The sequence below is a fragment of the Lentzea sp. NPDC037011 genome (genome assembly GCF_055607425.1).
Genome location: NZ_JBVJRT010000007.1, coordinates 110,987 through 223,706, shown reverse-complemented (window position 1 = coordinate 223,706; position 112,720 = coordinate 110,987). Strand labels below are relative to the sequence as shown.

At 71.6% G+C, this 112,720-nt stretch carries 103 protein-coding genes (1 of these 103 only partly in view); 49 read left to right on the top strand and 54 right to left on the bottom strand.

Annotation, left to right across the window (positions count from 1 at the left end; all coding sequences use genetic code 11):
* Positions 1–115: 115 nt before the first annotated feature.
* Positions 116–1,132 carry an MFS transporter gene (locus tag ACZ7CH_RS23290; RefSeq protein WP_470374824.1) on the bottom strand — a complete coding sequence of 339 codons (1,017 nt, stop codon included), beginning with the start codon at positions 1,130–1,132 and terminating at the stop codon, positions 116–118.
* Positions 1,133–1,306: 174 nt separating this feature from the next.
* Positions 1,307–2,656 (bottom strand): cellulose binding domain-containing protein, encoded by a 1,350-nt coding sequence (locus ACZ7CH_RS23285; protein WP_470374823.1) that lies wholly within the window; start codon positions 2,654–2,656, stop codon positions 1,307–1,309.
* Positions 2,657–2,749: 93 nt separating this feature from the next.
* Here ACZ7CH_RS23285 and ACZ7CH_RS23280 point away from each other — a divergent pair, with 93 nt between their 5' ends.
* A complete protein-coding gene (locus tag ACZ7CH_RS23280) occupies positions 2,750–3,520 on the top strand; it encodes a class I SAM-dependent methyltransferase (protein ID WP_470374822.1) in 771 nt (256 codons plus the stop codon).
* A gap of 36 nt (positions 3,521–3,556) precedes the next feature.
* On the opposite strand, the gene ACZ7CH_RS23275 is transcribed toward ACZ7CH_RS23280, so the two are convergent.
* On the bottom strand, positions 3,557–4,315 hold the full coding sequence (locus ACZ7CH_RS23275; protein WP_360396442.1) for an SGNH/GDSL hydrolase family protein: 759 nt from the start codon (positions 4,313–4,315) through the stop codon (positions 3,557–3,559).
* A gap of 139 nt (positions 4,316–4,454) precedes the next feature.
* Here ACZ7CH_RS23275 and ACZ7CH_RS23270 point away from each other — a divergent pair, with 139 nt between their 5' ends.
* Positions 4,455–5,348 (top strand): DUF4142 domain-containing protein, encoded by an 894-nt coding sequence (locus ACZ7CH_RS23270; protein ID WP_470374821.1) that lies wholly within the window; start codon positions 4,455–4,457, stop codon positions 5,346–5,348.
* Positions 5,349–5,432: 84 nt separating this feature from the next.
* Positions 5,433–6,896, top strand: coding sequence for a DUF1996 domain-containing protein (locus ACZ7CH_RS23265; protein WP_470374820.1), 1,464 nt, complete (start codon positions 5,433–5,435; stop codon positions 6,894–6,896).
* A gap of 240 nt (positions 6,897–7,136) precedes the next feature.
* On the opposite strand, the gene ACZ7CH_RS23260 is transcribed toward ACZ7CH_RS23265, so the two are convergent.
* From ACZ7CH_RS23260 to ACZ7CH_RS23250, 3 genes are read right to left on the bottom strand one after another with little or no spacing between them, the layout of a single operon-like run.
* Positions 7,137–8,183: an alpha/beta hydrolase family protein gene (locus ACZ7CH_RS23260; RefSeq protein ID WP_470374819.1), complete on the bottom strand. Its 1,047-nt coding sequence runs from the start codon at positions 8,181–8,183 to the stop codon at positions 7,137–7,139.
* Positions 8,180–8,533, bottom strand: a complete 354-nt coding sequence (locus tag ACZ7CH_RS23255; protein WP_360396436.1) for a hypothetical protein — start codon at positions 8,531–8,533, stop codon at positions 8,180–8,182. Before ACZ7CH_RS23255 ends, ACZ7CH_RS23260 begins: the two co-directional genes overlap by 4 nt.
* Before the next feature lies 1 nt (position 8,534).
* On the bottom strand, positions 8,535–8,972 hold the full coding sequence (locus ACZ7CH_RS23250; protein WP_470374818.1) for a TetR/AcrR family transcriptional regulator: 438 nt from the start codon (positions 8,970–8,972) through the stop codon (positions 8,535–8,537).
* A 129-nt stretch (positions 8,973–9,101) separates the two neighbouring features.
* Here ACZ7CH_RS23250 and ACZ7CH_RS23245 point away from each other — a divergent pair, with 129 nt between their 5' ends.
* Both ACZ7CH_RS23245 and ilvD read left to right on the top strand, forming a co-directional pair.
* Complete coding sequence (locus ACZ7CH_RS23245; protein WP_470374817.1) at positions 9,102–10,271, top strand: alginate lyase family protein; 1,170 nt, start codon at positions 9,102–9,104, stop codon at positions 10,269–10,271.
* A gap of 20 nt (positions 10,272–10,291) precedes the next feature.
* Entirely contained in the window at positions 10,292–11,971 is a 1,680-nt protein-coding gene (gene ilvD / locus ACZ7CH_RS23240) for a dihydroxy-acid dehydratase (protein WP_360396428.1), read from the top strand.
* 60 nt (positions 11,972–12,031) lie between these two features.
* Here ilvD and ACZ7CH_RS23235 read toward each other — a convergent pair whose 3' ends face one another.
* Positions 12,032–13,627 (bottom strand): AMP-dependent synthetase/ligase, encoded by a 1,596-nt coding sequence (locus ACZ7CH_RS23235; RefSeq protein ID WP_470374816.1) that lies wholly within the window; start codon positions 13,625–13,627, stop codon positions 12,032–12,034.
* Positions 13,628–13,676: 49 nt separating this feature from the next.
* Between ACZ7CH_RS23235 and ACZ7CH_RS23230 the strand changes: the two genes are divergently transcribed.
* Entirely contained in the window at positions 13,677–14,216 is a 540-nt protein-coding gene (locus tag ACZ7CH_RS23230) for a TetR/AcrR family transcriptional regulator (RefSeq protein ID WP_470374815.1), read from the top strand.
* A gap of 37 nt (positions 14,217–14,253) precedes the next feature.
* Positions 14,254–14,862 (top strand): alpha-ketoglutarate-dependent dioxygenase AlkB, encoded by a 609-nt coding sequence (locus ACZ7CH_RS23225; protein ID WP_360396422.1) that lies wholly within the window; start codon positions 14,254–14,256, stop codon positions 14,860–14,862.
* Here the strand turns inward: ACZ7CH_RS23225 and ACZ7CH_RS23220 are convergent.
* The gene (locus ACZ7CH_RS23220) at positions 14,828–15,772 is read right to left on the bottom strand and encodes an SDR family oxidoreductase (protein WP_458431354.1); all 945 of its coding nucleotides are present in this window, start codon (positions 15,770–15,772) and stop codon (positions 14,828–14,830) included. The two genes, ACZ7CH_RS23225 and ACZ7CH_RS23220, sit on opposite strands and share 35 nt — an antisense overlap.
* 133 nt (positions 15,773–15,905) lie before the next feature.
* Here ACZ7CH_RS23220 and ACZ7CH_RS23215 point away from each other — a divergent pair, with 133 nt between their 5' ends.
* Positions 15,906–16,763, top strand: coding sequence for a helix-turn-helix transcriptional regulator (locus ACZ7CH_RS23215; RefSeq protein WP_470374814.1), 858 nt, complete (start codon positions 15,906–15,908; stop codon positions 16,761–16,763).
* Between the two features lie 57 nt (positions 16,764–16,820).
* Here ACZ7CH_RS23215 and ACZ7CH_RS23210 read toward each other — a convergent pair whose 3' ends face one another.
* Positions 16,821–18,206 (bottom strand): PP2C family protein-serine/threonine phosphatase, encoded by a 1,386-nt coding sequence (locus ACZ7CH_RS23210; RefSeq protein ID WP_360396417.1) that lies wholly within the window; start codon positions 18,204–18,206, stop codon positions 16,821–16,823.
* A gap of 137 nt (positions 18,207–18,343) precedes the next feature.
* Here ACZ7CH_RS23210 and ACZ7CH_RS23205 point away from each other — a divergent pair, with 137 nt between their 5' ends.
* Positions 18,344–22,492, top strand: coding sequence for a hybrid sensor histidine kinase/response regulator (locus ACZ7CH_RS23205; RefSeq protein WP_360396415.1), 4,149 nt, complete (start codon positions 18,344–18,346; stop codon positions 22,490–22,492).
* Positions 22,493–22,578: 86 nt separating this feature from the next.
* Here ACZ7CH_RS23205 and ACZ7CH_RS23200 read toward each other — a convergent pair whose 3' ends face one another.
* A complete protein-coding gene (locus ACZ7CH_RS23200; protein ID WP_470374813.1) occupies positions 22,579–22,947 on the bottom strand; it encodes an STAS domain-containing protein in 369 nt (122 codons plus the stop codon).
* A gap of 95 nt (positions 22,948–23,042) precedes the next feature.
* On the opposite strand from ACZ7CH_RS23200, the gene ACZ7CH_RS23195 reads away from it, so the two are divergent.
* The 3 genes from ACZ7CH_RS23195 (at position 23,043) to ACZ7CH_RS23185 (ending at position 24,104) form a co-directional block, all read left to right on the top strand.
* A complete protein-coding gene (locus ACZ7CH_RS23195) occupies positions 23,043–23,438 on the top strand; it encodes an ATP-binding protein (protein ID WP_360396411.1) in 396 nt (131 codons plus the stop codon).
* Positions 23,439–23,506: 68 nt separating this feature from the next.
* Complete coding sequence (locus ACZ7CH_RS23190) at positions 23,507–23,671, top strand: DUF6480 family protein (protein WP_470374812.1); 165 nt, start codon at positions 23,507–23,509, stop codon at positions 23,669–23,671.
* A gap of 79 nt (positions 23,672–23,750) precedes the next feature.
* The gene (locus ACZ7CH_RS23185) at positions 23,751–24,104 is read left to right on the top strand and encodes an STAS domain-containing protein (protein ID WP_470374811.1); all 354 of its coding nucleotides are present in this window, start codon (positions 23,751–23,753) and stop codon (positions 24,102–24,104) included.
* Between the two features lie 7 nt (positions 24,105–24,111).
* On the opposite strand, the gene ACZ7CH_RS23180 is transcribed toward ACZ7CH_RS23185, so the two are convergent.
* Entirely contained in the window at positions 24,112–24,996 is an 885-nt protein-coding gene (locus tag ACZ7CH_RS23180) for a Ppx/GppA phosphatase family protein (protein WP_360396406.1), read from the bottom strand.
* Between the two features lie 115 nt (positions 24,997–25,111).
* Between ACZ7CH_RS23180 and ACZ7CH_RS23175 the strand changes: the two genes are divergently transcribed.
* Complete coding sequence (locus tag ACZ7CH_RS23175) at positions 25,112–26,089, top strand: hypothetical protein (protein WP_458431353.1); 978 nt, start codon at positions 25,112–25,114, stop codon at positions 26,087–26,089.
* Here the strand turns inward: ACZ7CH_RS23175 and ACZ7CH_RS23170 are convergent.
* The 4 genes from ACZ7CH_RS23170 to ACZ7CH_RS23155 are packed head-to-tail and all read right to left on the bottom strand — an operon-like array spanning position 26,068 to position 31,790.
* Positions 26,068–27,252, bottom strand: coding sequence for an MFS transporter (locus ACZ7CH_RS23170; RefSeq protein WP_470371203.1), 1,185 nt, complete (start codon positions 27,250–27,252; stop codon positions 26,068–26,070). The genes ACZ7CH_RS23175 and ACZ7CH_RS23170 overlap by 22 nt on opposite strands.
* Entirely contained in the window at positions 27,252–28,904 is a 1,653-nt protein-coding gene (locus ACZ7CH_RS23165; protein WP_458431351.1) for a DUF4910 domain-containing protein, read from the bottom strand. Before ACZ7CH_RS23165 ends, ACZ7CH_RS23170 begins: the two co-directional genes overlap by 1 nt.
* Positions 28,901–30,598 carry an aminotransferase class I/II-fold pyridoxal phosphate-dependent enzyme gene (locus ACZ7CH_RS23160; protein WP_470374810.1) on the bottom strand — a complete coding sequence of 566 codons (1,698 nt, stop codon included), beginning with the start codon at positions 30,596–30,598 and terminating at the stop codon, positions 28,901–28,903. Before ACZ7CH_RS23160 ends, ACZ7CH_RS23165 begins: the two co-directional genes overlap by 4 nt.
* Complete coding sequence (locus ACZ7CH_RS23155; protein ID WP_360396398.1) at positions 30,591–31,790, bottom strand: tRNA lysidine(34) synthetase; 1,200 nt, start codon at positions 31,788–31,790, stop codon at positions 30,591–30,593. The genes ACZ7CH_RS23160 and ACZ7CH_RS23155 overlap by 8 nt, the downstream gene beginning before the upstream one ends.
* A 131-nt stretch (positions 31,791–31,921) precedes the next feature.
* Between ACZ7CH_RS23155 and ACZ7CH_RS23150 the strand changes: the two genes are divergently transcribed.
* Together ACZ7CH_RS23150 and ACZ7CH_RS23145 are read left to right on the top strand one after the other, a co-directional pair.
* A complete protein-coding gene (locus ACZ7CH_RS23150; RefSeq protein ID WP_458431348.1) occupies positions 31,922–32,863 on the top strand; it encodes a GNAT family N-acetyltransferase in 942 nt (313 codons plus the stop codon).
* Positions 32,860–33,834: a hypothetical protein gene (locus tag ACZ7CH_RS23145; RefSeq protein ID WP_470374809.1), complete on the top strand. Its 975-nt coding sequence runs from the start codon at positions 32,860–32,862 to the stop codon at positions 33,832–33,834. Before ACZ7CH_RS23150 ends, ACZ7CH_RS23145 begins: the two co-directional genes overlap by 4 nt.
* Here ACZ7CH_RS23145 and ACZ7CH_RS23140 read toward each other — a convergent pair.
* From ACZ7CH_RS23140 to ACZ7CH_RS23130, 3 genes are all read right to left on the bottom strand, one after another.
* Positions 33,781–34,503 (bottom strand): nucleoside-diphosphate kinase, encoded by a 723-nt coding sequence (locus ACZ7CH_RS23140; protein WP_360396393.1) that lies wholly within the window; start codon positions 34,501–34,503, stop codon positions 33,781–33,783. The two genes, ACZ7CH_RS23145 and ACZ7CH_RS23140, sit on opposite strands and share 54 nt — an antisense overlap.
* 145 nt (positions 34,504–34,648) lie before the next feature.
* Complete coding sequence (locus ACZ7CH_RS23135) at positions 34,649–35,725, bottom strand: nucleotidyltransferase family protein (RefSeq protein WP_470374808.1); 1,077 nt, start codon at positions 35,723–35,725, stop codon at positions 34,649–34,651.
* Between the two features lie 20 nt (positions 35,726–35,745).
* Positions 35,746–35,886: a hypothetical protein gene (locus ACZ7CH_RS23130; protein ID WP_154697563.1), complete on the bottom strand. Its 141-nt coding sequence runs from the start codon at positions 35,884–35,886 to the stop codon at positions 35,746–35,748.
* Between the two features lie 176 nt (positions 35,887–36,062).
* Here ACZ7CH_RS23130 and ACZ7CH_RS23125 point away from each other — a divergent pair, with 176 nt between their 5' ends.
* A complete protein-coding gene (locus tag ACZ7CH_RS23125) occupies positions 36,063–37,256 on the top strand; it encodes an AGE family epimerase/isomerase (protein WP_470374807.1) in 1,194 nt (397 codons plus the stop codon).
* Between the two features lie 66 nt (positions 37,257–37,322).
* Here the strand turns inward: ACZ7CH_RS23125 and ACZ7CH_RS23120 are convergent, their stop codons facing one another.
* Positions 37,323–37,877: a hypothetical protein gene (locus tag ACZ7CH_RS23120; protein ID WP_360396387.1), complete on the bottom strand. Its 555-nt coding sequence runs from the start codon at positions 37,875–37,877 to the stop codon at positions 37,323–37,325.
* Positions 37,878–37,900: 23 nt separating this feature from the next.
* On the opposite strand from ACZ7CH_RS23120, the gene ACZ7CH_RS23115 reads away from it, so the two are divergent.
* The 3 genes from ACZ7CH_RS23115 to ACZ7CH_RS23105 all read left to right on the top strand — a co-directional run bounded on the left by ACZ7CH_RS23115 (position 37,901) and on the right by ACZ7CH_RS23105 (position 41,011).
* On the top strand, positions 37,901–38,566 hold the full coding sequence (locus ACZ7CH_RS23115) for a response regulator transcription factor (RefSeq protein WP_360396385.1): 666 nt from the start codon (positions 37,901–37,903) through the stop codon (positions 38,564–38,566).
* Entirely contained in the window at positions 38,563–39,846 is a 1,284-nt protein-coding gene (locus tag ACZ7CH_RS23110) for a HAMP domain-containing sensor histidine kinase (protein ID WP_470374806.1), read from the top strand. The genes ACZ7CH_RS23115 and ACZ7CH_RS23110 overlap by 4 nt, the downstream gene beginning before the upstream one ends.
* Positions 39,847–40,501: 655 nt before the next feature.
* Positions 40,502–41,011, top strand: coding sequence for an ATP-binding protein (locus ACZ7CH_RS23105; RefSeq protein WP_360396381.1), 510 nt, complete (start codon positions 40,502–40,504; stop codon positions 41,009–41,011).
* A 183-nt stretch (positions 41,012–41,194) separates the two neighbouring features.
* On the opposite strand, the gene ACZ7CH_RS23100 is transcribed toward ACZ7CH_RS23105, so the two are convergent.
* From ACZ7CH_RS23100 to ACZ7CH_RS23090, 3 genes are all read right to left on the bottom strand, one after another.
* Positions 41,195–42,022 (bottom strand): extensin family protein, encoded by an 828-nt coding sequence (locus ACZ7CH_RS23100; RefSeq protein ID WP_458431344.1) that lies wholly within the window; start codon positions 42,020–42,022, stop codon positions 41,195–41,197.
* A 150-nt stretch (positions 42,023–42,172) separates the two neighbouring features.
* Complete coding sequence (locus tag ACZ7CH_RS23095) at positions 42,173–43,099, bottom strand: SRPBCC family protein (RefSeq protein WP_458431343.1); 927 nt, start codon at positions 43,097–43,099, stop codon at positions 42,173–42,175.
* Positions 43,100–43,130: 31 nt separating this feature from the next.
* Positions 43,131–44,399, bottom strand: a complete 1,269-nt coding sequence (locus tag ACZ7CH_RS23090) for an NAD(P)/FAD-dependent oxidoreductase (RefSeq protein WP_360396375.1) — start codon at positions 44,397–44,399, stop codon at positions 43,131–43,133.
* Positions 44,400–44,462: 63 nt separating this feature from the next.
* On the opposite strand from ACZ7CH_RS23090, the gene ACZ7CH_RS23085 reads away from it, so the two are divergent.
* The gene (locus ACZ7CH_RS23085) at positions 44,463–45,944 is read left to right on the top strand and encodes an FAD-dependent oxidoreductase (protein ID WP_470374805.1); all 1,482 of its coding nucleotides are present in this window, start codon (positions 44,463–44,465) and stop codon (positions 45,942–45,944) included.
* A 65-nt stretch (positions 45,945–46,009) separates the two neighbouring features.
* Here the strand turns inward: ACZ7CH_RS23085 and paaZ are convergent, their stop codons facing one another.
* Together paaZ and ACZ7CH_RS23075 are read right to left on the bottom strand one after the other, a co-directional pair.
* Positions 46,010–48,031, bottom strand: coding sequence for a phenylacetic acid degradation bifunctional protein PaaZ (gene paaZ, locus ACZ7CH_RS23080; RefSeq protein ID WP_470374804.1), 2,022 nt, complete (start codon positions 48,029–48,031; stop codon positions 46,010–46,012).
* Between the two features lie 249 nt (positions 48,032–48,280).
* Positions 48,281–49,186 carry a LysR family transcriptional regulator gene (locus ACZ7CH_RS23075; RefSeq protein WP_470371212.1) on the bottom strand — a complete coding sequence of 302 codons (906 nt, stop codon included), beginning with the start codon at positions 49,184–49,186 and terminating at the stop codon, positions 48,281–48,283.
* Between the two features lie 71 nt (positions 49,187–49,257).
* On the opposite strand from ACZ7CH_RS23075, the gene ACZ7CH_RS23070 reads away from it, so the two are divergent.
* Positions 49,258–49,926 carry a nitroreductase family protein gene (locus ACZ7CH_RS23070; protein WP_360396368.1) on the top strand — a complete coding sequence of 223 codons (669 nt, stop codon included), beginning with the start codon at positions 49,258–49,260 and terminating at the stop codon, positions 49,924–49,926.
* Between the two features lie 28 nt (positions 49,927–49,954).
* Positions 49,955–50,815: an AraC family transcriptional regulator gene (locus ACZ7CH_RS23065; RefSeq protein WP_458431338.1), complete on the top strand. Its 861-nt coding sequence runs from the start codon at positions 49,955–49,957 to the stop codon at positions 50,813–50,815.
* On the opposite strand, the gene ACZ7CH_RS23060 is transcribed toward ACZ7CH_RS23065, so the two are convergent.
* From ACZ7CH_RS23060 to ACZ7CH_RS23050, 3 genes are all read right to left on the bottom strand, one after another.
* Positions 50,793–52,004 carry a hypothetical protein gene (locus tag ACZ7CH_RS23060; protein WP_470374803.1) on the bottom strand — a complete coding sequence of 404 codons (1,212 nt, stop codon included), beginning with the start codon at positions 52,002–52,004 and terminating at the stop codon, positions 50,793–50,795. The two genes, ACZ7CH_RS23065 and ACZ7CH_RS23060, sit on opposite strands and share 23 nt — an antisense overlap.
* Positions 51,980–52,801, bottom strand: coding sequence for an SDR family NAD(P)-dependent oxidoreductase (locus ACZ7CH_RS23055; RefSeq protein WP_470374802.1), 822 nt, complete (start codon positions 52,799–52,801; stop codon positions 51,980–51,982). The genes ACZ7CH_RS23060 and ACZ7CH_RS23055 overlap by 25 nt, the downstream gene beginning before the upstream one ends.
* A 76-nt stretch (positions 52,802–52,877) precedes the next feature.
* A complete protein-coding gene (locus ACZ7CH_RS23050) occupies positions 52,878–54,554 on the bottom strand; it encodes an AMP-binding protein (RefSeq protein ID WP_470374801.1) in 1,677 nt (558 codons plus the stop codon).
* 115 nt (positions 54,555–54,669) lie between these two features.
* Between ACZ7CH_RS23050 and ACZ7CH_RS23045 the strand changes: the two genes are divergently transcribed.
* Both ACZ7CH_RS23045 and ACZ7CH_RS23040 read left to right on the top strand, forming a co-directional pair.
* Positions 54,670–55,434 (top strand): LuxR C-terminal-related transcriptional regulator, encoded by a 765-nt coding sequence (locus ACZ7CH_RS23045; RefSeq protein ID WP_360396358.1) that lies wholly within the window; start codon positions 54,670–54,672, stop codon positions 55,432–55,434.
* Positions 55,434–55,895 (top strand): nitroreductase family deazaflavin-dependent oxidoreductase, encoded by a 462-nt coding sequence (locus ACZ7CH_RS23040; protein ID WP_470374800.1) that lies wholly within the window; start codon positions 55,434–55,436, stop codon positions 55,893–55,895. The genes ACZ7CH_RS23045 and ACZ7CH_RS23040 overlap by 1 nt, the downstream gene beginning before the upstream one ends.
* A gap of 54 nt (positions 55,896–55,949) precedes the next feature.
* Here ACZ7CH_RS23040 and ACZ7CH_RS23035 read toward each other — a convergent pair whose 3' ends face one another.
* Complete coding sequence (locus ACZ7CH_RS23035) at positions 55,950–56,513, bottom strand: TetR/AcrR family transcriptional regulator (RefSeq protein ID WP_360396356.1); 564 nt, start codon at positions 56,511–56,513, stop codon at positions 55,950–55,952.
* Positions 56,514–56,722: 209 nt separating this feature from the next.
* Between ACZ7CH_RS23035 and ACZ7CH_RS23030 the strand changes: the two genes are divergently transcribed.
* Entirely contained in the window at positions 56,723–57,946 is a 1,224-nt protein-coding gene (locus ACZ7CH_RS23030) for a family 16 glycosylhydrolase (RefSeq protein WP_458431334.1), read from the top strand.
* 125 nt (positions 57,947–58,071) lie between these two features.
* On the opposite strand, the gene ACZ7CH_RS23025 is transcribed toward ACZ7CH_RS23030, so the two are convergent.
* Both ACZ7CH_RS23025 and ACZ7CH_RS23020 read right to left on the bottom strand, forming a co-directional pair.
* Complete coding sequence (locus ACZ7CH_RS23025) at positions 58,072–58,929, bottom strand: ornithine cyclodeaminase family protein (protein WP_470374799.1); 858 nt, start codon at positions 58,927–58,929, stop codon at positions 58,072–58,074.
* A gap of 45 nt (positions 58,930–58,974) precedes the next feature.
* Positions 58,975–59,880 carry an AAA family ATPase gene (locus ACZ7CH_RS23020; protein ID WP_360396352.1) on the bottom strand — a complete coding sequence of 302 codons (906 nt, stop codon included), beginning with the start codon at positions 59,878–59,880 and terminating at the stop codon, positions 58,975–58,977.
* A 199-nt stretch (positions 59,881–60,079) separates the two neighbouring features.
* On the opposite strand from ACZ7CH_RS23020, the gene ACZ7CH_RS23015 reads away from it, so the two are divergent.
* From ACZ7CH_RS23015 to ACZ7CH_RS23005, 3 genes are all read left to right on the top strand, one after another.
* Entirely contained in the window at positions 60,080–60,355 is a 276-nt protein-coding gene (locus ACZ7CH_RS23015) for a hypothetical protein (RefSeq protein ID WP_470374798.1), read from the top strand.
* A 54-nt stretch (positions 60,356–60,409) separates the two neighbouring features.
* Complete coding sequence (locus ACZ7CH_RS23010; protein ID WP_470374797.1) at positions 60,410–63,535, top strand: phosphodiester glycosidase family protein; 3,126 nt, start codon at positions 60,410–60,412, stop codon at positions 63,533–63,535.
* Positions 63,536–63,662: 127 nt separating this feature from the next.
* A complete protein-coding gene (locus ACZ7CH_RS23005) occupies positions 63,663–65,324 on the top strand; it encodes a DEAD/DEAH box helicase (protein ID WP_360396346.1) in 1,662 nt (553 codons plus the stop codon).
* On the opposite strand, the gene ACZ7CH_RS23000 is transcribed toward ACZ7CH_RS23005, so the two are convergent.
* The 7 genes from ACZ7CH_RS23000 to ACZ7CH_RS22970 form a co-directional block, all read right to left on the bottom strand.
* Positions 65,321–66,061: a class I SAM-dependent methyltransferase gene (locus ACZ7CH_RS23000; RefSeq protein ID WP_470374796.1), complete on the bottom strand. Its 741-nt coding sequence runs from the start codon at positions 66,059–66,061 to the stop codon at positions 65,321–65,323. The genes ACZ7CH_RS23005 and ACZ7CH_RS23000 overlap by 4 nt on opposite strands.
* Positions 66,062–66,342: 281 nt before the next feature.
* Complete coding sequence (locus tag ACZ7CH_RS22995) at positions 66,343–66,741, bottom strand: VOC family protein (protein WP_470374795.1); 399 nt, start codon at positions 66,739–66,741, stop codon at positions 66,343–66,345.
* 4 nt (positions 66,742–66,745) lie between these two features.
* The gene (locus ACZ7CH_RS22990) at positions 66,746–67,537 is read right to left on the bottom strand and encodes a helix-turn-helix domain-containing protein (protein WP_470371218.1); all 792 of its coding nucleotides are present in this window, start codon (positions 67,535–67,537) and stop codon (positions 66,746–66,748) included.
* Positions 67,538–67,610: 73 nt separating this feature from the next.
* Positions 67,611–68,576 (bottom strand): ABC transporter permease subunit, encoded by a 966-nt coding sequence (locus ACZ7CH_RS22985; RefSeq protein WP_360396336.1) that lies wholly within the window; start codon positions 68,574–68,576, stop codon positions 67,611–67,613.
* Positions 68,573–69,472, bottom strand: coding sequence for an ABC transporter ATP-binding protein (locus ACZ7CH_RS22980; protein WP_458431325.1), 900 nt, complete (start codon positions 69,470–69,472; stop codon positions 68,573–68,575). Before ACZ7CH_RS22980 ends, ACZ7CH_RS22985 begins: the two co-directional genes overlap by 4 nt.
* On the bottom strand, positions 69,469–69,864 hold the full coding sequence (locus ACZ7CH_RS22975) for a GntR family transcriptional regulator (protein WP_360396332.1): 396 nt from the start codon (positions 69,862–69,864) through the stop codon (positions 69,469–69,471). Before ACZ7CH_RS22975 ends, ACZ7CH_RS22980 begins: the two co-directional genes overlap by 4 nt.
* Before the next feature lie 51 nt (positions 69,865–69,915).
* Positions 69,916–70,893, bottom strand: a complete 978-nt coding sequence (locus ACZ7CH_RS22970; protein WP_470371220.1) for an ROK family transcriptional regulator — start codon at positions 70,891–70,893, stop codon at positions 69,916–69,918.
* Between the two features lie 37 nt (positions 70,894–70,930).
* Here ACZ7CH_RS22970 and ACZ7CH_RS22965 point away from each other — a divergent pair, with 37 nt between their 5' ends.
* The 9 genes from ACZ7CH_RS22965 (at position 70,931) to ACZ7CH_RS22925 (ending at position 81,461) form a co-directional block, all read left to right on the top strand.
* Positions 70,931–71,938, top strand: coding sequence for a Gfo/Idh/MocA family protein (locus ACZ7CH_RS22965; RefSeq protein ID WP_470374794.1), 1,008 nt, complete (start codon positions 70,931–70,933; stop codon positions 71,936–71,938).
* Positions 71,935–72,402: a heme-degrading domain-containing protein gene (locus ACZ7CH_RS22960; protein WP_360396326.1), complete on the top strand. Its 468-nt coding sequence runs from the start codon at positions 71,935–71,937 to the stop codon at positions 72,400–72,402. The genes ACZ7CH_RS22965 and ACZ7CH_RS22960 overlap by 4 nt, the downstream gene beginning before the upstream one ends.
* A 402-nt stretch (positions 72,403–72,804) precedes the next feature.
* Positions 72,805–74,211 (top strand): family 2B encapsulin nanocompartment shell protein, encoded by a 1,407-nt coding sequence (locus ACZ7CH_RS22955; protein ID WP_360396324.1) that lies wholly within the window; start codon positions 72,805–72,807, stop codon positions 74,209–74,211.
* A gap of 3 nt (positions 74,212–74,214) precedes the next feature.
* Entirely contained in the window at positions 74,215–75,294 is a 1,080-nt protein-coding gene (locus ACZ7CH_RS22950; RefSeq protein ID WP_470371222.1) for a terpene synthase family protein, read from the top strand.
* Positions 75,287–76,297 (top strand): terpene synthase family protein, encoded by a 1,011-nt coding sequence (locus ACZ7CH_RS22945; RefSeq protein ID WP_360396320.1) that lies wholly within the window; start codon positions 75,287–75,289, stop codon positions 76,295–76,297. The genes ACZ7CH_RS22950 and ACZ7CH_RS22945 overlap by 8 nt, the downstream gene beginning before the upstream one ends.
* Positions 76,298–76,334: 37 nt before the next feature.
* Entirely contained in the window at positions 76,335–77,735 is a 1,401-nt protein-coding gene (locus tag ACZ7CH_RS22940) for a family 2B encapsulin nanocompartment shell protein (RefSeq protein ID WP_360396318.1), read from the top strand.
* 2 nt (positions 77,736–77,737) lie between these two features.
* The gene (locus ACZ7CH_RS22935; protein ID WP_360396316.1) at positions 77,738–78,796 is read left to right on the top strand and encodes a family 2 encapsulin nanocompartment cargo protein polyprenyl transferase; all 1,059 of its coding nucleotides are present in this window, start codon (positions 77,738–77,740) and stop codon (positions 78,794–78,796) included.
* A gap of 27 nt (positions 78,797–78,823) precedes the next feature.
* Positions 78,824–79,765 carry a 4-hydroxy-3-methylbut-2-enyl diphosphate reductase gene (locus tag ACZ7CH_RS22930; protein ID WP_470374793.1) on the top strand — a complete coding sequence of 314 codons (942 nt, stop codon included), beginning with the start codon at positions 78,824–78,826 and terminating at the stop codon, positions 79,763–79,765.
* Positions 79,755–81,461 (top strand): 1-deoxy-D-xylulose-5-phosphate synthase, encoded by a 1,707-nt coding sequence (locus tag ACZ7CH_RS22925; protein ID WP_360396312.1) that lies wholly within the window; start codon positions 79,755–79,757, stop codon positions 81,459–81,461. Before ACZ7CH_RS22930 ends, ACZ7CH_RS22925 begins: the two co-directional genes overlap by 11 nt.
* Positions 81,462–82,090: 629 nt before the next feature.
* Here ACZ7CH_RS22925 and ACZ7CH_RS22920 read toward each other — a convergent pair.
* The gene (locus ACZ7CH_RS22920; RefSeq protein ID WP_470374792.1) at positions 82,091–83,218 is read right to left on the bottom strand and encodes a citrate synthase; all 1,128 of its coding nucleotides are present in this window, start codon (positions 83,216–83,218) and stop codon (positions 82,091–82,093) included.
* Between the two features lie 41 nt (positions 83,219–83,259).
* Here ACZ7CH_RS22920 and ACZ7CH_RS22915 point away from each other — a divergent pair, with 41 nt between their 5' ends.
* Positions 83,260–84,369 (top strand): citrate/2-methylcitrate synthase, encoded by a 1,110-nt coding sequence (locus ACZ7CH_RS22915; RefSeq protein ID WP_470374791.1) that lies wholly within the window; start codon positions 83,260–83,262, stop codon positions 84,367–84,369.
* On the opposite strand, the gene ACZ7CH_RS22910 is transcribed toward ACZ7CH_RS22915, so the two are convergent.
* Complete coding sequence (locus ACZ7CH_RS22910; protein WP_360396306.1) at positions 84,362–84,511, bottom strand: hypothetical protein; 150 nt, start codon at positions 84,509–84,511, stop codon at positions 84,362–84,364. The two genes, ACZ7CH_RS22915 and ACZ7CH_RS22910, sit on opposite strands and share 8 nt — an antisense overlap.
* Before the next feature lie 70 nt (positions 84,512–84,581).
* Between ACZ7CH_RS22910 and ACZ7CH_RS22905 the strand changes: the two genes are divergently transcribed.
* Positions 84,582–85,526 (top strand): GlxA family transcriptional regulator, encoded by a 945-nt coding sequence (locus tag ACZ7CH_RS22905; RefSeq protein ID WP_470371227.1) that lies wholly within the window; start codon positions 84,582–84,584, stop codon positions 85,524–85,526.
* On the opposite strand, the gene ACZ7CH_RS22900 is transcribed toward ACZ7CH_RS22905, so the two are convergent.
* Positions 85,431–85,964 carry a MarR family winged helix-turn-helix transcriptional regulator gene (locus ACZ7CH_RS22900; protein WP_360396302.1) on the bottom strand — a complete coding sequence of 178 codons (534 nt, stop codon included), beginning with the start codon at positions 85,962–85,964 and terminating at the stop codon, positions 85,431–85,433. The genes ACZ7CH_RS22905 and ACZ7CH_RS22900 overlap by 96 nt on opposite strands.
* A 95-nt stretch (positions 85,965–86,059) precedes the next feature.
* Here ACZ7CH_RS22900 and ACZ7CH_RS22895 point away from each other — a divergent pair, with 95 nt between their 5' ends.
* Positions 86,060–86,617, top strand: a complete 558-nt coding sequence (locus ACZ7CH_RS22895; RefSeq protein WP_360396300.1) for a YceI family protein — start codon at positions 86,060–86,062, stop codon at positions 86,615–86,617.
* A 173-nt stretch (positions 86,618–86,790) separates the two neighbouring features.
* The gene (locus ACZ7CH_RS22890; RefSeq protein ID WP_458431317.1) at positions 86,791–87,441 is read left to right on the top strand and encodes a response regulator; all 651 of its coding nucleotides are present in this window, start codon (positions 86,791–86,793) and stop codon (positions 87,439–87,441) included.
* Positions 87,442–87,447: 6 nt separating this feature from the next.
* Here ACZ7CH_RS22890 and ACZ7CH_RS22885 read toward each other — a convergent pair whose 3' ends face one another.
* The gene (locus ACZ7CH_RS22885; RefSeq protein WP_470371288.1) at positions 87,448–89,022 is read right to left on the bottom strand and encodes a sensor histidine kinase; all 1,575 of its coding nucleotides are present in this window, start codon (positions 89,020–89,022) and stop codon (positions 87,448–87,450) included.
* Positions 89,023–89,178: 156 nt separating this feature from the next.
* Between ACZ7CH_RS22885 and ACZ7CH_RS22880 the strand changes: the two genes are divergently transcribed.
* Positions 89,179–89,832, top strand: a complete 654-nt coding sequence (locus ACZ7CH_RS22880; protein WP_470374790.1) for a hypothetical protein — start codon at positions 89,179–89,181, stop codon at positions 89,830–89,832.
* Between the two features lie 61 nt (positions 89,833–89,893).
* On the opposite strand, the gene ACZ7CH_RS22875 is transcribed toward ACZ7CH_RS22880, so the two are convergent.
* Positions 89,894–91,051 carry a hypothetical protein gene (locus ACZ7CH_RS22875; RefSeq protein ID WP_470374789.1) on the bottom strand — a complete coding sequence of 386 codons (1,158 nt, stop codon included), beginning with the start codon at positions 91,049–91,051 and terminating at the stop codon, positions 89,894–89,896.
* Positions 91,052–91,162: 111 nt separating this feature from the next.
* The gene (locus ACZ7CH_RS22870) at positions 91,163–91,717 is read right to left on the bottom strand and encodes a CGNR zinc finger domain-containing protein (RefSeq protein WP_360396292.1); all 555 of its coding nucleotides are present in this window, start codon (positions 91,715–91,717) and stop codon (positions 91,163–91,165) included.
* A gap of 85 nt (positions 91,718–91,802) precedes the next feature.
* Here ACZ7CH_RS22870 and ACZ7CH_RS22865 point away from each other — a divergent pair, with 85 nt between their 5' ends.
* Both ACZ7CH_RS22865 and ACZ7CH_RS22860 read left to right on the top strand, forming a co-directional pair.
* A complete protein-coding gene (locus ACZ7CH_RS22865) occupies positions 91,803–92,237 on the top strand; it encodes a nuclear transport factor 2 family protein (protein ID WP_470374788.1) in 435 nt (144 codons plus the stop codon).
* A 4-nt stretch (positions 92,238–92,241) separates the two neighbouring features.
* The gene (locus ACZ7CH_RS22860; protein WP_360396289.1) at positions 92,242–92,922 is read left to right on the top strand and encodes an MOSC domain-containing protein; all 681 of its coding nucleotides are present in this window, start codon (positions 92,242–92,244) and stop codon (positions 92,920–92,922) included.
* A 185-nt stretch (positions 92,923–93,107) separates the two neighbouring features.
* On the opposite strand, the gene icmF is transcribed toward ACZ7CH_RS22860, so the two are convergent.
* A complete protein-coding gene (gene icmF, locus ACZ7CH_RS22855; RefSeq protein ID WP_470374787.1) occupies positions 93,108–96,326 on the bottom strand; it encodes a fused isobutyryl-CoA mutase/GTPase IcmF in 3,219 nt (1,072 codons plus the stop codon).
* 185 nt (positions 96,327–96,511) lie between these two features.
* On the opposite strand from icmF, the gene ACZ7CH_RS22850 reads away from it, so the two are divergent.
* Complete coding sequence (locus ACZ7CH_RS22850; protein ID WP_360396285.1) at positions 96,512–96,814, top strand: SH3 domain-containing protein; 303 nt, start codon at positions 96,512–96,514, stop codon at positions 96,812–96,814.
* A gap of 79 nt (positions 96,815–96,893) precedes the next feature.
* On the opposite strand, the gene ACZ7CH_RS22845 is transcribed toward ACZ7CH_RS22850, so the two are convergent.
* Positions 96,894–97,895, bottom strand: coding sequence for a polyprenyl synthetase family protein (locus tag ACZ7CH_RS22845; RefSeq protein WP_470374786.1), 1,002 nt, complete (start codon positions 97,893–97,895; stop codon positions 96,894–96,896).
* Positions 97,896–98,052: 157 nt separating this feature from the next.
* Here ACZ7CH_RS22845 and ACZ7CH_RS22840 point away from each other — a divergent pair, with 157 nt between their 5' ends.
* Positions 98,053–99,018, top strand: coding sequence for an aldo/keto reductase (locus ACZ7CH_RS22840; protein ID WP_360396282.1), 966 nt, complete (start codon positions 98,053–98,055; stop codon positions 99,016–99,018).
* A 47-nt stretch (positions 99,019–99,065) separates the two neighbouring features.
* On the opposite strand, the gene ACZ7CH_RS22835 is transcribed toward ACZ7CH_RS22840, so the two are convergent.
* The 7 genes from ACZ7CH_RS22835 to ACZ7CH_RS22805 form a co-directional block, all read right to left on the bottom strand.
* Positions 99,066–100,256 (bottom strand): acyl-CoA dehydrogenase family protein, encoded by a 1,191-nt coding sequence (locus tag ACZ7CH_RS22835; protein WP_470374785.1) that lies wholly within the window; start codon positions 100,254–100,256, stop codon positions 99,066–99,068.
* Between the two features lies 1 nt (position 100,257).
* The gene (locus ACZ7CH_RS22830; RefSeq protein ID WP_470374784.1) at positions 100,258–101,106 is read right to left on the bottom strand and encodes a 3-hydroxyacyl-CoA dehydrogenase NAD-binding domain-containing protein; all 849 of its coding nucleotides are present in this window, start codon (positions 101,104–101,106) and stop codon (positions 100,258–100,260) included.
* Positions 101,103–101,828 (bottom strand): acetoacetate decarboxylase, encoded by a 726-nt coding sequence (locus ACZ7CH_RS22825; protein ID WP_360396276.1) that lies wholly within the window; start codon positions 101,826–101,828, stop codon positions 101,103–101,105. Before ACZ7CH_RS22825 ends, ACZ7CH_RS22830 begins: the two co-directional genes overlap by 4 nt.
* Positions 101,825–102,571, bottom strand: a complete 747-nt coding sequence (locus ACZ7CH_RS22820) for a crotonase/enoyl-CoA hydratase family protein (RefSeq protein ID WP_458431308.1) — start codon at positions 102,569–102,571, stop codon at positions 101,825–101,827. Before ACZ7CH_RS22820 ends, ACZ7CH_RS22825 begins: the two co-directional genes overlap by 4 nt.
* The gene (locus ACZ7CH_RS22815) at positions 102,568–103,716 is read right to left on the bottom strand and encodes a CaiB/BaiF CoA transferase family protein (protein ID WP_470374783.1); all 1,149 of its coding nucleotides are present in this window, start codon (positions 103,714–103,716) and stop codon (positions 102,568–102,570) included. Before ACZ7CH_RS22815 ends, ACZ7CH_RS22820 begins: the two co-directional genes overlap by 4 nt.
* 103 nt (positions 103,717–103,819) lie before the next feature.
* Entirely contained in the window at positions 103,820–104,725 is a 906-nt protein-coding gene (locus tag ACZ7CH_RS22810; RefSeq protein ID WP_470374782.1) for a LysR family transcriptional regulator, read from the bottom strand.
* A 36-nt stretch (positions 104,726–104,761) separates the two neighbouring features.
* Positions 104,762–107,308, bottom strand: coding sequence for an AfsR/SARP family transcriptional regulator (locus ACZ7CH_RS22805; protein WP_470374781.1), 2,547 nt, complete (start codon positions 107,306–107,308; stop codon positions 104,762–104,764).
* Positions 107,309–107,424: 116 nt separating this feature from the next.
* Between ACZ7CH_RS22805 and ACZ7CH_RS22800 the strand changes: the two genes are divergently transcribed.
* Positions 107,425–107,886, top strand: a complete 462-nt coding sequence (locus tag ACZ7CH_RS22800) for a hypothetical protein (protein ID WP_360396267.1) — start codon at positions 107,425–107,427, stop codon at positions 107,884–107,886.
* A gap of 21 nt (positions 107,887–107,907) precedes the next feature.
* On the opposite strand, the gene ACZ7CH_RS22795 is transcribed toward ACZ7CH_RS22800, so the two are convergent.
* Positions 107,908–108,504 carry a TetR/AcrR family transcriptional regulator gene (locus tag ACZ7CH_RS22795; protein ID WP_360396265.1) on the bottom strand — a complete coding sequence of 199 codons (597 nt, stop codon included), beginning with the start codon at positions 108,502–108,504 and terminating at the stop codon, positions 107,908–107,910.
* Between the two features lie 99 nt (positions 108,505–108,603).
* On the opposite strand from ACZ7CH_RS22795, the gene ACZ7CH_RS22790 reads away from it, so the two are divergent.
* Both ACZ7CH_RS22790 and ACZ7CH_RS22785 read left to right on the top strand, forming a co-directional pair.
* Positions 108,604–109,545: a beta-ketoacyl-ACP synthase III gene (locus tag ACZ7CH_RS22790; RefSeq protein ID WP_360396263.1), complete on the top strand. Its 942-nt coding sequence runs from the start codon at positions 108,604–108,606 to the stop codon at positions 109,543–109,545.
* A 110-nt stretch (positions 109,546–109,655) separates the two neighbouring features.
* A complete protein-coding gene (locus ACZ7CH_RS22785; protein ID WP_360396261.1) occupies positions 109,656–110,975 on the top strand; it encodes a cytochrome P450 in 1,320 nt (439 codons plus the stop codon).
* A 112-nt stretch (positions 110,976–111,087) separates the two neighbouring features.
* Here ACZ7CH_RS22785 and ACZ7CH_RS22780 read toward each other — a convergent pair whose 3' ends face one another.
* A protein-coding gene (locus ACZ7CH_RS22780) for a type VII secretion system-associated protein (protein WP_470374780.1) crosses the window boundary here: on the bottom strand, positions 111,088–112,720 show its 3' portion. The gene runs 605 nt beyond the window's last position; only the last 1,633 of its 2,238 coding nucleotides appear in the window; its start codon lies beyond the right edge, outside the window; the stop codon is at positions 111,088–111,090.

The following is a 112,720-nucleotide window of genomic DNA, read 5'->3' as shown; positions in this document are numbered from 1 at the left end:
GACGATCCTGGCGTTACGTCCGCCCCGACCGGCTCCTCGTCCACATCAGCTCCCCGCGGACGTCGAACGGCCGGCCTCGGCAGCGTGCTCGGCCCGCCCGTCCCTCTCCGCCCGGTCACCTCCGCAGCGAGACCACCACCGCGACCACCAGCACCAGCACCCCGACCGCCACGGCCGACCCGAGCACCCACGCCGCGTACACCGCGTACGCCACGAACTCCGACCCGATCCCGGCCACCGACGTCACGGTGGCCCGCGCGTCGGTGTCGATGCGGTGCTGCAACTCGGTCTCCACGTGCACGAGCACGAACCGGTAGAGCCCGTAGAACAGTCCCAGCAGGACGATCGCCGCCGGTACCGCCAGCACGGCCGCGAGCACCAGCACGCCACCCGCGGCGAACAGCACCCAGCCGCGCCACGGCAGCCTGCCCGCGAGCGACGCACCGGCCGCACCCATCAGCGGCACCCCGATCGTGGCCAGCGGCACCCACACCGTGGGCACGTGCCAGTCGTGGGCCAGGAGCGTGAAGTACTCCTCGAAGGCGTCGATCGCGTACACCAGCGCGACCGCGATGACGGCCCGCCTGACCGGCACCGCCTCGCGCAGCCCGGTGCGCAGGGTCGCGAGGTACCCGTCCTCGCCGGGCGCCGGCTCCCTGTCCGGTTCGGGGAACCGCAGCGCGATCACGGCCGACAGCAGGCACATCGCCACGCTCACCCACCCGGCCAGCGAGTAGCCGCCGAGCGAGAACAGCACCGTGGCCACCACGGCGACCGGCACCTGGGCGATCAGCTCGACGGTGTCGACACGGGCGTTGAGCCGCCCGTACGACTCCTCGTCCCCGTTCGCCGCCAGACCGTCGTACAGCAGCGCCTCGAACGCACCGGAGGTGAGCGTGCCGCCGAGCCCCCACAGCACGAACCCGGCCGCGAAGCCCCAGAACGACGGGACCACCACCCACGCCGCGTGCGCGAGTGCCTGCAGCACCCCGGCGGCGACCAGCGAGCCGCGCCGGGAGAACCGGTCGGCGATCGCGCCCGAGGGCACCTCGAAGACCACCGCGGTGGTCGACCAGATGGCGAGCAGCACCGAGATGTGGGCGTCCGACAGCCCGCTGTCGGCGAAGAGCAACGCGTACAGCGCGTAGATCGGGAGGAGGTGCGAACACCACGCCCACGCCGTCGCGGTCCTGGTCAGATCAGTTGAAGATCAATGTCGTCGACGCATGGCACAAGCGTAAGCCGTCAGCGCCACCGAATAAACGGCGCTGACGGCTCGTGCTCGACCGGGAACCGGCCGTGTCGCCTAGAAACCGGCGGTGATCTTCGTGAACGCCAGGTCGGCCTGCGCGATGCCGGAGCACTGGTCCGCCACCTGGCCGTCGCAGCCGCCGCGGTCGCGGTTGACCGCCCAGAACGCCAGGCGCCCGAGGCCGTTCGCCTTCGACCAGTCGCGGATCGCGGTCCAGTCCTCGACGCTGGTCACCTCGCGCTGGTCGGACAGGCCGTTCATGCCGGAGATGCCGACGTGCTTGAACGCCTCGGCGTCGCTCCAGCCGAAGGTCGACTTGAGCTTGTTCTTCAGCGCGGTGGCCGCGCCGATCGTGTCGGTGCGGACGTTCGAGCTGCCGAAGTCGAACGGCATGATCGTGAACACGTCGACGTTCGCGTTGAGCGCCTTGGCCTGGTCGATCAGCCGGGCGCCGTAGAAGTTCGGCCCGGTGGTCGTGGTGCCGAACGTGACGATCGTCTGGATGCCGGGGTTCTTCTGCTTGACGATCTTCAACGCGGTCAGGATGCGGTCCTGCACGGTGGTGTTCTCGAACTCGTCGGAGTTCTCGATGTCGATGTCGATGGCCTTGAGGCCGTAGGTGTCGATCACCTTCTGGTAGGCGCCGGCCAGCGCTTCCGGCGTCGAGCAGTTCGGGCCGAGCTTGTTGCCGCTCCAGCCGCCGAACGACGGCACGACGTCACCACCGGCCGCGCGGACCGCGTTGATCGTCTGCTGGTCGACACCGCCGGTCAGCGGGCGCTGACCGTCCCACGACGGGGTGCAGCCTCCGCCGGAGAGCACGAACGCGAGCGTGAACCACTTGACGCCGGTCTGGCTCATGACCTGCGTGGCGCTCTGCGGGTTGCCCCAGCCCAGGTACAGGTAGGGCGCGCCGCGGCCGGTGCCGGGCAGCGGCGGGTTCGACGTGGTCGTGGTCGTAGTCGTAGTGGTGGTCGTCTTGGTGGTGGTCGTCGTCGTGCCACCGGTGCCGTCGCACGACGCGCCGTTGATCTTGCAGCCGGTGGGGCTGCCGCCGGAGCCGCGGACGGTGAAGCCGAAGCTGGTCGAGCCGCCGACGCCGACGTTGCCGTTCCAGCTGTTCTTCACCGTGACGGTCTGGCCGTTCGCGGTGTAGGTGCCGTCCCACAGCGACGCGATCGACTGCCCGCTCGGCAGCGTGAACTCCAGGGTCCACGAGGTGAGCGCGGTCGAGCCGCCGTTGCCGATCGTGTACTTGGCCTCGTAGCCGCCGCCCCAGTCGGACGTCTTGGTGAACGCGGCCGTCACGCCTGTCGCACCGCTCGCGGGAGCGGCGAGCACGCCTCCGACCACGGCGGCAACCGCCACCCCGATGGTCAGGAACTGCCAGCGAAACCTCTTCATGGTGCTCCTTCACGTGCAGGGATACGTGATGGCGAGCACGTTAACTGGTCTGGACCATTGGTTCAAGGGTGCGCACGTCTAGTCTCGGTCGCGATGAGGGCAGCAGAGATCGCGCGACACATGGCCGCTTGGGCCGCCAGTCCGGACATCCAGGTCGTGCAAACCCGATACCGCCTGCAACTGGCCGAAAACTGGCAAATCCCCGTCGGTGGCAGGACTTTGGAGATCGGCTGCGGCCAAGGCGACATGACCGCCGTGCTCGCCGACCTCTCCGGTCCGAACGGGACGGTCGTGGGCGTCGACGTCGCGTCGCGGGACTACGGCGCGCCGGTCACCGTCGGCCAGTCCGCCCGGCACCTGCTCGACGGACCGCTCGGTGCGCGGATCGACATGCGGTTCGAGACCGACGTCCTGACCGACGACGTCGGAACCGGGTACGACCTCGTCGTGCTGGCGCACTGCTCCTGGTACTTCGCGTCCGCGGGCCTGCTCGAACGGACCCTGGCGAAGGCGCGTGAGCTGAGCGCCCGGCTCGCGTTCGCCGAGTGGGACCCGCGGCCCACCGCGGTGGACCAGCTGCCGCACCTGCTGGCCGTGCTCGCCCAGGACCGGATCACCGGGGACACCGACGTCAACGTGCGCGCACCGCTGACCCGCGCGACGGTGCTCGATGCACTGGGCCGCACGGGGTGGGAGGTCGAGCGGGTGTCCGACGTGGACACCGGCGAGCTGCAGGACGCCGACTGGGAGGTCGCGATCGCCCTGCACGAGGCACCGGACGGGCTGGCCAAGGAGCTGCTGCGGCAGTCGGCGGCCAAGCACGGCAACGTGCCGTTGCCCGCCTACGCGCTCACAGCACGCTAATTGCCACAACACGTTCTCGCGGCAGGAAAGATCGGCTCACGACGGTGGCGACAGCTCCGGCCACCGCGGCCGGACGACGTCCCCCGACGACTGCCCGCGCAGCCGCCGCACCACCCACGGCACGACGTGCTCGCGCGCCCACCGCAGGTCCTCCGCACGCCGCACCCGCCGGTCCACCAGCGGCGCGATGTCCAGCACGGTCCGCTCCAGCGAGTGCCGCACGCCGAGGCCGTCCAGCACCGAGATCGCGACCTCGCGGTGCCCCAGCGCGTTGAGGTGCAGGCGGTCCACCGACCACATCCGGCGGTCCCGCAGCTGCCGCATCGACCACATGTCGACCAGGACGCACGAGTGCTCGGCCGCGATGGCGCGCACGTGCTCGTTGTAGATGGCCACCCGGCCGCGCATCCGGCGGAACACCGGGTCGTCCGCGCCGTCGACGCCGGTGAACAGGACCACGCGCGCGCCCGCGACGGTCAGCCGCGCCACGGCGGCCCGGTACCGGCGCATCAGGCCGTCGATGTCCACCTTGGGGCGCATCAGGTCGTTGCCGCCCGCGTACAGGGACACGAGGTCCGGCTTCATCGCGAGGGCCCGCTCCAGCTGCTCCCCCAGCACCTGGGGCAGCAGGCGGCCGCGCACGGCCAGGTTGGCGTAGCCGAACTCCGGGTCCGCCGCACCCAGCACCTCGGCCACGCGGTCGGCCCAGCCGCGGACACCGTTCGGTCGACCGGCGTCGTCGTCGCCCACTCCCTCGGTGAACGAGTCCCCCAACGCCACGAAACGCTTGCTCATGGCGTTCACGGTAGGTCGGAGCCGCGCGGCCGGGTTGCGCGGGTCCGGATAACGGTTCGATAACGCCGGGGTCTCGAACTGAGGCGCGCTCCTGCCCCCGGCCGTACTCCCGTTCGTGCGACTCCCCATGGACCTGGCAATGCCGGCGCGACTGCTCGTCGCGCTGGCCGGCTGTGCGCTGGCCGTGCTGCTCAGCACCGGGAGCGCGATCGGCCAACCCGCGAACCCGTCGACGCCGATCTCCACCCCGCCGCCCGGCAGCGCCGGCACGGGTGACGAGGTCGTGCAGACGCAGTGGGGGCCGCTCGGTCCCGCTGACCGGGACTTCATGAACCGCGTCAAGCAGGCCGGTCTGTGGGAGAAACCCGCCGGTGACAAGGGCACGGCCAAACGGCCGGACCAGCCCAAGATCCTGGAGGCGAGCAAGCACCTCGTCGAGGGCCACACGCTGCTGGACAACGTGGTGAACAGGGCGGGCGTGCTGCTCGGCCACACGCTGCCCACCGAGGCCTCCGACGAGCAGAAGGGCTGGCTCGCCGAGATGGACGCGGCGACCGGTGACGAGTTCGACGCCGTCTTCGCCAACCGGCTCCGCGCGGCGCACGGCAAGGTCTACGCCTATGCGGCGCAGATCCGCGCGGGCACGAAGAACGAGCTCATCCGCATCCTCTCCACGCAGGCGATGATCACCGTCTTCGACCACATGAAGGTGCTGGAGGACACCGGTCGCGTCGACTTCGCCGGACTGGAGTCGCCGAAACCGCTCGCTCCCCCGACCGCGGCGTCCGGGACCCCGGACCCGGCGGGCACGACGGACGCCGCCGACGCGGACGCCTCGGTCAACCCGACCGACGGGGTGATCCCGACCGTGCCGGAGGGCACCAGGTTCACCCGCACCGCGGAACAGGGCGTCTTCGGCGACAACAACGGCGTCTTCTTCGGCGCCATCGCCGTTCTGGCACTGGCCCTGGTCGGAATGCGGATGATCTCCCGGTCGAAGAAGAAGTCACGACGCAGTTCCCGTTCTCACTGACCGCACACCGAGCTCGACCCGAACACGCGGCTCATCGCCGCCTTCTTCAGCATGCCGTTTTTCCGGACTACCACGAGGTGGCACATGGCTATTCACCGGAGGAAATCCACGATCTGGCTCACCGCTGCCGCCGCGGCGATGGCCGTGGTCGCTGGCGGCGCCGCGGTGGTGGCCATCAGTTCTTCTGATGGCGCCGCGCTCGCCGACGGTGCGGACAAGAGCTTGTTCGTCGACATCACCAAGGTGAAGCCGAACGTCAAGAAATCCAGGCAGCAGCAGAACGCCACCACCGGCACGTTCACCGTCAACTGCGGCCGCAACGAGAACGGGCACTTCAACCCGGACAACTTCATCGCGCAGCCCGGCGTCCGCAACGGCGCCCAGCACCTGCACGACTACGTCGGCAACCTGTCCACGAACGCGGACTCGAACAACAAGTCGCTCCAGGCCGCCGGCACGACCTGCAAGAACGGTGACAGGTCCGCCTACTTCTGGCCCGTCGTGCGCATCATCGACGAGGACGAGGCCGCGGAGGGCGGCGAGCAGGTTCCGCCGAAGAAGGACGACAAGGCCCAGCAGGACGAGGACAAGGCCGCCAAGGCCGAGGCCCGCCTCGAATGCCCCGACGTCGCGTCGCTGCTGCCCGAGGACGTGCCGGACGCGGCCCAGGCGGAGATCGACCGCGAGCTCGAGAACATCGAGAAGGTGACCGAGGAGGCCGAGAAGAAGGTGGCCGCCACCAAGGCCGCCGACCGCGACAACGTCATCGTCGGCCCGACGCGCGAGAAGCGCGCCGCCATCCTCGACCGGATGATGCTGGCGTTCAGCCGCCAGGGCCGGCAGGCCCCCGACCTGAACCCGGCCGCCGCCTGCGCCGTCAAGGACCAGGCCCAGGGCGAGCAGGGCCTCGACAACGGCGGCCAGAACAGCGACAACGCCCAGGCCGAGGGCACCGAGGGCAAGAAGGACCAGGACAACGCCGAGGAGAACGCCGAGAACGAGCTCGAGGGCAACGAGGGCGAGATCCAGCGCCCGGCCGTCGTCGACCTGACCTTCCGCGGCTCGCCCGTCGGCAAGGTCACCGCGATGCCGAAGTTCCTCCGCGTGCTCTACGGCGACGCCAAGGCGGGCCAGAACGGCCCGAAGAACGCCAGGGCCTCCTGGACCTGCACCGGGTTCGAGGACAAGGTCCTGATGGACAAGTACCCGATCTGCCCGCAGGGCGCGAAGGTCAAGCGGGTCCACGACTTCCCGAGCTGCTGGGACGGCAAGAACATCGACTCCGCGAACCACCGCGACCACATCGTGTTCCCCGACCAGAACGGCCGCTGCAAGCAGGGCTTCAAGGCCGTGCCGCAGCTGCGCATCTCGCTGACCTACGACATCCCGCTCGACGTCCAGAAGGAAGGCCGCTACCTGGTCGACTCCTTCCCGGAGGAGGAGCACAACCCGCTCACCGACCACGACGACTTCGCGAACGTGATGTCGCAGAAGATCATGAACCGTCTGGTCAACTGCGTGAACAAGGGCAAGAAGTGCCGCGAGTGACCCGCTGAGCACCTGGCCCGCCCCCTCGTTGCTGCCCAGGCGTCTGCAAGTACCACCAACACATGATCGAATCGCCGCTGACTACCACCAACATGGTCACCACCCGTCGAACCAGGTTCCAGGTCTACGGACGGCCGACGGCGCAGTTGGTAGTAGAAAAGTGCTTGTTGATGTTGAGTTGGTGGTACTTGCAGGCGCCGGCAGAGCCAGGGTCCGCTCTGTCCACTCAGGATTTACCCGTCACCACCGCAGTGCCTTGAGGCTGTGCACGAGAACGGGTGAGAACGTCCCGTCGGCCGTGGTCATCGCGTGCCCCGCACCGGGCAGGACCACCCGGCCGCCCACGACGGACACGAGCTGGTCCGTGGTGTGGCACGGCACCTGCGGGTCGAGCTCGCCGCAGGTGACGAGCACGGGCGTGCGCGGCGGCAGCGTGCGGGCGACGTCGGGCGGGTTGACCGCGTCGTCGCTCACCACGAACTTCCGGTTCGGGCCGGCCAGCGAGCCGAACAGCGCGGCGAGCGCCGGTGGCATGGCCGTCGTGTCGACCGCCCGGCCGGTGCGCAGGTCGGTCACGGCCGTGTCGACCGCGCGGTCGATCACCGCCGCGTCCTGTTCGGACAGCTGCCCGGCCGCGACCAGCTGGGCGATCTGGCCGTGCAGCTGCATCGCGAGCACGTCCAGGAACCGCAACGCCTGCGGTTGCAACATGACCAGCGCGGCGGCCCGGCGGTACCGAGGCGCCTGCGCGGCGACCACGAGCGCCGTCATGCCGCCCTCGCTGTGGCCGGCGAGCGCCACCCGGCGCTGGTCGACCTCAGGACGGCGGTGCAGCAGGTCGCGTGCGGCCGCGGCCTGCCGGACGAACGCCGGGTAGTCGATGTCCTGCGGATGTCCCGCGTACGCGCCCAGTCCCGTGCGGCCGGTGCCGTACTTGTCGAACCGCAGCGTCGCGACCCGGTCGGCGGCCAGCACTCCGGCGAGGTCGCGCAGCGTGTTCGCCATGAGCGCGGGTGGCTGGTTGCCGTCGCGGTCGGTCGGGCCGCTGCCGGGCAGCAGCACCGCGGCGCGCAGGCGCTCACCGCGGCGGCGCGCCGGCACGTGCAGCGTTCCCCAGGTGGTCGTGCCGTCGACGACGAACGACACCTCCTCGTCGTGCGCGGGCACCCAGGAGCCGTGCCGCGCGGTGTGGGCGACGGCGGAGGCGGTGCCCGCGACGAAGGGCGGTGCCACGCCCGCCGCGGCGGAGACCACGGCCACCAGCGCCACCGCGACCTTGCCGATCACCGGCGGATCGCCTTCTCGACCAGGGCCACGGCCTCGCGCGGGTCGTCGACCTCGACCACGAGCCGGGTGAACTGCTCGTCGGCCAGCTCCACGACCACGGCGTTCTTGCCGTCGCGGACCGCCCAGAACACCTTCTCGCCATCCCGGTGGAACGTGCCCGCCGTGATCACCCCCGGCAGGTGCGTCCCCGGCGCCCGCAGCCCCTTCGGCTCACCCGCGATCCCGGGGTCCGCCGTCGCGCCCCGCACGTTCGCCAGCGGGATGGTCAGCCTGCTCTTCAGCGCCCACAGCTTGTCCAGGCCCTCCATCTCCACGACCAGGTCCTCGCCCTGCACACTGATGACCGCCACGTCAGCTCTCCTCACCCTGCACCGTTCCCGGTGCCTCGTCGTTGTCGGGAACGCCGTCGCCGGTCGCCCGGTGGCGCAGCCACCGCCCCAGCAGCTCCTCGGTGGCGCTCGGGTCCCCCGTCGCCGCGTCGACCTCGCCGAGGACCGCGGACACGAGCCCGGCGACCTCGGGGTCCTCGCGCGCCCGGTCGACCGCCGCGAGCAGCAGCAGGTCCCACCCCGGCACGTGCCCCGCTCCGGCCGCCTCGGCCAGCCGCGGGCGGACGTCCTGCTCGACGTGGTGGCGCAGCGCGGCGAGGTACAGCCCGCGCTTGCTGCCGAACACGCCGTAGAGGCTGTTGCGGTGCACGCCGGTGTGGGTGACCAGGTCGTCGATCGAGACCCCGTCGTAGGCCCGGCGGGCGAACAGGTCCGCAGCCGCCGCTACGGCCTCGTCCACGTCGAAAGACCTCCGTCGTCCCATGTCACGACCCTAACGTTTTCGGGAACGATCAGTCAAGAACGACCGTTCCTAAAAATCTGCGCCGGTCTTTGACGGCGAAGGTCCACACCTCTGACACTGGTCCGCATGGTCACCCGTTCCTGCGCGGTGCTGATCGCACTGCTCGCGTCCCTCATCGCCCCGGCCACCACGACGGCGACCGCCGCTCCTGCCACCTTCACCCACCCCGGTGTCGTCGTCTCCCGCCCGCAGCTCGACTTCGTCCGCGCCAAGGTCCAGGCCGGCGCCCAGCCGTGGAAGACGGCCTATGACCGCATGATGGCGAGCAAGTACGCCGACCTGAACCGCGTCCCGAAGCCGCGGGCCGTCGTCGAGTGCGGCTCCTACTCCAACCCGAACCTCGGCTGCACCGACGAGCGCGAGGACGCCATCGCCGCGTACACGATGTCGCTCGCCTGGTACATCACCCGCGACGACCGCTACGCGCAGAAGGCGATCCAGCTCATGGACGTCTGGTCGGCCACCATCCGCGACCACACCGGCTCCAACGCCCCGCTGCAGACGGCGTGGTCGGCGAGCAGCTGGCCCAAGGCCGCCGAGATCATCGAGCACGTCCGCGGGAACTGGCCGAACAGCGGCCGGTTCGCCACCATGCTGCGCGACGTGTACCTGCCGGAGATCGGGAACGGCCGGGTCGACACCGCCGGCAACTGGGAGCTCAGCATGATGGAGGCGACGCTGGGCATCGCCGTGTTCCTGGAGGACCGGGCCGTCTACGACAGGGCGGTCGGGATCTTCCGCGGGCGCCTTCCCGCGTTCATCTACCTGACCGGTGACGGAGCGCTGCCGAAGACGCGGCCGGGCAGTGCCGTCGACACCAGGGACGAGATCATCTCCTACTGGTACGGCCAGGACACGTTCGTCGACGGGCTCACCCAGGAGACGTGCCGGGACTTCACCCACACCGCCTACGGGCTCGCGGCCGCCGCGCACTTCGCGGAGACCGCCAGGCACCAGGGCCAGGACCTCTGGGGCGAGATCCGGGAGCGGATGCGCCACGCGTGGGGACTGCACACGAGGTACCAGAACGGTGAGCCGATGCCGAGCTGGTTGTGCGGTGGCACGCTCAACCGCCACCTCGGGCCGACGAGCGAGGTCAGCTTCACCGCGCTGAGCACCCGGCTCGGGATCGGGATGGCGAACACCCAGCGCTACACCGAGAGCCAGCGTCCACAGGGGACGGACAACCTGTTCGTCGCGTGGGAAACGCTCACCCATGCGGCGAATCCCGCCTGATTGGCACTACCGTTCGTGGCATGACAGACGTGAAGCCACGCAGCCGGGACGTCACCGACGGCCTGGAGCGCACCGCCGCGCGCGGCATGCTCCGGGCCGTCGGCATGGGCGACGAGGACTGGGAGAAGCCGCAGATCGGTGTGGCGTCGTCGTGGAACGAGATCACGCCGTGCAACCTGTCGCTGGACCGGCTCGCGAAGGCCGGCAAGGACGGGGTGCACGCGGCCGGCGGGTACCCGCTGGAGTTCGGCACGATCTCGGTGTCGGACGGCATCTCGATGGGCCACGAGGGCATGCACTTCTCGCTGGTGTCGCGGGAGGTGATCGCGGACAGCGTCGAGACGGTGATGCAGGCGGAGCGCCTCGACGGGTCGCTGCTGCTGGCCGGGTGCGACAAGTCGTTGCCGGGCATGCTGATGGCGGCCGCGCGGCTGGACCTGGCCAGCGTGTTCCTCTACGCCGGGTCGATCCTGCCGGGCCGGGTCACGTTGACCGACGGCACCGAACGCGAGGTGACCATCATCGACGCGTTCGAGGCCGTGGGCGCGTGCGCGCGGGGGTTGATGAGCCGCGCGGACGTGGACCTGATCGAACGCGCGATCTGCCCCGGCGAGGGCGCGTGCGGCGGCATGTACACGGCGAACACCATGGCCAGCGCGGCGGAGGCGCTCGGCATGTCCCTGCCCGGCAGTGCCGCGCCACCGGCCACCGACCGCCGGCGCGACGGTTATGCGCGCAGGTCCGGCCAAGCGGTCGTGGAGATGTTGCGCAAGGGCATCACCGCACGGCAGATCATGACGCGCGAGGCGTTCGAGAACGCCATCGCGGTCGTCATGGCGTTCGGCGGCTCCACCAACGCCGTCCTGCACCTGCTCGCCATCGCGCACGAGGCCGAGGTCGAGCTCAGCCTCGACGACTTCACCCGCATCAGCGCGCGCGTGCCGCACCTGGCGGACGTCAAGCCGTTCGGCCGGCACGTGATGACCGACGTCGACCGCATCGGTGGCGTGCCCGTGGTCATGAAGGCGCTGCTGGACGCGGGCCTGCTGCACGGCGACTGCCTCACCGTCACCGGCCGGACCGTCGCCGAGAACCTCGCCGACATCGCCCCGCCCGACCCCGACGGCAACGTCCTGCGGGCCCTGGACAGGCCCATCCACCGCACCGGCGGCATCACCATCCTGAAGGGCTCCCTCGCCCCGGACGGCGCCGTGGTCAAGTCCGCGGGCTTCGACTCGGACGTCTTCACCGGCACCGCCAGGGTCTTCGACCGCGAACGCGCCGCCATGGACGCCCTGGAGGACGGCACGATCACCGCGGGCGACGTCGTGGTGATCCGCTACGAGGGTCCCAAGGGCGGTCCCGGCATGCGCGAGATGCTGGCGATCACCGCGGCCATCAAGGGCGCGGGCCTGGGCAAGGACGTCCTGCTGCTCACCGACGGCCGCTTCTCCGGTGGCACCACCGGCCTGTGCGTCGGCCACGTCGCCCCGGAGGCCGTCGACGGCGGGCCCATCGCGTTCGTCCAGGACGGCGACCGCATCACGCTCAACGTCGCCGAGGGCACCCTCGACGTGGACGCGGACCTCGACAGCCGCCGTGACGGGTGGGCCCCGCTGCCCCCGCGCTACCAGCGCGGCGTGCTCGCCAAGTACGCGAAGCTGGTCGGCTCGGCGTCCCGCGGCGCCGTCTGCGACTGAGCACCCACCGCCCGTGCGGGCTCCGTTCGAGGCGCGCCCCGAACGAGCCCGCACAGGCGTCTAGTACAGGCTGTCCAATGTGGACGCGTAGCGCTTCTCGATCTCCCGGCTGCGGGGTTTGAGCGACGCGGTCAGCAACCCGTCCTCGACGCTGAAGTCCTCCTCCAGCACCGCGAACCGCTTGATCGTCGCGTGCCGCGGCAGCTGCGCGTTGACGACCTCCACCGCGCGCCCGATCTCGGCCTCCGGGTCCGGCAGCCCCGCCCGCGTGTCCGGGTCCAGCGTCACGAGCGCCACGCAGTACCTGCGGCGGTCGCCGTGCACGATGACGTTGCTGATGTAGGGGGACGCGGCCTTCAGCAGGCTCTCGACCGGGGCCGGGGCGACGTACTTGCCGCCGGAGGTCTTGATGAGCTCCTTCTTGCGGTCGGTGATCCGCAGCCGGCCCGCGTCGTCGACCTCGCCGATGTCACCGGTGTGCAGCCAGCCGTCGACGAGCGCCTCGGCGGTGGCGTCCGGGCGGTTGTGGTAGCCGCGCATGACACCGGGGCCGCGCAGCAGCACCTCGCCGTCGTCGGCGATCCGCACCTCGGTGCCGGGGATCGGCGGGCCGACCGTGCCGATCTTGATCATGCCGGGGCGGTTGAAGAACGTGGCCGCCGACGACTCGGTGAGGCCGTAGCCCTCCAGGATCGTGATGCCCGCGCGGGAGAAGAACTCGGCGATCTCACCGGCGAGCGGTGCGGAGCCGGAGACGAAGTAGCGGATCCGGCCGCCGACGCGGTCGCGCAGCCTGCGGTACACCAGCCGGTCGGCGAGCCAGCGGGTCGCGGCGCCGTGGTCGCGGTCGGCCCAGCGGAAGACCTTCTCGGTGAGCCCGCCCTTCTCCCGCGCGCCGGCCACGATGCGGCCGTGGATCTTCTCGAAGATGCGCGGGGCGGCGGCGACGATCGTCGGCCGCAGCTCGCCGAGGTTGTCCACGATCCGCTCGACCGAGCCGTCGACGGCGGTGGCGGCGCCCACGGCGATCATCGCCATGGTCAGCACCTTGCCGAACGCGTGCGACAGCGGCAGCCACAGGAAGTGCAGGTCGTCCTCGCGCAGGATGCCCAGCGAGGCGATGGCCTCCGCGGTGGTCACCCAGTTCGCGTGGGTGAGCTCGACGCCCTTCGGGGTGCCGGTCGTGCCGGAGGTGTAGATCAGCGTCGCGAGGTCGTCCGGCCCCAGCTCGGCGATCAGCGCGGCGTAGTCGCCGTCGGCCCGCGGGACCGCGCCGAACCGCAGCACGTCGAGGTCCGGCACCAGCGCCGCGTGCTCGTCGGTCTCGACGACCACGAGCTTGCTGCCGGAGTCGCTGACGATGTGCGCGACCTCGGCGGCGGTGCTGTTGGGGTAGATCGTGGTGGTGGCGCCACCGGCGGCCAGCACGGCGAGGTCGGTGACGATCCACTCGATGCTCGTGCGGCCCATGAGCGCGACCCGGTCGCCGCGCCGCAGCCCCCGCTCGCGCAGCCCGAACGCCTCGCGCGCCACGCGGTCCTGCAGCTCCGCCCAGGTCAGCGAGACCCAGCCGGTACCGGAGCGGTACCGCACCGCCTCGGCACCGGGCGTGCGGGCGACCCGGTCGCGCAGGAGGCCGGGAATCGACAGCGCCATTGCTCTCCCCTTCTCTGGAGCGTTGCTCCAGAGCGGTACTCTAACCCCCATGGCCGACCGACGACAGTCCCTTCTCGACGCGGCGCTGCGGCTCGTCGAGGAGGGCGGGCTCGACGCCGTCACCATCGCGGCGCTGACCGAGCGCTCCGGCATGTCGAACGGCAGCATCTACCACCGCTTCGGCAGCCGCGCGGGCGTGTTCGCACAGCTCTACGCCGACTCCTACGGCCGCTGCGTCGCCGCGATGACCCCCGCGCTCGACGACCGGCCCGCCCTCGCGGCCGTCCGCGACCTGGCGCTGCGCTACCTCGACTGGGTCACCGCGAACCCCAGCCGCGCGCGGTTCCTCTACGCCGCACCGGACCACGCCGACCCCGCGGCCAAGCAGGCGGAGTTCGCCCCGGTGCTGACGTGGTTCCTGGCGCGAATGGAGACGGGCGAGCTGCGGACCGTGCCGCCGTGGGCGCTGGAACCCGTGGCGATGGGTCCGGCGCACGAGTCGGTGCGCCGGTTCCTGCTCGGCGTGTTCGACCTGGCAGCGGCCCGCGACCTGGTCGCGGACGCGGTCTGCGCCGTGCTGCGGCCCTGAGTGGTCGTAGAACACCTGTTCGACTAGGCTGCGCGCCATGCGCCAGGGATCTCTCTTCGACCTGGAAGCGGAGCCGGTCCTGGCCCCGCTCGCCCCGCGCCGCACCGAGCTCGGCCACGGCGCCTGGGTCGACGTGCAGCCCGGCTGGCTCTCCGGCGCGGACGCCGTGTTCGACGAGCTGGTCGAGACCGTGCCGTGGCGGGCAGAACGCCGCCAGATGTACGACACCGTGGTCGACGTGCCACGCCTGCTCTGCTTCTACTACGGCACGCTGCCCTCGGACGTGCTCACGAACGCCCGTGCCGCCCTCTCGGAGCACTACCGGCCCGAGCTGGGTGAACCGTTCACCACCGCCGGCCTCTGCTACTACCGCGACGGCCGCGACAGCGTCGCGTGGCACGGCGACACCATCGGCCGCGGCGCCACCGACGACACGATGGTCGCGATCCTGTCCGTCGGCACGCCGCGCGCGCTCCTGCTCCGGCCCCGCGGCGGCGGCGAGACGCACAGGTACGCGCTGGGCCACGGCGACCTGCTGGTGATGGGCGGGTCGTGCCAGCGCACGTGGGAGCACGCCATCCCGAAGACCGCGAAGGTCGTCGGGCCGCGCATCAGCGTCCAGTTCCGCCCGCACGGAGTCCGCTAGCGACGAGCTCCTCGGACACCTCCCAGACGCGCCGGGCCTCGTCGGCGGACCTCAGGCGGCTGTAGAGCGCCTGCTCTGCGGGCGGGCCGCTGAGGTGCCCGAAGCGGGTCGGGCCGTAGAACGGCGCGGGGTGCGGCGCGGTGGCGGCCAGCAGGGCCGGCAGCTGCGCGGACTCCACGGTGCCGAGCACGCCGACCGCGGACGCGACGCGGATCAGGCGCACGGCCGGGGTGTCGCTCGCGCGGCCGACCTCGGGGCGGGCGGCGAGCAGGTTCGTCGGTGCCACGCCGGGGTGGGCCAGGTTGCTCGTGATCCCCCAGCCGCCCGCCTCGCTGCGGCGCGCGAGCTCCAGCCCGAACAGGCCCAGTGCGATCTTCGACTGGCTGTAGGCCTTGCCGCCGCTGTAGGAGCGCTCCCAGTTCAGGTCGTCCCAGTTGATGGCGTTCTGGTTGGCGGCGATGCTGATCTGCGAGGTGACGCGGGCGCGGCCGGCCTTCAGCAGCGGCAGCAGCGCCGTCACGAGCGCGACGTGGCCGAGGTGGTTGGTGCCCCACTGGAGCTCGAACCCGTCGGCGGTCGTCTGCCGTTCGGGCGGGGTCATGACGCCCGCGTTGTTCACGAGGACGTGCACGGGCGCGCCCTCCTCCAGCAGCTCGGCGCTCACCGCGGCGACCGAGCGCAGCGAGGACAGGTCGAGCGAGCGCAGCGAGACGGTCGCGCCGGGTGTCCGCCGCCGGATCTCGGCGAGCGCGGCCTCGCCCTTGCGCGGGTTGCGGACGGGCAGCACGACCTCGGCCCCCGCCGCCGCGAGCCGTCCGGCGATGCCGAGCCCGACCCCGTCGCTGCCGCCGGTGACGACCGCACGCTTCCCGGTCAGGTCCGGCACCTCGACGTCGAACTTCCTGCTCATCGCACACTCCCCTGGTTCGTCCGCGGTCTCTCCGTTCCACCGTGGACGGACGGCGCGCGCACATCCAGGACCTGGGAGTCCGTGGCTACGGCGGGGCGTGAGCGTTAGAAAGGGGACAGCGAGAGGAGACGCCGTGATCGACCGAGCCGGGCTGGCCGCGTTCCTGCGGCACCGCAGGGAGGCGCTGCAGCCGGAGGACATCGGCCTGCCGCGCGGGCGGCGCCGCCGGACCAGCGGCCTGCGCCGCGAGGAGGTCGCCGCCCGTTGCAGCATGTCCGCCGACTACTACGCGCGGCTGGAGCAGGAACGCGGGCCGCACCCGTCCGAGCAGATGATCGCCGCCATCGCCCAGGGCCTGCACCTGTCCCTCGACGAGCGCGACCACCTGTTCCGCCTCGCGGGCCACCCACCGCCGGGCAGGGGCGGGACCAGCGACCACGTGAGCCCCGGCCTCGCCCGGATCTTCGACCGCCTGCACGACACCCCGGCCGAGGTCGTCACCGAGCTGGGCGAGACGCTGCGCCAGACCCTGCTCGGCGTCGCGCTCACCGGTGACGCGGCCGCCCGCACCGGACCGGAGCGCAGCCTCGGTTTCCGCTGGTTCAGCGACCCGTCGTCGCGGGCGCTGTACGAGCCAGCCGACCACGCGTTCCTGGGCCGCATGTTCGCCTCGGGGCTGCGGGAGGCCCTGACCCGGCGCGGACCGGGCTCGCGGGCCGCGCACTACGCCGACCTCCTGCTGGCGACCAGCGAGGAGTTCCGGACCGTCTGGGACCGGCAGGAGATCGGCCTGCGCCCGCGCGAGGTCAAGCGGTACGTCCACCCGGCCGTCGGCGCGCTCGAGCTGCACTGCCAGACGTTGCTCGACCCCGACCAGCACCACTTCCTGCTCGTCTACACCGCCACGCCGGGCAGCGAGAGCCACGAGAAGCTGCGGCTGCTGTCCGTCGTCGGCACTCAGATGACGTCGGCGAACACCGGGTCGGCGTAGCACCGGCGGCCGCCGTGCCCGGTGCGCGGATCGGGGACGCTCGTCACCAGGGCGAGCTCACACGGCCTGGACCGCGAGCAGGGCGAGGTCGTCGTGGTCGCCGCTGCCGAGCCACCGCAGCACCGCCTCCTGGCAGTGCCGCGCGATCTCCTCCGCCGGCAGCCCCTTGCACTCCTCGAGCACCGCGCGGAGCCGCTGCTCGCCGAACAGCTCGTTGCGGTCGGTGTGCGCGCGGGCCTCGGTGAACCCGTCGCTGTAGAGCAGCAGCGTGTCGCCGGGTGCCAGGGTCACCTGCTCGCCGGTGAAACGGACGTCGGCCAGGATGCCGACGATCGCACCGGGGGCGCTGATCTCCTGCACCGTGCCGTCCGCGCGCAGCACCAGCGGCGACGGGTGGCCCCCGGACGCGAGCGACAGCCGCACTCCCCCGGACGCGAGCGGCACCAGCTCGCCGACGACGATCGTGGTGAAGAGCTTGGAGCCGGTGGCGCGCAGCGAGGTGTTCAGCAGGTGCAGCAGCCGCACCGGGTTCGTCTCGACCAGCGACAGCGCCTGCAGCGACTGCCGCACCCGTCCGCTGTGGACCGCGGCCTCCAGCCCGTGGCCGCAGACGTCGCCCAGCGCGAACGTCGCCGAGCCGTCGGTGCGCGGGTGCACGTCGTAGAAGTCGCCGCCGACCTCCGCCCGCTGGTGGGCGGGCAGGTACACCGACGCGAGCGAGGCACCGCGCAGCTCGGGCAGCGGCAGCGGCAGCAGCGCCGAGCGCAGCACCTCGATCATCCGCCGCTGCTCGGTCAGCTTCGACGACGACTCCAGCGCCGCCGCCGCGTGCTTGCCGAACAACCGCACTCGCTCGACGTCGTTCGGCGGGAATTCACCCCGTCGGACGACGACCAGCGCTCCCCCGACGCCCAGCGGCACGGCCAGTGCGGTGCCGAAGTCCTCCGGCACGCCCCAGCTGCCGTCACCCAGGGAGGTGATCCTCGTCAGCGTCGAGGTGCCGGTCAGGACCTCCGCCAGCACCGTCGCCCGGCGCGGCGTGCGGGTGACCGTGGGTTCGCCGCCGCCGCACCGCCACCACTCCAGCCGGTCGCGCGTCGCGGGCACGACGGCCACGCAGTGCTCGCCCAGCAGCTCGGCCGCGAGCTGCACGATGGTCTTGAGCGTCGTCTCGCGCGACGTGCCGCCCGCGAGCCGCAGGTGGGCGTGGTCGAGCGCGGAGTCCGTGAAGTACCAGGCACTCCAGCCGTCACCGAGGTCCAGCTGCCGGCCGGCGACGTGCACGTCGAGGTGCTCGCCGGGGGACAGCCGGGGGAACCGCTCGGCGGCCGCGGCGTTGCGCACCCGCACGGCACCGGCGGGGTCGACGACGAGGACCGCCTCGCGCAGCCCGTCCACCAGGCGCTGCCAGCCGTCCAGGTCGATGCCCACGGTGCTGCTCATCCGCTCTGGTCCTGCGCGGACGGCCGGGTCATCACGGCCTCCTGCGGGTCGTTGGCGTGCATCGCGGCATCAAGTTACCTCGCTCCCAACCTAACGTGGCAGGCTTGGCTGCGACCACCGAGGCACGGAGGCTTGGAGTGACCACGGCCAACGAAGAGACGGACGCGACCCTCGACCGGGTGCTCTCCGCCATGAGAGACCTGCGGGACGGCAACTTCCGCCGCAGGCTCGTGGTGCCGGGGAACGGGCCCGTGTCGGCTCTCGCGGACGTGTTCAACGAGATCGCGGAGCGCAACCAGTGGCTGGCCGGCGAGCTGGGCCGGGTCCGGCAGGCGGTCGGCCAGGAGGGCAGGCTCACCGAACGGGTGGCGCCCGCGGGCACCGCCGGTGGCTGGTCGCTGATCGCCGACTCGGTGAACGGCCTGGTCGAGGACCTGATGCGGCCGACGACGGAGCTGAGCCGCGTGCTCGCCGCCGTGGCCGAGGGCGACCTGACCAAGCGCATGTCCGACCAGACGCTGCGCGGTGAGTTCGCCACGCTCGGCTCGACGGTCAACGGCCTGGTCGACCAGCTGTCGTCGTTCGCCGACGAGGTCACCCGCGTCGCCCGCGAGGTCGGCACCGACGGCCGCCTGGGCGGTCAGGCGCGGGTTCCCGGCGTCGCCGGGACGTGGCGCGACCTGACCGACAACGTGAACTCGATGGCGAACAACCTGACCAAGCAGGTCCGCAACATCGCCCAGGTGGCGACGGCGGTGGCCAACGGCGACCTGACCCAGAAGATCACGGTCGACGTCTCCGGCGAGATGCTGGAGCTGAAGAACACGCTGAACACGATGGTCGACCAGCTGTCCTCGTTCGCCGACGAGGTCACCCGCGTCGCCCGCGAGGTCGGCACGGACGGCAAGCTCGGCGGTCAGGCGAAGGTGCCGGGCGTGGCGGGCACCTGGCGCGACCTGACCGACAACGTGAACCTCATGGCGGAGAACCTGACGACCCAGGTCCGCAACATCGCCCAGGTCACCACCGCCGTGGCGCAGGGCGACCTGACCCAGAAGATCACCGTCGACGCGCGCGGCGAGATCCTGGAGCTCAAGTCGACGATCAACACGATGGTCGACCAGCTGTCCTCGTTCGCCGACGAGGTCACCCGCGTGGCCCGCGAGGTCGGTTCGGACGGCCGGCTGGGCGGTCAGGCCCAGGTCCCCGGCGTCGCAGGCACCTGGCGCGACCTGACCGAGTCGGTGAACGTCATGGCGAACAACCTGACCACGCAGGTCCGCAACATCGCCTCGGTGACCACCGCCATCGCGCGCGGCGACCTGACGCAGAAGATCACGATCGACGCGCGCGGCGAGATCCTCGAACTGAAGACCACGATCAACACGATGGTCGGCCAGCTCTCCTCGTTCGCCGAGGAGGTCACCCGCGTCGCCCGCGAGGTCGGCACCGACGGCCGCCTGGGCGGCCAGGCGCAGGTGCCCGGCGTGGCGGGCACGTGGCGCGACCTGACCGACAACGTCAACTTCATGGCGAACAACCTGACCAACCAGGTCCGCAACATCGCGCACGTCGCGACGGCCGTGGCGAACGGCGACCTGTCGCAGAAGATCACGGTCGACGCGCGCGGCGAGATCCTGGAGCTGAAGTCGACGTTGAACACGATGGTCGACCAGCTGTCCTCGTTCGCCGAGGAGGTCACCCGCGTCGCCCGCGAGGTCGGCACCGACGGCCGCCTGGGCGGCCAGGCGCGCGTGCAGGGCGTCGCCGGCACGTGGAAGGACCTGACCGAGAACGTCAACCTGATGGCGGACAACCTCACCGACCAGGTCCGCAACATCGCCGCCGTCGCCACCGCGGTCGCGAACGGCGACCTGTCGAAGAAGATCACCGTCGAGGCGAAGGGCGAGGTCGCGACCCTCGCCGACACGCTGAACGGCATGGTCGACACGCTGCGCGCGTTCGGCGACGAGGTCACTCGCGTGGCCCGCGAGGTCGGCACCGAGGGCATCCTCGGCGGTCAGGCGCGCGTGTCGGGCGTGGCGGGCACGTGGAAGGACCTCACCGACTCGGTGAACTTCATGGCGGACAACCTGACCAACCAGGTCCGCAACATCGCCCAGGTCACCACCGCCGTGGCGCAGGGCGACCTGACGAAGAAGATCGACGTCTCGGCGCGCGGCGAGATCCTGGAGCTGAAGACCACGATCAACACGATGGTCGACCAGCTGTCGTCGTTCGCCGACGAGGTCACCCGCGTCGCCCGCGAGGTCGGCACCGAGGGCAAGCTGGGCGGTCAGGCCGAGGTCGACGGCGTGGCCGGCACGTGGTCGAAGCTGACCGACAACGTGAACCAGCTGGCCTCGAACCTCACGACCCAGGTCCGCGCGATCGCCGCCGTCGCCACCGCCGTGACCGCGGGCGACCTGACCAGGCAGATCACCGTGGACGCGTCCGGCGAGCTGGCCGAGCTCAAGGACAACGTCAACCAGATGATCGCGAACCTGAAGGAGACCACCCGCGCGAACCGCGAGCAGTACTGGCTGAAGACGAACCTGGCCAGGCTGTCCGGCCTGATGCAGGGCCACCGCGACCTGCGCGCGCTGGCGTCGTTGATCATGAGCGAGCTGACGCCGCTGGTCAGCGCCCACCAGGGCGCGTTCTACCAGCTCCAGGAGGACGACGACAGCAAGCAGACGCTGGAGCTGACCGCCTCCTACGGCTTCCGCCTCGACGCCGCCCGCGCGACCCGCGTGGAGATGGGCGAGTCGCTCGTCGGCCAGTCCGCGTTCGAGAAGAAGACGATCCTGGTCACCAAGGTCCCCGCCGGCTACCTGACGGTGTCCTCCGCGCTGGGCTCGTCGGCACCGGTGAACCTGGTCATCCTGCCGGTGCTGTTCCAGGGCGAGACCCTGGGCGTGATCGAGCTGGCCTCGCTGAACGAGTTCTCCGACGTCCACCTGGACCTGCTGGACCAGCTGAAGGAGAACATCGGCGTCAACGTGAACACGATGCTCGCCAACTCCCGCACCGACGCCCTGCTCGTCGAGTCGCAGCGCCTGACCACCGAGCTGCGCGCCGGTTCCGAGGAGCTGGAGGACCGCGCCCGCCAGCTCCAGACGGCCTCGAAGTACAAGTCCGAGTTCATGGCGAACATGTCGCACGAGCTGCGCACGCCGCTGAACTCGCTGCTGATCCTGGCCAAGCTGCTGGCCGACAACCTCGACGGCAACCTGAACCCGAAGCAGGTCGAGTTCGCCCGCACGATCCACTCGTCGGGCTCGGACCTGCTGCAGCTCATCAACGACATCCTCGACCTGACCAAGGTCGAGGCCGGCCACATGACGCTGCACGAGGACCGGGTGCGCCTCGACGAGCTGGTCCGCTACGTCGAGACGCTCTGCCTGCCGCTGACCGCCGAGAAGCACCTGGAGTTCTCGGTCCGCGTCGACCCGGACGTGCCGGAGACCCTGCGCACCGACGAGCACCGCCTCCAGCAGATCCTGCGGAACCTCCTGTCGAACGCGGTGAAGTTCACCCACGACGGTGGCATCCGCCTGCACGTGCGCATGGACGACCCCTCGACCGTGGCGTTCGACGTGCACGACACGGGCATCGGCATCCCCGCGGAGAAGCTGGCCGTCATCTTCGAGGCGTTCCAGCAGGCCGACGGCACCACGTCCCGCAAGTACGGCGGCACCGGCCTGGGCCTGTCCATCAGCCGCGAGCTGTCCCAGCTCCTCAACGGTGCCCTGCGCGTGCGCTCGGAGCCGGGCATCGGCTCGACGTTCACCCTCTGCCTGCCGCTGGGCAAGGTCGTGTCGGACGCGGTCGTCCTGCCCGAACCCGCGCCGATCGTGGCGCCGGCCGCGCCGCTGGCCCCGTCCGACTCGATGCGCTTCCACGGCGAGAAGGTCCTGGTCGTGGACGACGACCTGCGCAACGTCTTCGCCCTGACGTCCGTGCTGGAGCTGCACGGCCTGGAAGCGATCTTCGCCGACAACGGCATCACCGGCGTGCGCGCGCTGGAGCAGTACGACGACGTGGCGATCGTCCTGATGGACATCATGATGCCCGAGCTGGACGGCAACGCCACGATTTCCGCCATCCGGGCGATGGAGCGCTACGCGGACCTGCCTGTGATCGCTGTCACGGCGAAGGCGATGAAGGGCGACCGGGAGAAGTCGCTGGCCTCCGGTGCCACCGACTACGTGACGAAGCCGGTGGACACCGAGCACCTGATCCGGTTGATCGCGTACTACCTGGGGGTGTCCGGGGAGGTGTGAGCGCGGAGCCCGGCCGGGGTGGTCTCACCCGTGACAGCACCCCGGGTGGGCTCGCGTTCAGCCCACCCGCGCTGGAGCGGACGCCGCTAGAGGGCGCTCTCCACGGACTCCTGCACCGCCGCGTCCACGCTCTCGTGCAGGCTCAGCACCCCGGCGACGTCGGCCAGCGTGAACAACCGCAGCACGGGCGCCTGAACAGCGGCGATCCGCAGCTGACCGCCGGACTCGGCGAGCCGCCGGTGCCATTCGAGCACGAGCGCGAGCCCGGTCGAGTCCATGAACTGCAGCAGCTCCAGGTCGAGCACCGCGTGCTTCCCGGTCACGTCCGCGTCCATCCGCGCGGACAGCACGGGGACGGTGTCGATGTCCAGCTCACCGGCGACGGCGAGCACCCGCCACCCCCGCTGGACCTCGCTGCCGACGTTGAGCTCCATCGTCGCCGTTCCTTCCGCCACGCCCGACTCGTGCGACCCAAATCGTGCAGCACGACGTCCACCCGTGCGACCACCGGGGGGCTGAAAGATCCGGACGACCCACCGGATGTGCGACGATGCGCCCTGTGTTGAACGACCCACTGGCAGAGGTGCGGGTGACCCTGACCGCCGAGGGCGGGTCGTGTGCGCGCGCACGTCAGGTCGTACGGGAGGCCGCGACCTCCTGGGGACTGTCGGAGGACCTGTCCGACGACGCGCAGCTGATCGTCACGGAACTGGTGTCGAACGGCATCGACCACGGCAAGGGACCGATCACGCTGACGGTGACGCGGCGTGCGGCGGGGATGCTGGTCGAGGTGCACGACCTGTCGGAGCGGCTGCCGCAGATGCGTCCGGTGGACCCGACCAGTGCGCGCGGGCGCGGCATGCAGCTCGTGCAGGCGTTGAGCGTGCGCTGGGGGACGACACCCGATGGTGGCGGCAAAGTCGTCTGGGCGGAGTTGGAAGACTGAAAACGGGTACCTGTGCCCCTATGACCGCTGACCCAGAACGCACACCTGGACTCGAACCCGGCGGAGGGGTGCAACCGGGTGACACACCCCCGGAGGCCGGGCAGACCTCGGGGCTGTCCCACCAGGAGGCGACGCCGCCGCGCAACCTCGGGCGGATCGCCGTGATCGTCATCATCGCCTTCGCGGTGCTGGTGGCCGCGATGCTGCTGGTCAGGGCCTTCCTGCTCACCTGAGCGGCGCGGTGGGGGGACCCCGTCCGGGTTGTGGGTGTCGTGGGAGGGCGCGTACGGTCGGTGCGGACGGGAGTCCCCTATGAACCAACTTCAACAGCGAACGACCTATGTCCAGTCCATCCCGGTCGTCTCTCTCATCGGCGAGATAGACATGATGTCGTCAGCGCCGGTGACCAGCAGGATCGCCGCTCTGCTCGACCGCAGGCCGCCCGCGCTGGTCATCGATCTGCGCGAGGTCCGCTTCTTCGGCTCCGAAGGCATCCGCACGCTCGTGGAGACCCAGAACACGGCCGACGAGTTCGGCATCCGGTTCGGAGTCGTGAGCAACAGCAGGGCTGTGCTGCAGCCCCTCGAAGTGACCGCGGTCGACCAGTTGCTGCTCATCTTCGGCAGCGTCGACAACGCCGTGACCGCTCTGGTCAACACCCGCTGAGGGCGGGTCAGGCGGCCGGTGTGACGCGGCGCGACCGTTCGACCAGGTCCAGCAGCAGACCCTCCTTGGTGGACCACGGCGAGATGTCCACGACGTCATGTCCGGTGGCGCGCATCAACGCCTCGGCCACCACCGCCCCCGCGAGCGACTGCCGCGCGCGGTGCCGGGAGATCCCCGGCAGCGCGGCACGTTCCCGCACGGAGAGCTTGGCCAGCCGGGGGATCCACTTCTCCAGGTCCTTGGCCCGCAGCTGCCGCGTCGCGGAGGACGCCGACCGCCGGTCGCCCGCGAGCCGGGCGAGCTGCTGGAACACCTTGGAACACCCGATCGCGCGAGCGCCGTCGTAGCGCGGGAACACCGCCTCGATGCGCTCGCGCACCTCTTCCCGCATGTCCTCCACCGCGAGGCCGGAGCGGGTCAAAGTCCTTGCCCCCAAAGGCAAGGAGATCGCGAACTCGGGTTCGGCGCCGTCACCGGCGGCGAGCTCGACCGTGCCGCCGCCGACGTCGAGCACGACGAGCGGGCCGGCGCCCCAGCCGAACCAGTGCCGCGAGGCCGCGTACGACAGCCGGGCTTCTTCCTTGCCCGACAACACCTTCAGCTCCACGCCGGTGCGGCGCGACACCTTGCGCATCACCTCGCCGGCGTTCGCGGAGTCGCGCACGCACGAGGTGGCGAACGGCAGGAACGGCGTGTCCCCCGCGGCCTTGCGGGCGGCCTGCACGGCCTCGCACAGCGAGTCGATCCCGGCCGGGCTGATGGCGCCCTCCGCGCTCAGCTCGCGGTCGAGCCGCAGCCGGACCTTGTGGGACACCAGCGGACGCGTCAGGTCACGTTCCACGACCACCAGGTGTGCGCTGAAGCACCCGACGTCCAGAACCCCGACCGCCATCCGCCCACCTTCCCTCACCCGTAAAGGACCTCTTTACCGCATCCGGCTCGAATACCCGAACTTTTAGCGCCCAACCGCGCAAAAGTCACCCGATGACGTGCGTTACAGTGCTGCGATGTCATTGGCAGAGGTGCCTTCCCGGCTCGACGACGCGGTGCGCAGCGCGAACAGGGGCGTCATCGTCCTCGCCGTGGACGGGCTCTCATCGGACGTGGCCGAACAGACGTGGCTCGAAGCCGAGATCACCACGCTCACCTCCACGCTGCCGTCGACGTCGGCGACGGCCTGGCTGACGGCGCTGACCGGTGCCCCCGCCGACGTCCACCGCGTTCCGGGAACGGTGTACCGCAACGGTTCCGGCCTGGTGCACGCCATCACCGGCGCACCGTCGATCCCGTCGCTGCCGACCGTGCTGGAACGCCACGGCGCCGCGGTCCTGGCGCGGGAGATCGACCTGCTGACCGGCACCTGGGCGCGGGCGCTGCTGCGGGGGTGCACCCGGATACCCGCGCCCGCACAGCACAAGCTCACCGCGCAGGCGGAGGACCCGCCGCTGCTCGTCGCGAACGTCGTGGCGGACCTGGACAAGGTCTCGGCCGACCACGGCTTCCTGTGGACCTACGTCAACATCGACGACCACGTGCACCGCAACGGGTACGACGAGTCGGTGCACGAGGCGATGCTGCGTCTGGACGCACACGCTTCCCGTTGGGCCGCAGCGGGTTGGACCGTCGTCGCGCATTCGGACCACGGCCAGGTCCCGGTCGCGGCCGACCCCGATCTCGTCGAGGCGTGGGACGCGATCGTCCGCGAGGAGTGCGCGATCCCGTCCGGCGGGGCGGGCCGGATGCGCTGGCTGTACCCGAGGCCGGACCGGCTGGAGGCCGTTTTCGACCGCGTGGCAACGACCCTGGGGGACGCGGCGACCGTGCACCACGCGTCCGACCTCGGCCTGCCGCAGCCGGAGGCGGGCCCGGTGGTGGCCGTGGCGGCGTCGCCGGCGTTCCCGGTGCCCGACCCGTCCGCGCGCTTCGAGCACGGCGGTGTGAGCCGCGACGAGGTCGAGGTGCCCTACGCCGTCTGGCGCACCTGATCGCGGATGCGCAGCACCACGAGCCCGACGACGACGAACACCGCCGCCTGCACGACGTAGATCGCGAAGTACCCGACCGCGCTGATGACCACGGTGGCGACGCCGATCGCCACCGTGTACGGCAGGTCCACCATCGCCTCGGACGCCGCGATGGCCCGTCCCTGCACCTCGTTCGGGGTCCTGCGCTGCACCAGGGTCATCGCGGCGACGAGGATCATCGGCAGTCCCAGCCCGATCAGCACCGCGCCCGCGCACACGCCGGTCAGGGTCGTGGTGGCCGCGAGCCCCAGCCCCAGGCCGTTCAGCAGGAACCCGGTCGCCGCGGTCACGAACTCCCCGCGCCGCCGCATCAACCGGCCGACCGCCACCGCGCCGAGCACCGCCCCCGCGCCCTGCACGGACCCGAGCACCCCGAGGAACTCCGGTGGCCGGCCGAGGCCCGCGGTCACGAGGTCGAACACCGCGACGTTGAGCATCCCGGCGCCGGTGAACGCCACCGCGCCCGCGATCACCATCTGCCGCAACGCCGGGGTGCCCCAGATGTGCCGCACCCCGGCGAGCAGGGCGGGCACGATCGGTTCCCGCTCCGGTGTCCTGGTCAGGTCGGGAACACCGCGCAACAGCAGCAGCGACACGATCGACGCCAGGTACGTCACGGCGTCCAGGGCGGCCACCGCCGACCCGCCGAACGCCGCGAACACCGCCGCACCGGCCAGCGGTCCCACGATCCGCAGCCCCTGGTTCAGCGCGCCGAACACCGAGTTGACGTCGCCGAGCTCGTCCTCGGTGACCATCGAGTGCACGAGCCCGCCGCGGGCCGCCCGGTAGACCTGGGCCGACACCCCGTACCCGAGGGTGACCACGTAGATGAGCCACACCGACGGCCAGAACACCAGCAGACCCACCAGCACGCAGGCGCCGAGGTCCGCCCAGATCAGCACCGTCCTGCGCGGGAACCGGTCCACCAGCAGCCCGATGAACGGCGCGCACAGCGTCGGCACGGCGATCAGGAAGAAGATCACCCCGGCCGCGCCGCTGGACCCGGTCAGCTCCAGCACCCAGATGCCCAGCGCGATCACGAGGGCGGTGTTGCCGAACATGTTCAGCACCTGCCCGACGAACAGCACCCGCAGCCGCCGGTCCCTCAGCACCTTGCGCCACATCACGACTCCCCCGCCCATCCCGCGGCACACAGCACGTCGAGGAACCGCTGCGCGAACGCGACCGGAACCGTCAGCTCCGAGGCCAGCGCCGCCCACCACCCCACCGAGTACCGCGACCGCCGCCCGTCGATCCCCCGCGCCAGCGCCGACATCCGCGCGTAGGCACCGCCGCGGTCCTCGGCGATGCGCGCGTCCAGCCAGGCACGGTCCTGCTGAGAACAGTCCTCCGCCAGCGCGCGGAGGTTGAACGGCCCGTCCCAGAACGCCACCACGCCACCGCTGCGCGGCTCGCCGGAGGTCGGCGGCTGCCGCAGCGACGCCACGGTCGCCTGGGCCACGGCCCTGCGGTGCGCGAGCCGGCGTGCGGCCGCCGTCGTCGCCCACGGGTCGTAGACGGGTTCGTCCCACTCCAGCTGCCGCCGCGGTGCCGCACCGGCCAGCCCGCCCGCCACGTAGGCCGCCGCCCACGCGGAGGTCGCGTCCGCGACGTCGGCCTTGAGCGAGCCATCATCAACCCGAATGGCACCGATCACCGCGGCCGCGAGCGCGGTGGTCCGGCGCAGCTCGTCGGCCGACACCTTGTCGAACGTGTCGGACGCGGTGTGGTTGAACCGGTCCGGCCAGTGGTTGAGGCCGACGTTCGGGCACGGCACCAGCGCGTGGTCCGAGGCACCGACGTGCGGCACCGACCGCCACGACCACACGTCGCACGGCACGGCCCCGCTGTAGGACCGCGTTCCCGGCATCAGCGCGGCCACCCGTTCGGCCAGCGCCGTGACGTACGAGGGTTTCTCGTCCGGTGACCGTTCGATCACCAGCGGCCCGCCGCACAGCGCCTGGTCCTCCCCGGCCATGTCGACGTTGACCGCGACCGCCGGCACCGGCGCGTCCTGCAGGTAGGCGGCCGTGCCCACGAACTCCGGTCCCCACACGAACCGCACCGGCGCACCGGCCGTCTCGCGCAGCAGCGACGCGACCGCCATCAACGCCGCCACACCGGAGGCGTTGTCGTTGGCGCTGGGCCGCGGGTGGCACAGGTGGGCGGTGAGCAGCAGCTCCGGTCCCGTTCCCGGGAGGAGCCCGGACACCACCGGCATCTGCACCGGCTCGCCCAGCTCGACCGAGACCCGCGCGTGCCCTGCCTGCCGCAGCACGGCGAGCTGCTCCTCGTCGACGCAGAACGCGACCAGCGGGCTGTGCGGGGGCAGCTCGACCCGCCCGGCGCGCGTGACGAAGCCGAAGACCCCGCGGCGGGCCAGCTCGTGCGGTGAGAGCTCCGGTGCCAGCACCAGCGCCCCCGGCCGGGTCTCCGCGCTCACCGGCACCGTGCGGCCCGCGCAGGCGGCCGAGAACGCCCCGAGCGCGTACGGCTGGTCCGGGTACGACACGAGCGCGGTGCCGCCGACCTCCAGGGTCGCCGACACCGGGGTCCACGCCGGCGGCCCGCGGAAGGTCCACCACCGGCTCTCCGGCCGGTGCTGGCGCACCTCGACGTCGCGCAGCGGCACCCGGTCCGCCACGTACTCCGCCGCCGCCTGCAGCCCGGCCGACACCTGGTACCGGTCGAACTCGCACAGCGCCTTCACGTCGGCCATCGCCGCCTCGGCGTCGAAGCCGCGGTGCAGCGCGTCCACCAGCTCCTGCAACCTCACCCGAACACCGCCTCGCGCCGCTGCTGCGACAACGGCACCGACAGCCTGATGCCGTCCGGCAGCACCTTGCCCTGCAGACCGCGTTCCTTGAGCCAGACCTCGGCCGACAACGGCACGCGCACCCACGGCACCCGCGGGTCGCCGGGTGCCACGTCGGGCAGGAGGTCCACGAACGACGGCTTCACCGCCCTGATCCGGTCCCGCAGCGGCCGCAGCACGTCCCCCTGTTCCAGCAGGGCGAGCGCCAGGTCCAGCGACAGCGCCGACACGGCCAGCGGTGCGGCGACCTCCCGCACCCTGGACGCGATGTCCCTGGACGCCAGCGCGAACCCGACCCGCAGCCCGCCGCAGCAGTAGCCCTTCGACATGCTCCTGATGACGACGAGCCCGCGGCGGTGCGGCAGCAACCGCACCGCGCTGTCGTGCGGTTCCAGGTACGCGGCACACGTCTCGTCGACGATGAGGACGTCGGCCTCGATCTCACCGATCTCGTCGAGCCCCATGACCTCACCGGAGACGCCGGGCCGGTCCACCACGACCACGGCGGAGCCCTCCGGCGCCCCGATCGCAGCAGCGGCGAGCGCGAACTCGGGGTGCCCGGCGCAGGTGAAGCCGTCGACCGCCAGCGCGGCCAGCGACCGCAGCAACCCCGTCGCACCCGCACCGCAGGTGACCTGCTCCGGTTCCAGGAACATCCCGAAGTACCGCTGCAGCACCGGTGCCGCCTTCGCACCGTACGGGTCGGCCACGTCGTAGCGGCGCGCCCGTTCCGCCACACCGCCCAGCGCCGCCCACGCCCGGTCGATGGCGGGTTGGACGAACTCCACCTCGTCCGGTGCCCACCGCAGGTCGACCCCCTCCGCCGCCCCGCGGTGCCCCTCCAGCGCCGACACCCGAGCGGTGGCGACGAACTGGACGTACCGCGTGTCCGCGGTGACCGGGGCACCCCTGGTGAAGTCCGCGTCCACGTGCTCGACGACGAACCCGGCCCGGTCGAGCAGCGAGGCGACCTCCGGCGGGTGGTACAGCCGCACGTCGTCGTGCAGCACGCACGACGACCCGTCGGGCCGTTCGACGCGCACCTCTCCCCCGCTGCGCCCGGTGAGCGGGTCGAAGCGGCGGTGGAACGTGAACGTGTGGCCGTCGACCTCCGCCACCGCGTGGTCCCGGTAGCCGCGCAGGATCGCCGTGGCGTTGGAGTGGTCGAGCACCAGCACCCCGCCGGGCCTCAGCACCGACCGCACCCGCCGCAGCAACCGCACCTGGTCCGCGTCACCGCCCCACCCGAACGCCTGCACGCACACGACGGCGTCGAACCCTGGATCGATCCCGCGTGGCGGGCCCCCAGGGGGTGCACTTGGTCCGTCGGAACCCGGCCCAGCGGAGTTCGGCCCAGCGGAACCCAGGCCCGCGAAGTCCGGCCAGGCCCCCGTCAGGTCGGCCGCCACGAAGACCCCCGGCCCGCGCCGGGCCTGGTCGACCGCCCACTCCGACACGTCGACCCCGACCACGTCGAACCCGGCGCGCGCCAGCCCGTGGGCGTGCCGACCCACCCCGCAGCCGAGGTCGAGGACCCGCCCACCGGCCGGCAGCACCGACGTGAGGTAGGCGACCTCGGCGGCGGTGCGGGCCGGCGAGTACTCGGCGGCGGCGAAGACCCAGTAGTCCCGCGTGAAGAACGGGTGCTCACGCAAAGTTGAGTTCCCGGCGCGCGAAGAAGTCGCAGACGTCGCACACGTCGGAGGCGTTCTGCATGCCCTCCTGCAGCAGGTAGACGCCGCCGCAGTAGCGGCACTTGGCCTCCACCATCGGGAACATGTACCGCTGCATGTTCTCGAACGCCGAGAACAGGTAGTAGTCCACGCCCGGCCACAGGTCGAACAGGTGGTCCGTCACCGCGTACGACATCGACCGCTCGTCCGGTCCCGTGGTGAAGCGGCCCGGTGTGCCCTGCCGGTTCAGCTCGGGCGCGACCAGCTCCAGGTACAGCGTCAGCTCCTTCTTCGTGATGCGGTACAACGGGAACACGTACCGCAGGCCGCCGATCTCGCGCGCCGGGATGCCGCCCATCCGGAAACCGGTCGTGTACCAGGTGACCATGGAGGCCACGAGGTCGTCGGCGTTGAAGCCGAACGCCACCGTCGAGGCGCCGCGGGCACGGGCGTCCTCCTCCAGCATCCGCCGCAGCACCTGGTGGCCGATCACCATCGTCAGGTGCGCGCCGTCGCCGGCGACGACCTCGTTCATGGCCTCCACGAACGGTTTGCGCAGCCGGAACACCCGCTCGACGTCCTCGGCGGTCACGATCACCTGGTCGATGCCGAGCCGTGCGCCGGACTCGCGGGCCGCGGCGAACGTCGCCGGTTCCTCCCAGTCCGGCAGGCCGGTGATCGTCACCGCGGTCATGTCGACCGCGGGCAGCCGGTCGCGGGTCCGCTCCAGCAGCGTCAGGTACGCCACGCTGTCCCGTCCGCCGGACAGGCCGATGACGACGCGTTCACCGGCGTTCAGCACGTAGCTCTGGACGAACGCCTCCTCGACGTACTGCACGAACGAGTCGGCGTCCAGCTGCTCGCACCGGTGTTCCAGCGAACCGTTGGTGTCGAACATGACCTTCTTGGTGTAGACCGGGTTCGGCGTGCCGTAGACGACGGTCTTGGGGCGGCGCGCCACGTCCAGGTCGTAGAAGCGGACCTGCCGCACCTGCACCACGTCGTCCGCGCCGATCACGACGGTGTCCTCGGCGACGATCTCGCCGTTGACCGACGTGAGCACCGCGTTGACCGGAATCCCGTGCCGGCGCAACACGTCCGGCAGCGGCTGGCCGGGGGAGGCAGCGAGCTCCTCGGTCGTGCCCAGCTTCGTCAGGAAGTACACCGATGCCATCTCGATCTCCTCGTTCGCCCTGGCACAGGTCGTAGAGTATGGGCGTGCCGAAACCACCTGCGTCAACGTCGATGCGCGTCGAGTTTTCCCGCTCCATAAGGGAATTCGATGCTGCCGATTGGGATGCGGTGGTGCACGCGGCCGGAGCGCCGGTGTTCTACGAGCACGCGTACCTCGACGCCTACGAGCAGGCACCGCTGACGGCCATCGACGCCTTCGCCTACCTGGTGGTGCGGCGCGGCGAGCAGGCGGTCGCGGTGAACCCGATGTACCTCCAGACGGCGGCGGACCCGCTGGGCTGCCTGTACACCGCCTACCCGGAGGCCCGCGACCAGCCCGCGCTGCTCAGCCACACCTGGCACTGCTACGACGCGCACGTGCCGTCCACGATCGGCATCGACGTGGTGCCGACGGTCATCAACGCCATGCTGCGCACCGCGTCGCTGTTCCGCGCGCAGTGGTGCGGGTTCGTGAACGTGCGGCGCGGCAGCGAGTTCGGCCAGGAGCTGCGGGCGAACGGCCTGCCCGCGCGGCACCTGGTCGACCGGTGGGCGGCCGACCTGACCGGTGTCACCGACTACGAGCACTACCTGTCCCGGCTGGGTGAACGGGCACGGGCGAACCTGCGGCGCAACGAGCGCAGGGCGCGCGAGGCCGGTGTCACGACGGAGGTGCTGCCGGTGGCGTCGGCGTCGCTCGACGAGATCACGCCGTTGTGCGGCCGGACAGCGGCCCGGTTCGAGAACGGCGGTTTCTACCCCGAGGGCACGTTCGCGAAGTTCGTGCTGGCGCTGGGCGAGCGCGCGCACGTGATCGAGGTGCGCCAGCGCGGCCGGCTCGTCGCGGCCGGTGTCTGCCTCACCGACGCGACGCGGTTCCACACCTGGACGTGCGGTGTCGACTACTCGGTAGACGGCAACCACAGCCCGTACGGGGTGCTGTTCGCCGAGTCGGTGCGGCTCGCGCTCGCCCTGGGCAAACCGGTGCTGGAAGGCGGGCGCAGCAACGCCGTCTTCAAGCAGCGGCACGGGTTGGGCCCGCGCCACCTCGACGGCGTGCTGCTGCGCGCATGAGCATCCTCACCACTCCCACGTGGCTCGCCGTGATGGGCGGCCGGCTGCCCCCGCCGGTTCCGCTGCGCGCCGACGGGGTCGAGGCGCACGCGTTCGTCCAGCACGAGCCGCTGCCCACCGAGTTCTTCGACCTCGGGTACGCGCTGGCCGGACCGGCGCCCGCGCTGCCGATCACCCGCGAGCCCATCGACTCGCCGCCGTGGGTGCCGGTGCTGACCGTGATGGTGCCCGGTTACGAGTGCCTGCCCGTCGGTCCGCGCGCCACCGACCCGGAGGCGTTGCACGGCTTGGTCGACGCGGCGCTCGCGCACGACGTCCCGACGACGGCGTTCCTCTACACCCGGCCCGGTCCGCTGGAACCGGTGCTGCGCGAGCGCGGTTTCACGTGCGTGCCGCTGTCGATGACGTGGGACCTGCACCTGCCGGGCACGGGCGTCGCCGACTACCTCGCCGCGTTCCCCCGCAAGCGCCGCAAGGAGATCCGCCGCGAGATGCGGTCCGCCGCGGACGTCCGCCGCGAGGAGCCCGACCTCGACGAGCTCGCCGCGCTGAAGTGCCAGCTCGCGCGGAAGTACCGCGGCAGCGCGGACTTCGCCGCCGAACGCCGCAAGCTCGCCGACCTCGCGGCGATGGACACGACCACGCTCGTGGCCCGGCCGGACAGCGGCAACGCCGTCGGCTACGCGATGTTCGCCCGCCACGAGGGCGACTGGACCTGCACCTCGGTCGGGTTCGACTACACCGACGACCGCTCGCGGCTGGCCTACTTCGGCACCGCTTTCTACGCGGCCGCGGAGCACGCGTACGCGGAGGGCGTGCGGACCATCGGCTACGGCCAGGGTGCGTGGGCGGCCAAGCGCGGCAGGGGGTGCACGGGAACGCCGCTCAACGGCTGGGTCCGCACCCGCGACCCGGAGCTAGCGCAGGTGCTCCGCCGCAGTGCCGCCACGACGCGGCGCGAAGTGCTGTGAGGTGGCGAGCACCAGCCGTTCCCACGGGTCGATCCGCACGCCGACGGTCGCCGCCAGCGCCGCCGCGTGCTCCACGTCGAGCTCCGGTGTCAGGAAGTCGTGCTCCAGCACCGCTTCCACCGGGTGGCCCGGCGGCTCGTGCCACAGCGCGGCCTCGATCCGCGAGTGCAGCCCGACGAGCACCTCGTCGAACCCGCGCGTCTCCGCGACCCCGCCGCGGGCCAGCGTCTTGAGCACCGGCCGCGGGTCGCCCGTGCCGGCGAAACCGCCGGGCAGGAACGCCGCGCTCTCGCGTGCGGAGTCCGCGGGCGTGTCCGAGCTGTGCATGAGCGCGAGCACCACGTTGATCGTCCCGAGGTCGCCGCGGATCGTGCCGGGGGCGGCCTGGGCGGGGTCGCTGGAGCCCTTGAGGGCCCGCAGCTCCTCGTGCGACCCGCTGACCTCCAGCGCCAGGAACGGGCCGTGGGCGAACAGCCGGTCGACGAGCCGGTAGAGGTAGCCCTTCCAGTGCTTGTCGATGTTCTCGGCGTGGAAGGCGTCCAAACCGGACGGTCGCCGGCCGATCAGGTGCCAGCGCAGCGGGGTGAAACCGGCCCCTTCGAGCCGGTCCAGGATCGGGACGCCGAGCTGCCGCGCCACCGCGTCGGGTCCCAGCAGCACGAACACCACAGCGTCCCGACCTCCTAGCGCCGCTTCTTGATCTTCGGCTTGACCGCCTGCTTGTGACCGTGCTTCTTCGCCATCTGGAGTCCTCCTACTTCTTCGTCGGGAGCTTGGGCTTGCGGGAGTTCACGGCCATGACCAACACACCTCCTCAGACGAACTCCTCGGCGGACGACGGCAGTTCGTCGCCGGGAGTCAGCAGGAACCGGGCAACCGGGGTGTCGACCCACGTCAGGTCCCCCCGCTCGCCGACGCGCACGCGGTCGGACCGCCCGTCCACCGGCAGCCCGAAGCACAGCAGCCCCGAGTCGAGCGCCCAGCGGGCACCGACCCGTTCGAACGCCCTGCGCCCGGCCGCGGGCAGCCCGCGGTCCACCATCCGGTGCTGCGCCCTGCGGGCCAGCCCGGCGGTGGACAGCACGCTGCGCATGGCCCGTCCCGCGCGACGCCGACGTGCTCTCACCACGGCGTCACGCGGGACTTGCGGCGACGGTCCCAGTTCTGCGCGCGCGAGCAGCGACGCCAGCTCCGCGTACTCGGGCCACAGGTCGAGCCGGTCCAGCATCCGCTCCACGTCACGGGGTTGCGCCGCCTCGACGAGCAACGCCCCGTCGAGGAGGTCGCGTGCCCGGAACGGCTGCTCGAACCGTTCGAACAGCAGCATCATCAGGTTCTTCACCGGCGCCAGGTCCGGTGTGAGCGTGAGCACCGGCGGCACCGCACCGAGGTCGCCGAGGCTCACGTAGCTCGTCAGCTCCACACCGTAGGGGAGCTGGTAGCGGTCGGGGTGCGGCATCCGGAAGCTCAGCAGCACCTGCAGCGAGTTGTCCACCCTCGTGAACGTGCCGGAGTCGAGCGTCCAGCCGCGTTCGACCAAAGCGGCTGCGACCTCCCACAGCAGTTCGGGTTTTCCAACGTGGTAATCGAGGTCGTTCATGTACCTGACCCAGCCGGCCGGGTAGAGCCGCCCGACCTCCAGGCCCTTGAGCGGAATGATCTCCGGGGAGTCCAGCGAGGCCGCCAGCACCCGGTAGAACGCGACCCGGTCGCGTTGCGCGGCCAGCTCGAAGGCCAGCCCGTCGTTCAGCTCACCCCACGCGGAGCACAGGGTGGCGAGGAACGACGGCTGCTTCTTGCGGGCGAGCCACACCGCCTCCGCCGGGTCGGCGGGTTCTTCGCCGCAGCACACCGCCAAGGCGCGAATCAGCGCATCAGCGTCGAGCTCCACGGCGAAGTCCCCTCAGCCGCTCAGTAGTTGGGCAGGCAGTCGGTGCAGGTGGTGCGGAACTTGGCCACCTGGACGGCCTGCCGGCGGGCGATCATCGCCTGCACCAGCGACGGCGTGAGCACGACCGGCGCGACCGGCTTGCGAACCCGTACCTGTGCCATCTCAAGACCTCCAACTCGATTCGACGCAATCGAGCGTAAGAATCAATTTTTCACACCGTCAATCCCAAGGTTTTCCGTACTGCCCATGCACAACCCGAATACCTCTTGCCGGACCTTGATCGTCTCTGGCAGGGTGGCGCCGGGCGCACGGAATCCGAAAGGGACTGGACGGTCTCGTGAACCTGTCTCGACGCACCCTCCTCGCGTCCGCCGCGACCACCCCGCTGGTCGCCTCCGCAGGCACCGGAACGGCCTCCGCCGACCCGGCCCGCCTGCGCGCGGCACTGGACTACGGCCTGGCGAAGCTCCGCGCGGTCGCACCGGGCACCACCTCGTTCCCGGAGATCACCCGCTTCGAGAAGTGGACCCACGTCGCCGACGGCGGCTGGGTCGGCGGCTTCTGGCCGGGCACCCTCTGGCTCGCGCACCTCGACTCCGGCGACCCGCTGTTCCGCACCCTCGCCGAGGCCGCGAACGACCGCCTGGCCCCGCGCCGCCTGGACCCCCGCGACCACGACCTGGGCTTCCTCTTCTCCCCCTCCTGGGTCACGGCGTACCGCCTGACGGGCAACCGGGTCTGGCGCGACGGCGCCGTCGACGCGGCGAACACCCTGACCCGGCGCTACAACGCCACCGGCCGGTTCATCCGCGCCTGGGGCCGCCTCGGCACCCCCGGCAACGCGGGCCGCGTCATCATCGACACGATGATGAACCTCGACCTCCTCGCGTTCGCCACCGAGCAGACCGGCGACCGCGGGTTCATCGACATCGCCACCGCCCACGCCCGCACCACCCAGACCCACTTCGTGCGCGCCGACGGCTCCACCCCGCACGTCTTCGACTTCGACCCGGACACCGGCGCACCCCTGGGCCCCGGCACCGTCCAGGGCTACAGCCCGGCCTCGTGCTGGTCGCGCGGCCAGTCCTGGGGCGTCTACGGCTTCACGACCATGTACCGCCGCACGGGCCTGCGCGAGTTCCGCGACACCGCCCGCAGGATGGCCGACTACGCCCTGTCCGTCCTCACCCCCGACAACGTCCCGGTGTGGGACTACCGCTCCCCCTTGGGCGCCAACGACGTCAAGGACTCCTCCGCGGGCGCGATCCTGGCCTGCGGCCTGCTGGACCTCGCGAAGGCCACCGGCCAGGAGCGCTACCGCCGGCGCGCGCTGCTGATCCTCGACGGTCTCGTCCGCACCTGCCTGACGTCGCAGTCGAGCCGGGCGGAGGCGGTCCTGGCGCGCGGCACCCGCAACCGGCCCGCGGAGGACGGCGTCGAGGTCTCGCTGCCGTACGGCGACTACTACCTGTTCGAGGCGATCCTGCGGGTGCTCCGGCCGGCGCAGATCGCGAAGGCCATCGGCCTGTAGCCCGTGGCCCCGTTGCGGAGCCGCCACTCGGGCGGTTCCGCGGCGGGGCAACGTCCGCGCCGCCGTCTACCTCTCGACCACCCGCGCGGTGGGCCCACCCTCCCAAGTGGCCTCCAACCGCGACAACCTCCCCGCCGGGTCCTGGAAGTTCACCACCAACGGCCCACCGGGCTGCTCCACGCCCACCGCCCACCCCTCCGCGGGCGTGGCCGACAGCGCCTGCACCCCGGACGCCCGGAACCGCACCACGACGTCCCCGCCGCGCAGGTGGAACGCGTGCACGTACGACCCGTCCGCCTGCCATTCGCCGGCCGGGAGTTGAGCCGCCGACGCCCGCCCATCCGTAGTACTCGTCGGAACAGCTGACACCGGAGCGGACGAGCGCAGGGGAGGCCTGGTGGTCGTGGTGGCAACAGCGGCGGGAGCGGTAGTGGTGGTGGTCGGCACGGCCACGCTCATCGACTCGAAGGTCGGCATCGGCAGAATCCCGGGTCCACCGGTGGCATCGGCGACGGCGACGGGAGCGGGTTCCATGGCCGACCGGATTCCAAGCCAGGACAGCCCGACGGCCGCCGCGGTCACGACCGCCCACGCGGTCAGGTACCCGATCGACCGTCTCACCGCGACGTCCCTCCGTTAGCGACATGGCATCGGTACTCCTGGTGGAGGACGACTCCGCCGTGCGCGCCGCCATCACACGCGCGCTCACCGACCAGGGCCACGTCGTGCACGGTGTGGCGCTCGCGATCGAGGCGTTGCGCGAAGTCTCCGCGCACGCCTACGACGTCGTGGTCCTCGACCTCGGCCTGCCCGACCTCGACGGCGGTGACGCGCTGCGGATGATCCGGGGCGTCACCGACACGCCCGTCGTCATCGCCACGGCGCGCGACGACGAGCAGGAGATCGTCCGGCTGCTCAACGCCGGTGCCGACGACTACCTGGTCAAACCGTTCTCCAGCGAGCACCTCGGCGCGCGGGTGCAGGCGGTGCTGCGGCGGGCCAAGGACCACCGGCAGCTCAGGGTCGGCGGGCTGGAGGTCGACGTGGACCGCCGCAGGGCCGCTGTGGACGGTCAGGAGCTGTCGCTGACGCACAAGGAGTTCGAGCTGCTCGCGTTCCTCGCGAGCAGGCAGGGCGAGGTCGTGCCGCGTGCGGAGATCCTGCGGCACCTGTGGCCCTCGCACCGCGACGACCAGACGCTCGACGTGCACCTGAGCTGGTTGCGGCGCAAGCTCGGCGAACGGGCCGCCCGGCCGCGGTACCTGCACACGGTGCGCGGTGTCGGCGTGCGCCTGGTCGCACCGAGGTGAGGCGGTCACTGGTGCTCGTCGCTCTCGCGGCGACGAGCATGGTGGCGCTGGCGTTCCTCATCCCGCTCGCGATCGTCGTCAAGGGTGCCGCCCACGACCGCGCGCTCAGCGAGGCGCAGAAGCAGGCCGGTGCCCTCACGCCCGCGCTGGTGATCTCGCGCAGTCCGCAGGACGTGCGGCAGGCCATCGCGAGCACCCGCTACGGCGGGCAGCAGCGGCTCGCCGTGCACTTCAGCGGACCGGTCACGGTCGGCACCTCGCACATCACCGCGAAGGACCTCGCCGACGCGGTGAGGCAGGCGAGGGCCGGCGTCGCCGAACGCCCGGACGGCGTCGCCTACCTGCAGCCGATCGCCCTGGGCGGCAACGAGATCGCGATCGTCGAGGCGTTCGTGCCCGCGGAGCAGCTCACGCACGGCGTCATGGGCACCTGGCTCGCGCTGGCCGGTGTGGCGGTCGGCCTGGTGGCCGGGTCGGTGCTCGTCGCCGACCGGCTGGGCGCGCGGGCGGTGAAGGCCACGAGGGCGCTCGCGGACGGCGCGCGGCGCATGGGGCACGGCGACCTGTCGGCCCGCGTCCCGGTGCAGGGCCCGCCCGAGCTCAAGGAGGTCGGGCGGGCGTTCAACGCGATGGCCGAACGCGTCCGGCACCTGCTCGCCGCCGAACGCGAGGTGGTCGCCGACCTCTCCCACCGCCTCAGAACACCCCTCACGGCCCTGCTGCTGGACGCGGACACCCTCGGACAGGGGATGGGGGCGGACCGCATCCGCGCGGCCGTGAAGGGGCTTGAGAGAGAGGTCGACGAGATCATCAAGGCGGCCCGGTCGGGTCTCCAGCCGGAGAGCACGGCCGTGGACGCCTCGGGCGTGGTGCGCGACCGGCTGGTGTTCTGGTCCGCGCTCGCCGACGACCAGGACCGGCCGTGGACGGTCAGGGGCGCCGACCGCCCGGCGCTGGTGCCGCTGGCCCGCACCGACCTCACCGCGGCGCTGGACGCGGTGCTGGGCAACGTCTTCCGCCACACGCGGGAGGGCACGCGGTTCGGTGTCGCGCTGGTGCACCAGGCCGACCTGGTGGCGCTGGTGGTCGAGGACGCGGGCCCCGGCATCCGGGACACCGGGCACGCGGTGCTGCGCGGCACCAGCGGTGGCGGGTCCACCGGGCTGGGGCTCGACATCGCCCGCAGGGTCGCGGAGAGCACGGGTGGTTCCCTCCACGTCGACCGCGGGCCTCTGGGTGGTGCACGCGTCCAACTGAGGCTCCGGAGGGTCGTGTCGTGAACACCGCCGGCGGCGCGGACCTGGGACGGGGTCCGCGCCGCCGGCGGGCACCGGCCGGCCGCGCTGCACCGCTGCCGCACCACCGGGTTCCGAGCAGGAGGGAGGAACCGGTGAGCAGTGCGCACGTGCCCTTCCACACCGGTGTGGTGAGGTGGATCTGCCGGGGCTCTCGGCGCCAGGTGTGGGGACCGGCGTGTTCAGGTGGTCGAGGTGACCGCTGTGGCGATCACGACTGAAGTTAGCCGACGGCCCGGCACCGCTGATCCACCGTTCAGACGATTAATCCGTTTTAAATATTTTTAAGTGCCGTGATGTCGCCACCACCTTGAAATGGAAATACGCCCCACGACCAGCGCGACGGCCTGGCACCGTCCCCCTCGTCGCCCCGCCGCAGCAGGCGCCCCTCCCGGCACCCGGTACCGGTTCGCCCGGAAGCGATGCCGACTCCCGTTATCACGGAAAGTGATCATGGAGCCCTGCCATTCCCACACTGAGTGAACGACAGGCCTTCTGATCGTGACTTGAGCGTGACTTTTGACGGACGGGTCAACCGGGCCGTTGCTTCCTCCGTATACCCATGTAGATTCCGGCACACCGCGACGGCCATGTGGGTGTCTGTCGTGGCCTCGCGCGCCGCACGCGAAACGGAGGCAGCATGCAGGCGAACGCCCCGACCGCCCAGGTCGACGACCTGACACTCATCGCGCTGCCCACCGCGGTGAACTGCGCGGACCTGTTCGTCCGGTTCACACTGGGCGAGTGGCGGCTGCGCAACATGGTCGGCGAGTGCTCCGCCGTCGCATGCGCCCTGGTGGAGGCGGCGATCGAGGCCGCGGACCCGAAGACCTCACGGCTGATCACGCTGCGGCTGCGGCTGACCGGCGACTACCTGGTGGTGGAGCTGGAGGCGGCCCGGTTCGTCATGCCGCCCACCTCCCCCGACCTGCGCACCGGTGAGCTGCAGCTCAGCGGTGGCGTGAAGCTGATCTGGTGCGAGATCCCGCTCCCGACCGGCGTGAACGCGACCGCGGTCCCGCTCCCCCGCCGCGAACGCCGCCGCTCGCCGGCCGCGGAGGCGCTGGGCGACGAGCCGGAGGTCGATCCCGAGCTCATCCAGCGGATCCTGTTCGGCCTCGGCGGCCCGGGCGGCAGCGCGCCCAGGTAGGCACTTCCCCATCTCACGGCGAGGGGCGCATCCACGGTGCTGGATGCGCCCCTCGCCGTTTTCCGCGCGGCAATTCTCCAAAAGCTTCCTCGCGCATTCGCAAGGTGCGGTGGACACCGCTCGTGAATCGAGACCGGCCGACCGCGAAATGTCACGGCAAAGCCGGTCGATGCGGAGCGCGGGTCAGATGTTCTGGTTCGCGAAGCCCTTGGTCGCGATCTTCGACAGCATCGACTGCCACACCGACGAGCTGGTGTGCGGGTCGCCGGTGATGGCGAGCGCCGACTTGAGGCCGGTGAACGCGCTCGTGGTGGCCGGGCCCCAGATGCCGTCGATGGCGAGGCCGGCACCGCGGAAGTTGTTGCACACGGCCTGGACGAACTTGGTGTCGGACTCGGAGTCCTTGACCGCGCGGACCGGCATGCCGCCGAAGTCGGCGTGGATGTGGTCGGCGTGGTCGGCGTTGTACCAGCCGTCGAGCACGTAGCGGAACCGGCGGCGGCACACGGCCTCGGTGGCCAGGTAGCGCTTGCGGACCGACGCGGTGCCCGACGCGTGGGCCTGGTCGAGCGGGGAGGTGGTGTTGCCGCCGGACCAGCGGACGTGGTCGAGGTCCATGGCGGTGCCGGCGCCGTGCTGGCCCGCCTTGTCGACGTAGAAGCCGGCCGAGACGATGTAGCTGATCGAGCCGTAGCTCGACGACAGGGAGCGCAGGTCGCGGATCCACGCGACGAGCGCGGTGTAGAACGCGTCGGTGCACTGCCAGTTGCGCGCGGTGGTGTTGCCGCGGTTGGAGCGCCAGTAGTAGACGGGCGTGCCGTCGATCTTCTGGAACGTCATCAGCGCGGCGGCGCTGACGTCGGAGGCGGTGAACTCCTCCTCGCGGTGCTGGTCGCCGATCTTCGGGTCGGCGGCCGCGAGGCCCGGTGCGACGGTGGACAGGCCGGCGAGACCGGCGACCGCTGCCGCGCCCGTGACGAAACCGCGCCTGGTGACGTTGTTCTCGAACACCCCAGTTCTCCCTCTGTGCTCAGGCCGGTGCCGCCAGGAGGAAGAGCCTGTCCGTGCAACCGGCCTGAGGGAGTCTAGGGATCGCCCCCGAGCCGGGGAACGCGTCCTGACCTGCGGTTTTCCTTTGCCTTTACCGCTGTGCGCGACGGCTCAGCCGACGTCGCCGAGCACCCGGATCAGCGACCGCTCGGTGTCGCTGCCGAGCTTCTCCAGTGCGAGCTTCGCCACCGGCGCGCCGAGCTTCGCGAGGCCGGTGAGCTCCACGTGCACGTGGTAGCCGACCTTCGTCGTGCCCGGTGTGCCGCCCGCGGTGACCGAGATGTCGTCGACGGTGGTGGCGGTGCCGTTGCGGCCCTCGAACCGCAGCCGGTCCGGGTCGTCCCTGGTCAGCTCGTACACCAGCTCGGTGCGGCGGCCGAGGAACGTGGAGACGTTGCGCCAGCGCGAGCCGACCGCGACGGGGCCGTCGTCCAGCCGCGCGCACGTGACGGTGCCGGGGTCCCACTGCTCGGTGCGGGCGAAGTCGCGCAGGTAGCCGACGACGTTCTCCGGGGAGGCGGCGACGGTGAACGTGCGCTCGACGTCCACTCCCCCGAGGCCGCCGGCGTCGGCGCCGGCGGGCTGCTCCGCGGTGAACACCTTCGGGGCGATCCGGATCCGCTCCCGCTCGACCACGCCCGCCTGGCCCTCCACCCGGCTCAGCAGCCGGTCGAACCGGTCGGTGTCGGCCCCGGGCAACGCGCGCAGCGTCCGCCACAGCGCCGCCTTGCCCTCGACGGCCAGCCGCAGGCCCTCCAGCTCCAGCACGTCGCTCAGCGGTGAGCGGCTCAGCAGCCGGCCGTTGAGCTTGAGCCGCCCCGCCTTCTCCGCCAGCCGGCCGATCGCGGCCCTGGCCGCGCGGGGTTCCACGCCGTAGCCGCGCATCACGTCGAGCAGCTCCTCGCGGTCGGACTCGACGTCGTCGGCGAGCGCCCGCAGCTCGGGCCGGGTGCGGCTGATCCGGCGGGCCAGCTCGGTGCTCGCCGCCTCGGCCGTCAGGTGGTCGTTGAGGTAGAGGCCCAGCAGCTCGGTGTTCACGCCAGGGCGGGTACCCGCACCCGCGCCGGCGCTAACTGCCGGTGGACCCGTCCCGCGCCTGCACCGGTTGCAGGATGATCGACTGGGTCCGCCGGCCGGTCACGATGTTCCAGCCCCAGTTCGCGAGCACGGCGATCCGGTTGCGGAAGCCGACGAGGAACGCGATGTGCACCACCGCCCACGCCACCTTGCCGATGACGCCCCTGAGCCGCAGCTTCTTGATGTCCGCGACGGCGTCGGCGGGCGAGATCGTGGCCATGGTGCCGAGGTCGAGGTACTTGAACGGCCGGTGGGTGCGCCCCGTGAGCCGGGCCTTGATCACGCGGGCGACGTGGTGGCCCTCCTGGATCGCGGGCTCGGCGATGCCCGGCAGGTCGTTCAGGTTCGCCATGTCGCCGATCGCGAAGATCTCCGGCGTCACCGAGCAGTCGGCGGGGTCCACCTTGATCCGGCCCTTGCGGTCGAGCTCGGCTCCGGTGGCCTCGGCGATCTTGCGCGACAGCGGTGAGGCCTGCACGCCCGCGGCCCAGATGATCGTGCGCGCCTCGACCCGGTCACCGTCCTTCGTGGTCAGGCCGCGGTCGTCGATCGACTCGACCATGGCACCGGTCATGACCGTGACGCCGAGCTGTTCGAGCTTGGCCCGCGCGTGCTTGCGCAGCGGGTCGGAGAACGGCGGCAGCACGTGCGGCACGGCGTCGAGGAGCGTGATGCTCAGGTCGCGCGGGTCGATCTCGCGGAACTGGCCCTTCAGGGCGCGGCGGGCGAGGTCGGCGAGCTGGCCCGCCAGCTCCACGCCGGTCGGGCCGGCGCCGATGACGGCGAACGACAACCACTCCTTCGGGTCACCGGTGACCGCGTGCTCGAACGACCGCAGCAGCCGTGAGCGGAGGTCGACGGCCTGTTCCAGGGTCTTCATCGGCGGCGCGTGCTCGGCCCACTGGTCGTTGCCGAAGTAGCTGTCGCGGGCACCGGCGGCCACGACCAGCGTGTCGTACGGGACCCGGTGGGCGGTGCCGTCCGCGAGGTCGACGTCGACCAGCCGCTGCTGCGTGTCGAACCCGGTCACCTCGCCCAGCAGCACGTGCGCGTTGCGTTGTTTGCGCAGGATGGCGCGGAACGCGGGCGCGATGTCCCCTGCCGGCAGCAACGCCGTCGCGACCTGGTAGAGCAGCGGCTGGAACAGGTGGTGGTTGGTGCGGTCGATCAGCGTGACCTCGACGTCGGCGTCCTTGAGCCCGCGCACGACGTTCAGGCCGCCGAACCCTCCGCCGACGACGACTACCCGGTGCTTACCCATGCACCCCGCATACCCCGCCACGGCCGCAGGCATGCAGAGACCACTCGCGGGTACCCGGCCGCCATGACCACCACCGGCGACCAGTCGCTCTGGCTCTCCGCACTGCCCGCCCAGCCCCGTCCGCAGCTCACCGGCACCCACTCGTTCGACGTCGCGGTCGTCGGCGCCGGCATCACCGGTCTGACCACCGCGTTGCTGCTCAAACGCCGCGGCCTGCGGGTCGTGGTGCTGGAGGCCGACCGCGTGGCGTCCGGCGCGTCGGGCAACAACACCGCCAAGGTGACCGCGCTGCAGTCCACTGTGTACTCGACCCTCGTGCGCACGCACGACGTCGCGACCGCCGCCGACTACGCCGCCGCGTCACTGGCGGCCGTCGGCCAGGTCGCCGACCTCGTGCAGCGCGAGGAGATCGCCTGCGACCTGCGACGCGGGTCCGCCGCCACCTACGCCTACGCCGAGGACGAGGTGGCGACCGTCGAGGCCGAGTTCCGCCACGCGCGGCAGGCCGGGCTGCCGGTCCGCCTGGACGCGGACCTCGACCTGCCGTTCGAGGTGCACGCCGCGGTGCGGCTGGACGACCAGCTGACCCTGCACCCGGTGAAGTACCTGCACGGCCTGGCCGCCGCGGTCGACGGTGACGGCAGCAAGGTCTACGAGCACAGCCGCGTCCTCGACGTGACCGGGCAGAAGCTGTCCACCAAGGACGGTGAGGTGCGCTTCAACCGGCTCGTGCTCGCGACGCACTACCCGCTGCTCGACCGCGGCCTGTTCTTCGCCCGCCTGAAGACGCCGCGCTCCTACGCCATCGCCGCCCGGCTGGACGGTCCGCCGCCCAGCGCGCTCGCCATCAGCGCCGGCAGCCCGTCGTGGTCGATCAGCGCGTACGGCGACCAGCTGATCGTGTGCGGGCAGGGTCACGAGACCGGCAAGCCGGTGCAGGAGCCGTACCGGCGGCTGGAGGAGTTCGCCCGGCGGCACTGGCCGGTCACCGAGGTGACCCACCGCTGGTCGGCCCAGGACCCCACGGCCTACGACAGCCTGCCGATGATCGGCAGCTACACGCCCGGCGCGGACACCATCTTCACCGCCACCGGGTACATGAAGTGGGGCCTGACCTCCGGCACGTTCGCCGCCACCGTGCTCGCGGACCTCGTGACCGGCAAGCCGAACGACCTCGCCGAGCGGTTCAGCCCGCACCGGCTGTCGCTGAAGTCGTTGCCGGCGCTCGTGAAGAAGAACGCCGAGGTGGCCGTGGAGATGGTCGGCGACCGGGTGCTGCCGGCCGACGCCACGAACAGCGACGCGCTGCCGCCCGACCACGCGCACGTCATCCGCGACGGCCTCGGCAAGACCGGTGTCTACCGCGACCCGGAGGGGCAGTTGCACGCCGTGTCCATGCGCTGCACGCACCTCGGGTGCCTGGTGCGGTTCAACTCGGCCGAACGCAGCTGGGACTGCCCGTGCCACGGCTCGCGGTTCGACGTGGACGGCAACGTGCTGGAGGGACCGGCCACGCGGCCGCTGCCCCGGCGCGACCCGAAGTAGCCCGGCTCCTCCTGAACACAGCGGGCCGGCGGCGCAGGTCGCCGCCGGCCCGCTGTGCTGTGCTGTCAGCTCTTCGCGACCAGCGTCAGCACGTCGTAGCGCGCCACCGACTCGCCCTTCTGGTTCGCCACGTCGGCGTCCCAGCGCACCTCGCCGTAGTCCTGGTCCTCGCGCGGCGTGATCTGCTTGACCGTGAGCGTCACCGTCAGCTCGTCGCCGGGGAACGTCGGCGTGACGAACCGCAGGTTCTCCAGGCCGTAGTTCGCGAGCACCGGCCCCGGTTCCGGCGAGACGAACAGGCCCGCCGCGAACGACACCACCAGGTAGCCGTGCGCGACCCGCCCGCCGAAGAACGGGTTGGCCGCGGCGGCCTCCTCGTCCATGTGCGCGTAGAACGTGTCCCCGGTGAACTCGGCGAAGTGCTCGATGTCGGCCAGCGTCACCGTGCGCGGGCCGGCCACCACGGTGTCACCGAGCCGCAGCTCGGCGAGCGTCTTGCGGAACGGGTGCACCTCGGCCTCGGTGCGCGGCGCCCCGGCGACCCACCGGTTCGTCACGGCGGCCAGGGCCTTGGGCGAGCCCTGCACGGCGGTGCGCTGCATGTGGTGCAGCACGCCGCGCATGCCGCCCATCTCCTCGCCACCGCCGGCGCGGCCCGGTCCGCCGTGCACCAGCATCGGCAGCGGCGACCCGTGCCCGGTCGACTCCCCCGCGTCGTCGCGGTCGAGGACCAGCAGCCGCCCGTGCCACGGCGCCACGCCGACGACGACGTCGCGCACGAAGCCGGTGTCCGCCGAGACAATCGACCCGACCAGCGAGCCGGAGCCCCTGGCGGCCAGCGTCACCGCGTCGTCCACCGAGTCGTACGGCATCAGCGTGGACACCGGCCCGAACGCCTCGACCTCGTGCGGCTGCACGGCGTCCGCCGGCGCGCGCAGCAACATCGGCGACATGAACGCACCGCGCTCGGCGTCGGCGTCCACGAGGGACAGCGCACCGTCGCCGTAGACCACGGAAGCGTTCTCCCGCAGCGCCTTCAGCGACCGCAGCACCTCCTCGCGCTGCTCCAGACCAGCGAGCGCCCCCATCTTCACCGACCTGTCGGCCGGGTTGCCGATCACCACCTCGGCGAGCTTCGCGGCCGTCGCCTCGCCCACCGCGTCGATGAGCGACGACGGCACCAGCGCACGGCGGATCGCTGTGCACTTCTGACCGGCCTTGGTCGTCATCTCGGCGACGAGCTGGCCGATGAACAGGTCGAACTCCGGTGTGCCCGGCACGGCGTCCGGCCCGAGGATCGAGCAGTTGAGCGAGTCCGCCTCGGCGTTGAACCGCACTGACGACCGGATCACGGCCTGGTGCGTGCGCAGGTGCTGGGCGGTCGACGCGGAGCCGGTGAACCCGACCAGGTCCTGCTCGGTCAGGTGGTCGAGCAGGTCGCCGGCCGACCCGCAGACGAGCTGCAGCGACCCCTCCGGCAGCAGACCGGAGGCGAGCATCAGCTCGACCAGCTTCTCGGTCACGTACGCGGTCTGCGAGGCGGGCTTGATCAGCGACGGCACCCCGGCGATGAACGCGGGCGCGAACTTCTCGAGCGGCCCCCACATCGGGAAGTTGTAGGCGTTGATCTGCACCGCGACACCGCGCAGCGGCGTGCAGATGTGCTGGCCGACGAACGTGCCGCCGCGGCCCAGCGGCTCGACCGGCCCGTCGACGTAGACCTTGTCGTTGGGCAGCTCGCGCTTGGCCTTGGAGGCGTAGCCGAGCAGCACGCCGAAGCCGCCGTCGACGTCGATCCACGAGTCGGACCGCGTGGCACCGCTGCGCGCGGACAACGCGTACAGCTCGGCCTTGTGCTCCTTGAGGTACAGGCCGAGGGCCTTCAGCAGCTGCGCGCGCTGGTGGAAGGTGAGCTCGCGCAACGCCGGCCCGCCCACGCGGCGCCCGTGGTCGAGCGCGGCACCCATGTCGATGCCCGCGGACGAGATCCGGGCGATCTCCTCACCCGTGACGGCGTCGTGCAACGGCGCGCCCTCGGCGTCCGGCGTGTGCCACTTCCCCGACACGTAACTGCGCAGCAAGCTCATCGAGCCAACCCTTCTCCGCGAGGGGTGGTGGATCCTCACCACCCGTCCCACGGCAACGTATCAGCGACCACCCCGCCCCTCCCTGACCCACGCATCTGCAAGTACCACCAACCCAACATCAACAGGCACTTTTCCACTACCAACAGCACCCCGGCCGCCCTGCGCACGCAAGTCTGCTTCGGCAGGTGACGAACATGTTGGTGGTGGTCAGCGGAGGTTTGACCATGTGTTGGTGGTACTTGCAGTTGCTCACGGGCGGAAGAGGACCGCGCAGTGGTCCGCGAACGCCTGCGCGCGCCGGGTCAGCGGACCGCCCTGCGCCCAGCCCAGCACCACCGGCGTGGTGGGCACGGCGTCGCGCAACGGCAGGCTCACCACCTCCAGCCCCTCGTAGGACTGCGACACCGCCGGCTGCTGCACGGTCATCGAGTAGCCGAGGCCGCGCGCCACCAGGGACCGGGCCAGCTCGAAGCTGCGGGCCCGGTGCGCCACCACCATGTCGAGCCCCGCCGCCGCGAACACCGAGCGGAAGTAGTGTTCACTCGGCGGGACGTCCAGCAGCACGAACGGGTCACCCGCCAGGTCACGCAGGTGCACCGCGCGTCGCCGGCGCAGCCGATGTCCCTGCGGCAGCAGCACCTTCGGCTCCTGGTCGTACAGCCTGCGGAACGCGAGACCCGGCTGCAGGTCCTGGTCGTAGAGGAACGCGATCTCGCAGCGGCCGGTGAGCAGGTGCTCGCCGATCTCCGGCAGGCTCCCCTCGACGAACCGCACCGACACCCCGGGGTTGGCCTGCTCGAACGTGGCCATCGCCGCCGGCAGGTGGAACGGCGCGATCGGCGCGTAGCAGCCGACCACGAGCGTCCCGCCGACCGTCCGGCTCAGCCCGCGGGCCTGCGCGCCGAGGTCGCCCAGTGCGCCGACCACCCTGCGGGCGTCGGCGAGCACCCGCTGGCCGGCGGCGGTCAGTGCCGCTCCCCTGCGCGGTGACCGGACGACCAGCTGCAGGTCCAGCACGCGTTCGAGCTCGGTGAGCGCCAGCGAGACCGCGCCCTGCGAGACGTGGCACCGGGCCGCGGCGCCGGTCAGCGACCCGGTCTCGGCGACGGCGACCAGGTACTCCAGCTGCCGCAGCGTCACGTTCGGCAGATTCATGAGCTGAACTTACAACTGGCCTGAGAAACTTGAGCTGGTCTTCGGCTGCGCGGATCGGCATCGTCCAGGGCGTGACCCGAGAGCACCGCCACCCGTTCCTGCCGTACACGCCACCGCGCCTGCCGATCGCGGAGGGCCTCGACCGCGGCCGGGAGTTCCACCGGCTGCTCGACCGGCGCCGTTCGGTGCGCTGGTTCTCGCCGGACCCCGTTCCCGCCGAGGCGATCGAGGTGGCGGTGCGGGCCGCGAACACCGCCCCGAGCGGCGCGCACCAGCAGCCGTGGCGGTTCGTCGCGACGGCCGACGCGGAGGTGAAGCGCCGGGTGCGGGAGGCCGCCGAACGGGAGGAGCGCCACTTCTACCGCGAGCGCGACGTCCCCGAGTGGCACGCGGCGCTGGCGCGGCTGGAGACCGACGAGCACAAGGAGTTCCTGGAGGTCGCGCCCTGGCTCGTGGTGGTGTTCGCGCAGAAGCAGCAGAACGGCCGGAAGACCTACTACACCAACGAAAGCGTCGGCATCGCGTGCGGGTTCTTCATCGCCGCCCTGCACTCGATGGGCCTGGCGACGCTGACGCACACGCCGAACCCCATGACGTTCCTGACCGACCTGCTGGGCCGCGAGTCCGAACGGCCCTACATCCTGTTCCCGGTCGGGTACCCCGCCGACGACTGCGAGGTGCCGGACCTGCACCGCAAACCGCTGTCGGAGGCGCTGACGTTCGTGGACGGGCTTGCCTGATCCTCCCGCGGCGAGGACCATCACCGCGGTGGACGAGCTGCGTGACCTGATCCTCCGGCACGCCCGGCCGGACCTGAGCACACCGGTGGAGGACGTGCTCATGGCCAAGGTCGTCCGCAGCCACGAGGGCCCGTCGACGACCGGCACGATCCTCGCGTTCGTGGCGCAGGGCCGCAAACGCATCGCGCTCGGCGACCGGGTCCACGACTACCGGGCGGGCCAGTACCTCGTCGCCTCGGTCGACCTGCCGATCACCGGCGACTGGGTCGGCGCGAGCCCGGCGCACCCCGCGCTCGGCCTCGGCATCGTCCTGCGGCCGGAGGCGGTGGCCGAGCTGCTGCTGCGCCACGACCTGCCGCGGACCACCGGCACCCCGCAGGGCCTGGCCGTCAGCGACGCCACCCCCGAGCTGCTCGACGCCGTCACCCGGCTGGCCCGGCTCGTCGCGCGGCCGCGGGACGCGCGGGTGCTCGCCCCGCTGGTCAAGCAGGAGATCCTCTGGCGGGTGGTGAACAGCGACCAGGGCGCCGCCGTGCGGCAGCTGGGCAGCGGCGACTCCAGCCTCGCGCACATCTCCAGGGCGGTGAGCTGGATCCGCGCGCACTACGCGGAGTCGTTCAAGGTCGAGGACGTCGCACGGGTCGCGGGCATGAGCGAGTCGGCGTTCTACCGCAACTTCCAGGCCGTCACCGCGCTGAGCCCGATCCAGTTCCAGAAGCAGATCCGCCTGCAGGAGGCCAGGGTGCTGCTCGCCACCGGCACGGACGTCACGCGGGCCGGCCACCGGGTGGGCTACGACAGCCCGTCGCAGTTCAGCCGCGAGTACCGGCGCCGGTTCGGCGTGCCGCCCAGCCGCGACACCGCGCTCAGCCCCGAACCTGCTTTCTGAGGTCCAGGTACACCGCGCGCACCGCCAGCGTGCGCTCGACCCGTTCCACGACCGAGGCGAAGAACTGCCGCCGGTGCTCGTTGTCGCTCATCGACGTCACCGACAGGTACATGCTGCCGAACGCCGCGAACAGCGTGGCGTTGCGCAGCATCGCCGACGGCAGGCCCAGGACCGGGGACATGACCGGCGGCGACCCGATCCACTGCTCGGCCACCGCCGGCGTGACCACGATCAGCCCGAGCAGCACGAAGAACGCGAACAGCGCGAGCCCGATCACCGCGGCCTGCACGAGCTGCCTGGTGGCGAGCATGACGAGCAGGTTGCGCAGCTGCCTGCCGGTGAGCCGCTTGGGCTGCAACGGTTCCGCGACCTCGACACCGGCCAGCGGGGTGCCCTCGCACGCCCGCGCCAGCACCTCGGGGCGCAGGTCCTGCTCCACCCGCCCGATCTCCTCGCGCAGCCGGGCCGCCGCGGCGAGCACGGTGATGGCCGCGAACAGCAGCACGACGAGGCTCACCCGCTGCCACGACAGCTGGTTCATCGCCTGCCACAGCTCACCGGTGAAGAACAGGAACAGCGTCACGAACAGCATCGGCGGCAACGCGCGGCCGAGCAGGTGGACGCTGTTGCGCAGGTCGTGCAGGACGTGCCGGACCGCCGCCCGCACCAGCCCGGCCACGCCGTAGGTCGTGAACACCATCGCCGCGACGAACGCCACCCCGAAGAAGACGACGAACCCGACGAGCCCGAACAGCTCCTCGCCCGGCGCGGTGATCGTGTCGTCGATCACCAGCTGCAGCAGCGGAACCGCGACCGGCATCGCCGCGTACGCCCCGAGCAGCAGGAAGGTCGTGCGCCGCGAGAACGTCGGCAGCCGCCGCACGAACACCGAGATCACCGTCCAGGCGCCCACCGTCACCGCGACGACGACGCCGAGCAGCACCCACCGGCCCGGTCCGGCCGCCCGCAGCGGCACCAGCCACGCGAGGCTGCCGGCCGCGATGAACGCGAGCACGGGCAGCATCCGCGGCAGCACGTGCGTGAGGAAGGCGTAGCCCTCGATCATGGTCGGCGCGCCCTGCCGGACGAACCACTGCTCGGTCCGCCGGACCGCGGTCGAGGAACGCATGCGCGAGATCTTCCCCCAGTCCTCCGGCGGCAGCGTCACCGCCGCCGGTCGAACAACCACGCCATCGCGCTGAAGTAGTGCGTGGGCGCGATGCGGGCCAGCGCGTCGAACACGTGCGCGTCCGGTCCGACGAGGATGCGCGCCTTGCCCTTCTCCACCCCGCGGTGGATGACCTCGGCTGCGCGGTCGGGCGTGGTGAGCGCGACGGCGTCGAAGTCGGCCGCGATCTGCTCCAGGTCCCGGCCGCGGTCCTCGGGGTCGCGGCGGATGCGGCCGTTGCGGATGATGTTGGTCTTGATCCCGCCGGGGTGCACGGTCACCGCGCTGACGCCGGTGCCGCGCAGCTCCTGCCGCAGCGAGTCGGTGAAGCCGCGCACCGCGAACTTCGCCGCGCAGTAGGCGCTGTTGTTCGGCATGCCCACCAGCCCGTAGACGCTGGAGGTGTTCACGACGACGCCGTAGTTCTGCTCCACCAGCATCGGCAGGAACGCCCGCGTGCCGTTCACGACACCCCAGTAGTCGATGTCGAAGAGCCAGGTGTCGTCCTCGGGCACGGCGTTCAGCACGCTCGTCGCCGTCGCCACGCCCGCGTTGTTGAACACGGCGGCCAGCGGCAGGTCGAGCCACTCCCGCGTCTCCCGGGCGAAGCGCCGGAAGTCCTCCGCGTCGCGCACGTCGAGCACCCGGCTCAGCACCGGCCCGGACAGCGTGGCCGCCGTCTTCGCGAGCTCCTCCTCGTTCACGTCGGCGATGACCACCGGGGAGCCGTGCCGGGACAGCCGCCGCGCGAGGCTGCGGCCGATGCCGGAGGCGGCACCGGTGATCACAGCGGGCCGACCGGCGATCTTGCGCACCATGGGTGTGCTCCTGTCGTCGTGGGCGAGGTCGTCCACGCTCCCAGTGATCGCCGGTCGGCACCAGGTCGAGCGACGGTCACCTGCGCAGTTCGGGGAACTGCTCGTCGCGCCACTCCGCCGCCTGCTCGACGCCCTGCTCCTCGCGGCCGCGCAGGTCGACGCGGCGGATCTTGCCGGACACCGTCTTGGGCAGCACGGCGAACTCCAGCCGCCGGATCCGCTGGTAGGGCGCCAGGTTCTCGCGGGCGTGCCGCAGGATCTGCAGCGCGGTCTCCCTGGTCGGCTCCCAGCCGGGGCTCAGCGCCACGTACGCCTTGGGCACGGCGAGCCGCAGCGGGTCGGGCGCGGGCACGACGGCGGCCTCGGTGACGGCCGGGTGCTCGATCAGCACGCTCTCCAGCTCGAACGGCGAGATCTTGTAGTCCGAGGCCTTGAACACGTCGTCGGACCGTCCGATGTAGAACAGGTAGCCGTCCTCGTCGCGGGAGGCGATGTCGCCGGTGTGGTAGTGACCGCCGGCCATCGCCTCGGCGTTGCGCTCCTCGTCGCCGTGGTAGCCGGCCATCAGCGACATCGGCCGCTCCCCCAGGTCGATGCAGATCTCGCCCTCGTCGGCGCGCTCACCGGTGATCGGGTCGACCAGCACCACCGGCACACCGGGCAGCGGCCGTCCCATCGAGCCGGGCTTCACGACCTCGCCGGGCAGGTTGCCGACCGACAGCGTGGTCTCGGTCTGGCCGAACCCGTCCCGCAGGGTGAGGCCCCAGTGCTGCCGGACCTGCTCGACCACCTCGGGGTTGAGCGGTTCGCCCGCGGCCACGACCTCCCGCAGCGCACCGGGTCCGCCGCTGAGGTCGGCCTTGATCAGCATCCGCCACACCGTCGGCGGCGCGCAGAACGTGGTGACGCCCTTCGAGCGGATCTGCTCCAGCAACGCCGCGGCGTCGAAGCGGGCGTAGTTGTAGACGAAGATCGTCGCCTCGGCGATCCACGGCGCGAAGAAGCAGCTCCACGCGTGCTTGGCCCAGCCGGGCGAGCTGATGTTGAGGTGCACGTCGCCGGGCCGGATGCCGATCCAGCGCATGGTCGTGACGTGCCCGACCGGGTAGGAGACCTGGGTGTGTTCGACCAGCTTCGGGCGGCTGGTGGTGCCGGAGGTGAAGTACAGCAGCAAGCGGTCGTCGGCGCGGGTCTGCGGGTGCGGCAGCGGGGTGTCCGGCTCGTCGCCGGCCTGCGCGTAGTCGAGCCAGCCGGCCCGCGCGCCACCGCCGACGGCCATCAGCACCGTGCCGGTGTCCTCCCCGGCCACGCCCTCGAACTTGTCCGCGTCCTCGGCACGGGCGAGGACGTGCCGGACGGCACCGCGCCGCAGCCGGTCGGCGAGGTCGGCGGGCCCGAGTGCGGTGGTGGTCGGCATGATCACCGCGCCGAGCTTCATCACCGCGAGCATCGACTCCCACAGCTCGGCCTGGTTGCCGAGCATGATCATGACGCTGTCGCCCTTGCCGACGCCGTGCCGCGCGAGCCAGTGCGCGACCCGGTTGGACCGGCGGCGCAGCTCGTCGAACGAGTGCGCGCGCTCGCGGCCGTCCTCCTCGACGATGTGCAGCGCGGTGGCGGCGTTGCCCTCGGCGATGACGTCGAACCAGTCGTGCGCCCAGTTGAAGGCGTCCGGGAAGCTCGGCCAGCGGAACGACCCCGGGTCGGTGAGCATCAGGTCGCGGGCCGCGCGGTAGGTGTCGTGACTGGCCATCGGTTGGCCTCCTTTCGCTGGCTGACGAGGGTGCGGTGGCCCGAGGGCACGCCGATACCCCCGGACGGGGGTGCACCCCTTTTCGAGGGTGCTCCCGTCAGCAAGACTGCTGGACGTGCTGCCGGACCGCTTCCCCGCGTTGCTGCCGCAACGCCTGGACATGCTCCGCCGCGCCACCGGGTTGCCCGTGGTGTTCGGCGGCGCTGTCACGGCGGCGAACCAGCTGCTGCTCTCGCACTTCCACGGCACCCGCGGCACGTCGTTGCACGGCCTGCGGGTCGGTTCCGGCCGCGGGCTGGGCGGCACGGCCGTCGCGATGGGCACGCCCGTGCGCGTCAACGACTACGCCTCCACCCGCGCGATCACCCACGAGTTCGACCCGATGGTCGTCGGTGAGGAGCGCCTGACCTCGGTGTTCGCCTATCCGGTCGCGGTGCGCGGCACTGTGCAGGGCGTGCTCTACGGCGCCGTGCGCGGCAACGCCACCGTCGGCGACCGGGCGATCAGGCTGGCCGGCGCGATCGCGCAGGGCTTCGCACAGGACCTGGACATGCCTTCTCTGCACACCCAAGCGGCACTCCGCGAACTGGCCGAGGTCGCCCGCCTCGTCGACGACCCGGCGCTGCGCGACCGGCTCCGCAAGGTCCACCACGACCTCGGCGGCGAACCCGTGACCGGCTCCGTTCCCACGACGCTGACCCCGAGGGAGCTCGACGTGCTGCGGCTGGCGGCCGTGGGCGCGGCGAACCGGGAGATCGCGAGCGAGCTCGGCCTGAGCGCCGAGACCGTGAAGGCGTACCTGAAGGGCGCGATGCGCAAGCTCGGCGTCCACAACCGCACGGCCGCCGTGCACGCGGCACGGTCCTCAGGGGTGCTGTGATGGCACTCGCCCGGTGGCTCGGCGAGCAGAGGTGGCTCGCGAACCTGCGCCCGGTCGTCATGGCGTTCGACCGCGCGCTGTACCGGGTCAGCGGCGGCCGGGTGATGACGACGTCGTTCAGCGGCCAGAAGGGCCTGACGCTGATCTCGACGGGCGCGAGGAGCGGTCAGCGCCGCGAGACGCCGGTGCAGTACGTGCCCGACGGCGACAGCGTGCTGGTCGCCGGCACGAACTGGGGCCGGCCGGACCACCCGGCGTGGACCGCGAACCTGCTCAAGAACCCGGACGCGCAGACGAACGTCCGCGGCACCATCCGCCCCGTCCGCGCCCGGCTGCTCGAAGGCGCCGAACGGGACGAGGCGTGGGGCAAGATGCTCGCGGTGTGGCCCGCGTTCGACAGCTACGTCACGCGCTCCGGGCGGGCACCGCGGGTGTTCCGGCTGGTTCCCGCGTCCGGCTGAGCTCCCAGGCGAGCCACGCGCAGCCCACCGCCGGCAGCACGCGGTGCGCGATCTTCACGTGGTCCCCCCGAGGCTGTCGAGGTACATCCGGACGAGCTGGTCGTAGGTGTCGTCGAGCTCCTCCGGCAGGCCGAACCCGCCGCGGGCCTCGAGGTCGGCGAACCCGTGCACGAGGACCCGCAGCCGGCGCGTGGCGTGGACGGCGTCGGAACCTTCGAGGCCGTACCCGCGCAGCGTCGCGAGCATGACCTCCATCAGCCGCACACCCGCCTCCCGCAACGACGGGTCGTGCAGCGGGTCGACCGACATGGCCGCGTACCGCCTCGGGTGCTCGCGGACGTAGGCGCGGTACTCGTGCATCAGCACGGTGACCGCGTCGTCGCCCGCCCTGCCGAGGACCGCCTTTGTGAAACGCTCGGTCATGTCGTCGAGCGCGCGCACGGCGACGTGCGCCTTCAGCTCCGCGAGGCTGCCGACGTGCTTGTAGAGCGAAGGCGTGGCCACCCCGGTGCGCGCGGCGACGGCGGCGAGCGTCAAGCCCTCGACCCCGTGCTCGTCCAGCACCGCCACCGCGGCGTCCACGACAGCGGCGGTGCTCAGCCTGGCTCGAACGTTCACAGCCCGGAGGCTAATGCCCTTAGCCTCATCGCGCAAGCGAGTCCGTTCGTGTCAACTGGCTCCAAACCTGCTGGTCACGGCCTGGAGTTCTTGAGAGCGCTCCCACGTGACGACAACCTGAAAACGTTTACAAGTTGACCGAGAGTCACGGCGCGACAACACTTCCGAACCACTGGGCGCACAACTAAACACCCGGAAAGGTCGGTTCGATGCAGCGACGCATCGGGACGGCCCTTGCCGCCGCCTTGATGGTGGCCGCAGGGATCACCGTCGCCACCACCAGCCAAGCTCCCCCTGCCAACGCGGCGGTGACCTGGGCCGACGAGTTCAACGCTCCCGCCGGCACCGGTGTCGACGGTGGCAAGTGGAACATGGAAGTGGGCAACAACAACGGCAACAACAGGGAACACCAGTGGTACCAGGCCGGTACCTCCAACGCGGCGCACGACGGCCAGGGCAACCTGGTCATCACCGCCAAGAAGGAGAACCCCGGCAACTACAACTGCTGGTACGGCCGCTGCCAGTACACGTCCGCGCGCATCAACACCGCGAACAAGTTCACGCAGACCTACGGCCGCTTCGAAGCGCGCATGAAGATGCCGCGCGGCAAGGGCATCTGGCCCGCGTTCTGGATGCTGGGCGCCGACATCAACACCGGCAACCCGTGGCCGGGCTCCGGTGAGATCGACATCATGGAGTTCCTGGGCCACCAGACGAACACCGTGTACGGCACCATCCACGGCCCCGGCTACTCCGGTGCCGGCGGCAAGTCGCACGCCTACAACGGCCCGAACTTCTCCGACGGCTTCCACAACTTCGCGGTCGACTGGAAGCCCGGCGAGATCACGTGGTCGGTGGACGGCAACGTCTACGCCCGCAACACCCCGACCGACGTCAACGGCAACCCGTGGGTGTTCAACAAGCCGTTCTTCATCATCATCAACCTCGCGGTCGGTGGTGAGTGGCCCGGCTACCCCGACGCCAGCACGACGTTCCCGCAGCAGCTCGTGATCGACTGGGTTCGCGCCTCCTCCAGCGACTCCACCCCGCCCGCCGGTGGCTCGGAGATCCGCGGCATCGGCGGCAAGTGCCTCGACGTGCCCTGGGCCAACACGGCCAACGGCACGCCCATCCAGATCGTCGGCTGCAACGGCAACGCCGCCCAGAAGTGGAGCCGCCCCGGTGACGGCACCATCCGCGCACTGGGCAAGTGCCTCGACGTCAACGGCGGCGGCACCGCGAACGGCACAGTGGTCCAGCTCTGGGACTGCAACGGCTCGGCAGCCCAGAAGTGGGCCGTCAGCGGGGCGCAGGACATCGTGAACCCGCAGGCCAACAAGTGCCTCGACACCGTCGGTGGCGCCTCGGGCGACGGCACGAGAACGCACATCTGGCAGTGCCTGGGCGTGGCCAGCCAGAAGTGGCAGGTCTGACCTGAGAAGTCTCCGCGCGGACCGCTCACGGCCCGCGCGGAGGTGCGAACTGGGCGTGCACCCCTCGCGGCGGAGAGGGTGCGCGCCCAGTTCTCGTTGTCAGGTCTTGTCTTCAGGCTGTGCGTTCACGCCAACAGCTTGGCGACCGCCCAGTCCTGCACCGCGATCCCGACCGACTTGAACACGGTCCGCCCCTGCCGCAGCGGCGGGTTCCCCAGCGCCGCCCCCAGCTCCACCAGCGCCTCCAGCTTGAGCACCCCGGACCGCACCGCCCGGATGATCTCCCCGGCCTCGCTCAACGCCGCCTCGACCTGGTCCACCACCACGACCTCGGCGCTCGCCAGCAACTCCTGCGGCAGCTCCCGCATCACCGGCCGGTAGGACCCGATCGCGTTGACGTGCACCCGTTCCTTCAACGCCTCCATCCGGAACAACGGCACGGTCGCCGCCGTCGCACAGCACACGACGTCCGCCTGCGCCACCGCCTCGTCGGCCGCGGCCGCCACGTCCAGCACGGTGTCCGGCAACTCGTCCCTGAGCCCCTCCAGCAACGCCTCGGCCCGCCCGAGGTGCCGGTTGAACACCACGAGCTTCTTGAGCGGCCGCACCGCGTGCACCGCCCGCACCTGGTCCGCGGCCTGCGCGCCGGCCCCGAGCAACGCCATCTGCCCGGCGTCCTCGTCGGCGAGCAGATCCGTCGCCACCCCCACCACCGCACCGGTCCGCAACGTCGTCAACGGCACCGCATCCGTCGCGAACTGCCCGCCGGGGTGGCTGAACACCACGGTCCCGGTGATCACCGGGTCCCGCTCGACCTCGATGCTGACGACCTTCACCGCGGTCGACGCGCTCGGCCGGTGGTGCACCGCCATGACCAGCGACCGGCTCTCCCCGAACGCCTGCCGCGGCGGCAGGTCGAACTCCCCCGCGGTGAGGCCGGTGAACGCGTCCCGGACGGCTTCGATCGCTGCGGGCATGGTCATGGTTCGGATGGTAACGACCTGCCGTGGCACCTCGGCGGTGCGCCGTCAGGTGGTGATGTGCCGCAGGACTGCGGCAAGGGTCAGCTCGCGTGGTTGAACGGTGTCCACAGAGAGCGCCTCCCCGTGCCAAGGGGGAAAGCCGGCCAGCCGCTGCCGCACGTTGGACCAGTCGCCGGCGTCATGCCAACCGGGGATCCCGCGGCTGCGCCCTTCGAGCCTGCCGCGGTGGATTTCCGGGTCGGAGCAGCGGCACACGACCGCGCGGAGCTCCGCACCGGCTCGGCGTGCCAGGCTGCGCCAGCGGTTCCTGGTCGCCACCTCTTCGGTGGGGTGGTCGAGGATCACGGACTGCCCGGCGACGAGCTGCCGCAGGGCGAGCGTGGTCAGCACTTCCTCAGCGATGGCCAGCGGAGCCTCGAAGTGGCGACCGCCGAACGGGGTCAGCGCGCCGAGCAGCCAGTCGGTGGCGAAGACCGGGATCCCCAGCTCGGCGCCTGCCGCGTCGGCCAAGGTGCTTTTCCCGCTGCCGGGCACCCCGGAGAACACGACAAGCCGCGTTTTCGTGGCGGCGGAAGGCAAGTCGTAGTCCGTGAAATCGGCCGGCAACCTCGGTGTCAGATCCGTCGGCACGAGTTCGGTGACCCACGTGCCGGCAATTCGATGCGGCCGGGCGGTCTCGACGACGCAGGAAACGACATCGACGGTGCCGTCGTGGCGGCGGATCCGCGCCTGGGCGGTGGTCTCGCCGACGTCGAGACCGACCACGACGACCGGCGCGTAACGGGCAGCTCGACCGCGGGTCACCTCGACGTACCTCTCGGTTGTGACGACGGCGGTGAACTCCGGCGCGAGCACGTCGGACGCGTCAGCTCCCCAGCCGGGCTTCCCGTCCAGGCCGTCGAGGACCCATTCCAGCCGTGCCAGGGCAGGACTGGCCTTGATGCGGTGCACTGTCCCCCCAGGCGAAGTGGTCGAGGCAAGTGGATCAAGCCTACTCAGGAGGCATGCTTGAACGCCGGCGCCTGAACATCACCGCAGTTATGTTTTCGATACCACTCGACCTCGAAACAACCCGTAAGACCCCGCCTTGGAATTGTTCCACGATCCAGAATGATTCTGTGAAGTACCGCAAGAGCGAGGGGATCTTGCCGTGGCCGTCGACGTTCTGACCGAGGACCTGCTGCGCACGTCGCTGTCCCGCCTCTCCCGCGAGGTGGTGGGAACGCACCCGGAGTTCGGCGAGCTGCTCGCCCGCCACATGCTGCTGACCTGTGGAACGGCACCGGACCCGGAACGGGCGGCGCACTTCGAGGAGCTCGGCACGTTGCTCATCGACCTCGGGCACCTGTACCTGGCCGAGGCGAACGAGCTGCGGACAGTTCCGGAAGACCGTGCACCGGACGAAGAAGTGCGCCGGGCCGGGTGACCGGGCGCGGTCCGTCAGGCGGATCTTCACCGCACCGGTCTATGGTCGCGAACTGTGACGAGACGCGCACTGCCGGTGATGGTCGCCGCGGCCCTCCTGACGCCCGCCTTCCTGACGCCCACCGCCGTCCTGGCGCCCGCCCCGGCCCATGCCGGCATCGGCGGTCACATCGAGACGGAACGGACCACCACACCGGTCGCCCCCGGCGTCACGCTCAGCTCCTTCGACTGGTACCGCCCCGGCGGGTGGACCCGCGGTGACGCCATGACGGTCGACCTCACCGGCGGCACCGGGGTGGGGTACGTCGACGCCGGCTCGGTGAGCGCGGCCCGGCCGCTCTCGCTGCAGACGCCGAGGGCGGTCGCGGCGGTCAACGGGGACTTCTTCGACATCGGCAACTCCAACGCGCCCGAAGGCGTCGGCGTCCGGGACGGGCGGCTCGTCAAGTCCGGGCACGGGCGCGCTGTCGGCATCGACGCGGCCGGGGTCGGGAGCGTCATGGAGACGTTCTTCGAGGGCACGTTGAACGGCGTCCACCGGATCACGCAGCTCAACAGCGCGCAGATCGACGTCGACGGCATCGGCGTGTTCACCCCGTTGTGGGGCGGCTACTCCAGGGCGCGGGCCGTGCAGGGTGCCGCGGACACGGCCGAGGTCAGGGTTTCCGGCGATGTCGTCGAGGAGGTCGGTGCGCCGGGTGACCGGCCCATCAGCGGGTACGTGCTCGTCGGCCGCGACCGGGGTGCGGGCGTGCTCCGGCAGCTCAAGCCGGGTGACCGGGTCGAGGTCACCTACGCGAGCCGGACCAGCGACGGCAGCGAGCCCGTCACGGCCATCGGCGGGCGGCAGCTGCTGGTGAAGGACGGCAGGAACGTCGCTCCGGTGGACGCGCTCCACCCGCGCACGGCGGTCGGCTTCTCGCGGGACGGCAGGAAGATGGTGCTGCTCACCGTCGACGGGCGGCAGGGTGCGCACCTGCCGGGCCTGGACCTGCGCGACCTGGCCGACACGATGATCGAGCTGGGTGCGCACAACGCGCTCAACCTCGACGGCGGCGGGTCGTCGACCATGCTCGCGCGGGAACCGGGCAGCACCGCGCTCAAGGTGGTCAACACCCCGTCGGACGGCGCGGAACGCCCGGTGGCCAACGGGCTCGCGCTCTACGCGCCGCCGGGCTCGGGGCGGCTCACCGGGTTCCACGTCCAGCCGGCCGACCAGCGGGTGTTCCCCGGTCTCACCCGCAGGATCACCGTCCGCGGCCACGACGAGACGTTCGGACCGGCCACGAGCCCGCACCTCACGCGCGCCACCGGCGGGTGGGCGGTCGGCGACACCTTCCACGCGGCACAGCGCCCCGGCAAGGCTTCGTTCACCGTCCACAAAGGTTCGACACACAAGACGGTCGGCCTCACCGTGCTCGGCGAGCTCGCGCGGCTCGCCCCGGCGGAACAGCGGATCAGTCTCGCGCCGGACGGGCGGAAACCGCTGCGCATCAACGGGTTCGACGCCGCCGGCTACAGCGCGCCGATCGAACGCGCCGACCTCGACCTGGACTACGACCGCTCGGTCGTCGACGTCACGCCCGACCTCCAGGTCGTCGCGAAGAAGCCCGGCGCGACCACGATCAGGGCACGGGCGCAGGGCAGGGAGGCGGTGACGGCCGTCACCGTCGGCGCGGCCGACGAGCTGCTCGCCCCGTTCGACGACGCTCCGCAGTGGAGCTTCGGGTCGGCGCGCGCCACCGGTTCCGCCGCACCCGAGCCCGCCGGCCACACCGGCACCGGCCTCCGGCTGAGCTACGACTTCACGAGGTCGACCGGCACCCGCACGGCCTACGCGGTGCCGCCGAAACCGTTGCGGGTCAACGGACAACCGCTGGAGCTCTCCGCGTGGGTGCACGGCAGCGCACGGGGCGAGTGGACGGCGTTCACGGTCACCGACGCGAGCGGCCAGTCCCGCTCCCTCTACGGCCCGCACATCACCTGGACCGGCTGGCAGCGGCTCTCCGTCCCGGTGCCGGGCGAGCTGGAGTTCCCGATCGCGGTCACCCGCTTCTACGCGATCGAGACGAGAGCGGACCGCTCGTACCGGGGCGAGGTGGTCGTGGACGACATCACCGCTCGGGTGCCGCCCGCGGTCGCGCTCCCACCGGTCGCCGAACCGCGCGAGGAGGTCATCGGCCCCGCCACGGGCTGGCGGTTCGCGGTCATGTCCGACGCGCAGTTCGTGGCGAGGGCTCCGGACAGCGCCCTGGTGCGGGCGGCGCGCAGGACCCTGCGGGAGATCAGGGCCTCCGGTGCCGAGTTCGTCGTCGTCAACGGCGACCTGGTCGACGAGGCCTCCCCCGCCGACCTCGCGTTCGCCCGCAGGGTGTTGACCGAGGAGCTCGGCGACCTCCCCTGGTACTACGTGCCGGGCAACCACGAGGTCATGGGACCGGGCACGATCGACGGGTTCCGGCGCGAGTTCGGGGCGACCCACCGCACGTTCGACCACCGGGGCACCCGGTTCGTGCTGCTCGACTCGTCGACCGGCACGCTCAGGGGCGGCGGAACCGACCAGGTCGAGATGCTCGGCCGCGCGCTCGGCACCGCGCCCGGTCACACGGTCGTGCTGATGCACCACCCGCCGCGCGACCCGACGCCCGCGCGCACCAGCCAGCTGGCCGACCCGCTGGAGGCGCGGTACTTCGAACGGCTGCTGGCGGAGAACGGCAGGGCCACGTTCATCGGCGGCCACGTCGGCGGGTTCTTCGCGTCCGAAGTGGACGGCGTCCACTACGTGGTCAACGGCAACTCCGGCAAGGCACCGGCCGAGGTCGGCGGGTTCACCGGCTGGACGCTGGTGGGCGTCGGCGAGCACGGCGTGCGGGCGGAGATCCGGCCGCACGTGGACTCGTTGGCGCTCAACGCACCCGCGACCGTGCGCGGCCAGGTGCGGATCGAGCCCACCATCGCGCAGGGCGACCGGACCGTCCGGCTCGACTACCCGATGGCCGCGACCTGGACCGGCTCCCGCTCCCTGCACGTCGGCGGGGCGCAGGGGCTGCGGCCGTGGCACGTGGCGTGGTTCGACCCGGAGACCCACGTGCTCACGGCTGTCCGGTCTGGACAGGTGGAGATCGCGGTCGCGGTGAACGGTGTCGTAGCGCGAGCGGGGATCTCGGTGCGGCGCCGGTAGCGGCGCACCACCCCGGGGCCGGCGGCAGGTGCGCACGGCCTCGGGGTGATTCTCTCACTTCCCGCTCCGGTGCCGACCAGCGGACCTAGTCGGGTGTGGCAACCGCCGGTAAGGGAAGATGTGCGCCATGACCACCGCCGACAACGGTTTCGCCGACCTGGGGCTGCGGCCCGACATCCTCAACGCGCTCACCACGCTGGGCTACGAGGAGCCGACGCCGATCCAGAGCGAAGCCATCCCACCGTTGCTGGCGGGCCGTGACCTGCTCGGCCAGGCGGCCACCGGTACCGGCAAGACGGCGGCGTTCGCGTTGCCGCTGCTCGAACGCATCGCCGACCAGATCGGCAAGAGCGACAAGCCGCTCGCGCTGGTGCTCGCCCCGACCCGTGAGCTGGCGGTGCAGGTGTCGGAGGCGGTGCACCGCTACGGCCGGCACCTGGGCACGCGGGTGCTGCCGATCTACGGCGGCCAGCCGATCGGGCGGCAGCTGCGGGAGCTGTCCCGCGGTGTCGACGTGGTGGTCGCCACCCCCGGCCGTGCCATCGACCACTTGGGACGCGGCACGCTGCAGCTCGACGCGCTGCGGATCGTGGTCCTCGACGAGGCCGACGAGATGCTCGACATGGGCTTCGCGGAGGACATCGACGCGATCCTCACCGAGACCCCGGCCGACCGGCAGACGGTGCTGTTCTCCGCGACGATGCCGCCGCGCATCGACCGCATGGCGAAGAGCCACCTGCGCAGCCCCGAGCTGATCCAGATCGAGCGCGAGAAGACCCAGCCGGGCGAGGCGCCGCGGGTGCGGCAGACCGCGTACCTGGTGCGCCGCGAGCACAAGCCGGCCGCGCTCGGCCGCGTGCTGGACGTCGAGTCGCCGACCGCCGCCGTCGTCTTCTGCCGCACGCGCGACGAGGTCGACCAGCTCACCGAGACGCTGAACGGCCGCGGCTACCGCGCCGAGTCGCTGCACGGCGGCATCAGCCAGGAGCAGCGCGACCGGGTCATGGCGCGACTGCGCTCCGGCACGGCCGACCTGCTGGTGGCCACGGACGTCGCCGCACGCGGTCTCGACATCGAGCAGCTCACGCACGTCGTGAACTACAACGTGCCGTCCGCGCCCGAGGCCTACACCCACCGCATCGGCCGCGTCGGCCGCGCGGGCCGCGAGGGCGTGGCGATCACGCTGGTCGAGCCGCGCGAGAACTCGATGCTGAAGACGATCGAGCGGGTCACCAAGACCAAGATCCCGGTCGAGAAGGTGCCGACGGTCGCCGACCTGCGCGCCCGCCAGCTGGAGCTCACCCGCTCGTCACTGCACGAGTCGCTGCTCGAGGACGACCTGTCGCGCTTCCGCGTCGTGGTCGAGACGCTGGCCGACGAGTTCGACGTGATGGAGATCGCGCTCGCCGCCGTGAAGCTCGCGCACGAGGCCTCCGGTGCCGCCGCGGACGAGGAGGAGATCCCCGAGGTCCGCCCGCGCGAGGACCGCCCGCGCCGCGACGGTGCCCCCGCCGGTCCCCGCCGGGAGCGCCGCGGCCCGTCCGAGGGCATGACCCGCCTGTTCCTGGGTGCCGGCCGCTCGTCGGGCATCCGCCCGCAGGACATCGTGGGCGCGATCACCGGTGAGACCGGCCTGAAGGGCCGCGAGATCGGCGCGATCGAGATCGCGGACCGGTTCTCGCTGGTCGAGGTGCCCGGCGAGGCCGCGAACGACGTGATCACGCAGCTGCGCGACGCGACGATCAAGGGCAAGCGCGTGACCGTGCGCCGGGAGCGCCAGCCCCGCTAGGGCCGGCGGGCTTCTACCAGGAAGCGCGTCGAGGTGCACGCGAACTCGCCGTGCGCCTCGATGTGCTCGTGCATCGCCTTGAGCCGTTCCCGGTACCCCTCGACGGTGAAGCCGGGAACGGTCCACAGGACCTTGCGCAGGAAGTGCACCACCGCGCCGACGTCGAAGAACGCCACCCGCAGCGCCACGGGTTCGAGCCGCAGCACCTCCAGCCCGGCGGCCTCGGCGTCCCGCCGCGCGCTCTCGGTGCTGCGCGCCTGACTGACCGGCTGCGGCCCCATCATGAAGTCGGTGAGCTCGCGGTTCGTGCCGGCCCCGATCTGCTGCGACAGGTAGGTGCCACCGGGCCGCAGGACCCGCGCGACCTCGGCCCACGGCGTCACGACCGGGTGGCGGCTGAGGACGAGGTCGAACGCGGCGTCCCGGAACGGCAACGGCCCCTCGTCCGGCACCCGCAGCACTGCGGCGCCGGGCAGGTTCCGCCGCGCCACGGCGGCGTTCGGCGCCCACGACTCGGTGGCCACCAGCACCGGCGGCTTGACCGGCGCGGACGCCGTGACCTCTCCCCCGCCGGTCTGCAGGTCCAGCGCGGTCCCGACCCGCGCCAGCCGTTCGGCGATCAGCCCCGCGTAGCCCCACGGCGGTCGTTCCTCGGTGGCACGGCCGTCGAACCAGGAGAAGTCCCAGCCCTCCAGCGGTACCGCCGCCCCCTCGGCGACCAGCTCCTCGAACCCCATGACCGCAGATGCCACCACATCGGGCCGGTGCCGGCCACCGAATACAGCGGCACCTGCCCGTGCGCGAGACGCCCGCGTCCTCATCGTCCCGTGCACTGCCCCGGACAGGTGCCGCAGCGAGGACAACGACCGAACGACCGCCCGGTTACGCCTTTGAGACGCAACTCCAGCGACCGTCCGGCCTAGTCACCCGATTCAGTCCCGCAGGCGGTAGGCCCGGAGCACGGTCTGGTCCACCGAGCTGACCCCAGGACACTCCGCGACCGGTGCGGCGGGTTGCGTCAGGCGCCGCGATAGGTGCCGAAGCTCCAGCGGTTGCCCTCGGAATCAGCCACGGTGAAGCCGCGCGACCCGTAGTCCTCGTCGCGCAGCCCGCGGATCTCCGTCGCGCCGTGCGCCAAAGCCTGGGCGTGGATCTCGTCCGGGCGGTCGGTCACCACGTACACGGACGCGCGGCCGGCGGCGGTCGCCCCTGGCTCGCCGGCGGACCGCTGCGCGGATCCGAGCATCACGCCGCCGCCCTCGGGCCAGACCAGCTCGCAGTGCACGACCTCGCCGTCGGCCAGCCCCGGCACGACGAGGTGTTCGCGGAAACCGAAGCCCTCGACCAGGAACCGGATCGCGGCGGGTGCGTCCCGGTAGGTCAGCGTGGGCCAGCAGGTGGGTGCGGGTGTCGTCATGGGACTACCTTGCGACGTGCGGGCCCTCGCTGCCTTGGACGAATGGAAGCTCGGCCGTGATCCACTCGGTGGGCGTGGCCCCGCACAGCGCCCGCCAGTCCCGGTTGAGGTGCGCCTGGTCGGCGTACCCGCAGGCGGCGGCCACCTCGGTGAGCGTGGGCCTGCGTTCGCCGCGCAGCATCCGGTTCGCCCGCTCGAACCGCATCACCCGGCTCGCGACCTTCGGCGTGAGCCCGTACTCGGCGGCGAAGCGGGCGCTGAGGTGCTGGCGGCTCCACCCGACCTCCGCGGCGATGGCACCGACCCCGGCGCCGTCGGCGAGCCGCTGCCACGCCCACGCCACCTCCACCTGCTGCCGCACCGGCCGCAGCAGCCCGCCGAGCACCCGGTCCAGGTGCGCGAACCGGTCCAGCCACGTCGGTGCGGCCCGCAAGCGCTCGCGCAGCTCCCCGGCGGGCGCGTCGAGCGCGTCCAGCCCGACGGACACCCCGGCCAGCTCCCCCGCGGGCACCCCGAACAACGCCCGTGCGCCCAGTGGCGTGAGGTCGCACTGCACGCCGTGCTGGAACCCGTCGTGGGTGATGAGCACGGCCTCGTCGTGCAGCCCGCCGCACAACGCGGAGAAGCGGCCCTCCGGCAGGTCGACCGTGCCGTCCAGGGTGACGACGAGCGTGAGCGACCGCGAGGGCAGGCCGCGGTGGGTGCCGGGCGCGGTCCGCATCCGGTAGCCGGAGTACCGCGTCACGAACGGCCGCAGCCGCGGGTGCGGCAGCCCGACGACGTGCTCGACGTCCACGCCCCAATGGTAAGCACCGCCGCACTCCTCCCCCTCCCTGCCTGCCCCGGCATCTGCAAGGGGGATGCGGGGTCTAGAGCAGGCGGCGCCGCACCCGCCACACCACCACGCCGAGCAGGACCGCCGCGACGGTCGCGAACAGGGCCGACTCGATGAGCTGGAACGTCCAGAACCGGTCGGCGGGGTGGTAGACCTCGAACCGCTGGACGCCCCGCTCGTGCAGGAACTGGTTGAGGTTGGTGCCGGCCCGGTCGGCGCTGTCCTCCAGTGCGAGGTACTCGGTGGAGCTCAGCCTGCGCCCGGTGGCGTCCGCGTAGCCGCGCTCGACCGTCCAGTCGGCGAAGCCGGGTGCGGCCCGGTCCTGGGAACCGCCGACGGGGACCGGTTTCGTGGCGGTGAGCGGTGTGGCGTACGCGGGACGGGCCAGCAGCGCCACCGACATCCGGGCGGCGAGGAACGCACCGAACGCGACGCCGAACGCGGGCAGGCTGCGCCGCAGGACCGCACCGGCGGCGGTGGCCACGCCGAACGCGAACAGCGCGTACGCCACCGGGACGAGCCCCTGCAGGTCGAAGGCGTCGTACTGGAACCGCCCCTCCCACGCGTCGAACGGCCGGCGGAACCACGTGAGCACCGCGGTGAACAGGCCGGTGAGCGCGACGGTGACGCCGGCCAGTGCGAGGAGCTTGGCCGCGAGCCAGCGCATCCGCGGCACGGCCTGCGTCCAGGCGAGCTGCCAGGTGCCGTCCTCCAGTTCGCGCGCGAGCAGCGGCGCCCCGAGGAACGCGCCGATGACGACGGGGACCAGGTAGAAGGCGGCCAGGAGGTTCTCGACGAACCCGTACTCGTCGTCGAGCCGGCGGAACGCGGCCGTGCAGGCATCGCTGACACCGGCCTGCCCCTCGCACCGGGCGGGACCGCCGGGGAACAGGTCGTGGGCCTGCGTCCCGAGCACGAGCAGGGCGATGCCGAACGCGCCGACGAGCAGGCCCAGGACGCAGACCTCGGTCCGGTGCTGGCGCCAGAGCAACCACGTCATGACGCCCCCACCGGCGTGACCGCGGCACCCGGCTCCGACGGCCGGCTCAGGTACGCGAGCACCAGGTCCTCCAGCGCGACCGGCCGGGCCTGCCACCCCGGCGCGACCGGGAGCCCGCCGTCGCGGACCAGCAGGGTCGTGTGCCGGTCGCTGTGGACGGCCTCCACGACGGTGCCGGCCCGGTCGAGGTCGGTGGCCGTGCGCGGGCCGACGAGCAGCCGGTGCTCGGCGAGCAGGGTGTCGATGTCGCCGGTGAGCGTGACCCGGCCCTGGTTGAGCACGACCAGGTGGTCGCAGACGCGTTCCAGCTCGTGCACGACGTGGGACGAGAACAGGACGGTCACGCCTCCTTCGGCCACCGCGCCCATGAGGACTTGGAGGAACTCGCGCCGGGCCAGCGGGTCGAGGCTCGCCACCGGCTCGTCGAGCACGAGCAGGTCCGGCCGCTTCGCCAGTGCCAGTGCCAGCGCGACCTGGGCCTGCTGCCCGCCGGAGAGCGTGCCGGTCCTGCGGTCGAGCGGGATGCCCAGCGCCGCCAGCCGGCGTTCGGCCAGCCCTTGGTCGAACCGCAGGTTGCAGGTCCGGCCGAAGCGGAGCATCTCGGCGACGGTGAACCGCTTGTACAGCGGGTGGTCCTGGGCCAGGAACCCGATCCTGGACAGGGTGTGCGGGGTGCTGGCGGTGACGTCGTGGCCGAGGACCTCCACCGTGCCGGTGCTCGGCGCCAGCAACCCGACGACCAGCCGCAGCAACGTGGTCTTGCCCGCGCCGTTCGGCCCGACCAGGGCGATCACGCCGCCCGCGGGCAGGGACAGGGTGCAGTCGCGCAGCGCCCAGCCCTTCCGGTACCTCTTGCCGACACCGTCGGTGCGCAGCGCAAACCCGGCTGCCGTCACGCCACGTCCTCGTTCCTGACCTGCTGGTGCACCGAGGTGAGCAGCGCGGTGACCGCCTGCTCGTCGAGGCCCGCCGCGTAGGCACGGCGCAGCCAGGTCGCCAGGCCGCGGCGCAGCGACGTGTACGTCGAGGCGGGCATCACGGGCGACTGCTGCTCGTTGACGAACGTGCCCTGGCCGGGCCGGCCGGTGACCAGGCCCTCCTGCTCCATCTGCCGGTACGCCTTGGCGACGGTGTTCGGGTTGATGGCCAGGTCCTCGACCACCTCGCGGATGAGCGGGAGGCGGTCACCGGGGTGGAGGAAGCCCAGCAGCACCGCCTGGCGCACCTGCTGGACGAGCTGCAGGTACGGCGGCACGCCGGAGTGGGTGTCGAGCCGGAAGACGAACACGGGAGCTCCTTACTGCTTTGCTAGTACCATAGTAAAGCAGTAAGGGGCTCGCTAGAACAGCTCGTCCAGCACGAGCAGCGCGGCGCCGACGGGCACGAGGTCCGGGCCGTGCGCCGACACGCTCACGTCCACACCGGCCAGTGCCCGCAGGTACAGCTCCGGCGACTCCAGGACCCGCCGTCCACTGAGGACGATCTGGTCGAGGTCCAGCAGCTGCACCAGGTTCACCACCGCGGCCGCGAGCACCCGTGCCGCCTCCGTCCCGGACACCGCCGCGTTGTGCACCGCCTCCACGCACCCGCGCCGCCCGCACACGCACAGCGGGCCGTCGAGCTGGATCGTGGTGTGCCCGAACTCGCCCGCCCCCGACCGCGCGCCGCGGTGCACCTCGCCGCCGAGCAGCAGACCCATGCCCAGGCCGGTGCCGGCGAACACCAGTGCCGCGTCGCGCAACGGCCGGGCCCACGCCTCGGCGAGCACGGCCGCGTTCGTGTCCTTGTCGACCACCACGGGCAGTCCCAGCCGTTCCTCGGCCAGCACCCGCAACGGCACCGCCGACCAGCCGGGCAGCCCGTTCGGGGACACCACCCCGTCGCGGAAGTCGAGCGGGCCCGCGATGGCGATGCCCAGGCCCAGCACGTTCCCGCCCGGCTCGACCAGCGGCGCGAGCGCGTCCAGCACGTCCGCGGGCGCGAACATCGGCGCGAGGGGCACGACCGACGACGACACCTGCGCGCCGGTGAGGTCGAGGCGCACGACCCGCAGCTCGTCGCGGTCGACGTACGCGCCGTAGGCGCAGGCACCGTCGGCGCGCAGCCGCAGCGACGTCCGGGGCTTGCCGCGACCGCCGCCGCGCACGGTGCCGGTCTCCTCCAGCAGGCCGGCCGCCAGGAGCCGTGCCACGATCTTCGACACCGCCTGCGGGGTCAGCCCGGCGCGGTCGGCGATGTCGGCCCTGCTCAGAGCCCCTGAGCGCACGAGCCCGAGCACTGTCCGGTCGTTGTGCGAGCGCACTGCGGCGAGGTCCACCTGGCAATTATGCAACAGCGTTGCTTTAATCGGGACCATGACACGGGCAGGACTGCTGGGGTACGGCATCGCGGGACGCGTCTTCCACGCCCCGCTCATCACCTCGACCGAGGGCATGGAGCTCGCCGCGGTCGTGACGGCGAACCCGGAGCGGCAGGCGCAGGCGCGCGCCGACCACCCCGGGGCGCGGATCGTCACCGCGGACGAGCTGTTCGCCATGGACCTCGACCTGGTGGTGGTCGCGACGCCGAACCGGACGCACGTGGAGTACGCGCGGCGGGCGGTCGAGAAGGGCGTCGCGGTCGTCGTCGACAAGCCGTTCGCACCCACGAGCAGCGAGGCGCGGGAGCTGGTCGACGCGGCCCGCGCGAAGGGCGTGCCGCTGACGGTCTTCCAGAACCGCCGCTGGGACAGCGACTTCCTGACCGTCCGGGAGGTCGTCGGGCGGCTGGGTGAGGTCCGCCGGTTCGAGTCCCGCTTCGAGCGCTGGGTGCCCGAGGTCTGGGACAACTGGCGCGAGCGGGGTGCGCCGGAGGAGGCCGGCGGGCTGCTCTACGACCTCGGCGCCCACCTCGTCGACCAGGCCCTGGAGCTGTTCGGGCCGGTCCGGCACGTCTACGCCGAGCTCGACCTGCGCCGCCCCGGCGTGCGGGTCGACGACGACGTGTTCGTGGCGCTGACGCACGAGAACGGCGTCCGCTCGCACCTGTGGGCCAACGCGCACGCCGCCCACCACGGGCCGAGGTTCCGCGTCCTGGGCAGCGAGGGCGCGTTCGTCGTCGACGGCCTGGACGGGCAGGAGGACGCGCTCGCCGCCGGTGGCCGCCCGACGGACCCGGACTGGGGCGCGGAGCCCCGCACCGGCCGGCTCGGCGTGCTCGGCGACGCCACCGAGGTGCCCCTCGAACACGGCGCCTACCAGCACTTCTACCGCGAGCTGCAGGCCGGGCGGATCCCGGTCGACCCGGCAGGGGCCGTGCACGCGCTGCAGGTCATCGAGGCCGCTTTCACGTCCGCACACGACAACCGGGTGGTGACCCTGTGACCAGCGAAGAGCTCTTGGCGCAAGAAGAACGGCTGCAGTTCGGCTCCTTCGACAACGACACCGCGATCGAGCTGGGCCTGCACCTGCTCAGGGCGGCTCGCGAGCAGGGCCTGCCCATTGCGATCTCGGTGTGCCGTGGCGGGCACCGCCTGTTCCACGCCTCCCTGCCCGGCACCGCGCCGAACAACGACCGGTGGCTGGAGCGCAAGGCCCGCGTGGTCGAGCTGTTCGGCCACAGCTCGTTCCAGGTGGGCACGTCGTTCCGGGAGAAGGGCACGACGTTCGAGGCGGCGTCACGGCTCGACCCCGACCGGTACGCGGCGCACGGCGGCGTGTTCCCCGTGATCGTCCGCGGCACGGGGCCGGTGGGCACGGTCGGCGTGTCCGGCCTGCCGCAGGCCGAGGACCACGCGTTCGTCGTCAGCCAGCTGGAAGCTTTCCTGAACGCCGCGGGAGCGCAATAGCACGAATGACGTCCGGCCCAAAACCGGGTTTTCGCCGCAGTGTGCGACGAGTTCCCGGGAGTGGCATTGACGCACACCGCTTCGGGTGGATTTCGATTGCATTCGAAGCGGTTTCATATAGCAGGGTACTGCCGTCCACCAATACCACAATGGAGTGGTCTTACAGGACCAAACGAGTGACAGCTTCGGAACTCCGAAGAATCAAGCCTCTTCACTCTTCTGCCGATACCACGATCGCCGGTACGGCAGAAGTTGTACCCTGCGTAGCACCCATAGGCGTAAACCACCCACCCGAATGTCGCCTTCTTGGCCGCTTCCCACTTCTCATCCGCGAGAACTAACGTCCATTCCGGCCTTTGTCGGATTGGTCCATCAGCGCATTGAGATAGGTGGGTGCAGGTTGTGACTGTGACGGATTCTGACCTCAATGAGGGCCGTCAGCAGCTGAGTTTGGGTACGGCCGCCGCTCGTAATCTGGCCACGACCACCAAGTCCGTACCCCAGATGCAGGGAATCACCTCCCGCTGGCTGCTCAAGGTGCTGCCCTGGGTGCAGGCGGCGGGTGGCGCCTACCGCGTCAACCGGCGCCTCACCTACACGCTGGGCGACGGCCGCGTCTCGTTCACCAACACCGGCTCCGAGATCCGGGTCATCCCGATGGAGCTCACGGAGCTCGCGCTGCTGCGCGGGTTCGACGACGACGCCGTGCTGGCCGCGCTGGCCGGTCGGTTCCAGCAGCGCGAGTACCGCGTCGGCGACGTCATCGTCGAGCAGGGCCGCCCGAAGGACCAGGTCGTGCTGATCGCGCACGGCAAGGTCGACAAGGTCGGCACCGGCGAGTACGGCGGCCAGACCGTCCTGGGCAACCTCGCCGACGGCGAGTACTTCGGCGAGACCGTGCTCGCCGGGCCGCAGGGCGAGTGGGAGTACACCGCGAAGGCGGTCACCCCGGTCACCGTCCTGACCCTGTCGTGGGAGGACTTCCAGGCCCTCAACGGTGAGGCCGGCGGCCTGCGCGCGCACATCCAGCAGGCCTACAACAGCCGCAACAAGCCGCAGAACAAGCACGGCGAGGCCGAGATCGACATGGCGGCCGGCCACGACGGCGAGCCGGTGCTGCCCGGCACGTTCGTCGACTACGAGCTCTCGCCGCGCGAGTACGAGCTGAGCGTCGCGCAGACCGTGCTGCAGGTCCACACCCGCGTCGCGGACCTCTACAACCACCCGATGGACCAGGTCGAGCAGCAGCTGCGGCTCACGATCGAGGCCCTGCGCGAACGCCAGGAACACGAGATCGTCAACAACCGGTCGTTCGGCCTGCTGCACAACGCCGACCTCAAGCAGCGCATCCACACCCGCACCGGCCCGCCGACCCCGGACGACTTCGACGACCTGCTCTCGGTGGTGTGGAAGGACCCCTCGTACTTCCTGGCCCACCCGCGCACCATCGCCGCGTTCGGCCGCGAGTGCAACAAGCGCGGCGTCTACCCGCAGCACATCGACTTCAACGGCCAGCAGGTGCCTGCCTGGCGCGGCATCCCGGTGCTGCCGTGCAACAAGATCCCCATCTCGGACACCCGCACGTCGTCGGTGATGCTCATGCGCGTCGGCGAGCAGAACCAGGGCGTCATCGGCCTGCACCAGACCGGCATCCCCGACGAGTACCAGCCGGGCCTGTCGGTGCGGTTCATGGGCATCAACGACCAGGCGATCATCAACTACCTGGTCAGCGCCTACTACTCCGCCGCCATCATGGTGCCGGACGCGATCGGCGTGCTGGAGCACGTCGAGCTCGGTCGCGAGGGGTAGGTCTTGGCCTCCTTCACCATGCCGGAGTTCTACGTGCCGCACCCGGCGCGGATGAACCCGCACCTCGAACGGGCCCGCGTCCACTCCACGCAGTGGGCGCGGGACATGGGGATGCTCGACACCGGGGTGTGGACCGAGGAGGTCCTCGCGGGCGACGACTACGGGTTCATGTGCGCGTGGACCCACCCCGACGCCCCCGCGGACGTCCTCGACCTCATCACCGACTGGTACGTCTGGGTCTTCTACTTCGACGACGAGTTCTTCGCGGAGTTCAAGCAGACCAAGGACGTGGCGGGGGCGAAGGCCTACCTGGACCGGCTGCCGGCGTTCATGCCGCTCAACGGCACCGATCCGTGGCCGGAGCCGCAGAACCCGACCGAGCGCGGTCTCGTCGACCTGTGGCAGCGGACGATTCCGCTGATGTCGCAGGACTGGCGGCGCCGGTTCACCACGAGCACCCACAACCTGCTGCTCGAGTGCATGTGGGAGATCAAGAACATCGAGAGCGGCACGGTCGCCAACCCGATCGAGTACATCGAGATGCGCCGCAAGGTCGGCGGCGCGCCCTGGTCGGCGAACCTGGTGGAGGTCTCCGAAGCTGCCGAGGTGCCCGCGTCCATCGCGGGCACCCGCCCGCTGCGGGTCCTCTCCGACACGTTCTCCGACGCGATCCACCTGCGCAACGACATCTTCTCCTACGAGCGGGAAGTGTTGCGCGAGGGCGAGAACTCCAACGGTGTGCTGGTGTTCGAGAAGTTCTTCGGCCACGACACGCAGACGGCGGTCGAGGCGGTGAACAAGCTGCTCACCTCCCGCCTGCACCAGTTCGAGAACACCGTGTTCACCGAGCTGCCGGTGCTGTTCGCCGAGCACGGGACCGACCCGTCCGAGCAGGCCCGCGTGCTGAAGTACGTGAAGGGGCTGCAGGACTGGCAGTCCGGGGGCCACGAGTGGCACCTGCACGCCGGTCGCTACACCAAGTCCGACTCGGGTGCGGGCAACAGCGCGTTCTTCCGCACGATCCTGCGCGGGCCGACCGGCCTGGGCACGTCCGGCGCGTGGCTCGGGGTGGCCCGTGGTTGAGCTTCCCGAGTTCGAGATGCCTTACGCGGCACGGCTTTCGCCGCACGTGGACCGCGTCCGGCAGCACAGCAGGGCGTGGGCGCGGGACATGGGCATGTTCACCGGTTCGCCGTGGACGGAGGCGTTCTACGACGCCGCGGACTACGGCGGCTTCACGCCGCTGGCGTTCCCGGCGCTGCCGGCCGAGGAGCTGCGGTACGTCAACGACTGGGGCGTCTGGGGCTTCTACGTCGACGACGCGTTCCTCGACGGCTTCCTGCGGCCGCGCAACCTCGCGGGCGGCCGGGCGTTCGCCGCCCGGCTGAAGGCGGTGCTCGCGGACCCGTCGGTGCCGGCGGTGAACCCGGCCGAGAGGGGGCTCGCGGACCTGCTGTCCCGCGGCACCCCCGACGAGGCCGACCGCGCGATGCTGCTCGACTACCTCGACGCACTGCTGTGGGAGCTGCACAACACCGTCCAGGGCCGTGTTCCCGACCCGGTAGACCTGGTGGAGATGCGCCGCAGGTCGATCATGGGCGAGCTGTCGGCCCGGCTCGTGCGCAAGGCCGCCCGTGCCGACCTGCCGGAGGAGCTGCTGCGCAACTCCACGATGAGGGCGCTGGTCGACTCGTTCGGCGACGTCCCGTCGCTGCGGATGGACCTCTTCAACCACGACCGCGTGCACGCCACCGGCGGCAGCACGACCAGCGCGGTGCTGGCGGTGCGGCAGTTCTTCGACTGCGAGTTGCAGCAGGCCGTGGACCTCGTGGGCGACCTGATCTCGGCGCGGCTGCGGCAGATCGGCACGATCATGGCCGAGCTGCCTGCCCTGGCCACCGAGTACGACCTCGACGCCGAGGCGACGGCCGGGCTGTCCCGGTACGCCGAGGCCATGCGGTCGTGGCTGGCCGGTGAGCTGCTGTGGACGCAGCGCTCCGGCCGCTACCGCCCCACCACCACCCCCACCCGACGGTCGTTCCACGCGCCGTCCGGACTCGGCACCGCCGCGGTGCTGGTCCGCTGATCCCTCCTCCCGCTGAACAAGATTGGCAGGACTCGCAGTGACTGTTACCGATCCGGGTCTCGGGGTCGACGACAAGCAGCTGAGCCTTTCCAGGGCAGCCGCCCGCAACCTCTCGTCGACCACCAAGTCCGCGCCGCAGATGCAGGGCATCTCCCCGCGGTGGCTGCTGCGACTGCTGCCGTGGGTCGAGGCCAAGGGTGGTGCCTTCCGGGTCAACCGGCGGCTCACGTTCGCGATCGGCGACGGCCGGGTCACGTTCACCAGCGTCGGTTCCGAGGTGCGCCCGGTGCCGCAGGAGCTGGCCGAGTTCCCGCTGCTGCGCGGGTTCGAGGACGAGGACTCGCTGGTGGCCCTCGCGAGCCGGTTCGAGCAGCGCGAGTACCAGCCGGGCGAGGTGATCGCCGAGCGCGGCACCCCGGTGGACACCATCGTCGTCATCGCGCACGGCAAGGTCGCCAAGACCGGTCGCGGCAAGTTCGGCGACGACGTGGCGCTGGGCACCGTGGCCGACGGTGAGCACTTCGGTGACAACGAGGTGCTGTCCGGTGCCGAGGTGGCGTGGAGCTTCACCGCCCGCGCGCTCACCCACACGACCGTGGTCGAGCTGCCGCGCTCGGTGTTCAACCAGCTCAACCAGCAGGTCGAGCCGTTGCGCACGCACATCGAGCAGCAGCTCGCGCACCCGACGAACCCGCAGAACAAGCACGGCGAGGCCGAGATCGACATCGCCTCCGGCCACGACGGCGAACCGGTGCTGCCCGGCACGTTCGTCGACTACGAGCTGCGGCCGCGCGAGTACGAGCTGTCGGTGGCGCAGACGGTCCTGCGCGTGCACACCCGCGTCGCCGACCTCTACAGCCAGCCGATGGACCAGGTCGAGCACCAGCTGCGGCTCACCATCGAGGCCCTGCGCGAGCGGCAGGAGCACGAGCTGATCAACAACCGGGAGTTCGGCCTGCTGCACAACGCCGACCTCAAGCAGCGGCTCAGCACCAGGTCCGGACCGGTCACGCCGGACGACATGGACGAGCTGATCTCCCGGCGCCGCAACACGAAGCTGATCCTGGCCCACCCCAGGGCGATCGCGGCGTTCGGCCGGCAGCTGTCCGAGCGCGGCCTCTACACGCCGACGGCCGTGGTGGAGGGCAAGCCGATGCAGACGTGGCGGGGCGTGCCCATCGCGCCGTGCGACAAGATCCCGGTCAGCAAGAACGGCACGACGTCGATCATCGCGATGCGCCTGGGCGAGGAGAAGCAGGGCGTCGTCGGCCTGCGCCAGACCGGCATCCCCGACGAGTACGAGCCCGGCCTGAACGTGCGGTTCATGGGCGTCGACGAGCACGCGATGCTCAAGTACCTGGTGTCGACCTACTACTCGGCCGCCGTTCTCGTGCCGGACGCGCTGGGCGTGCTGGAGAACGTGGAGATCGGTCTCTAGCGATGACAGCGGAGATGTCCTCCCCCAGCACCGAACGGCTCGCCGCGGGACGCCCTGCGGGCGAGGTGCTCGCGTGGAGCCGGAGCCTGGTGACCCCGGCTCTGCGCAGGGCCGTCAGTCAGCTGCCCGAGTCGATGCGCGTGATCGCCGAGTACCACTTCGGGTGGCGCGACGAGCACGGCAACCCGGTGCTGGAGAACAGCGGCAAGGCGATCCGGCCGGCGATGGTGCTGCTGGCGGCCGAGGCCGTCGGCGGCAAGGCGGCGGCCGCCATCCCGGCGGCGGTGGCGGTGGAGCTGATCCACAACTTCTCGCTGCTGCACGACGACGTGATGGACGGTGACGAGACCCGCCGCCACCGCGCCACGGCGTGGACCGTGTTCGGCGTCAACGCGGCGATCCTGGCCGGTGACGCGCTGCAGGCGCTCGCGGTGGACGTCCTCGCGGCGTCCGGGCACCCGCGGGCGCTGGAGGCGATCCGGCTGCTGGGCGACGCGGTCGTCGCGTTGCTCGACGGGCAGGCGCACGACCTCGACTTCGAGAACCGCACGGACGTGGTGGTGCCCGAGGTGGTCACGATGGCGCTGGGCAAGACCGGCGCGTTGCTGGGTGCCTCGACCGCGCTGGGCGCGCTGTACGGCGGCGGGACCGACGGGCAGGTCGAGTCGCTGCGCGGCTACGGCACCCAGCTCGGGCTCGCGTTCCAGCACGTGGACGACCTGCTCGGCATCTGGGGCGACCCGGCGGTGACGGGCAAGGCCGCGCACACCGACCTGCACAGCCGCAAGAAGTCGCTGCCGGTGGTGCGGGCGCTCACGGCCGGCACGCCCGCATCGGAGCAGCTGGCGGCGCTGTACTTCCGGGCGGGCGAGCTGTCTGCGGCCGAGCTGGCGCTCGCGGCCTCGCTGGTCGACTCCGCCGGCGGGCGGGCGTGGAGCCAGGAGCAGGCCGACGAGCTGCACACGCGGGCGTTGCTGCACCTGGGCGAGTCCTCGCCGGCCGCGCGGGCGGCCGTGGAGCTCGGCACGCTCGCCCAGCTGGTCACCCACCGAGACCACTGACCGCCCCTCTTCCCCGGAAGGCGCCCGATGACGGAACACCCGCCGCGTTCGGTGCTGCTCGCCTCACCCCGGTCGTTCTGCGCCGGGGTGGAGCGGGCCGTCGAGATCGTGGAACGACTGCTCGACCAGCGCGGTGGCCCGATCTACGTGCGCAAGCAGATCGTGCACAACGTCCACGTGGTGCGCGGTCTGGAGGCCCGCGGCGCCGTGTTCGTGGAGGAGCTGTCGGAGGTGCCGCCCGGTGCCACGGCCGTCTTCTCCGCGCACGGCGTCTCCCCCGCTGTGCGGGCCGAGGCCGCGGAGCGGTCGCTGGAGGTGCTGGACGCGACCTGCCCGCTGGTGACCAAGGTGCACGCGGAGGCGCGGCGGTTCGCCGCCCGCGGTGACACGATCGTCCTCATCGGACACGCCGGGCACGAGGAGGTCGAGGGCACGCTGGGCGAGGCGCCCGACCGGATGGTGCTCGTGGAGACCGTCGCCGACGTCGAGGCGCTGGAGATCACCGGGCCGGTGTCGTACCTGACGCAGACGACGCTGGCGGTCGACGAGACGTCCGAGGTGGTCGCGGCGCTGCGGCGGCGGTTCCCGCACGTGCGCGGTCCCGGTTCGGACGACATCTGCTACGCCACCACCAACCGGCAGATCGCGATCCGGGAGGTGGCCGCGCAGTCCGACCTCGTGCTCGTGGTGGGGTCGCGCAACTCGTCGAACTCGGTGCGGATGGTGGAGCTCGCGGCCCGCACCGGCACCCCGGCGCACCTGGTCGACGACGCCTCGGAGATCGATCCGGCGTGGCTGAAGGGCGTGACGACGGTGGGCCTGTCGGCGGGTGCGTCGGCGCCACCGGAGCTGGTCGACGAGGTGGTGGCGGCGTTGGAGGCGCTGGGCACGGTGTCGGTGTCCACGCACACGACGGCGACCGAGACGATCTCGTTCACACTGCCGCTGGCGGTGCGCCGTGCTGGCTGACATCACCTCGCCCGCGGACGTGCGGGCGCTGTCCTCGTCCGAGCTGGCGCGGCTGGCCGCGGAGATCCGGTCGTTCCTCATCGCCAAGGTGCACCGCACCGGCGGGCACCTCGGCCCGAACCTGGGCGCGGTGGAGCTGACGATCGCGGTGCACCGGGTGTTCTCGTCCCCGGTCGACGTCGTGCTGTTCGACACCGGGCACCAGTCGTACGTGCACAAGCTGCTGACCGGCCGCCGCGCCGACTTCGACTCGCTGCGGCAGGCCGGTGGCCTGTCCGGCTACCCGTCCGCGGCCGAGTCGGCGCACGACGTCGTCGAGAACTCGCACGCCTCCACCGCACTGTCCTATGCGGACGGTCTGGCGAAGGCGTTCGAGCTCGGCGGCGTGGACCGGCGGGTGGTGGCGGTCGTCGGTGACGGCGCGCTGACCGGCGGCATGTGCTGGGAGGCGCTGAACAACATCGGCGGGTCGTCGCGGCCGGTCGTGGTGCTGCTGAACGACAACGGCCGTTCCTACGACCCGACGGCCGGCGGTCTCGCGGCGTCGTTGCTCGACGGCACGGCGCGCTGCCTGTTCGAGGCGCTGGGCCTGGCCTACCTCGGCGAGGTCGACGGGCACGACGTGCACGCCGTCGAGAACGCCCTGTGGGAGGCCAAGTCGCTGGGCCGTCCCGTGGTCGTGCACTGCAGGACGGTGAAGGGCAAGGGGTACGACGCGGCCGAGGCCGACGAGGCGGACCGCATGCACGCGGTCGGCGCGGCCGGTACCACCTCGGCGCGCACGTGGACCGACGTGTTCTCCGACGAGATCGTGGCGATCGGCGCCGACCGGCCCGACGTGGTGTGCGTGACCGCGGCGATGCTCGAACCCGTCGGTCTGCGGCCGTTCTCTGCGCGCTTCCCGTCCCGGGTGTTCGACGTCGGCATCGCCGAGCAGCACGCCGTGACGTCGGCGGCGGGCATGGCGATGGGCGGCCTGCACCCGGTGGTGGCCGTCTACGCGACGTTCCTGTCACGCGCCTTCGACCAGCTGCTGATGGACGTGGCGCTGCACCGGTTGCCGGTGACGTTCGTGCTCGACCGCGCGGGTGTCACGGGCCCGGACGGTGCCTCGCACCACGGCATGTGGGACGCCTCCGTGCTGCCCGTCGTGCCGGGCCTGCGCCTGGCCGCACCACGGGACCCGGCGTCGCTGGCCGCGTTGCTGCGCGAGGCGGTCGACGTCTCCGACGGCCCGACGGTCGTGCGCTACCCGAAGGCGTCCGCCGGCCCCGACGTGCCCGCGGTGCGGCGGGTGGGCCACTTCGACGTGCTGCACGAGACCCCGGACGCCGACGTCCTGCTGGTCGCGGTCGGCCCGCTCGCCGGCCCGTGCCTCGCAGCCGCGGAGGAGTTGGCCGCACACGACGTCCGCGTCACGGTCGTCGACCCGCGCTGGACCGCGCCGCTGGACCCGCACCTCGTGAAGTACAGCAGCGGTTTCCGCCTGGTGCTGGCCGTGGAGGACACCACCTCGACAGGCGCGCTGGGCGCCCGCCTGGGCCAGGCGCTGGCAGGCGGCCCGACGTGCGTGGCGACGTTCGCCCTGCCCCCGCGCTTCCTGCCGCACGACTCCCGCGCTCGCATCCTGCGCGCCCACGGCCTGGACGCCGCGGGCATCACGACGAGCGTGCTGAAGCGCCTCGGCGTGCGCTGACCACCCGCGCCGCGAACGCAAGGCCGACCGCACCCGCCCCCACGCGGCGCGGCGCGGCGTGGTGCAGGCAGGGCGGCGTGGAGCAAGCAGGGCGGTAGCGCGGCGGGGAGCAAGCAGCGCGACGCGGCCAGCGTGGCGCGGGCGGAGCGGCGCGGAGCAGGCTGGGCGGCGTGGGCGGGCTGGGCAGCGCAGGCAGGCGGGGCGGCACGAACGGAGTGGCATCGTCAGCGCGGCGTAAGAGAGCGCGGGCGACGCGGCGCGGGCGACGCGTCGCCCGCGTGACGCAGTCGCAGCGGGGCGAGCAGGCGGGCGGAGCGGCGCAAGCACGGCGATGCGGCCAGCGCAGCACGAGCTGACAGCGGCCGCGTCGGGCCGGGGCGACACGAGCAACGGTGCAGGCGAGGCGCGCCCACCGGCTCGCCGCCGACATGCAAGCGCACTGCCTAGCGTCCGTGCCCAACCGCACCGTCCAGCGCCCGGTGCCGTGCCCAACTGCGCGCCCCGACGCCCGTGCCGCGCACCCACGCCCGGCAGCTGCCTGGCGTCAGCCCCGACGGCTGCTCCGAAACTGTCCCGGCAGTTAGCTCGCCAGCTGGCCCGGCGGCTACCGCGACGGTTGCGCCGGGCGGCTACGGGCGATCGCCCGTGTACACGCCCAGCGTCCGGAACCGCAGTCCCGGCTCGGCGTACTCCTCGATCGCGTGCGCGATCCAGCCGACGATCCGGGCGATGGCGAAGATCGCCTCGCCGGCGTCGGGGGACATCTGGAACGTGACGCCGAGCTGGGCGAGGGCCAGGTCGACGTTCGGGAACGTGAGTGGCTGGGTGGCGATGACGCGGTCCGCCACCAGGTCGGCGTCGCCGTGGGTGCGCAGGAGGGCGAGCAGGTGGTCGGCACGGGGGTCGTGGCGTTCGTAGACGGCGTGGCCGAAGCCGGGGATCGGCTCGCCTGCGCGCAGGCGTTCGGCCACCGCGGCCATCGGGTCGGGGGCGGCTTGCAGGAGGAAGCGGTGGGTGAGGGTGCTGGCGGTGCCGTGCTTCTGGCCCTCCATGGCGCCGAGGCCCGCGGACACCACGGCGTACGGGTGGGCGCGGGCGGAGGCGGCGACCCTGGCGGCCATCGTGGAGACGGCCAGGTCGTGGTCGGCGAGCAGGACCAGGGCCGCGTTGAGGACGGCGGGCTGGGGCGGTTCGGGTGACAGGCGGGCCCAAAGGCGCTCGGCGATGTCGGTGCCCTGCGGGCGCTGGATGAGCGGGAGGGACTCGACGACGTCGGCGATCAGGGCCTTGGCGGTCGAGACGGCGCGGTCGAGGTCGAAGCGCAGCGGGTCACCGGCGCCGGCGAGGGCCACTGCCACGCGGACGCGGTCGGTGAGGGTCGCGCTGTCGGGGAGGGCCATCCAGATCTCCTGGCCCTCGGGGAACTCGACACCGGTGGTCTCCACGGCGGTCCACAGCCACTGCGCCACGTCCTCGAAGCGGCGCGTCCCGCTCAGCTCGACGGCGGAACGGCCGCGGTAGAACAGCCGGTCGTGCTCCAGCAGGGAGATGCGGGTGCGGATGCGATCGGTCACAGCGGCCACTGCTCCGCGCGCACCAGTGCGCTGCGCCAGGGCCTCGACCTCGGCGACGTCGAACATGCTCGCGCGGTTCAGCTTCGTGCTGGTCAGCAGGCCGCGGCTGACGTAGGCGTACACCGTCGCCGGTTTCACGCCGAGGCGGCGGGCTGTCTGCGTTGTCGTCAGCATTGATTCCATCAACGTTGACTGTACCTGGAGGTTGACGGAGCCTCTTGTCCATGTTGATTGATGCACCCAAAGGGTTGAAGGACGTCGTCGTCACCACCACCCTGATCGGGGACGTGAACGGGGCCGCGGGCTACTACCACTACCGCGAGCACGACGCGATCGAGCTGGCCAGGACCCGGTCGTTCGAGGACGTGTGGTTCCTGTTCGCCGAGGGCCGGCTGCCGGACGCGGCGGAGAGCGAGCTGTTCGCACGGCGGACGGCGGAGCTGCGCGAGCTGCCCGACGGCATCGCCGCCGTGCTGCCCGCCATTGCGCAGGCCGGGGTCACGCCGCTGGCCGGGCTGCGGACGGCGTTGTCGTTGCTGCCGTCGCAGCCGATGTGGGACGCGCCGATGGCGGCACGCCGGGCCGACGCGCTGCGCGTGTGTGCTGTGACGCCGACGATCCTGGCCGCACTGCACCGGCTCAAGCTCGGGCTTGAGCCCGTCCACCCCAGGGTTGAGCTGTCAACGTCGGCGAACTGGCTGTACATGTTGACTGGACAGGAGCCGTCAACGTGGACGAGTCGTGCAGTCGAGCAGTACTTGATCGCGACGATCGACCACGGCTTCAACGCGTCAACGTTCACGGCACGCGTCGTCGCGAGCTCGGGAGCTGACGTCGTGTCGGCGGTGACGGCGGCGATCGGCACGTTCTCCGGGCCGCTGCACGGTGGCGCGCCGGACCGGGCGCTGGAGAGCCTCGACCTCATCGGCTCGCCGGACGACGTCGACGCCTGGGTGCGCGAGCAGATCGAGCAGGGCAACCGGATCATGGGCTTCGGTCACGCCGTCTACCGGACGGAGGACCCGCGGGCACGCCTGCTCAGGGAGATCGCGCTGGAGCGGCCGACGCCGCTGACGGAGTTCGCAACGACGGTCGAGCGCCGGGTGACCGAGCTGCTGGCCGAGCTCAAGCCGGGCCGGCAGCTGTACGCGAACGTCGAGTTCTACGCGGGTGTCGTGATGGAGCAGTGCGGGATCCCGCGCGACATGTTCACGCCCACGTTCGCGTGCAGCCGGGTGATCGGGTGGTGTGCCAACGCCCTGGAACAGTCCGAGGACACGAAGATCATCCGCCCGATCGCCCGCTACACGGGACCGCAGCCGCTCATCAAGTGAGGTACCGGATGTCGTTGCGCACGCGGATGCGGTCGCGGTCGACGACGTCGGAGGAGCCCGCCAGGCCGGCACTGCGGTCGCGGTGCCGGTCGAGCCAGACGGCGAGGACTGCCACTACCAGGAGGATCGCTGCAAGAGTCATGTAGAAAGTTTGCGGCCGACAAAATCCCGCCAACAGTGGCAGATCTGACGATGCGCGCTAAAATCCTGCCATGCTCCGATCGGTGGCGGTTCCGCTCATCAACGGCGTCGCGCCGTTCGAGTTCGGCGTGCTCTGCGAGGTGTTCGGCGTCGACCGGACCGAGGAGGGCGTGCCGCTGATCGACTTCCGGGTCTGCGGCGAGCTCCCGAACGAACCGGTGCACACGGACGTCCCCGGCGTCTCCATCACCCCGGAGCACGGCTTCGAAGCCCTGCTCGACGCCGACCTGGTCGCGCTGCCCGCGGCCAAGATCCGCGAGGCCTACCCGGAGAAGCTGCTCAAGACGTTGCGCGAGACCGACGCGACGCTGCTGAGCGTCTGCAGCGGGGCGTTCATCCTCGGCGAGGCGGGCCTGCTCGACGACCGCCGGTGCACCACCCACTGGCGTGAGACGAAGGCGTTCCAGGAGCGCTTCCCCAGGGCCCAGGTCGACCCGGACGTGCTGTTCGTCGACGACGGCAACATCATCACCAGCGCGGGCACGGCCGCCGGCATCGACGCCTGCCTGCACCTGGTGCGCCGCGAGCTCGGCACCAGGGTCGCCACGACCATCGCGCGCAGGATGGTCGTGCCGCCGCAGCGCGACGGCGGTCAGCGGCAGTTCGTGGAGCTGCCCATCCCCGACTGCTCGGCCGACAGCCTCGAACCGGTGCTGGAGCAGGTGCTCGACACGATCGCGGACAACCACACGGTGGCGTCGATGGCGAAGCTCGCCGTCATGTCCGAGCGGACGTTCGCCAGGAGGTTCGTCGCGGAGACCGGCACCACGCCGAACAAGTGGCTGTCACTCCAACGGGTGCTGCACGCGCGCCGGCTGCTCGAGGAGACCGACCTCGACGTCGACGCGGTGGCGACCCGGTCAGGCTTCGGCACCGCCGCACTCCTGCGCCACCACTTCCACCGGGTCGTCGGCGTCGCACCGAGCGACTACCGCCGCACATTCGCCTGTCGTTAACCGCGTGAAGATCTTCTCCGAGATCGACCGCAGCGCCGCGACCTCCTCGTCACCGAGCAGGTCGAACACCAGGTGGTGGACCGTCTCGGCGTGCCGGGGCGCCGCCGCCTCGATGGCCGCGCGGCCCTGCTGGGTCAGCACCACGTAGGAGCCGCGCCCGTCGCTGGCGCACCCCTCGCGGGCGACGAGCCCGCGCTTCACCATCCGTCCGAGGTGGTGCGAGATGCGGCTCTTCTCCCAGTTCAGCGACCGGGCCAGCTCCAGCACGCGCACGCGTTCGTCCGGCGTGTCGGTCAGTTGGACGAGCACGGCGAAGTCGGCCATGGAAATGTCGGAGTCGGCGGACATCTGCCTGCTCAGGTGGGCGTTCAGCTCCCCTTGCATGCGGACGTAGGCACGCCACGCCAGCTGTTGTTCAGGTTCAAGCCATCGGGTCACACGCTCAGCATACGGGAATAGTTGACACATCATCCATGGTTGGTGCAAGGTAGATGACAGTTCAACCAACCCGACCGACCGAAGGACATACCGCCATGACCACGCCCACCAACCTCTCCGAATTGACCGGCGACTACGTCATCGACGCGTCGCACTCCCGCATCGGCTTCGTCGCCCGCCACGCGATGGTCACCAAGGTTCGTGGTGCGTTCAACGAGTTCGACGGCAAGATCAAGATCGACGGTGACAAGCCGGAGAACACCACCGCCGAGGTGACCGTGAAGGTCGCGACGATCGACACCCGCAACGCGCAGCGCGACGGCCACCTCACCACCAACGACTTCCTCGACGTCGAGACCTACCCGGAGATCAAGTTCGTCTCGACCTCCGCGAAGCAGGTCGACGACGGCAACTTCGAGATCACCGGTGACCTGACCATCAAGGACGTCACCAAGTCGATCACCATCCCGTTCGCGTTCGAGGGCGTGGCCGTGGACCCGTTCGGCAACACCCGCGTGGGCTTCGAGGGCTCGCACACCATCAACCGCAAGGACTACGGCGTCACCTGGAACGCGGCGCTGGAGACCGGCGGCGTGCTGGTGAGCGAGAAGGTCGTCCTCGAGTTCGAGATCTCGGCGATCAAGCAGGGCTGACCGCAGCAGGTCACGTCGTGACAGGTCCGGGCGCTTTCCAGCGACCCGGACCTTTCGCGTTCCAGCGGGCGAGCCTCCCGCGTTCCAGCAGCCCCGGACGACGCCCGATCGGCCCAGTGCGGCGAGTGCCTCCAGGCCCCTCGGAGCAGTGTCCTTGGACTACCGTGAACCCCATGGCGACGCGTGTTTTCCTCGTCGACGACCACGAGATCGTCCGCCGCGGCATCGCGGACCTGCTCGGTGAGGAGCCCGACCTGGAGGTGGTCGGTGACGCCGCGACGGTCGCGGAGGCGCTGGCCGCGGTGCCGGAGGCCCAGGCCGACGTGGCGGTGCTCGACATCCGGCTCCCCGACGGCAACGGCATCGAGCTGTGCCGGGAGCTGCGCAGCCGCGTCCCCGGTCTGCAGTGCCTGATGCTGACGAGCTTCGCCGACGACGAGGCCCTGTTCGACGCGATCATGGCGGGCGCCTCCGGGTTCGTGCTCAAGCAGATCCTGGGTGCCGACCTGGTGAACGCGGTCCGCACGGTCGCCGCCGGCCAGTCGCTGCTCGACGCGCGCACGACCAGCGCCCTGCTCAACCGGATCCGCCGCGAACGCGAGGAGGGCGACCCGCTGCGCGTGCTCAGCGAGCAGGAGCGCACGGTGCTCGACCTCATCGGCGAGGGGCTGACGAACCGGCAGATCGCCGAGCGGATGTTCCTCGCGGAGAAGACCGTCAAGAACTACGTCTCACATCTGCTGGCGAAGCTCGGCATGCAGCGCCGCACGCAGGCGGCGGTGTTCGCGTCGCAGTTCCGCAGGGACGGCGAGAAGCCCCGCTAGAACGGGCTAGGACGACCGGTCCAGCGGGACCCGCCACACCACGCGCGCTCCCCCGCCGTCGGCCGCGCGCACCGCGAACGTGCCGCCGAACTGCGCCGCCCGGTGCGCGAGGTTGCGCAGCCCGCTGCGCGCCACGTCGGGTGCGATGCCGATCCCGTTGTCCTGCACGGTGATCACCACGTCGTCGCCCGCGTCGACCAGCACCGTGAGCTCGGTGGCCTCCGCGTGCCGCACGGCGTTCGTGACGGCCTCGCGCACCACGGCCTCGACGTGTTCGGCGAGCTCGGGCGGCACGGAGTTGTCGACGGTGCCGGACATCCGCACGGCCGGGGACAGGTGCGTGGACTCGGTCAGGCCGGCGACGAGGTCGAGCAGGCGGCGGCGCAGCGAGGTGTTGTCGGTCGAGTGCAGGTCGAAGATCGAGGTGCGGATCTCGCGCACGGTCTCGTCGAGCTGCTCCACGGCGGTGCGCAGGCGGGCGGCGACCTCCGGTTCGGTGATGCGGCGCAGGGTGGCCTGCAGGGTCAGCCCGGTGACGAACAACCGCTGGATCACGTGGTCGTGCAGGTCGCGGGCGATGCGGTCGCGGTCCTCCAGCACGTACAGCAACCGTTGGGAGCGTTGCTGTTCCGCGAACTCCAGCGCCACCGCCGCCTGGTCGGCGAACGAGGCCAGCATCGGGACCTGGTCGGGCAGGAAGCGGGACTCGGTGCCGCGGCGCAGCACGACCAGGGCGCCGGTGACGGCGGAACCCGACCGCAGCGGCACCGCGAGCACGGAGCCGAAGGCGGCGGTGAGGTCGTCGGACAGCAGGGGTGTTCCGGTGCGGACCACCTCGTCGAGGGCGTAGTCGGCGGGGTCGAAGTCGCCGAGCCGCGCGCCCGCGTTCGCGGCCACCGCGAGCGGGGCGTGCCGGCCGTCGCCGAGCACCACCAGCGCCGCGTCGGCGGAGGCCAGCTCCACGGTCCGCTGGGTGATCAGGCGCAGCGCGTACTCACCGGACGCGCCGCCCAGCAGCTCGGAGTTGACCTCGCCGATGGCCTCCAGCCACCGTTCCCGCATCCGGGACTTCTCGAACAGCCGGGCGTTGTCGATCGCGATGCCCGCCGCCGCGGCCAGTGCCTGCAGGACCGCCTCGTCGTCGGCGGTGAACTCGGCGGCGTCGATCTTCTCGGTCATGTAGAGGTTGCCGAAGACCTCGTCGCGCACCCGCACCGGCACGCCGAGGAAGCTGTGCATCGGCGGGTGGTTCGGCGGGAAGCCGACCGACATGTCGTGCCGGGCCAGGTCGTGCAGCCGCAACGGGGTCGGGTCCTTGATCAGCAGCCCCAGCAAACCCTTGCCCTCTGGCAGGTGGCCCATCTTCGCGCTCGTCTCCGCGTCCACGCCCACGTGGACGAACTCGGACAGGTCGTCGCGCGTCCCCAGCACGCCCAGCGCGCCGTAGCGGGCGCCGACGAGGTCGACGGCGGCCTGCACGATCCGCTGCAGCGTCGAGTCGAGCTCCAGCCCGGACGCCACGGCGAGGACGGCGCCGAGCAGCTCCTGCATGTGGTCACGGGTGGTGACGATCTCGTCCATGCGATCCCGCACCTCGTCGAGCAGTTCGTCGAGGTCACGGCGGCCGGGAGGGGTGGGCACGCCGCTAGCGTCGCACACATCCCGCGATCACACGGCCCTGGCAAATGAGGACCTTCGGCCGTGGTCCGCGCACCGCGCTGCCCGGACAGTGAGGGCATGACCACCGTCGTGCCCGAATCGCTCGGACTGGCGGGTGAGGACGTGCGCGGGGTGCTCGCGCTCGCCACGCAGGCCGCGCCGCAGGTCCGGTTCGAGGTGCGGCCCGAGCGGATCGAGCTGCACACCACGAGCCCGCACAGCCGGGAGGCCAGGATCGCGTGCGGTGTGGCGCTGCTGAACGTCCGGCTGGCGTTGCAGGGCCACGGGATCCGCCCGCTGGTGACCCTGCTGCCGGGGGCCGGTGCGCACGACGCCGCCGCGGCCGTGCGGCTGGGCGGGCACCAGGACCCGGACCCGGACGTGCTCGCGCTGATGCACGCCCTGCGCGCAAACCGTCGCACGTGGACGACGTTCCCCGGGGTGGGCCCCTGGCGCGGGCTGCTGTCGCGGGCCGCGGAGGTGGAACGCGCGTGGCTGCACGTGACACCCGATGGGCAGGACCTGGTGCTGTGCACGTTCGCGCAGGGCGCCGCGGCGGAGATCCGTGCGGGGCAGGCGATGCAGCGGGTCGTCCTGACGGCGGCGACGGTCGGTGCGGCGGTGCTGCCCGCGCAGCCGCCGGTGAGCCTGTCCGCGTTGCGCGCGGACCTGCGCCCGTGCCTGGGCAGCACGCTGGTGCCGCAGGTGGTCCTGCGACTGGGCACGGGGTGACCGTGCCCGTCCCGTGCCGCGCGGGGGTCGAGCCCGCGGCACGGGACCGGGCACGACCCCGTCAGCGGGCCAGCACGGCCCGCCACAGCACGCGTGCCAGCTCCGGGTGGCAGATGTCGTTGTGCGCACCCGCGATCCCGTCGCCGCGGCGGATCACCGACGAGCAGTCGACGTTGTGCACCTGACCCCTGACCAGGTCGCCGACCGACCCGACGTGGTGGCCGTGGACGTAGGTGCCTTGCACGCCATGGGCTCCGATGCCGCCGTACTTCGGGTACGCGTCGAGGTCGAGCTGCCGGCCCGACCGCGCGGCCAGCGGGTAGAACCGGCCGATCGCGTGGTCGTGCGCCGAGGTGGTCACGACGATCGGGCCGGGCACCCGGCCGAGCACGCCGCGGAAGTGACCGGCTCCCGGTTCGTCTGGCAGCCGTTCCGCGAACGACCACAGCGACATCGCGCCCTGCACCAGGGTGAGCGTCGCCGCCGGCACCGCGGTCGCCATGGCGGTCGCGGTGATGCAGCCGAAGCTGTGGCCCATCAGGTGGATGCGCGCGTCCGGTGCGGCTTGGGCGACCTCGCGGGCGATCCGGGCCGCACCGCTGTCGCCGAACACCCGCGCGCGTCGTTTCATCTTCCAGAACGTCAGGATCCGCAACGGCGACAGGATGCCGCCGAGCGCGGGGTCCTCCAGGCACGCGCGGTAGAGCTGCTGGGGGTCGAACGGCATCCCGTCCTCGCCCGGCAGGTCCGGCACCGAGCCTTCGAGGTAGACGTAGGCCTCCTTGACGGCGGGCGACATCCGGCACGGGTGGTGCAGTGCGGCCTGCACGATCGTGCGCACCGCGGCCGTGCGGGCCGCTCCCCCGCCGAGCCGCGCGGCCGAGACCCTGACGAACTCCTCCGACCTGACGTCCTCGTCGCCCCACGCCTTCGACGGCCAGTGCAGGCCGACCAGCAGTGCGCGGAACCCGCCCGGAAGCCGGTGCGCCGCCGCACGTTCCGCCCCGCAGGCGGCCATCGTCGCGACCCACTGGCCGTACTGGTGCCGGGCGGCCGGGACGTCACCGTTCCACCCGTGCACGAAGAAGAAAACATCGGTGACACCGGCGCGTGCGTCGCGTAGGACGTCCGCGCTGTCGTGCCCCCGCTCGTTGCCGGTCTCGTCGAAGCAGACGAGGTGATAGCTGATGTCGTGGCCTGGTACGGATTCTCGGGACATCGCGGATCACCACCACACAAAAAAAGCGCTCCCTTGTCCACTTATCGGAACTCGGGCGGCTCACGTGTAGGCCGTGCGATCAGGAAAACCCGTTCGGACCAGGCGGTTCGCTCACTCGCCCGCCCGGTTGCGCCGGTAGTGCCTGGCCGCGCGGACCCGGTTGCCGCAGCCCGGTGAGCACCATTCCCGCCGCGGGTGGTCCTTCACGAAGTAGAGCACACACCCTGGTGCGTAACAGGCTCGCAACAGCACCTGCTGCTCGCCGGTGAACAGCTCCACCGCCTCGGCCGCGATGGACGCCAGCGCGCGGTCGACCCGCGAACCGCCGACTTCGTTGCGCCGCACCAGTTTTCCGTCTTCCTCCGCGAGCTGCGGCCACTCGGTGGCGCGCTTGGCGGCGAGGTTGAGGTCGGTGACGGCCCGCGCGAGGTCGCGGTCCTGGGCGACCGCACGCGTGTCCTGCGTCAGCACGGCGGCGAGGTCCCGCAGGGCCTGGCGGAGCGTGCGGAACGCGCGCAGGTCGTCCTCGCCGGTCTCACCGGCGGCGAACCCGAGGAACCCGTTCAGCCCAGCGACGGTCACCAGGTCGTCGTTCACCTGCGACCGGTTCGCCCAGATCGTGTTCATGAGCAGGACCGGCCGGGGTTCGTCGGGCGTGAGCAACACGACCTAACGGTAACACGTCCTTGCATCCGTTAGTGCCATGTTCTAACGTTTGCGGCGTCTTCCAACCGTTGGAAAGGATGCCGCCGTGACCCTCGTGCCACCGTTCGACGCCGACACCGCCCGGCAGAAGGTGCAGGCCGCGCAGGACGCCTGGAACACCCGCGACCCGGAGCGCGTGGCCCGCGCCTACACACCGGACTCGGCGTGGCGCAACAGGTCCGAGTTCGTGCGCGGGACCGGCGAGATCGTCGCGTTCCTGACCCGCAAGTGGGAGCGCGAGCACGGCTACGCGCTCCGCAAGTCGCTGTGGGCGTTCGGCGACGACCGCATCGCCGTCCGCTTCCAGTACGAGTGGCACGACGACGACGGCCAGTGGTGGCGCAGCTACGGCAACGAGAACTGGGAGTTCGCTCCGTCCGGCCTGATGTCCCGGCGTGAGGCGAGCATCAACGACGTGCGGATCGCCGCCGCGGACCGGCGCGTCGACCCCACCTCCACCCACGACCTCCCGACGGAGTAGACCGATGCACGTCTCAGGACTGTGGCGTTACCCGGTGAAGTCGCTCGGCGGCGAGCAACTGGAGTCGGCGGCCTTCACCTCCGACGGGGTCGAGGGCGACCGGCTCGTGCACGTGCAGGGCCCGCGCGGGGTCCTGACCGGCCGCACCCGGTACGGCCTGCTGACCATCCCCGCGACGACCGGGCCGGACGGCCCGCTCGTGGACGGGCACCCGTGGGACAGCTGGGAAGCACACGAGCGGGTGCTGCCGTTCGGCGGCCGGCTGACCCGCTACACCGGGCCGGAGCGCTTCGACGTGCTCAACGTCCTGGTGGCCACCGACGGCCAGGTCGCGGCGGCGGGCGTGGACGTGCGGCGGCTGCGGCCCAACATCCTCGTCGGCGGGGTCGAGGCCGGCGAGGAGGAGAGCTGGCCGGGGCACGCGCTGGTGGTCGGCGACGTCGTCATCGGCATGTACCGGCAGCGGGCGCGGTGCGTGGTGACGACGATCGACCCCGACACCGGGGCGCAGGACCTGGACGTGCACCGGCGGATCCGGCACGAGTTCGGCGGGGTGCTGTGCCTTGACAGCTGGGTGGTGCGGCCCGGCGTGGTGAACGTGGGCGACCCGGTCGAGCTGGTGCCGACCGACGAGCTGCCCGACCGGGTGGGCGGGTGGATCGTCGGCCGCCCCTACGCCGTCTAGCCCCTTGCCCCTGTCGGCAAGGGCGTCTGCAAGTACCACCAACCCTTGATCAAACCGCCGCCAACTACTACCAACATATTCGTCGTCCACCGAACTAGGACCGCGTCGGCAGGCGGTCGGAGGCGCTGCTGGTAGTAGAAAAGTGCCTGTTGATGTTGAGTTGGTGGTACTCGCAGAAGCAGGGGTCAGATGTTGCGGCGGTACTGGCCGCCCACCTCGAAGAACGCCTCGGTGATCTGACCGAGCGTGCACACGCGTGCGGCGTCCATCAGCACGGCGAACACGTTCTCGTTCGTCTGCGCCACCTCGCGCAGGCGTGCGAGGGCCTTCTGGGCCTCGTCGCGGTGCGCGGCCTGGAACGCGCGGGTCCGCTCGACCTGCGACTCCTTCTCCTCCTCGGTGGCGCGCGCGAGCTCGATCTTCACGACCTCGCGGGTGCCGTCCTCCGGCAGGAAGGTGTTGACGCCGACCAGCGGCAGCGAGCCGTCGTGCTTGCGCTGCTCGTAGAGCATCGACTCGTCCTGGATGCGGCCGCGCTGGTAACCGGTCTCCATCGCACCGAGGACGCCACCGCGTTCGGAGATGCGGTCGAACTCCATCAGCACGGCCTCTTCGACGAGGTCGGTCAGCTCGTCGATGACGAACGAGCCCTGCAGCGGGTTCTCGTTGGCCGAGAGGCCCCACTCCTTGTTGATGATCATCTGGATGGCCATCGCGCGCCGGACGGACGACTCCGTGGGAGTGGTGATCGCCTCGTCGTAGGCGTTGGTGTGCAGGGAGTTGCAGTTGTCGTACAGCGCGCACAACGCCTGCAGCGTGGTGCGGATGTCGTTGAAGTCCATCTCCTGCGCGTGCAGCGAACGGCCCGAGGTCTGCACGTGGTACTTGAACTTCTGCGACCGCTCCGAGGCGCCGTAGCGGTCACGCATGGCCACGGCCCAGATCCGCCGGGCCACGCGGCCGATGACGCTGTACTCCGCGTCCATGCCGTTGGAGAAGAAGAACGACAGGTTCGGCGCGAAGTCGTCGATGTTCATGCCGCGCGCCAGGTACGACTCGACGTAGGTGAAGCCGTTGGCGAGCGTGAAGGCGAGCTGGCTGATGGGGTTCGCCCCGGCCTCGGCGATGTGGTAGCCCGAGATCGACACCGAGTAGAAGTTGCGCACCTGCTGCTGGATGAACCACTCCTGGATGTCCGCCATCATGCGCAGCGAGAACTCCGTGGAGAAGATGCAGGTGTTCTGGCCCTGGTCCTCCTTGAGGATGTCGGCCTGCACGGTGCCGCGGACGTTGCCCAGCGCGAACGCCTTGATCCGGGCGTGCTCCTCCGCGGACGGCTCGCGGCCCTCCTCGGCGGTGAACTTCGCGACCTGCTGGTCGATCACGGTGTTGAGGAAGTACGCGAGGATCGTCGGCGCCGGGCCGTTGATCGTCATCGACACCGACGTCGTCGGCGCGACCAGGTCGAAGCCGTCGTAGAGCGCCTTCATGTCGTCCAGCGACGCGATCGAGACACCGGAGGTGCCGATCTTGCCGTAGACGTCCGGCGGGGTGTCGGGGTCACGGCCGTAGAGCGTCACCGAGTCGAACGCGGTCGACAGGCGGGTGGCCGGGTTGCCCTTCGACAGGTACTTGAAGCGGCGGTTGGTGCGGAACGCGTCGCCCTCGCCCGCGAACATGCGCGCCGGGTCCTCGCCCTCGCGCTTGAACGGGAAGACGCCCGCGGTGAACGGGAAGAAGCCCGGCAGGTTCTCCTTGCGCAGGAACCGCAGCAGCGAGCCCTCGTCGTCGTACCGGGGCAGGCTGACGCGGCGGACCTGGTTGCCGGACAGCGTCTCCCGCGTGAGCCTGGTGCGGATCTCCTTGTCGCGCACCGTGAACACGAGCTCGTCACCGCTGTACTGCTCGACGGTCGCGGGCCACGCACCGAGCAGGTCGGTGGTGTCGCGGTCGAGGCCGCGCTCGGCGGCGGAGGCGAGCTCCGCGATGTCCGCGACGCCCTTCCCCGCTGCCTCCAGCGCCTTCTGCGCCGCGGTGAGCTGGGTGTGCGCGCGGACCGCGGCGACCTGCTCCTCGGTGCGGCGGTGGTAGCCGCGCACGGTGTCGGAGATGTCGCTGAGGTAGCGGGCGCGGGAGGCGGGCACGACGGTGGACGCGCTGGTCGACGTCTTGCCGGAGACCGGTGCCAGCGCGCCGTCCTCGACGTGCAGGCCGTGCTCCTTCAGGCCGTCGCGCAGGAACTGGTAGAGCGCGGTGACGCCGTCGTCGTTGAACGTCGCGGCGGACGTGCCGTAGACCGGCATGTCCTCCCACTTCACGCCGAACGCCTCGCGGTTGCGCACCATCTGGCGGGCCACGTCGCGGCGCGCGTCCTCGGCACCGCGGCGCTCGAACTTGTTGATCGCCACGGCGTCGGCGTAGTCGAGCATGTCGATCTTCTCGAGCTGCGACGCGGCACCGAACTCCGGCGTCATCACGTACAGCGAGAAGTCGACGAACGGCACGATCGCCGCGTCGCCCTGGCCGATGCCGGGGGTCTCGACGATGACCAGGTCGGCACCGGAGGCCTTGCACGCCACGATGGCCTGCTCCAGGCCGTCCGGGATCTCGCTGCCGGCGCGGCGCGTGGCCAGCGAGCGGAAGAACACCCGGTCGCCGTCGAGGCAGTTCATCCGGATCCGGTCGCCGAGCAGCGCGCCACCGCCGCGGCGCCGGGTCGGGTCGACCGCGAGCACGGCGATGCGCAGCTTGTCCTGCTGGTCGAGCCGGAAGCGGCGGACGAGCTCGTCGGTGAGCGACGACTTGCCGGAGCCACCGGTGCCCGTGATGCCGAGCACCGGGACCTTGCGCGTGGCCTCCAGCGGCTCGACCGTGCCCGCCTCGATGTGCGTGATCGCGCGCGCCAGGGCCTCGTCGGCTCCCGTCAGCAGCGCGTCGTGGCTGAACGGCGCGGTGAGCGCGTGGTCGCACTCCTCGATCATCAGGTTGATCATGCGGGCGAGGCCGAGCGTCTGCCCGTCCTGCGGCGAGAAGATCCGCGCGACCCCGCGGGAGTGCAGCAGCTCGATCTCCTCGGGCACGATGACGCCGCCACCGCCGCCGTAGACCCGGATGTGCCCGGCACCGCGCTCGTTCAGCAGCTCGACCAGGTACGAGAAGTACTCGACGTGCCCGCCCTGGTAGGCGCTGATGGCGATGCCCTGCGCGTCCTCCTGGACCGCCGCGGTCACGACCTCGGCGACCGACCGGTTGTGCCCGAGGTGGATGACCTCCGCGCCCTGTGCCTGCAGGATGCGCCGCATGATGTTGATCGCCGCGTCGTGGCCGTCGAAGAGGCTGGACGCGGTCACGAAGCGCACCGGGTTGACCGGCTTGTGCAACGCGGGCGCGAGGGACGTCGTCATGAGAATAGTTTGACTTCCTACTATTGGACGTGCAACCGAGGGTGGTCCAGGTCTCTGTATCGAACCCGAACCCGGCACCCCGACTGTGCTCCGCACGCCTCGACCGGGACTCGGCGGGCGGTTGCGCTCCCGGCGACAGATCCGGTAGGCATGTATTCAGATCGTTCAAACCTGGGGGGTTTCGAATGTCTCTGTTCCGCATGCTCGCGTCCGCCACCGTGGTGTCCGCGGCTGCCATCACCCTCGTCGCCGCTCCTGCGAGCGCCGACCCGCTGCAGAACTCGGGCGACTTCAAGGTCGCCGGCGTCAACATCCGCTCCGGACCCGGCACGGGGTACACCGTCCTGGGCTCGGGCTACCCCGGTCAGTACGCGTACCTGTCCTGCGGGCAGGCCGTGTCCGGCTGGGAGTGGATCGAGGTGCAGAACGTGGCGACGGGTGTCCGCGGTTGGGCGAAGAACGACCTGATGTACGCCTACTGCAGCTGATTCCGGCCGGTGTTCCGGCAGGGCGGTCGTCCTGCCGGAACACGGTGGCCGACCAGGACCAGCGAGCAACCGGACCACCTCACGACGGTACCTGGTCCGCGGTCGCCTGAGCGGGCACGACGGCCGCGGGAACGCGCACCGGCGAGAACCGGCCGGTCGTCACCGCCACCGCCAACCCGGCCAGCTCGTCCACCGCCCGCTGCCGCACACCCGCCGCGCGCAGGTGACCGAGCGCGCTGTCCAGCAACACCCCGGCCTGCTGCTCGCACCACCGGCGCCCGCCCGCCTGCTCGACCGCGCGGGCCTGCTCCGCGGGTGAGCCGGTCAACTCGGCACCGGCGGCCAGCGCGGCCACCACGGGAAGCGTGCGGCGGTCGTGCGCCAGGTCGTCGCGCAGTGGACGGCCGGAGACCGCGGGGCCGCCCCACAGGGCGAGGACGTCGTCGACGTGCTTGCGCGCCAGGCCGAGGTGGTCGCCGAACGCGCGGAGGCGACCGGCTTGGTCACGGGTCGCGCCGGCGGCCAGTGCGCCCAGCTCGCACGCGCAGGCCGCGAGGGAGGCGTGCTGGGCGGCGGCGACGCGCAGGTGCTCGGTGACCTCGACGGCGCCGGGGCGTCCGGCCATCTCGACCTCCCGCACGTAACCGTCCACAACGGACAGCAGTGCCGCGTTGAGCGCCATCACCCCGGGCCCGGTGAGGTGGGTGAACGCGAGCGTCAGCAGGGCGTCCGCCGCCGAGACGGCCCGGCGGTCGCCGAACTCCACCCACGCGCTCGGCCGGGAGCCGCGGCGGGCCGCGCGGGTCATCAGGTCGGCGTGCACCTGGTCGTGCAGGTGCGCGAGCTGCAACGCCACGGCGACCTCGACAGCGGCATCCGCGCTGCCGACGGACTCCGCGGCGAGCAGGGCCAGAGCGGCGACGAGGGGGTCCTGCCCGGCCAGGTGGTGGCCGACGACCGCGCGGGTCTGGTCCGGCAACGTGGCGATGGCGGCCGTCAGCGGTGCCTCGACCACGGCACGGCTCCAGGCCAGCACCTCTCCAGCGGGTCGCGCCGCGGTGACCACGTCGGTGCTCGTCATGCCCACAGAAGCTAGACCCGCGAGCCGGTGCCTCCGGGTGCGCAGCCACTGTCGTGTCGAGAAGGGGCACGATCCGGCGATCGGGACTACGTTGATGTTGAACGGGTTGTTGTCGCCATCACCCGACCGTGACCGTCGTTTTCCTGAGGGGCTGAACGTGCGCTACACCAAGCTCGCCGGCATGGACGTGTCGGAGATCTGTCTCGGCATGATGAGCTACGGCGATCCGTCGCTGGGCACGCATCCGTGGTCGATGCCGGAGGAGGAGGCCCGGCCGTTCATCAAGAACGCCCTTGAAGCCGGCATCAACTTCTTCGACACGGCCAACGTCTACTCGGCGGGGTCGTCTGAGGAGTTCACCGGTCGCGCGCTCAAGGACTTCGCCCGCCGCGACGAGGTCGTGCTCGCCACCAAGGTGAACGGCCGCATGCACGCCGGCCCGAACGGCGCCGGCCTGTCGCGCAAGGCGATCCTCGCCGAGATCGACAACTCGCTGCGCCGGCTGGGCACCGACTACGTGGACCTGTACCAGATCCACCGCTTCGACCCCGCCGTCCCGCTGGAGGAGACCCTCGAGGCGCTGCACGACGTCGTGAAGTCCGGCAAGGCCCGCTACCTCGGCGCCTCGTCGATGTACGCGTGGCAGTTCTCCAAGGCGTTGTACACGCAGCGGGCGAACGGCTGGACGCGGTTCGTGTCCATGCAGAACCACTACAACCTCCTCTACCGCGAGGAGGAGCGCGAGATGCTGCCGCTGTGCGCGGACCAGGGCATCGCGGTCATCCCGTGGAGCCCGCTGGCGCGCGGGCGGCTGACCCGCGACTGGGACGCCACGACCGCACGCGCGGAGACCGACGAGTTCGGGTCGACGCTGTACGTCGAGTCGGACCGGGCGATCGTCGAGCAGGTGGCCGCGGTCGCCGCCGCGCGGGGCGTGTCGCGGGCGCAGGTGGCGCTGGCGTGGCTGCTGCGCAACCCGGTCGTGACGGCGCCGATCGTCGGCGTCACGAAGCCCGCGCACCTGGACGACGCGGTGGCGGCGCTGGACTTCGAGCTGACCGACGACGAGGCGCGCTCGCTGGAGCAGGCCTACCAGCCGCACCGCGTCGCCGGGCACGGCTGACATGGCAAGGGCCGCCGGTGCCCACCGGCGGCCCTTCTGCGCCGTGCCTACACGAACGCGCTCTCGCCCGTGATCGCCTTGCCCACGATCAGGGTGTTCATCTCCCGCGTGCCCTCGAACGAGTAGATGGCCTCGGCGTCGGCGAAGAACCGCGCCACGTCGTGCTCCAGCACGATCCCGTTGCCGCCGAAGATCTCCCGCGCCCACGCCACGACCTCGCGCATCCGCGCGGTGACGAACGCCTTGGCGAGCGAGGAGTGCTCGTCGCGGAAGATGCCGGCGTCCTGGAGCCGGGCGAGCTGCACCAGCATGCCCCAGCAGGCGGTGATGTTGCCCAGCGACTTCACCAGCAGGTCCTGCACCAGCTGGAAACCGGCGATCGGGCGGCCGAACTGCTCGCGCTCACGGGCGTAGGCGAGCGCGGCCTCGTAGGCTCCGATCATCACGCCGAGCGCCTGCCACGCGACACCGCCGCGGGTGGCGCGCAGGATCTCCGCGACGTCGCGGAACGAGTTGATGTTCTGCAACCGGTTCGCCTCGGGCACGCGGACGTCGGTGAGGGTGATCTCGGCGTTCTCGACGATCCGGAACGCGATCTTGCCTTCGATCTTGGTCGCGGTGAAGCCGGGCATGCCCTTCTCGACCACGAAACCCTTGACCTGGTTGTCGTCCAGGTCGCGCGCCCACACGACCACGTAGTCGGCGAAGGTGGCGTTGCCGATCCACCTCTTGGCGCCGTTGAGCACCCACGTGTCGCCGTCGCGCTGGGCCGTGGTGCGCATGCCGCCCGCGACGTCGGAGCCGCCGAGCGGTTCGGTCATCGCGAACGCGCCGATCTTGTCCATCGCGGCCATGGCGGGCAGCCAGCGGTCGCGCTGCTCCTGCGAGCCGCCGGAGTAGATCGAGTACATCGCAAGTCCGTTGTGGACGCCGAAGAACGTGGCGACCGAGGCGTCGGTGCGGGTGAGCTCCATCGCCAGCATGCCGGTGAGCAGGTTGCTGACGGCGGCCGGGTGCTCGCCGTAGCCCTCGTAGGACAGGGCGGTGAGGCCGGCGCCGCGGAACTTGTCGATGAGCTCCAGCGGGAACTCGCCGCGCGCCCAGAACTCGTTGACCATCGGCTTGACCTCGGCGGCCATGAACTCGCGGGCGTGCAGCAGGATCTTGCGCTCCTCGTCGCTCAGCAGCGCCTCGTAGTCGTAGAAGTCGGCGACGAGCTGGTCTTCGATGCGGTCCATGTCAGTTGTCCTCCACTGCGGTCAGAACGGCGAGCTGCTTGCGGTCGCGCGCCTCGGCCAGCGCCGAGTACGTGGAGGAGCCGTAAGCGTCTTCCACGGCCCTGATGAGCCGTTCGGGGTCGTCCGAGGGGGTGCCGAGCGCCAGGTCCCGCATGGACCTGCCGATGTGCTCGGCGAGGTGCCGGTACCCGCCGGGGCCGCCACCGAGGTGGGCGCCGAGGAACGGGCCGACGGTCGCCCAGCGGATACCGAGCGAGCTGGTCACGACGGTGTCGAGGTCCTGCGGCGTGACGACGCCCTGCTCGACGAGGTAGGCGGCCTCGCGGGAGAGCGCGGCCTGCAACCGGTTGCCGACGAAACCGGGGACCTCCTTGCGCTCCACGACCGGCGTGCGGCCGACGGAGCGGTAGAACTCGACGGCGCGGCTGACCGACTCCTCGGTCGTCTGCTCGCCCGGCACGACCTCGACCAGCGGGATCACGTGCGGCGGGTTGAACGGGTGTCCGATCAGGACACGCGATCCGTCGATGCCCGCGGTGAACGCGGTGGACGGGATCGCGGACGACGAGCTCAGCAGCAACGCGTGCGCGGGGGCCTCGCGGACCAGCTCGGCGAACAGGGTCTTCTTGAACTCCAGGTCCTCCGGGCCGTTCTCCTGCACGAGGTCCGCGTCCCGCACCGCGTCCGCGACGGTCGCCGCGACCTCGACGCCGTCGGGGACCACCAGGTCGGGGCGGGGGTCGGCGACGCGCACGGTCAGGCCGTGCTCGCAGAACAGGCGGGCCCACGACAGGCCGATCACCCCCGCACCGATGACGGCGACGGTGCTGACCTTCTTCCCGGTGTTCACGCTTCCTCCAAGTAGTTGTGGACCGGCTTGGCGGGAGCGAGCGTCAGGTCGGTGACGATGTGGCTGGCGGACACGACCTCCAGCACGGGGAGGTCGGCGAGCGGTGCGAGGACGTGCTGGAACAGCTGCAGGCGCGCGGGCCCGGTGTACGCGGCCTTGACCACGACGTCCGTGATCCGCGTGCGCACGAGCTCCTGGACCCGCGGCGTTCCGTCATATCCAGGGATGGTCTTCAGCATGAACGTTGGAACCGTGATCTCCGCCTCAGCCAGACGGGTGTCCAGTTCGTACTGCTTGTACCCCATGGTCGCGGTGGCCACCCGGACGGTGCCGTAGTCGAGGGTCCCGACCAGGGCACCGCGGTCGGCGTAGAGCGACGGCGAGCCCATCACCTTCGGGTAGGCGCTCACCTCGCGGCCGGACGCGGTGGCGGCGAAGCTGTCGAGGTACATCGCGTGCAGGTACTCGCCGCGTTCGCCGTCGAACACGACCGGGATCGCCTGACCGGCCTCGGTGTAGGGGCCGTAGCCGGTCACGTCGGTCATCTTCATGACCTCGAACCGGACCAGCGGCTCGTCGACCTCCAGCGGCTGCGGCACGACGGCGCGCAGCGCCTCGGGATCGGTGCGGTAGACGATGTTGAGGTACTCGCGGTCGAAGAACCGGGGCTGCACGGCGGGAAACGCCGGTGCGCTCAACGGTGTGACACCCAGCACGGTCATTCTCCTGTCCACTGCGGAGCCCGGCGCTCGGCGAACGCGGTCATGCCCTCGCGCACATCGGCGGTGCTCATCAACTTCGCGATCTCCTCGCGCTGGGCGGTCCAGCGGTCGGCGGACCGCACGACCGTCTTCACGGCGGCCAGCGCGAGCGGTGCGTTGCGCGCGATCTGCTCGGCCAGCTGCACTGCCACGGCGGCGGCCTCACCCGGTGCCACGACCCGGTTCGCCAGGCCCAGCTCACCCGCGCGGCGGCCGTCGATCGGCTCGCCGGTGAGCAGCAGCTCCAGCGCCAGGTGGTGCGGGATGCGGTCGGTGAGCCGCACGACTCCGCCGCCCGCGGCGATCAGACCGCGCTTGACCTCGGGCAACGCGAACCGCGCGTCCTCGGCCGCGACGATCAGGTCGCAGGCCAGTGCCAGCTCGAACCCGCCGCCCAGCGCGACGCCCTCGACGGCGGCGACCAGCGGCTTGGTCAGCTCGGCCTCGGTCAGCCCGCCGAACCCGCGGCCGGGCACCGACGGCGACTCGCCCTTCAGCGCGGCCTTGAGGTCCATGCCGGCGCTGAACGTGCCACCGGCTCCGGTCAGCACGCCGGCCCGCAGCTCGGGTGTGGTCTCCAGCTCGTCCAGTGCGGCGGTGAGGCCACCGGCGACGGCCGCGTTGACGGCGTTGCGCGCCTGCGGGCGGTCGAGGGTGATGAGCAGCACCGAGCCGATGCGTTCGGTGCGGACTTCGGCGGTCATGCGAGCTCCTTCAGGACTTCCGCGGTGTCCTGGCCGGGCACGGGGGCGAGCCGGCGGACAGTGGCGGGGGTCGCGGAGAACCGGACGGGGATGCCGATCGAGCGGATCTCGCCCTCGGTCGGGTGCCGCACGGTGTCGAGCAGGTGACCGTCGCGCACGTAGTCGTCCTCGTGCGCCTTGTCGAGCTCCAGCACCGGCCCGAACGGGATGCTGTGCTTCGCGCACACCTCGGCCCACTCCTCGGTGGCCAGGGCCGCGGCGCACTCGTCGACGAGGCCCATGAGGTCGTCGCTGTCGCCGGGGTCGATCCGCTCACCGGCCACCCGCGGGTCCTCGACCAGGTCGGGGCGCCCGGCGGCGGCGAAGAAGTCGCGGAAGTTCTGCGGGGTGTACGGGACGACGCAGGCGAGACCGTCCGCGGTGTGCACGGCGTGGTGGCCCCTGGCCATCGACAGACCGAACCCAGTCGGGCCCTCCTCCGGCACGAACGCGTGGCCCGACAGGTGCTCGACCAGGTTGAACGCGATCATCGTGTCCGCCATCGGCACCTCGACCCGCTGGCCCTGGCCGGTGCGGTCCCGGTGCACGAGCGCCGCGAGCACGCTGTAGGCGATGGTCAGCGACGACACCTTGTCGCCGATGATCGTCGGCAGGTAGACCGGCCGGCCCAGCGCGCGGTTCGCGATGTCGACCAGCCCGGACGCGCCCTGGATCGTCTCGTCGTAGGCGGCGGTGCCGGCGCGGTCGGAGTCGCCGCGGAAGCCCTGGGCGTGGGCGTAGACGAGACCGGGGTTGCGCCCGGCGACGTCGGCGTAGTCCAGGCCGAGCCTGCTCAGCGCGCCGGGCCGCATGTTGGTGATCAGCACGTCGGCGGTGTCGATCAGCTTGAGCGCGCACTCGCGGTCGTCCTCGTCCTTCAGGTTCAGGGCGATGCTGCGCTTGTTGCGGTTGACGTTGAGGCTGAGCGGCGTCATGCCGGGGGTGGTGCGGTGGCGGCCGTTGCGCACGGTGTCGGCCGGGGACTCGATCTTGATCACGTCGGCGCCGAGGTCTCCGAGGATCTGGGCCGCGTACGGGCCCATGACCACGGTCGAGAGGTCGATCACCCGCACGCCGTCCAACGGACCGGTGGTGATGTCCTGCATCGTTCGTCCTTTCGAAGTTCCTGCACCACCGAAGTTAGTGCGGGTTTTCTCCGAAGGGAACGATCAAGTCGCTCACAATGGCATGACCACGGCGGTCACACCATTATTTCGCGATCGGTTCCGCGAACAGCTCTTGCGCGATCCGGACGATTTCCCGGAGGTCGCCCTCGCCGCGGTCGTGCCGCCACAGCAGGCCGGTGTCGAGCTGGGCGCGGAAGTCGGCGAACGGCAGGACCACCATGTTCTCCAGCTGGTAGCCCCGCATCGAGCTCTCCTCGTCGAGCATCGAGACGGAGAACGCGAGCCCGCCGGACACCAGCTCGCTCACGCCGCCGTAACCGGTGTTCGTGAGCTGGATGCGCTTCTTGATGCCCAGTTCGTTCAATTGCGCGTCGAGCTGCTCGAAATACGACGGCATGATTTCCTCGGGCGACCGCGCATAGGCGAGATCGGTGAGTTCGGCCAGTTTGACGGAGTCGTGCCCGGCGAACCGGTCGGCCGGGACGACCGCCCCGAGCCGTTCCGACATCACGTGCACCGTCGCGAGCGCGGGCTCCTGCACCGGCAGCCTGGCCAGCGTGAGCCCGAGCCTGCCGTCCTTCACCCCCTCGACGAGGTCCGTGCTCGACCCCGGCCACCGCTTGAGCTCGAACCGCCCGCACACCCGTTCCGCGAGGACCGCCACGCGTTCGCGCAGGGCCGGGTGCACGCCGGGGGGCATGCCGACGAACACCGTCGCGCGCTGCGGCCCGGTCGCCTCGTCGAGCCGCCACCGGATCGACCCGACCCGGTCGAGCACGTCCCGCGCGATGGGCAGCAGCGCCGTGCCCGCCTCCGTGAGCGCGACGTGGTGGGTGCTGCGGTCGAACAGCTGCCTGCCCAGCTCGTGCTCCAGGTCCTTGATCCGCTGGCTGAGCGGCGAGGCGGCCATGTGCAGCTTGCGGGCGGCCGCGGAGAAGTTGAGCTCCTCGGCGACCGCGACGAAGTACCTGAGGTGCAGCAGTTCCACGGACCCCAGACTAGGCCGTTCGGCCGCGCTCCCCGGTCAGCCGTCCAGCGCCGCCAGCTTGCGCGCCGCCTCCGACTCGCCCCAGCGGAACCCGATCCGCCGCGACAGCTCCCCGGCCTCCGCGTACGACTCCCGCGCCGGGCCGGCGCGCCCGGCCAGCTCGTGCACGCTCCCCCGGTCGAGCAGCATCCCGGCCTCGATCTGCCGGTCCCCCACCGACCGCGCCAGCGCCAGCGCCTCGGCCGCCAGCTCCAGCGCCCGGTCGAGCGACCCCAGCCGGCGGTGCGCGTCGGCCGTGTTCGCGAGCGCGTGCAGCTCGCCGGAGCGGTCACCGCACGCCCGGAACGTCCGCAGGGTCTCCTCGTAGCACCCCAGAGCGGCCGGCAGGTCCCCCGAAGCGGCGTGCACCAGCCCGAGGTTCGTGCGGACGTACGCCGCACCCCGCGCGTCGGACAGCTCCTCCCGCAGGGCCAGCGAGGCACCCAGCGACGACAGGGCCGCCGCCAGGTCACGCCGCCGCCAGTGCACGATGCCGAGGTTGTTCAGCAGCACCGCCTCCAGCTGCCGGTCGTGCAGCGACCGCGCCAGCTCCAGGGCCTCCGTCCAGTGCGCCAGCGCCTCGGCGAACCGGAACCCGCGCTCGCAGGCTGCGCCGAGCTCCTTCAACGCCAGGGCTTCCGCCCGCACGTCCCCCAGCGACCGCGCCGCCTCCAGCGCCAGCACGTTCAGCTCCGCCCAGTCGGCCAGCTCGGAGCGCCGCCGGAAGTACCACGACAGCCCGGCGGCGAAGGCGATCGCGTCGGCGGGGGACGCCTGGTGGGCGGCGGCGAGGAGGTTGTCGCGCTCCTCCGCGAGCCACAGGTCGCCCGGGTTGTCCGCCAGCGCCTCCAGGTAGTGCTTGTGCAGCCGTGCCAGCGCGAGCGCGCGCTCGGCCGGCGACTCCGCGGCGCGGCACCGCTCGCGGGCGAACAGGCGCAGCAGGTCGTGCACCGCGAACCGGCCGGGCACCGGTTCCTCGACCAGGTGCGCGCCGGCCAGCTCGGCGAGCAGCTCCTCCACGTCCGGCACGTCGGTCAGCGCCCGCGCCGCGGCCACCGCGAAGTCGGGGCCGTCGAGCAGCCCGAGCAACCGGAAGACCCGTGCCGCAGCGGGAGAACCGAGCTCGGCGCAGCTGACCGAGAACGCCGACCGCACCGCCACGTCACCGAGCCGCAGCTCGTCGAGCCGCCGGGTCTCGCCGGCCAGCCGCGCGGCCAGCACCCCGGCCGTCCACTGTGGACCTGCTGCCAGCCGGGCGCCCGCGATCCGCAGCGCCAGCGGCACCCCGCCGCACCACCGCACCAGCTCGGCGGCGGCACCGACCGGACCGGCCACCCCGGACAGCAGCTGCGTGGCCTCGTCCAGCGGCAGCGCGCCGAGCCGGACGCAGGACGCGCCGGGCAACGCCGTCAGCGGCCGCCGCGACGTGATCAGCACGACCGAGCCGGGACCGGTCGGCAGCAGCCGCCGGACCTGATCGGCCGTGGCGGCGTTGTCGAGCACCACGAGCAGCCGCCGCCCCGCCGTGAGCGACCGGTAGCGCACCGCCTCCTCGTCACCGGGCCGGTCGCCCAGTGCCCGCAGGAACCGGCCGAGCACCCGGTCCGCGGCGCCGTCGGACAGGTCCGCGTACAGCTGGCCGTCCGGGAACGACCCGGCGATCTCGTGCGCCGCCCGCACGGCCAGCGCCGACTTGCCGATGCCCGCCTGCCCGGTGACCACGCACACCGCGACCCGGTCGGGCCGGACCTGCGAGCGGATCAGCGCGAGCTCGCGGGACCGTCCCGCGAACGCGACCACGTCCGGCGGCAGCTGCCGGACCGCCTGCGCGCCAACGGGTTTCGCCCGCAGCAGCTCGGCCTGCAACCGGCGCAGCCGCTCACCGGGCTCCACGCCCAGCTCGTCGGCCAGCACGCCGCGGCACTCCCGGTAGGCCGCCAGCGCCTCGGCCGGCCTGCCCGCGCGGTGCAGCGCGGTCATCTGCTGCTCGCGCAGCCGTTCGTTCAACGGGTGCTCGCGCACCCATTCGGAGAGGTCCGCGACGACCTCGACGTGCCGTCCCAGGTCCAGTTCCGCCTCGGCGCACTCGACCCGTGCCGCCAGCCGCAGCTCCTCCAGCCGGGCGACCACCCCGCGCAGCAGCCCGGACGCGGCGAGGTCGGCCAGCGCGGGCCCGCGCCACAGCGCGAGCGCCTCCCGGTAGCGCTGCGGGGTCCGCTCGCGGCGGGCCACCTCCAGCAGCCCGGTGAACCGGATCAGGTCGAGCTCCGCGGCGTCGACCGACATCAGGTAGCCGGGCGCGCGCGACAGCAGCCGTGAGCCGACGACCTTGCGCAGCTGGTAGACGTAGACCTGGAGGTTCTTCAGCGCGGTCTTGGGCGGTGCGTCGTCCCACAGCACGCTGATCAGCCGGTCGACCGGGATCACCCGCCCGGCCTGGGCGAGCAGCAGCGCGAGCACGGCCCGTTGCTTGGGCGGGCCCAGGTTCAGGCGCGCGCCGTCGTCGCCGTAGCACTCCACCGGCCCCAGCACCCGGAACTCCACAGCGCCTGATCGTAACTACCGGACGCACACCGGACACGTGCCACGCGCTCGTGGTGGTGGCTGGGACGGCGCAAGTACTTGACACAAGCCGTCAAGTACTTGCTATCTTCTGTCAAGTGAGCAGTCAGGAGCAGCTCGAACTGCGCGTGGACCTGATCCGCCTGGTGACCAGCCGGTTGCTGGACCCGCTGGAGATCCTGCTGCCCACCGCCGACCTCGACGCGCTGCACGACCAGGTGCACGCCGACGCGAACACGTGGGCCGAGCAGCTGCTCGGCGGCCGCGACGAGCAGGCGCGGCACCTGGCGATCCGGCTGATGACGGTGCTGTACCCCGGCGACACCCCGTTCGACCCGCCGGAGGGCTGGTGGGCCACCCCGCTGGGCCGGGTCGTCGCGCGCAGGGCCGGTCACCCGAGCCGGCAGCACGTGTCGTTCGGGGTGGCCGGGGCGATGCTCGGGATCACCCGGCAGGGCGTGCACGACCTCGTGAGCCGCGGCAAGCTGCAGCGGCACGCCGACGGCGGCGTGACCGTCGAGTCGATCCAGGTCCGGCTGGCGCAGCGGCGGAACACGTGAGTCCACTTCGGACCTGAGCGGTCAGCGGAACAGGCGCTCCAGCGCGCGACGGGCCCGCGCCGGTGCCGCCGGGTCCTTCTCCAGCTGCAGGAAGTGGTTGAGCGCCAGCATGATCCCGAGCAGCTCGTAGATCAGCTGCTCGACGTCGGTGTCGGGCGGCAGGTCCCCGTCGGACACCGCGCGCCGGATGTGGATGCGCAAGTCGCGGCGCCACAACGCGTTCATGCCCGCCAGCGCGTCGCGCACCGGTCCGCTGCGGCCGTCGAACTCGGCCGTGGCCGCGGTGAAGAAGCAGCCGCCGGGCAGCACGTTGCGTTCCAGGTAGGACACCCAGGCCTCGCAGACGTCCTTCAGCCGCGGCAGCCCGGACGGCAGCTGCTTGACCCGGCGCGGCACCTCGCGCAGGAACACCTCCGCGGCGGCGTCGACGACGGCGAGCTGCAACGCCTCCTTGGTGCCGAAGTGGCCCAGCAGCCCGGCCTTGCTCATGCCGAGCTCGGTCGCGAGCCGGCCGATCGTGAGCCCCTCCAGGCCTTCCTGCGAGGCGATCGCGAGGCTGTGGCCGAGGATGCGCTGCCGCGTCTCACGGGTGTCGGCGGCAGATCGGCGCGGGCTCACGGCCTGATGATAGCCGCGCCGACGATGATCACAGGCCCTTCAGCTACCGACCGATCGGTTGCTATATTCCCGGCGACCCGCCTGCTGAAGGAGCTGACCTTGTCCGGATCCCGTGTTGTCGCGTTCGGCCACCACCAGCCGGAACGGGTGCTGACCAACGCCGACCTGGAGCAGATGGTCGACACGAACGACGAGTGGATCCTGCAGCGCACCGGCATCGCCACGCGCCGCATCGCCGACGACGAGTCCGTCACGGACATGGCCGCCGCGGCCGCCGCCAAGGCCCTCGCCGCGTCCGGGGTGCCGGCGGCCGAGATCGGCCAGGTGATCGTGGCCACGTGCTCGGCGATCGACCGCAGCCCGTCGACCGCGGCCCAGGTCGCCGCCCGGCTCGGCATCCCCTCCGCGGTCGTGTTCGACCTCAACAACGCCTGCGCCGGCTTCTGCACCGCGCTCGCCACCGCAGACCACACCATCCGCGCCGGTGCCGCCCGGCACGCGCTGGTGGTCGGCGCCGAGAAGATGTCGGACCTGGTCGACTGGACCGACCGCAGCTCGTGCATCCTGCTCGGCGACGGCGCGGGCGCCGCCGTGCTCAGCGCCTCGGAAGACCCGGCGATCGGCCCGGTGGTGTGGGGCTCCGACCCGACCAGGAGCGGCGCCGTCCGGCTCGTCGACGAGTGGCAGCCGCGGTTCGCCCAGGAGGGCCAGGCCGTGTTCCGGTGGGCCACCAGCGAGCTGCCCGCGATCGCCAGGCAGGCCTGCGAGCGGGCGGGCATCGCCACCACCGACCTCGCCGGCGTCGTCACGCACCAGGCCAACCTGCGGATCGTCGAGGCGCTCACCCGCAAGCTCGACCTGTCCGATGACGTGGTCATCGCACGTGACGTCGTCCACTCCGGCAACACCTCCGCGGCCTCCGTCCCGCTCGCGCTGTCCAAAATGGCGGAACGCGGCGAGCTGCCCTCGGGTGCTCCGGTGCTGCTCTTCGCTTTCGGCGGCGGGCTGTCGTGGGCCGGCCAGGTCGTCACCACTCCCTGAGAACGGGCGTACCTACCTGGGTACTAGATCTCAGGTATGACGACACGCGCACGGTCCTGTCGCTATTGTCCGATCCCTCAGCCCCCTTGCCGCCGAAGGGAAACCGTCTCATGAAGCAGATGCTGCGGTCGGGCACGGACGTGCGCTCCCGACTGACCGAGTGGGTGGGACGGCGCCTGCTCGCCCGGCTCAGCCGAACCGGCTTCGACCTGGAGTCGTCGTGGTTCGTGCCGTCGCGCGTGCTGGCCCCGCTGCGCCGCAACGGTGTGGACCCGGTCCCGGAGCTCGCGCGGATGCACGCGCACGGCCCGGTGACCAGGCTGCCACTGCCCGTGCCGGTCTGGCTGGTGACCGGCCACGAGGCGTCCAAGCAGGTGCTCGTCGACGTCGAGGCGTTCAGCAACGACTTCGGCCACCTCAAGGAGCTGGGCCTGTTCGCCGACGAGGCGCCGGGTGGCCTGGGCTTCAGCGACCCGCCGGAGCACACCCGGCTGCGCAAGGTGCTGACGCCGGAGTTCACCATGCGCCGGCTGTCGCGGCTGGTGCCGCGGATCGAGCAGATCGTCGCCGACCAGCTCGACCTGATGTCGATGAAGGACGGCGCCGTCGACCTGGTCGAGGACTTCGCGCTGCCGGTGCCCGCGCTGACGATCTGCGAGCTCCTCGGCGTGCCGCTGAGCGAGCGCGAGGAGTTCCAGCGCCGCAGCGTCGCCCGCTTCGACCTGGCCGGCGCCGCCACCGCGTCGCTGTCGGCGGTGTCGGAGTCCATCGTCTACTTCCGCGAGCTGGTGCGCGCACAGCGGTCCAACCCGAGCGACGGCCTGCTCGGCGAGCTGATCCGCAAGCACGGCGACGACCTGGACGACGACGAGCTCGCCGGCCTCGCCGACGGCCTGCTCACCGGCGGCTTCGAGACCACCGCCAGCATGATCTCGCTCGGCACGCTCGCACTGCTGCGCTCCACCGAGCTGATGGAGCAGGTCCACGGCGACGAGAAGGCGGTGAGCTCGCTGGTCGACGAGCTGCTGCGGCACCACACGGTCGTGCAGGTCGCGTTCCCGCGCATCGCCCGCCGCGACGTCGACGTGGCCGGCACGCGGGTGAAGGCGGGCGACATCGTCGTGTGCTCGCTGTCGCAGGCGAACCGCGACACCGACGTGTACTCCGACCCCGACCGGATCTGCCCGTCCCGCGCGGCGGGCCAGCACCTGGCGTTCGGCTACGGCGCCCACCGCTGCATCGGCGCGGAGCTGGCCAAGATGGAGCTGCGGATCGCCTACCCGGCACTGGTGCGGCGGTTCCCGCAGATGCGCCTGGCCGTCGAACCGGGGGCGCTCGCGTTCCGCAGGCTGTCGATCGTGTACGGCCTGGAGTCGCTGCCGGTCCACCCCGGCAAACCGACGACGTCGGCGCACGAGCTGCTCAGCTGAGCCACGGCGGGCGGTCGTGCCGGTGTCCTGTTCGGACTGCGCCTGCGCGTGCCCGCTCGGCTCCCGGCCGTGACCACCTCCGGTGCGCCGTGCCCGACGCGGACCGTGCCGGTCATGGGCGCAAGGCGGCCGTCAGCAGCAGGAGCTGAGCGGTGTCACCGGGGTTGAGCAGGATCTCGACCTCGTCCGGGACCACCTCGGCCAGCCGGTCACCGACGACCCGGTGCCACCGCACCGCGGGCAGCCGCCGCTTGTGCAGCTCCGCCGTCACGACCGCGACGCACGGCCGGCCGTCCGGGGACCGCAGCAGCCGCAGGTGGCCCCGCTCGTCGGTGGCGATCTCGACGACGGTGCCGGCGAGCAGGCCGAGGAGCCGCGCACCGGCGGCCTCGTCGGTCAGGACCCGCCTCAGCAGTGCGTGCACCGGATCGGTCGGCAGCGCCCTGGTCTGCGGCACGTACAGCGGGTTCGGCTGGAACGGGCCGAGCCCACCGTCCCCGTCGACCGCGTACGCGCCCACGAGCGCGTCGACCGGCACCGGTGCGCCCGCCGTCCAGCCGGGGTCGGGCAGGCGGTACCAGCCGTCCTGCCGCACGGCGAGCCGGTGCGGCTCCAGCAGGTGGACCTCGGCCACCTGCGTCCAGTCCGGCTCGTCGGACAGCTCGTAGCGGGCGGCCCGGTGACCGGCGCGCGCCGCGAGCCGCAGCCAGTGGCCGCCCTCCTCGGCCTCGCCGCGGTAGCGCAACCGGATGCCGAGCGCGTACGCGGCCAGCACCTCCCCGGACTCCGCGAGGTCGCCGATCACGAAGCTGACCCCGTGCTCCCCGTCCAGGGCGAAGGTGCCGCGGGTCAGCGTCGCCGGCAACGCCGCGGCCGCGCGCCGCCACCAGAGCTCGGCCTCGGCGGCGTCCCCCTCCTCCTCGGCCAGCCGGCCCAGGTGGTGGGCGCTCAACGGGAACCCGGCCTCGGCCGACTCCCGCCACCACCGCCGTGCCGCGTCGAGGTCGCCGCGGTCGTGGTGCAGCTGCCCGAGCGAGTGCGCGGCGAGTGCGTTGCCACCGCGGACCGCCTCCCGCAGCACCTCGGCCGCCTCGTCGACGCGGCCCCGCGCCACCAGCAGGTCGCCCAGCAGACCCGCCGCGACGGCCGCGGCCTGCCGCACCCGGTGCGCGTACTCGTCGCCGGTGGTCCTGACCATCGCCTCGCCGGCCGGGGTGGTCATGGCCATCCGGAGCACGGCCTCCGCCTCGGGCGCACCGCGCCGCACGAGCACCACCCCCAGCCCGCTCACCGCGACCCAGTCGCCGACCTCGACGGCCCGCCGGTACCAGTGCTCGGCCTCGTCGAGGCGGCCGAGCCGGTTGTACAGCGCCGCGAGGTCGTTGAACGCGGGCCGGAACTGCCGCCGCGCCGCGAGGGTGTACCAGCGCACGGCGTCCTCGACGGCCCCGGTCACGTCGGCGAGGTGGCCCAGCCGGAACGCGGCGGCACCGCTGCCGGCCTCCGCCGCCGCGGTGTACGCGGCGAGCGCGGCGTCCCGGTCGCCCTCCTCCGCGATCCGGTCGGCCTCCGCGCACAGCCGGGTAGCCTCGGCGGGTTCCGGGTCCCCGTCCAGCTCCGGGAAGCGGACGAACCCGGAACCGTCCGCCGTCAGGTGGGCCGCGAAGGCGTAGAACTCCGCCGCCCCCTGCCGTGCCACGACGTCCTTCCGCGTGGCACCCCGGTGCCAGTGGTCCGGGTAGAAC

Excerpts from the sequence above, each read along its gene's own strand:
- ACZ7CH_RS23285 (WP_470374823.1), bottom strand. The coding sequence starts at position 2,656 with ATGAAGAGGTTTCGCTGGCAGTTCCTGACCATCGGGGTGGCGGTTGCC.
- ACZ7CH_RS23280 (WP_470374822.1), top strand. The coding sequence starts at position 2,750 with ATGAGGGCAGCAGAGATCGCGCGACACATGGCCGCTTGGGCCGCCAGT.
- ACZ7CH_RS23275 (WP_360396442.1), bottom strand. The coding sequence starts at position 4,315 with ATGAGCAAGCGTTTCGTGGCGTTGGGGGACTCGTTCACCGAGGGAGTG.
- ACZ7CH_RS23270 (WP_470374821.1), top strand. The coding sequence starts at position 4,455 with ATGCCGGCGCGACTGCTCGTCGCGCTGGCCGGCTGTGCGCTGGCCGTG.
- ACZ7CH_RS23265 (WP_470374820.1), top strand. The coding sequence starts at position 5,433 with ATGGCTATTCACCGGAGGAAATCCACGATCTGGCTCACCGCTGCCGCC.
- ACZ7CH_RS23245 (WP_470374817.1), top strand. The coding sequence starts at position 9,102 with ATGGTCACCCGTTCCTGCGCGGTGCTGATCGCACTGCTCGCGTCCCTC.
- ilvD (WP_360396428.1), top strand. The coding sequence starts at position 10,292 with ATGACAGACGTGAAGCCACGCAGCCGGGACGTCACCGACGGCCTGGAG.
- ACZ7CH_RS23235 (WP_470374816.1), bottom strand. The coding sequence starts at position 13,627 with ATGGCGCTGTCGATTCCCGGCCTCCTGCGCGACCGGGTCGCCCGCACG.
- ACZ7CH_RS23230 (WP_470374815.1), top strand. The coding sequence starts at position 13,677 with ATGGCCGACCGACGACAGTCCCTTCTCGACGCGGCGCTGCGGCTCGTC.
- ACZ7CH_RS23225 (WP_360396422.1), top strand. The coding sequence starts at position 14,254 with ATGCGCCAGGGATCTCTCTTCGACCTGGAAGCGGAGCCGGTCCTGGCC.
- ACZ7CH_RS23220 (WP_458431354.1), bottom strand. The coding sequence starts at position 15,772 with ATGAGCAGGAAGTTCGACGTCGAGGTGCCGGACCTGACCGGGAAGCGT.
- ACZ7CH_RS23210 (WP_360396417.1), bottom strand. The coding sequence starts at position 18,206 with ATGAGCAGCACCGTGGGCATCGACCTGGACGGCTGGCAGCGCCTGGTG.
- ACZ7CH_RS23195 (WP_360396411.1), top strand. The coding sequence starts at position 23,043 with ATGCGCCCTGTGTTGAACGACCCACTGGCAGAGGTGCGGGTGACCCTG.
- ACZ7CH_RS23185 (WP_470374811.1), top strand. The coding sequence starts at position 23,751 with ATGAACCAACTTCAACAGCGAACGACCTATGTCCAGTCCATCCCGGTC.
- ACZ7CH_RS23180 (WP_360396406.1), bottom strand. The coding sequence starts at position 24,996 with ATGGCGGTCGGGGTTCTGGACGTCGGGTGCTTCAGCGCACACCTGGTG.
- ACZ7CH_RS23175 (WP_458431353.1), top strand. The coding sequence starts at position 25,112 with ATGTCATTGGCAGAGGTGCCTTCCCGGCTCGACGACGCGGTGCGCAGC.
- ACZ7CH_RS23170 (WP_470371203.1), bottom strand. The coding sequence starts at position 27,252 with ATGTGGCGCAAGGTGCTGAGGGACCGGCGGCTGCGGGTGCTGTTCGTC.
- ACZ7CH_RS23155 (WP_360396398.1), bottom strand. The coding sequence starts at position 31,790 with ATGGCATCGGTGTACTTCCTGACGAAGCTGGGCACGACCGAGGAGCTC.
- ACZ7CH_RS23145 (WP_470374809.1), top strand. The coding sequence starts at position 32,860 with ATGAGCATCCTCACCACTCCCACGTGGCTCGCCGTGATGGGCGGCCGG.
- ACZ7CH_RS23130 (WP_154697563.1), bottom strand. The coding sequence starts at position 35,886 with ATGGCACAGGTACGGGTTCGCAAGCCGGTCGCGCCGGTCGTGCTCACG.
- ACZ7CH_RS23115 (WP_360396385.1), top strand. The coding sequence starts at position 37,901 with ATGGCATCGGTACTCCTGGTGGAGGACGACTCCGCCGTGCGCGCCGCC.
- ACZ7CH_RS23105 (WP_360396381.1), top strand. The coding sequence starts at position 40,502 with ATGCAGGCGAACGCCCCGACCGCCCAGGTCGACGACCTGACACTCATC.
- ACZ7CH_RS23090 (WP_360396375.1), bottom strand. The coding sequence starts at position 44,399 with ATGGGTAAGCACCGGGTAGTCGTCGTCGGCGGAGGGTTCGGCGGCCTG.
- ACZ7CH_RS23085 (WP_470374805.1), top strand. The coding sequence starts at position 44,463 with ATGACCACCACCGGCGACCAGTCGCTCTGGCTCTCCGCACTGCCCGCC.
- paaZ (WP_470374804.1), bottom strand. The coding sequence starts at position 48,031 with ATGAGCTTGCTGCGCAGTTACGTGTCGGGGAAGTGGCACACGCCGGAC.
- ACZ7CH_RS23075 (WP_470371212.1), bottom strand. The coding sequence starts at position 49,186 with ATGAATCTGCCGAACGTGACGCTGCGGCAGCTGGAGTACCTGGTCGCC.
- ACZ7CH_RS23055 (WP_470374802.1), bottom strand. The coding sequence starts at position 52,801 with ATGGTGCGCAAGATCGCCGGTCGGCCCGCTGTGATCACCGGTGCCGCC.
- ACZ7CH_RS23050 (WP_470374801.1), bottom strand. The coding sequence starts at position 54,554 with ATGGCCAGTCACGACACCTACCGCGCGGCCCGCGACCTGATGCTCACC.
- ACZ7CH_RS23040 (WP_470374800.1), top strand. The coding sequence starts at position 55,434 with ATGGCACTCGCCCGGTGGCTCGGCGAGCAGAGGTGGCTCGCGAACCTG.
- ACZ7CH_RS23030 (WP_458431334.1), top strand. The coding sequence starts at position 56,723 with ATGCAGCGACGCATCGGGACGGCCCTTGCCGCCGCCTTGATGGTGGCC.
- ACZ7CH_RS23025 (WP_470374799.1), bottom strand. The coding sequence starts at position 58,929 with ATGACCATGCCCGCAGCGATCGAAGCCGTCCGGGACGCGTTCACCGGC.
- ACZ7CH_RS23005 (WP_360396346.1), top strand. The coding sequence starts at position 63,663 with ATGACCACCGCCGACAACGGTTTCGCCGACCTGGGGCTGCGGCCCGAC.
- ACZ7CH_RS23000 (WP_470374796.1), bottom strand. The coding sequence starts at position 66,061 with ATGGGGTTCGAGGAGCTGGTCGCCGAGGGGGCGGCGGTACCGCTGGAG.
- ACZ7CH_RS22995 (WP_470374795.1), bottom strand. The coding sequence starts at position 66,741 with ATGACGACACCCGCACCCACCTGCTGGCCCACGCTGACCTACCGGGAC.
- ACZ7CH_RS22985 (WP_360396336.1), bottom strand. The coding sequence starts at position 68,576 with ATGACGTGGTTGCTCTGGCGCCAGCACCGGACCGAGGTCTGCGTCCTG.
- ACZ7CH_RS22965 (WP_470374794.1), top strand. The coding sequence starts at position 70,931 with ATGACACGGGCAGGACTGCTGGGGTACGGCATCGCGGGACGCGTCTTC.
- ACZ7CH_RS22935 (WP_360396316.1), top strand. The coding sequence starts at position 77,738 with ATGACAGCGGAGATGTCCTCCCCCAGCACCGAACGGCTCGCCGCGGGA.
- ACZ7CH_RS22930 (WP_470374793.1), top strand. The coding sequence starts at position 78,824 with ATGACGGAACACCCGCCGCGTTCGGTGCTGCTCGCCTCACCCCGGTCG.
- ACZ7CH_RS22920 (WP_470374792.1), bottom strand. The coding sequence starts at position 83,218 with ATGGAATCAATGCTGACGACAACGCAGACAGCCCGCCGCCTCGGCGTG.
- ACZ7CH_RS22915 (WP_470374791.1), top strand. The coding sequence starts at position 83,260 with ATGTTGATTGATGCACCCAAAGGGTTGAAGGACGTCGTCGTCACCACC.
- ACZ7CH_RS22910 (WP_360396306.1), bottom strand. The coding sequence starts at position 84,511 with ATGACTCTTGCAGCGATCCTCCTGGTAGTGGCAGTCCTCGCCGTCTGG.
- ACZ7CH_RS22905 (WP_470371227.1), top strand. The coding sequence starts at position 84,582 with ATGCTCCGATCGGTGGCGGTTCCGCTCATCAACGGCGTCGCGCCGTTC.
- ACZ7CH_RS22895 (WP_360396300.1), top strand. The coding sequence starts at position 86,060 with ATGACCACGCCCACCAACCTCTCCGAATTGACCGGCGACTACGTCATC.
- ACZ7CH_RS22890 (WP_458431317.1), top strand. The coding sequence starts at position 86,791 with ATGGCGACGCGTGTTTTCCTCGTCGACGACCACGAGATCGTCCGCCGC.
- ACZ7CH_RS22885 (WP_470371288.1), bottom strand. The coding sequence starts at position 89,022 with ATGGACGAGATCGTCACCACCCGTGACCACATGCAGGAGCTGCTCGGC.
- ACZ7CH_RS22880 (WP_470374790.1), top strand. The coding sequence starts at position 89,179 with ATGACCACCGTCGTGCCCGAATCGCTCGGACTGGCGGGTGAGGACGTG.
- ACZ7CH_RS22875 (WP_470374789.1), bottom strand. The coding sequence starts at position 91,051 with ATGTCCCGAGAATCCGTACCAGGCCACGACATCAGCTATCACCTCGTC.
- ACZ7CH_RS22860 (WP_360396289.1), top strand. The coding sequence starts at position 92,242 with ATGCACGTCTCAGGACTGTGGCGTTACCCGGTGAAGTCGCTCGGCGGC.
- icmF (WP_470374787.1), bottom strand. The coding sequence starts at position 96,326 with ATGACGACGTCCCTCGCGCCCGCGTTGCACAAGCCGGTCAACCCGGTG.
- ACZ7CH_RS22850 (WP_360396285.1), top strand. The coding sequence starts at position 96,512 with ATGTCTCTGTTCCGCATGCTCGCGTCCGCCACCGTGGTGTCCGCGGCT.
- ACZ7CH_RS22845 (WP_470374786.1), bottom strand. The coding sequence starts at position 97,895 with ATGACGAGCACCGACGTGGTCACCGCGGCGCGACCCGCTGGAGAGGTG.
- ACZ7CH_RS22835 (WP_470374785.1), bottom strand. The coding sequence starts at position 100,256 with ATGGACCGCATCGAAGACCAGCTCGTCGCCGACTTCTACGACTACGAG.
- ACZ7CH_RS22825 (WP_360396276.1), bottom strand. The coding sequence starts at position 101,828 with ATGACCGTGCTGGGTGTCACACCGTTGAGCGCACCGGCGTTTCCCGCC.
- ACZ7CH_RS22820 (WP_458431308.1), bottom strand. The coding sequence starts at position 102,571 with ATGACCGCCGAAGTCCGCACCGAACGCATCGGCTCGGTGCTGCTCATC.
- ACZ7CH_RS22815 (WP_470374783.1), bottom strand. The coding sequence starts at position 103,716 with ATGCAGGACATCACCACCGGTCCGTTGGACGGCGTGCGGGTGATCGAC.
- ACZ7CH_RS22785 (WP_360396261.1), top strand. The coding sequence starts at position 109,656 with ATGAAGCAGATGCTGCGGTCGGGCACGGACGTGCGCTCCCGACTGACC.